The organism is Sphingobium sp. WR1 (genome assembly GCF_059693745.1).
On sequence record NZ_JCATID010000015.1, the window covers coordinates 1 to 112,003 of the forward strand.

Here is a 112,003-nt window from a genome sequence, read left to right on the forward strand (position 1 = left end):
CAGGAGGCGTACATCCAGGGCATCTCGACCCGCTCCGTCGATGATCTGGTCAAAGCCATGGGGATGAGCGGCATCTCCAAAAGTCAGGTGAGCCGGCTGTGCCAGGAAATCGACGGACGCGTGAAAGCGTTCCTCGATCGCCCGATCGAAGGCGATTGGCCCTATCTTTGGGTCGATGCCACCTACATCAAGGTGCGGCAGGCGGGACGGATCGTCTCGGTAGCGGTCACCATCGCTGTCGGCGTCAACAGCGACGGCCGCCGTGAGGTGCTGGGCATGGCGATCGGCGCATCGGAGGCCGAAACCTTCTGGACCGACTTCCTGCGCAATCTGGCGCGGCGAGGCCTGCGTGGCGTGAAGCTTGTCATCTCCGACGCCCATGAGGGCATCAAGGCGGCCGTGTCCCGCGTCTTCAATGCTACCTGGCAGCGCTGCCGCGTACATTTCGCCCGCAATGCCATTGCCCATGCCGGGCGGAGCCGGAACCGGGTCGTCTCCGCGCTGATCGCCACCGCTTACGCCCAGGAAACCGCTGAGGCTGCCTCGATCCAGTGGCGCAAGGTGGCTGACCAGCTCCGGCCTGCGGTGCCAAAGCTGGCCAAGCTGATGGATGACGCGGAGCAGGACGTGCTGGCCTACATGTCCTTCCCGCCCCAGCATCGCACGAAGTTGCACTCGACAAATCCACTTGAACGCCTCAACGGCGAAATCAAGCGGCGGACAGAAGTGGTCGGCATCTTTCCCAACGAGGACGCTATCACTCGTCTCCTTGGCGCTATCCTGCTGGAACAAAATGATGAATGGGCCGTCCAGCGCGCCCGCTACATGACACTGGAAAGCGTCGCCCAAATCGGCGATGATCCGCTCGTCACGCTGCCGTCTATGACAGCATGATCAACCCGGCTCTAGCCGGAGATCGCCATGGCTACGCCGGCGAACCTACACCACCCCGTGGGACACGACCGGTTGTTTCTGCTGAACAGAACGAATCTGGCCGCTAATAGCTGCGCGCCTGAACTGCTCTCAAATCCGGATTTCATTGCGCCTTGCAGCCTACCGCGTTCGGTCAAATATGATTATCCCGCCTGGACGGCAGGCATCGATGTGGAGATCACCGACGGCCTGTTTGCTTATGTGAAAACGAGCGCCGCATCGAAGGCCGGCGGCTTCAACATGCGTAATGGTTCGGCCGCGACGCCGCCGTTCAAGCCGGAGAAGGTCAGGGACGTTGAACTCGGCGTCAAGTTCAGTACATCGGATAACCGTTTGCGTATCAATGCCGCGGCTTTCCATTCCTGGCAGTCTGAGGTGCAGCGCAATGCTTCCGACTGCACCACTCCACCGGGCGCGCTCGCTTGTACAACCACGCAATTCCTCCGCAACTCGGGTGACGCGCGTGTCTATGGCGGCGAGTTCGAAATAAGCGCTGTTCCTTGGGGAGGAATGCTGGTCTCCGGCAATCTTGCCTTGCTCGACGGCAAATATGCCACCGGTACCTTCGTTGAGCAGCAGCAGTTCGTCCCCGTCGCCGGCGCCAATGTGTCCGATTGCGTCGCTGGCACCGCTGCGGGTTCAGTCCGCTGTTCGGTCGTCCGCAGCGGCGAGGCTCTGCCGCAGATGCCCAAAAAGCAGTTCGGCATCTCGGTGACCCAGAAACTCGCCACTTCGGTCGGGGAACTCTCGATCCACGTGAACTACGCCTATATCGGTCGACAGAATTTCGGTCTGTTCACCGCCGATCCGCGTCGTCCGCAGGCTTATCGTGATGCGGTCGCCATCGCCAACCGGATCAACACCATTTCGGGATACGGGCTCTTTAATGGGCGTATCGCGCTGCAGATCGAAGATCCCAATCTTGAGTTGTCGGTATTCGGCCGCAACATCGGCGGCAAGAAATATGTGACCCGCGCATTCGCCGATCAGTTGCCGACACTGGGCACGGCGATCGACTATATCGGCGATCCCTTCACATGGGGCATCGGCGCCACCTTTCGTTTCGGGCCGAAAAGCTAGAGGCTGTTATGGACTTGTGAGTCCGAATGGATTCAAAGGCCTGGATGGCACTTCATCGCAAGTCTTATCCGTNCGACCAATGCTGGCTACATCATAATTCCCACAGAATTGCTTGAAGGATGCTCGGCAATCATGTGATTGCCGACAGGGATGTTGCTATTGCTGCCATCCGAAATACCGAACTGGCGCTCCGGTGATTGGGTGCGCTGTATCCTGTATGACGCGCAGACCGTGACGCTCATAGAAGCGGTGCGCTGCTTCATTGGTAACGGGAGTCCGAAGTGTGAAGCCCGCCGCAAGCTGTTGTTTAGCCAAATCAAGCAGCGCTGCGCCAATGCCTTGGCGTTGAGCCTCTGGCGCGACGAAAAGCTGATCGAGAATGCGGTCGTTGGGAATGGTGGCAAGTAGCCCAACGATATGACCGTCAACCACGGCAACATTCAGGCACCAGCCATTTTCGATGCTTCTGATAATCCGATCGGGCAAAGTGCTTGGGTCATCGAGGGCCGGTGCGCCTCCGTCCATCTGACTAGCACTTTCATACCAAATGGCAGCGATAGTTTCGTATTCGTCGGGCTGGGCTAATCTGACTTCCATGCCCTTGACGTAACGAAGCCGCATTCCGCCTGCCAGATTTCTTTCGTGCTCGACAATCAGGTGTTTTTCGCCAGTGTCCGCTTCAGAGCGCAGCGAAATGTCGGTTAAATGACCGGCTCTGATCGCTTCCGGCCATCCGCTCTCGTCGTGCCGGGCTTGACCCGGCATCCCGCTACCTTTCCCCCTAGTCGCCAAAAACGCTATCAATGTAGGATAATCTCTGGTCTGTCCTGTCGGATGCGCCGCTCCCCGCATCCCTTCCCACCGCGCACCTGTGACCCACAAGCCGCGTCACTGGCGCGTCGGCGTGGCCCGACCGGCGCGTCGCGGGCGCTTCACAGGCGCGTTGGCGTGGCTTCGGGGGTGCGTTGCGAGCGCGATCGGGGTCGTGTCCCACGGGGTGGTGTAGGTTCGCCGGCGTAGCCATGGCGATCTCCGGCTAGAGCCGGGTTGATCATGCNGATTGAGCATCGACCTGTTTTGGATGAGGCCCCATAACATCGCTTATAAAAAGGGTCGACAGTAGGCTTTGAAAAGGGGGAGCGGACCCAATGGCGATGGCGAGCGAACGATCCAAGATTCAGCCGACTGGCACCATTCTCCCATGCCAACCGCTCACAACCGCCTATTTCCACGTCGAGGACAGCATCATTGCCAACGGCATTCGGGCCCACATCCGACATTTTGCCTGGGATCGCAGTTGTGACGCCATATTCGAGCCGAACAGTCACTATCTCAACTATTCGCTTGGCCCACGCGCGCGCGGCTCACGCCTGTTCCCCGACGGCCGTCGTCATGCGCCGCCCTTTGGCGAGGTGTCCTATCTGCCCAAGGGGAGCCAATTTGCGGCGCGCTGCGAACCCAGCGAATATCGCATTTTCTGTTTGACGTTTGAAAGCCACGCAGCAGATCAACTCTTCGAGAATGACACGCTACCTTCCTCATTGCCCCCCTGTTTCGATGTGAAGGCACCGTGGATACTGAACGGTATGTCCCGGCTTGCACACGAGGTGCGCCATCCCGGCTTCGCTCCCGCCATCATGGTCGAGACCATTGCGTTGTCACTGGTCATCGACCTCTGTCGACACCTTCAAATTCCACACAAATCCGATGTTGAAACCGATCAACGCATGGCGGACTGGCGCCTGCGCCGTCTTCAGGAACGGATCGAGGCGGAACTGGCGGGACCATTGTCGGTCGTCGACCTTGCGATAGAATGCGGTGTCAGCTCACGGCATCTGGCGCGGATCTTCAAGAACACGGTCGGAAAGACGCTCGGCAGCTACATTGCCGATGCGCGGATTGCGCGGGCCAAACGGGAATTGATGCAGGATGGCGCTCTCATCAAGGTCATCGCGGGCAATTGCGGCTTCCAAAGCGCTGCAGCCTTCAGTGCCGCCTTCCGGAAGGCGACAGGCCTCAGCCCAGGGGCATTCCGGAAGGATATACTATACAGCTAGACCGCACCAGAGCAGGGGCCGACGCCATCGACCCCGCTCCAGATTCCCGTTTCAGGCGCTCACTCCCCATATCGGTGAGCGTGAGAGCCTTGGGAATATTCAGCCCCATTGCAGGTGGAGGTCCGGCACATGCAGGATATTGCCCACATAATATGGCACCCGGAAACCGTCCTTGATCCGGAATTCCGGTATGGCCTTGACGAATTCCTCGACCGCGATCTGCAGTTCCAGCCGTGCCAGGTGCATCCCCAGGCATTTGTGGATGCCACTGCCCAGCGACATGTGCGGCGCCTTGCGATCGAAGCGGATCGCTTGGGGATCTTCATAGAAAGCCGGGTCGCGTCCCACCACGGGGGAACTAAACGCCACATAATCGCCGGGCATTATTTTCTGCCCATGAATCTCGATGACCTTGGTTGCGATACGGAAGGCCGTAACCGGCGCGAAGGCGCGCAGGAATTCTTCGACTGCCAGGACGATCAGCGATGGATCAGCGCGCAGCTCGTTCTGTTTGTCCGGATGCGACGCCAGATAGTTGAAGATGTTGCCGAGCAGGGACGTAACCGTGTCGAGGCCACCAATGTATAGATTGAAGCAATGGCCGAACACCTCGTCATCATTCCACAAACGGCCATCGACCTCGAAGGTCAGCACCTTGCTGATATAGTCGTCGCGCGGCTGCTGGCGACGTGCCTCAATCTCTTCCAGCAGATAATTCTTCACGCAGCGTACGGCGTTACCGCGCACTTGCCAGTCGTTGGAATGGAGCATTTCCTTTTCCCATTTAAGGAATTGCGTCATTCTTTCCTGCGGAAGGCCCAGCAGATCGAGGACGATGAAGATCGGGAATTTTTCCGAAAACTCATCGATGAAATCGCATTGTCCGCGATCCTTGAAGGCATCGATCAAGGCCTGCGCTCGCTCGCGCACCTGTTCCTTCATCGCGAACATCTTCTGGGGTGCGAAATGACTGTTCAGCGCCTTGCGATAGCCGGTGTGGATTGGCGGGTCGGCCTCGGTCGGAATGACCAGCCAGTTCTCGCCGATATTCTGCGCCCATTTGCCCATGCCATTCTTGGTGAAATTGTCGGCATCGCGCAGCATCGCCTGTACATCCTCGGCATTTTTGAGCAGCCAGCCAGGTTGATCGCCCGGGAAGATGTTGGTGACATAGGTGATCGGCGGCAGCTCCGCATGCATCGCGGGGATCAGCACTTCCTGTGGGTTGTCATAGATCACCGTCCGCGAAAAGAGCGGCAGCGCCATCGCCAGTTCGGGCGGCACGTGATCCGGCAGGGGCTGTTGTGCGACTTGGGTCATCATAGTCTCCGAAGCAAAAAGAGATAAATTCCACCCCTGCCAAAGACAGGTGCGATCGTGGGCGTCCGTCTGAGACTGGTGAGCATGCGGACGATCCGCAATGACAGGAGGCGATGCACATGAGTGAGGCAGACGTGCTGGATCTGGAACAGGCGATCCGGGACAATTACCGGCTGTGGAACGAAGGGAAGCGCGACGAACTCGATCGCCTTTTCCGGGCGTTGGGGCCAGAGGGGTTTACGATCGAATATGTCGGATCGCCCGCCGTGGACGGCGACGCCGCGATGGCCGACATGTGGGCGGAATATGGCGGAAAATGCACGACGGAACCGCTCGAAGTGATCGTCAACGGCGCCGAGGGCGCCGCCTATGTTGCCAACCGCCTGCAAACCAAAGATGGCATTGTCACTCTGCCCAGCCTCGAAACCTACAAGGTCGCCGATGGCCGGCTGACGATCCGCTATTTTCATCGAACCGGTCATTAACCTTCCATGTTCCGACGTGCAGGCGCTGGACACGGCTCAGTCCTTCGCCTGCATGAAGGCCAGCAGGTCGGCATAATGGGGTTGGTGGACGAGGCCGCCGCCCGAAATCGAGATATTCTCGCCCGTGATGTAGCGCGCTTCGTCCGAAGCCAGGAACGCGACCAGCGCCGCGATATCATCCGGCGTTCCGAATTCCGGCGTCAATATGTGCCGATGGATGATTTCCTTCAGCCCCGGCACGGTCTTTTCGAGGGCTTCGGTCAGCACGACACCCGGCGCGATGCTGTTGCAGCGGATATTCTGCCGTCCATGCTGGGTCGCCACATATTTGGTGAGCCCGATGATCGCTGCCTTCGACGAACCATAGGCGATGCGCGCCAGATCTCCCGCACTGCCCGAATTGGATGCGGTGTTGATGATCGAACCGCCGCCGCCCGCGACCATATGCGGGATGGCATATTTGCATCCGAGCAGATAGCCGGTGAGATTGACGTCGAGAATTTCGCGCCAGATGCCGATCGGGATATCGACGGCTGTGGTATCCTGCGGGCTTTTGTCCGGATCGGTCATTGCCGCGTTGTTGTGCAATATGTCCAGCCTGCCGAAATGGTCTACAGTGCGATCGACCATCGCCTTTACCGATCGCGGATCGGCGGCATCGAACTGGACCGGCAGTGCCTTGTCGCCCAGCGGTTCCGCCGCGCGAACGGCGGCAGCCTCGAACAGGTCGGCGATCACGACGCGCGCGCCCTCCGCGACCAGACGTCGGGCGACCGCGGTACCGATACCGCCGCCGCCGCCCGTGACGATCCCTACCCTGTCTACCAACCTCGTCATCATGCGCCCGTCCCCGGTGATGGCTGGCGAAAGAAAGCTGCATCGATTGCAGATTGTCCCGCCAGCCGCTTATCGATCAGAATTTAAACGTTGTTTCAACGCCATAGGTAGCCGGCTGGCCAACATAGGCGGCTGCAATTCCCAATGTCCGATAGAGATCGGGGAAGCGGCGCAGCAGATATTTCTTGTTCGTGATGTTGCGGCCATAGACCGCCACTTCGACATTGGGATTTTCAAGCTGGAACGCGATACGCCCGTTGAAAATGCCATAGCCAGGTACGAAGCCGAGGCGGTTTTCCGTCTCGTAGGCCGCCTTTGTCGCCGCCGACGCCTGATCCGCCGCCCGGACCGCATCGAAATGCTGACCCCCGACATAGGAATAGGCGCCAGTGACGGCGAGCGTGCCGCCGCCGACAGGAATCTTCTGCGTGGCGCTGACGTTAAGCTGCTTCTTGGGCAATTGCAGCAGCGGCAAGCCGCTCAGATCGACGACGCAGCCGTTGGCGACCCCGGCGCTGTTGGTGCAGCCGCTGCCGGCCACCACCTGGATTTCGCTGAAGCTGCCCTTCGCATATTTGCCATCCTGCAGCGAGCCGTTGACGCTGAGCGTCATGCCTTCCCATGGCACGGCGGTGATTTCATTTTCTATGCCCCAGATGCGGACCTTGCCGTTGTTCTGGATATATTGGGTAACACCGATACCGGTCACGAAGCTGTTGACGATCGCCTGATTGTCATCCTTCCAGGTATGGAAGACCGCCGAGTTGAAGCGCAGGCGTCGGTCGAAGAGATCGACCTTCAGACCGGCCTCCACATCCTTGACCTTTTCAGGAGAGAAGGCAGGCAGGCCGCCTGCACGCAGGTTCCAGCCGCCGGCCTTCGCCGCGCCGCGGGTCGCAGCATAGAGGAAGATATTGTCGCTTGCCTGCCAGTCGATGCCCAGGTTCCAGGCCGGATAGTTGAATTTGGCATTCTGCTCCTGATTGCAGGTGGTCGCCGTCACGGGGCTGGTTGGCGTCACGGTGCAGTTGATGCCAGTCGGCGTACCCGCCACGGCGACGTTATAGGGCAAACCATATACCTGCGCATTATGCAGCACGCTGTCGCGGGTGTCCCATGTATAACGGAAGCCGCCGACCGCACGCAGCTTCGGGGTCAGTTCATAATAGGCCTGCGCGAACAAACCGAAGGTCTTGTTGGTGACGTCGGCGTTGGAATCGCGGATGAGTCCGCCAAAAATCTGCGAGCGGCTGAATTCATAGCCGCTTTCCTTGCCGGCATAAGCGCCCGTGATGAAGCTGAGGCTATCGGTAATATTGCCGGAAAGCTGGAATTCCTGAGAAATATAATAGGATCCAGACCCTGCAAAAGTCGCCAGCAACGGGACGGCCGTACCGTCCGTATCATTCTGGCCATAGTTCATCGAATGGCGATAGCCCGTGATCGACTTGAAGTTCAGGCCACCCAGTTCGACGTTGAGCGTACCGGAAAACCCATATACTTCCAGCGTATTGAATGGCTTCACACCGTAGAGAGCCTGCGCTTCCGGGGCCAGCGCACCGATCGTGGCCGGGGTCGATGTCCCGGTCGCGGTGTTGCCCCACCAATGATCCTTGGTCAGCAGACCGGCCGTGAGGCCCGGCTGGAAGGCGGCGGGGACGATCGCCGGATTGAAGGCCCAGAGCGCGATCTGCTGACCATGGTTGGACTGGCGGTTCCAGTCGGCCGAAAGCGTCAGGTCCCAGCCATTGCCTTCATATTTGAGCTTGCCGCGTAAGAATTTGCTGTTGTTATCGGAAAAGTCGCGATTGGTGGCGAGATTGTCGCCATAGCCGTCCCGCTCGTTGATCGCGCCGCTCAGGCGGATCGCGAGCCCCTCTGCGAGCGGTACATTGATATTGGCCTGCGCACCCAACGTGCTGTAATTGCCAAACTCCGCCTTGAAGGTGCCGCTGAGCTCGTCGTTCGGATCGTTGGTGACGATGTTGATCGCGCCGCCGGTCGTGTTGCGACCAAAGAGCGTACCCTGCGGCCCGCGCAGAACCTCCAGCCGCTGAACGTCCTGAATATCGGTCATGCCCGTCGAGGGACGAGGGATATATATCCCGTCAATATAGGTGGCCACGGCCGGATCGTTGGCAAGGATCGGCTGGAGATTGCCCTGGCCACGAATGGCCACGAAGACGATGCCGTCGCCCCCCGCCGAACCGCGGCCGATGACCAGGCCCGGCGCGGTGCGCTGAAGATCGACGACATTTTCCACCTTGGCCGTCGCCAATGCTTCGGGCGTGAGCGCCGTGACAGCGATCGGGGTCGTCTGAAGACTTTCTTCAGTGCGGCGCGCAGTGACGACAATATCCTGAATGCCTTCGCTTGCACCCGATTGCGCCTGCTGCGCAAAAGCGGGCTGCGCCAGAGCGACGACGAGCGCGCCCATGCCGATCGCGCCCATGGTGACGGCCTTATCCATGTCTTCCTCCCCTAGATTTAATCATATGTCGATTTGACGTATGGAATATGTTTAGCTTGGAGCCGATTTGCGCCATAGTGGCCGAGCCCGGATTGACTGCGCGGCGATAGAATTTGGCCGCTCACCGACAGTTTCCTGCTGCCGCGGTCAGTGGATCTGCGTCGGATGGCAACGGAAATCCTTCGGCGTCTGGCCGGTCGCTGATCGGAAGGCGGCGGAGAAGGCGGACGTGCTGTTGAAGCCACATCGCCAGCTGATTTCCTTTATGCGGGAGTTGTCGCTGCGTAGCAATTCCTTTGCCAGGGCGATCCGGCTGCGCGCGACGAATTCACCCAGGCTGCAGCCCGTTCCCTCCTTGAAGACGCGTGCGACGTGCCGCACGCTCATGTTGCAGTCGCGTGCGATATCGGCGACGCCGAGCGGCGCGGAGAGATTCTCCATCACATAATCAATGATGTTCTGGACCTGTCGCGTGCTGCGCGAGTGCAGGCCGCGCCGTTCGCAAGGGCCCATGTGCCGGGTGAGTTCGACCGCAAGACCCATCAGCATCGATTCGACGAGCGTCTGGCTGGCAAATCCGGGCGTCCGCAGTTCCGCAGCCAGTCCCGCAAAGAGCCGGCGCATGGAAATATTCTGGACGTCGGCGCAAGGCTCCACCTTGTTCAGCGGCTGCTCTCCGTCGAACAACTCCTCCAAAAATTCGTCTCCGAGCGCCACGCAGACGAGATGGCGCTCCTGGAGCGCAGGCTCGCCGAAATATTGGCGATGCGGCGGCATGTAGAGGATGTCCCCCGACGCGGCGCGCCGGTCCGGGCGGCCCATGCTGACCATGCTGCGCCGCGGCTGACCATCGAGCGAATAGTCGAGATAGTGTTTCTCGGGACTGAAAACGCCGCTGCTGGGCTGGACCCAGTCGAAATGCCGCACGTCCACATGTGCGTCGCGAACGGTGGCCGCCGCTTCGATGTAGAAATTCTGGACGCCGAGCCTTCCTTGGCCGGTCCAATCGCTCTCCGGACGAAACATCTCTACCTCTGCCATTTTATATTTTGTCTGCGAGCCAGATAGGCGCGCCACCCGCTTTTTACCTCTATCTTCGGATAGGTGGTCAAGACCCCGCCTACAGGCACATCCATGGCGCGTGCCCGATCGAGGCGCGGCATGGGAGCATGGGCGATATATTTGTCGTGCCCCCGTTTCTATGTTCAAACAGGAGGCGCTCAATGTCCATCGCACCGCTCTTGCAGCAGCGGACGCCATGAGAGCGCCATCGGACAAACCTGCCGCCGCCAGCCATTATCCCTGGTATGTACTGGGCATATTGACGCTGGCACAGACCTGCCATGGCATAGACCGCGCCATCATCGGGCTGGTGTTGGCGCCGGTCGGACATGAATTTGCGCTCTCCGACGGACAGTTGGGGATATTGGCGGGTTTCGCCTATGGCATATTCTTCGCGCTCGCCGCCCTGCCCTTCGGCGTGGCCGTGGATAGCTGGAACCGGCGCAACCTGATGACCGCGGCGCTGACATTGTGGAGCGGCGCGACCGCCTTGTGCAGCCTCGCGACAGGATTCTGGACGTTGCTCATCGGCCGGGCCGCGGTAGGGACCGCCGAAGCGGGGGGATCGCCGACCGGCATGTCGCTGCTGAGCGATTATTTCGGCGAAGACCGGCGCGCAACCGCCATCGGCATCTGGTATCTGAGTTCGGGAATCGGGCTCGCCATCGCCTTCATCGTGGGCGGCGCAATCGTGCAGAGCGCCGGATGGCGCTGGGCGTTTGTGGCCGCCGGCGTGCCGGGACTGGTGCTGGCGCCGCTGCTGCTGCTCACGGTCAGGGAACCCGTGCGCGGGGCACATGACGGGCCGGCCCCGCAGCAGGAGGAAACGCTGAGGCTGGTGCAACGCATCCGCCTGCTCGCGGCGCGGCCGGGACTGCTGTACTGCATCTTTGCCATCGTCCTGATCGCGGCGGGCATCTACGGCATGAGCACATGGCTCACCACTTTCCTGATCCGGGTCCACGGCATGCCCATTGCGAAGGCGGGCATCCTCATCGCCATCGCCTATGGCGGCCTCGGTTCGCTGGGCGGATTCCTCGCGGGCTGGGTGATCGACCGCGTCAATCGGCGGCGGGGTGGCTTCGATCCGGCAAGGACATCCCTGTTCGGCGCGGTGATACCCTTGCTGACGGCCGTGACCGGGGTCGGTACGGTCCTGTTCCACGACGTCGATCTAATGCTGGCGCTGCTGATGGCCTGCGGCTTCCTCAGCGCGTCCTATAATGGTCCGATCTACGCCGTCATCGTGACAATCGCCGGACCGCGCCTGCGGGGCCTTGCGGTATCGCTGGTGCAGTTGGGCGCGAACCTGATCGGCGTGGGCGCGGGCACCTATCTGATCGGCGCGGTCAGCGACTTTGTCGGGGGAACGGCCGGTGTCGCCTGGGGAATCGGCACCGCCATGCTGTTCACATTCGCCGGGGGCATAATGCTGCTGCTGGCGTCGCGCGCGATCCGCCGCGCCAAGGCTAGCGGCGAAGCATAAGAAAAGGGCGGCCTGATCTTTCAACCAGGCCGCCCTTCATCCTGCACGTCCCATCACTTCGCGGCGTTGCGTTCCTTGCGCCGTGCCTTGGCGGCTTCGATCCCCCGGAATACGGTGGTCGTATTGCCCGCCCCGGCATAGAAGAGCACGAAGAGCGGCAGGAAATCCAGCTCCTCATCGGTGAATTCTTCGTTGATGAGGGCGCCGTTCATCTGGATCTCGACCAGATCGGCGCGGCCCAGCATGGCCGTGGCGCCCAGCACCAGCAAGCGCTTCTCTCGCATCGAGAAAATGTCGCTCGCCCACAGATTGGCGAACTGATTACCGACGATTTCTTGGTTGAAGGACGATTCCCGATACGGGAGCGTCATTTCCGACGATCCCGGTCCGTAGACCTTGTCGAAGACTTCCAGCCCCTTCTGCCACTGCGCTTCGTCGATGCTCATGCCTTTTCTCCCATTACATTTTCCAAGCCCACGACCGTCTGATCGGTTCGGCGCGTCAATTCGACCAAGGGCAGCGCGATGCCGTAGCTGCGCGCCAGATCGATGGCGGCATCCAGATCCTTGACCATCAGGCTGCGGGTATATTCGCGCACTGCCGCTTCCTGCTCGCTGGACGACGGATCGTCGCGCACCGCCAACATCAACGGTCCGCCGACGCTGTCCGAACTGGCGTCGATCACTTCCGCGAGCTGGCGGATATCCACACCGGCATTGCGACACAGGACGGACGCTTCATAACCGGCGCGAAGGCAGCCGAAGACGATGACGTTGCGGGCGATCTTCGCGGCCATGCCCGCGCCGGGGCCACCCATATGCGCCACCAGCTTGGCAAAGCCGTCCAGCACCGGACGCACCTTTGCGATTGTTTCATCCGTACCGCCGACGAGGCAAACGAGGCCATGCTCGCGGGATTTAGGGCCGCCCGTCACGCCGCAATCGACCAGTTCCACGCCTGCCGCGTCGGTCAGGGCGCGAATGGCGTCCAGATCCTCGATCGAGACGGTCGCGACCAGCACCACGATCATGCCCGGTCGCGCGCGCGACAGCACGCCGTCGGGGCCTGACAGCACATCAATCGTCTGCTTTGCGTTGACGACGGCGATGATTACGACATCGGACTGCGCGGCCAGTTCCGCTGGACTGGCGACGACGGACGGCACGCCTTCCAGCATGTCGGCAGCGTCCGCGCGAATGTCGTAAACCGCAGCCAACTGCTGCGTCCGCGCAAGGCATATGGCGACGCCCGCGCCGATCTGCCCCAAGCCGATAACGCCTGCTCTTTCTTCCATCCTCACGATCCTTTCCGCCGCTTGGTTCGCGGTCCTGTCATATCCAGACCGCAAGGGTGGCATAGCCGGGGATGCGCCGTCATCCCGTCAACTGCTGCGTGGCCGAACCTCGACAGATTTACCGTCTTTCACGACGCATTTGTTTCCAGCGGCAGATTTTTTGCGGCCAGGCAATAATGGAGAACCGCGATCAGGAGCACGGATGCCGACAATTGCATACTCAGTTGCAGGCCGCTTGCCGATGCCGAGAGACAGGCGGGTGGCAGCGATGCCTTGCCCGAAACGAGGCAGTCGGCGGCATAATTGCCCTTATAGAGAAAGACAGCGAGGCGATCGCTGAGATAGCCCAACACCACCGATCCCAACCCCAGCCCGGCGACGGTCTGGCCGAAGGCATGAAGCGCCGCAGCCGACGCCCGCATGCGCGGTTCGACCAGCGATTGGGTGATGGTCATGATCGCAGGCGTGAAGGCGTAAAGCAGGGTGGTGGCGACAAAGAGAAAGGCGACCAGCAACCGCCAGTCCGATTGATGGATCGCCAGCAGATAGAAGGGCAGGGCCAGCCCCACCGCGATGGCAGGCGCCCACCCGCCCCAGCGTATGTCCCGCTGGATAAGCCGTCCGATCAGATAGCCGCCACTGACCTGTCCGACCATCGTCGCCAAACTGAACGACAGCGCGAACACGAGGCCCGCATGCGCCAGCGGGAGATCGAACCGGCGAACCAGCAAGGGGATTAGGAACAGATTGGTGCCGAACCCCACCAGCCCGACGAAGCCGCTGCCAAAGGTCAGGTGCAGGAAGGCAGGCGAACGGGCGAGCCGCCGAAGCACCATGGCGAAGGGGGGCGTATCCGCACTCTGCCCGGCATCCTTCCGTTCAGGTTCGGGAATGGTCGCAACCAGTAGCAGCGCCAGCAGCAGGCCGGGCGCACCAACCGCCACGAGCGCAAGCCGCCAGCCGAACGCCTGCGCCACTGCGCCGCCCGCGATCGCGGCGACGGCGCCGCCCAGTGGTACGCCTATCGCGATCAGCGAAAAGACGACCGCGCGGCGCCCGGCATCGAACCGGTCGGAAATCATGGAAACGAGCGCTGGCGTGAAGCCCGCTTCGCCTATGCCGACGCCCATGCGGCAGAGCAGCAGCTGGACATAGCTCCCCGCCGCGCCGGACAACGCGGTCATCAGCGACCAGAGCATGGTCACCACGGCAATGATCCGAACCCGGCTGTAGCGTTCGGCCAGCCGCGCCAGCGGGATGCCGAGCACGGCATAGAAGATGGAGAAGGCCAGCCCACCCAGCATGCCAAGCTGAAGATCGCTCAGGCGCAGGTCGTGGCGAATCGATTCGCCGACCACGGCGATGATCGTGCGATCGATGAAATTGAACATGTAGATCGCGCCCAGCAGCAGCAGGAACCATCTGTCGTGCGGCCGAAACCCGCCTGCGTCCTTCATTCTCTCTCCCCCGCATCTGGCGGCTTTCATTCTACATGTGGGACAGATAGAACAGATTCTTTTCGATATGTATCGGTTTTCTCTTGAAACTATAGTGGTACTGCGCCAACAGATCGCCATCTTCGATAAGGGAGTTTCAGCATATGAAGACGATCATCATTGCGCTGGCCGCTCTGGGCCTGACCGCCCCTGCATTTGCCCAAGCGCCTGCGGTGAATCGCAACGAGGCGATCTACTCCGCCGACGGCACCAAAATCGGCAAGGTGGATCGCGTGCTGACGGCTGCCGACGGCGCCGTATCCGCCGTTCGCGTCATCTATCGTGGCAAGTTCATCTCGATCCCCGCCACCACATTGACCGCAGGCGAGAAGGGCGTGACGACCAGCCTGTCGAATGCCGAGCTGAAGAAGCTGTGACTCCTTTCCCTGCGGTCTTGACGGGCCGCGGGGCATGGACCCAAGACGCGCCTCCGCTTAAAGCGGAGGCATGAGCGCAAACCAGCAACAGCCTGCACGGACTTCACGGCGGGGTCGGCCACCACGATCCGAAGGCCCCGCGCTTGACCGCGCGCGGCTGATCGCAACGCTGCTGGATATGGCGCGGTCCGACGGGATCGAGGCGCTCAACATCCGACCTGTCGCGCAGCGGCTGGGTGTGTCCCCGCGCCTGCTCTACCATCATGTCCGCGACAAGGAGGCGATGCTCGCCCTGCTGACAGACGAGATATTGCGCGGCCGGATGCCTGACCTGTCGGCGCCCGACTGGGAAAGCCGCCTGCGCAGCATCGCCCGTGCGGTGCACATGGCCTATCGGGATTTTCCGGGCTCCGCCGCCTTCATCCTGTCACGCAGCGCGAACCGGCTGGAGCAGCCCAATGCGCTGACGATCCGCCGCGCCATATTCGAGGCGCTGGCCGAGGCCGGGCTGACGCAACAGCAAAGCGACGAGATGCTGGTGACCTTCTCCGTCATCGTGCTGGGGAACGTCGTCGTGTCGGAAAGCCTGGATGACAATGACGACCGGCTGGCGATGCAGCGCAATGTCGTGGAAGCCGCCCTCACCCGCGCGACCGACATGCTGCTCACCGCGATCCGTACCGTCGCGGGAGCAGCCTGAGCTCCAGCCCCAGATTCAGCCCCAGATTCAGCCGAGGTCGGCGATGGACCGGACGGGGCGATCGATCCCGTCCCACGCGCAATGAGCGGCGTGCATCCGGTCGAGCAATGCCTCCATTGCGGTAGAAATCTCCATCAGTTCGACATAGCCGCCATTGCCTTCGCGGGTATCGAACAACGCGAAACGCTCGCCCGACGGCATCCGGCCGCTGAAGGCCATGGCATAGCCCTCGCCGGACAGCCGCGCCACGCCGTCGTCATAGGGAATGCGCAGCATGACATGATGATAGCCCTCACCATAACGGTCGAGCATTTCGGTGAAGACCGAAGGTCCGTCATTGGTCTGCTGGAGCAGTTCGATCAGCAATCCGCCGGAAAAGCCGAACGCGACCTTCATCGCCACCTGCGTTGGCGCGCCGCGATAGATCTGGCCCGGCAGCACGGGCACGTCGAACACGAAAAACGGCCCCGCGCCCATGACCCGCGTCCAGTGATCCAAGGCAAGCTCCATGTCGCGCACCACCTGGCACAATTCCAGTATAGAGCCCTTGGGCTGCATCATGCATCTCCCCAGCTCGCGCCATGGGTTCGCAGGCCATGCTGGCGCGCGCGGTCCCGCAACTGCTGTCCCCGCGCGGCGATGTCGACCCGGGGCACCCTTGCGTCCAAGTCGCGATCAATGGCCACAAGATCGATGACGCGCACGTCGCGGATGAAGCGGGCGGGATCGGCGCCGTCGGGTACGCCCTGCCAGCGCAGAAGCACCCAACCTTCTTCAAGGCCTGCCGTATCGATCCAGTTGGCGATGCCTGGATCGACGCCCGCCACCACATAGCTGATCATGCCATCGGTCGCTGGCGTGACCTGAGCGCTGTTGAGGCTGACCAGGCGCAGCATCGGATCGGGGGAGATGGTCCACGGATCGGCAATCTGGATGCCGGTATAATAGCTGCCCGCCGGATCGATCGTCACCAGCAACCCCTGCCCTTCCCCAAGGGCGAAACGCCCGCCAGCCAGATAGCCCCAGCCCCCGTCGCGGCCATTGGGTCCGATCAGCCGGTTGGGTTCGGGATGACCGAGAAAATCATTCTTGAACCCCGACCAGAAGGCGACCCAGGCTGGCAGGTCGGCGACGACGGTCCGGGCGATCTCCTCCTCGTCGCGCGGACGCATGTCGGCTGGCGGATCGAGGCGACGGACGCTGACCTGCGCCGGCACCTGCCGCCAGTCGCGCTGACTGTCGCGAGTATAGACCTGGATTCGTGCGCCCGGCTCGGTCCGTAAATGAGTCGCGCCGCCCTCCTGCGGGCCGACCGTCACAGTCACCTGCCCGTCGGCATCGCAGAAGGGCTTGAGTTGCTGGAGCGTCAGCGCGCCCAGATTGCGTCCCAGTCCCGCATGATGCGCCGGTTCGACCTCGGCCACGATGCTGAACTGCGGTGGATCGGCGGAAAAGCGGATGTCGACGGCATAGCGCCCGTCGCCGTCGATTGGAATCTCGCGGTTGAAATTGTCGGGATTGTCGATCGCCACCGCCGCGCCCGGATAGATATGGCCGAACCAGCGCCGCGGGGCATTGCTGATATTCCACACGACCCTGGGATCGGCGGGATCGCCATTGGCTTCGCGCATGGCCAGTCCCAGCACCCACTGATCAAGCGCCCGATCCAGCCCCAACCGTCCGTCGAGCGCGCCTGCGAGCGGGTCCGCGAGCAGCATGAGGCGCGCTTCTTCGCGCGCGGCACGGATGTCAGGCCGTTCGATGAGGCGCAGCGCCAGCTTTTCCGCCGCTGCCTGATCGTCGGTCCAGAGAGGGTTCGCGGTCATGAAATGGTCCCCACCCGGCCGCCTTCGGTGAAGATGGTGCTGCCGGTCGTGTAGCTGGAACCATCCCCCGCCAGCAAGATCGCTGCGCCGACCGCCTCGTCCGCCGCGCCGAAACGCTTGATCGCGTTGCGCTCGGCAAGGCCCAGCCCTTTGTGGATCGCGGCCTCTTGCCCGTCCGGGCTCATCGATCCGACGCACAGGCAATTGATCCTGGTGTGCGGCGCCTGCGTCTTAGCCAACTCGCGCACCAGGAAAAGCAGCGCCGCCTTCGACACGCCATAGGCGACGGCGGGCGGGATCGGCGTGAAGCCGCCGCAGCTCTGGACCGAAATGATGCTGCCCTTGCCATGCGCCTTCATATCGGCCTCCGTCAGTTCGGTCAGACGCCAGGTCGCCATGACGTTGACGTCCATCGCTGTCTTCCAGACTTCATCCGTGTTCGCCCAGAGCCCGCCATCTGCGGCATAGACGACGCCCGCCGCCGCATTGTTGAACACGATATGGATGGGACCGAAGGCGGCGCGCGCGCCCGCCACCAGCCGTTCAAGATCGCCCTTCTCGCCCGCGTCGGCGGCGATGGCGATCGCCCGGCCGCCGTCGCGAGCGTTGATCTCTGCCGCAATCCGGTCGAGCCGGTCCTGCGAGCGGGCCGAGAGAACCACGTTGGCGCCCAATTCGGCATAGGCCTTGGCGACATGTTCGCCGACGCCCGGCCCGACCCCGGTCAGGATGGCCGTGCGCCCGTCGAGGCGGAAACGGTCGAGAACACTCATGCTGGATACTCCAGAAGATAGGGGGTCAGGCGCGGTCGAACAGATGGCCGTAGCGCGCATAATAGTCGGCGAGCCGTTCATGCACCTCGCCCGGATCGATGCCGAACTGGTCGGGGCTGTGCCTGTGCTTACCGAGGCGGCTGGCGGCAGGATTGTTCGTCAGGAACTCCACGATGCGGTCACGATGGGGGTCGGTGAATGGCAGGCCGAACCGGTCGTAGATGCGCTCAATCGTCGCCATCGGGTCAGCGACGATATCGCGATGGGCGAGGTCCAGGATGCGGCCCTCGATCGCTGCATCGTTGGCACGGGCCTGCGTCGCTCGCGCCAACCCCGCGCACCAGGTATCGACGACCGAGCGGCCGATCGCCTGAAGATCATTGGCGCCGCCGACCGCGGCCAAGAAGCCGGCGATCATGCTCGACAGCGAAGAAAGGGTCAGCACCGGATCGCGATGCGTCCACATCAGCATCGCGCCCGGATAGGTTTCCACCAGGCCCGGCAGGTCCATGAGATGCTGCGGCGATTTCAGCGTCCAACGGCCCCTTGGCCCTTTCCACTGGAAGTGCTGGAGCATCCGCTTGTGGGTGCGATATTGCCCTTCTGGCACGACGTCCTGCAGCCATCGGGCAAAGGCGGGCACGCCCAGTTCGGCCGGGAAATTGGTGCTGGCGAAATGCAGCATCATGCCATGGTTGCACTCGCCCGGCTGGGTGCAATCCATCCGCTGGATGTCGGCCAGTTGCGGCGCGTGCTTCAGCCAGTTTTCATAGATGGCCTGCACCTGCGCGATGCGCGGATCGCTGTCGAAACTGGATATTTCCGGCGCCGGCCAGGGGATATACCATTCCCATTCGCGCGGCGCCCGGGCCGCCGGATCGAGGCAAAGCAGGTCGTATGTGATCGTCGTCCCGGTGCGCGGCAGGCCGCAGACGATCAGCGGGTCGCCCACATCCTGCGCCACGATGTCAGGATGCAGCCGTTCGTCTTCGGCGAAGCGCAGCCGGGTCGCGAGCAGGCCGACGATTTTGTGATGCGCGGTCTCGCGTAACTGGGCGGACGGGTCCATCGCCTCGACTGCATCGACCAGCCGACGAAAGCCGGTCATGAAGGACAGGTCCGATCCAAAGTCCGACAGTCCGGTCACGGCGCGCGCTTCCGCGATCAGTGCATCGGCGGAAAGCGGCGCGCGCTCTGCGACAGCGCTTTTCATGAATGCCCTTCGACCGGCCACTGCCGCATGACTCACCTCTCCATTTTATTATTCCACACTGTATATTTATTGATTGGGGCATCGGTCAAGCGGGCAATTCGCTTTTACACGCAGCGGCCCGTTTTCAGGCCGCCTTGTCTTCCACCGGCGTTAGATTCTTCATGAAGGCTACGAAATCCGGTCCGAGTTCGGGGATAGGCAACCCCAGCTTTTCAGCCAGATACAGGGTCATGAAATTGTCGTTGAGCGATTTGTTGGTCGCGGGGATATTGCCGATGCCGACCTGCCGGTCGAAGGCGCCCACGGCGACCAGCGCCATACGGAGCGCCGCAACGATGTCATAATAATCGAGATGCCCGGCCTTCTGGCCGCTTGCCGCTTCCCAGATGGCGATCGTCTCATCCCTGGTCGGCAGGCCTTCCAGCCGAGTGATGCCGAAGCGACGGCCGAACAGATCGTCGAAATAGAGCCACCAGGCGAGGTCAAGCTCGGCCGGTCCCAGCGCCGCGAGTTCCCAGTCGATCAGCGCGTTGACCTGACCATCGGCGGAAAACATCACGTTCGATGGCGTGGGATCGCCCCACAGCACATTCACCCCCGCAACGGCCGGCATGTTGGCGCGCACATAGGCCATGGCTGCATCCACGATGGGCATGGCGCGGCCTCGGCCGGCCGCCTTGTGCCACGCTTCGAGCGCGCCGACATATTGATCAAGCCCTGGCTGCCCATTTTCAGGCTGGGCGAGAAATTCAAAGCCATCGCGCCAGTCGATCTTCGCCAGGCTGGCAAAGGCGTTGATGGCGTTCGTGAAGCTTTGCCGTCGCTGCGCCGGGCTCATCTCGACCAGCCAGCCCTCCAGATTATAGTTGGGCTTCTGCTTGGCGCATTCCCCTTCCACCTTGCCCATGACGAGGAAAGGCAGGCCGAGAATATCGGGTTCCAGATGCATACCGATCCACGGTGGCACGGGCAGGTCGCCCCGCGCGTCGAGCGCCGCCATCATCTTGCCCTGCAGCGCCAGGCTGCTGCCGAACACCACTTCCAGATCCATCGGCTGACGGCGAACCACGAGCGTCTGGCTCTGGGGACCAGCCGGATCGACATAATCGACGTCGACGAAGAAGATGTCGGCCGAAAAGCCAGCGCCCAGCGTCACATCAAGCGGACGAACGCGGATGTCGCGCCATTCGGGCTTTTCGCCCGCCAGCCAGTCTTGTAACTGGACGGTGATACGATCGGGAGTCAGCAATTCCATGATTACAGCCCCTTCCCCGCCAGCGCGCGCTTCAGTTCTGTGGTGAGTGGCCCCATATCCTTGGGCGACGAGCCGTGCAGCAGGATTTCATCGGCGCCCGCGTCCAGAAAGGCCATTAGCTGGTCGGCGCACTGGGCTGCGGTCCCCACGGCAGCGCCTTCATCCAGCCATTGCTGCGGAATGAGACGACTGACATCGACCAGTTCCTGCCGCGTATAGGCCTGATCCGCCGGCTTGCCGTTCAGGCCCGCAATCTTGGGATGGGCGCGGATATCCTCCAGCACCTTCTTGTCCCAGCCATTGATGTCGACGATCAGATCGCCAAAGCCGGGCAGTTCGAAATAAGTGATGGCGCGGCCGCCGACGACGGCCTCCTCCTCATCCTTGGGCAGGTCCGGGGCGACGATGATATTGTGATAGATGCGCACGGACATGGGATCACGGCCGGCCTTTTCGGCCGCGTCGCGGACAATCTTCGCGCTGTTCTTCACCCCCTGCGCCGACACGAAGGGATGCAACAGCACACCATCGCAATGTTCGCCGGCAAATTCCAGGCTCTTGGGCCCGATCGCGGTAAAGATGATCGGCGGCGGCGTGCCGCCATGACGATCGGTGAGGCTGATGGCGGGGAATTTGCCCAGCACGCCCTCATAATCGATCTTCTCGCCCGCCCAGAGACGCCGACAGATCGAGATCAGATCGGCCAGCCGTTCCATGGTGATCGGCGGCGAACCGAGCATTTTCATATAGGCCGGCACGGCCCGCGCGAACATCAGGCGGAAGCGCTCGCCGCTCATCGCCTGCATCATGTCGGCGACGCTCGCCGTGACGAGCGGATGGCGCATCGTCGCATACATGGTGCCGGCGATGCGAATCTTCGACGTAGCCTCGGCCACCGCGCCCGCCAGCACCGCCGGTTCCTTGAGCGCATAGCGTTCGGAAATCCACACGCAGCCAAGGCCGATGCGCTCCGCCTCCTTCGCTTCGTCGATGCCGCGACGTGGATCGTTGACGCGGCCGGGCAGGATATAGGTGCCGAACTTGTCGAAAAGTGCCTGTGCGCCCGGTTCCACCGCCATCGTCATTCCTCATGTCCTCTCAAATATCGGCTACTGCATTGCCGGTGGGAGGAGCATTGGCAACCTGTCAAACGACAGGTCCGGGGTGCACCTCGACATAGAGACGCGTGAGCTTGAGCGCAGCGATTTTCCACTGTCCATCCCGACGCACATAGCGTTCCGTATAATGGCCGAAACCGGTGATCGACTGGCCGCCGGGGATAGGGCATTTGCCCGGCGCCCAGACCACCCGGTCCTGCATCGCCGTGATCATATCCGCCTCGTCCCCGCGCAGGTCGATTTCCGACGAATGAATCTGATGCGCCGATCGTGCGTCGATGACTGCGGAGCGCACCTGCTCCAATATCGCGGCGTGCCCGCTCATCGGCGGGTTGCCAGTATCCTCCTCGACATCCAGCACCGCATCGGGCGTGAACAGGGAGAGGAAGCCGTCCCAGTCCTTGGTGTCGAGAAAGCGGCAATAGCGCGCCTTCACGTTGCGGATCGCCTCATAGTCGAGCAGAATGGTCAGTTCGTCGCTCATTTAGTCCTCATCACCAGATGATGCGCGTGTGCGCGCGGAGGGTGCGTTGGCGGATCGCTTCCGCGCGCGCATCCGGTGTCACCAGCACGGTGTCGGCAGGGAGATGGCTGCGCACGTCGGCCAACTTGACCTTCTTCATCGTCGGCGTGGGCCGCTCGTCGGTGTTGAACCAGCGCCCCTGTACCGCGCCGCTGGCATAGCCCGACGTGTCGAGCCAGTTGTGGACGCCCGGGTCGCGCGCGGAAATGACGGCGCGGAAATAGCCGTCGCCATCGAGCACGGCCTGCGCCGCGTTGAGGCTGGACTGGTTGTGATACCAGTCGGTCGTCTCATAAAGTTCGTTGGTCAGGATCAGCGACCAGTAGTCAACTTCCCTGGGGATCTGCACCTCGGTGATCAACGCCTCGTCATCGGCCAGTTCGTATGAGCCTTCATAATAGGATTGCCGGGCAAGACCCGACATCTGCGAGAAGTCTACGACCTTCAGCGTGTTGATCAGCCCCTCGTCGCGCAGTTTCTGCACCTTGTCTGGGAAGGCCAGCGCACAGACAGCCGCGGTGGAGGGGATTTCTGCAAAGCGATGCGACAGTTGCGCCAGCGTGGGGCGTCCCTTGGCGGCGTGATCGGCGTCCAGGCGCACGATGCCGAAGCGCGGTTCGCGCTCGACGCCCCAGTCGCAGGCGACGATCCGAACCATCAGCTTCTCGGTCGCGGGTTTCAGTTCCCACCAGTCGCCATCATAGTCGGCCGGACGGGTCGGTGAGAGGATGACATCGAACGTCCCGTCAGCCCCGATATGCAGATCGTTGAAATCATTGGCGTCCTGCGCGGGATGATGCTGCCCTGTGCGCAGCGTGTCCGGGCCGAGCTGGGCCAGGATCATCATTCGTGTCGTGCCGCGATCGCCCCGGATGCGATAGGTGCCGCCCTTTTCGATCAGCGCCGCCTTGTAAATGGTGTCCGCATTGGGCTGAAAGATATTCTGGCAGATATTGAGTTCGGGTACGAAGATCGGGTGACTGCGATCATGCATGATCGCGTCGTTGCTCGTGCGCAGCACGCCCGACAGCAGCAGCCGCATCGATTCCTGCATGACGCGCGGATCGCTGCGCAACCTTTCCGGGATACGATCGCGCATCAACTGGCCCAGCGGACGAAGCTGGTCGAGCAGATCTTCCCATTCGAAAATGCCGTTGTCGCTCATCTCATTCTCCACCATATTCTTCCGGTCGACGGCGGACGCCCGGGCGATCCCGCCCGGCAGCAAAAGCCCGGCGAGGACGGCTGGCAGCCCAGCGCAGATTTCCCGCCTAGTCTGTGGCAAGCAATTGCCTCAGCGCAGCACGCCGTTCCGCGTCGACGCCTGCCGCCTCGAAATACCCTTCAATGCCGCCCCATCGCGTCGCGACCATATCGAGCGCGCTCAGGAGAAAATCATCCTGAACGCCGATCAGGATGGCCACCATGTCGTCGGGCGGCACGAAGCCGAAGGTGTTTTGCAGATCGCGCTTGAGATGACCCGACACGCGCAGATTCTGGCCGAATATGTCGGACTTGCGATAATCCTCCATAATCATGGGACGCGGCACGGCGAGCAGGTCGAGGAACAGGGCGACGACGACGCCGGTCCGGTCCTTACCCGCGGTGCAATGGACCAGCATCGGCGTGTCCTGCGCCAGCAGCGCATCGACCATCCGCGACAGGTGTGGCAGAAAGGCCTGCGGCATTAGGCCATAATTGTGCGTCATCACCTCGACGGCGCGCGCGGCGGTCGGCTCACGACCGAGCGACAGCCACATGTCCTCGCCCTGCGCGCGCAGGTCGGTGTTCATGTCGAGGTCGAGCATACGGCAATCCGGGCCGCACCAGCCATGCGGCGCCGCATCCCTTTCGATCGTCGATCGGAGGTCCGCCACCGAGCGGAAGCCAAGATCCGACAGCTCCGCATGATGATCCTCGAAGAAACTCGCCGGCCCTTCGGAGCGGAACAGGATGCCGGACCGGACCTGCCCTCCGTCCGCGGTCGGCAGGCCTCCAATGTCGCGGAAATTGAGGCGGGACAGGGCGATGGTCATACAGTCAGTCCTTCACGGGCGGATAGGTAGGGACGACGGCACGCATCTGCGCCAGAAGGTCGGGCGCCATCCAGACATGCTCGACATAATGGCCCAGCGTCGCGCGCTCGTCGGTGTAGATATAGCGCAGCGAGTCGCGCAGCGCGCCTTCGAACACGACCGGGTGCCGCGTCAGGTCGAGCGAAGCGACATGGGCGTCCCAATGGGCAAGCGGTCCGTCGATCCGGGTCGCGACATGATGAAAGCGAATGGCCAGATCGTTGCCCTCGGGCAGAAAATCGCTGAACAAGGGGGCCGTGTCGCCCACCGGCTCGATCAGTTCGACCTCGACGCCGCCGACCACCGCCAGCGCGATCTTGAGCACTGGCTTGCCGGTCGGATCTTCGCCGGGCTGGATGTTCGATAATTCGAAGAAGCCGGGTGTGCCATAAGCGTCCTTGAGCGTGGCCATCGCCGCGTCGAGATCGTTGGTGACATAGGCGACCTGGCAATGCTGGCTGTGGGGCCGGGCGAACATGCATATCTCCTGCTAATATCGACAGTCAGGCCGTAAAAGCCCGGCGCGGCACCTGCCGCTCGGTCAGTTGGCGGACATCTTGCCGCCGTCCACGACCAGTGTGTCGCCGGTGTGGTAGGCCGCCATATCGCTCGCGAGATAGACGACCGCGCCTTCCAGATCGGACGGCTTGCCCGCCCGCCCGAGCGGGGCCTTCGCTGAGACCACGTCTGCGATCATCTTGCCGACCTCCGGATCGGCAAATGTCATTTCGGTTTCGATGAAACCCGGCGCGATGACGTTGCAGCGCACGCCGATCGGACCGAGTTCGGCCGCCAGCGCCTTGCCAAGGGCGTTGAGCGCGCCCTTGGCGATGCCGTAATGGGCCATGGTCGGCACGCCCTGGAAGATCGAGCCGCTGCCGCAGATGATCAGCGAACCGCCAGGGTCGCCGGCTTCCGCGCGCGCCTTCATGTGCCGCGCGCCCTCCCGCAGGGTGAAGACGGCGCCGTCGAGATTGACGTCGATCAGCTTGCGATAGGTGGCGACGTCCATGTCGGTGAACGGCACTCGGCTGGCAATGCCCGCATTGGCGACCACCGTGTCGACCCGGCCCATGGCATCGAGCGCGCGGGCGAAGCCGGCGACGATCGCGGGCTCGCTGGACACATCGACGACATCGGCGAAGACCCGCACCCCATGCGCTCGCAACGCCGCCGCCGCCTCTTCATTCCTGTCGGCCCGCCGCCCCCAGAGGATGACGTCGCTGCCGGCACGGGCAAGGCCACGGGCAAAGCCGAAACCCAGCCCCGAATTAGCGCCCGTGACCAGCGCCACCTTGCCGCTCAGATCGAACAGATTTTCCGGCACGTCCATTCTCCCGATGGCCGCTCGAACGGCGGCGGCGCTTTGGCGCAACATTGCTGGCGACCGGGCCGATGAACAAGCGGCCCCAGTTTCTCGATCGTGCCAATGCCATCGCGAAACGGCCTTGGCTTCAATGCATCACGCCCTCTCGGAATTGCCGCGGCGTCAGTCCGGTCGCCTTGCGGAAGGCCGCCGAAAAGGCGGCCGGGCTGTCGAAGCCGCAATCCCAGGCGATAACCTTGATCGCCGGACTAGCCTGACGCAACAACTGCTTCGCCCGGCTGATCTTGCGGTCGGCGACGTAGCGGGTGAGCGTCTGCCCTGTGGCGATCTTGAACTGGCGGAAGAAATGGCGGGTGGAAAGGCCGCATTCGGCCGCCAGTTCGGCGACGGACGGGGGTTTCCCCGGCTGTTCGACGCGATCGTCGATGCGTTGAAGCTGAGTACGGGACATGCCCCCTCCCCTCGTATCGCTAGCGCGCACCGAACCGCGCAGATAGCGCTGCAATTCGATCGCGGCCTGAAGCCATATCGCCTGCGTCAGTATCTCGCTGCAAAAGCCGGGTTGCGCAATCTCGCCCGCAATGCTCCGCAGAGCTTCGCGCACGGCGGGGCTGCGCACGTCGAGCGAGGCCTGCAACGCGTCGCTCGACAGGTCCGGCTCGTCATGATCGAAGCCCATCCCGTCGAAGCCGCAGCATATGGATGTCTGCTCACCCTCGCCCCACTCGGTATGCAGTTCGCTTCGCGCCGGAACGAACAGCACGTCGCCCAGGGCGCTGGCCCTGCCCGGTTCCATCCCGCCATAACCGCCGCAAGGACGACCCGGGCGAGGGGATAGCGCAAGATCGAGAAAGCTGCGCGGCGACGAAAAGACCCCGCCCTGCTGGCCGCGGAAGCGATAATGATGCAATTCCATCACGACGCCGGGCAGCGCGATCCGACCCCGGACCGTGCATTCCATGGTCGGCGTGACGGGCAGATCATAGACGTGGGAAACAGCGTTCATCCAACCTCTCCGAACAGTTTCGCCTGTCGCGATACCATCGCTGCATAGCATGGCGCTTTTGGGGACCATTTGGCGCAGCGGCGATGGCTACGCACCTTGCGGAAGAAAGGGTCCGCGCTTTTAGATGGCGCATCGAAAAGAGGAGAGCAGCATGGGCAGTGCCGTGCAGGAAGAGGCCGCGAGCCGTAACATCATCGACATTACCGACCTGCATCACCCCGTGCTAACCGATGTCCAGAAGCAGGTAATCGCCGGGGCCGAAGCGGCGGCGGACCAGATCGTGCTGAAGCCGACCGCAATCCTAACTGCGGCGCAGGCGCAGACCGGGCTGTCGGATTTCGGCGCGGAGGATTTTCGCGAGCGGCTGGCCGTCTGGTGCCAGGCGGTGGACGAGGACGACAACGCATCCGCCGTCACGCGCGCCAACCTGTTCCTGATGATGATCCGCTTCGCCGCGACCCGCCTGCGGATCGAGGACATGGTGAAGCGCCACCCGGAGATATTGGACATCCAGATCGACCGGCCGATCATCGTCGCGGGCCTTCCCCGATCGGGCACGACGCATCTGCTCGGCCTGCTGTCGGCCGATCGCCGCTTCCGCTCGCTGCCCTGGTGGGAAGCGATCGCGCCGGTTCCCGCCCCGGACGAAACCCCGACGGACGAGGACAGCAATCCGCGCTGGACCAAGGCGGAACAGGGCTGGCGGATGATGGAATCCATCCTGCCTTATATGGCGATCATGCACGAATTTTCGCCCGATCATATCAGCGAGGATATCGAGCTTCAGGCGGTCGATTTCTCCTCCTATCTGATCGAGTGGCTGGCGCATGTGCCGCGCTGGCGCGACTATTATCTGAGCCACGACCAGTCGGGCACCTATGCCTATCTGAAGAAGGGCCTCCAGGTCCTGACCTTCCTGAACGGACCGAACCGCTGGGTCATCAAATGCCCGCAGCATATGGAGCAGTTGCCCGCCCTCTATAAGACCTTTCCCGACGCTACCTTCGTCCTGACCCATCGCGATCCGGTCGGGTCCATCCGGTCCCAGCTCACCATGTACAGCTATGCGGCGCGCATGTTCCGCAAGACGATCGATATTCAAGAGCCGCTCGGCTACTGGCCCGACCGCTATGAAAAGCTGCTCCGCGCCTGCGTGCGGGATCGCGACATCCTGCCCCCCGACCAGACGATCGACGTCTATTTTCATGACTGGATCAGGAATCCTGATCCGATCCTGCAGGAGATTTATCGCATTGCCGGCATCCCGCTGACCGATGAGGCTCTAGCCGACCTGCACGACTATCTGGCCGAACATGGCGAGCAGGCCAAGGGCAAGATCGTCTACGATTTGGAGCGCGATTTCCATGTGACCGGCGAGGAATTGCGCCGTCCGTTCGCTTTCTATTTCGAGCGGTTCCCGGTGCAGGTCGAGGTGAAATAGCAGAGTTCACGACCTGCCTTTCGACAGGATAGAAATCACCGCCCCCTGATTAGGACGGGGCATTACTTTCGATTCCACCAGAGGAATGCCATGCCCGAATTGAATGTCATTACCCGTGACGGCGCACAGCAGACGATCAATGCATCCGCGGATAGCTCGGTAATGGAAGCCATAAGAGATTCCGGTTTCGATGAGTTGCTGGCGCTGTGTGGCGGCTGCTGTTCCTGCGCGACATGCCATGTCTATGTCGACCCCGCCTTCGCTCAATCCCTGCCCCCGGTATCGGACGACGAAAGCGATCTGCTGGATGGATCGCCGCACCGCAACGACTATTCACGCCTGTCCTGTCAGGTCATGATGACGGAAGCCCTATCGGGCCTTACGATCACCATCGCTCCTGAAGACTGAGCACAACACCAATCCTGAATGTATGAGAGAGGACTATCGTGGCCTGGAAAGAAGATATTCGTGAACAGCTGGACGTGTCGGATTCGACCGTGCTGACCGACAAGCAGAAGCAGATGGTCAAGCATTGGACCGACCTGCAGGAAACCCTGAACGCCGGCGATTTTGACGGCATGGATCGGTTTTTCCATCCCGATTTCCGGTACGGCAACCCCAACCGGCCGGATCTGGGCACCTATGAAGAGTGGAAGACCTCGCCGGTCGCGCTCTACAAGACCTTCTTCCCCGCCGCTTACAAGACCATCGACGCGGTCGGCAAGGGCGACGACGAGATCTGGATCTACGCCACCCACTATTGCAAGCATGTCGGCGGTCCCTATATGGGCGTGCAGCCGACCGGCAACGAGTTCCAGGTGAACTGGTTCTCGATCGTCAAGTTCAAGGACGACAAGATCGTCAGCATCTTCAGCATTTCCGACGTGCTGACCATGCTGAAAGACATCGGCGTAGTGGAAGTCCCTCAGCCGGTCGACCCCTACAAGTAAACAACAGATGTGCTACTGTTCTTCTTCCGCTCCGGTCAGGCGACCGGCGGAAGGAGGGCAGCGAGCAGGAAGGCGGCCAGCCTGTCCGCATGTTCGGCGGCATGGACATCATCCACTTCCCGCCCAGCCCCCAGCCGTTCCTGCATCGGCACGGCGCAGAAATAATAGCCGACCCCCTGCACCAGCAACGCCATCAATGCGGCCGTCGACAAGCCATGAACCGGCCGCTGGAGCCGCACCGCGTCGAGCAGGCCATCGAGCCGTTTCTGGAACGGCAGCACGAAATGTTCGACGATATGATCCAGCCGCCAAGTCGAACGGCAACCTTCCACATTGGTCAGCGACACGATATCGCCATTGTTCGTCGCCCAGAGGCAGAAACGCTGGATCAGATGGCGCAGCCGAACTTCCGGATCAGCCGGTTCGTCAAAGGCGGCTTCGACTAAGGGCGAGGCCTGCGCCATCCGCCAGTCGACCGCGCGTACCCACAAATCCTCCTTCCGGCCAAACCGGACATTCAGGAGATTGTGACTGACCCCCAGCCGCTTCGACAGATCACGCAACGTCGTGCCCTCATAGCCGCGTTCCGCGAAGGTCGCGAAGGCCAGACCCAGTAGCTTGTCCTCGTCCACGGCCTGGGCGGCGTTGAGCGCGGGGCGACCGCGTGTGCGCAGGGGGCGATCGAGCATCAGCAAATCCATAGCGAAAAGACGTTGACATATAAATTGTCATCCGTCAATTTAATCGAAAGGAGAGTGGATAGCGCTATGAGTCTCGATTCTGATCTTTGGTGGGCTGTCGCACGGTCCGAGGAAGTGACCTCTCAAAAGCCCCTGTCCGTCGACATCGGCGATCAGCCGGTCGTGTTGTGGCGCGACAATCAGGGTATCGCCCGCGCGCTGGAGGATCGCTGCCCGCATCGTCGCGCGCCACTGTCGCTCGGCTGCATCCGGGACAATGGCCAGATCCAGTGCGGCTATCATGGCTGGAGCTATGACGGCGAGACGGGGCGGCTCAAAGAAATCCCGAACATGAAGGATCAGCAGAAATTCCCGCCGATTTACAAGGCCAATGCCTTTGCGGTGACCGAACAGGCCGGCTTCGTGCGGGTCTGCCTCAACCCCAAGGCGCAGGCGCCGCTCAGCGCCGACCCGAAATATACCTATGTCGGCACCGTCAACGTCAGTTGCAGCCATCAGGAATATCTCAACGCTCTCTATGATGATCCCAGCCTGATCCTGTCGATCCGTGGTGTCCGCTTCAGCCCCTATCTGATGTCGGAACTGCACGAGGAAAACGGCCTGCTGGTGATGGAGCGCAACTGCCAGTGGCATCCGCTGCATTGGCCGTCGCACTTCGTGGCCGAATTTCCGCTCACCCTGCTGACGCGCACCCATCCGCTGACCGGCGAAACGCAACTGACGCTGCGTGACGACCAGTTCAACGATCTGCTCCATGCCGTCCTCTCGCCCGTGCCTTCGGCGCGGGGCGTGACGGCGGTACGCTGGCGCGCCGAACTGGGCGTGCGCCATCCAGGCGTGCGGGGCGCCGTGCTGCGCGGGATCAATCCGTTGTCGGTTCTCGCGTCGGTTGACGGATCGAAATTGCGCGCCACCAAGCCCACCGTCTCGCTGCATGGCGAGGACTTGCGCAAGGTGATGCTGGAAACCACGCCAGCGACCCATGATCAGACCGTAGCGGCCTGAAGGAGGATTTGAAGATGCTCGAAACCGCCGATCGTCCCGTCTCGCACGACGATAATTCCGCCGCGCCATCGGGTGGCAGCCCGATCGCGCTGAATGCCATCAACCGCTGGGTGCCGCATAATCTGGTGATGCGCGACAGCTGGTTTCCGGTAGCGCATGATTATTCCGTGACTGGCAAGCCCGTCCGTCGCGCCGTCTATTCACACCCCATCTTCCTGTGGCGCGACAATGGCGTTGCCGTGGCGAGCGAGTTCCATCCCAATGAGCGGATCGCCCGCGACAAGAGCGAGTTCACCAACGCCCAAGGCCGCTATCCGGTGATGGAGCATTATGGCGTCGTCTGGGTATGGTTCGGCAATCCGCTGGCCGCCGATCCCCGCCATTTGCCCAGCCTGCCCTTCCTCCCGCCCAAGGGCGGCCTGCCGCGCCACATGACCGCGACCGTCCGCTTCGAAAGCTCGGCGCCGATCAGCCTGGAAAATCTGATCGACCTGACCCATGCCGACTTCCTGCACGCCGACGTCGTAGGCGACGAACGCTCGGACAGCGAAACGGTGGAAACTTTCTACGACAGCGAGACCGTCACGATGGTCCGCACCTGCGTCAACAAGTCGGTCGCGCCGGTCATGAAGTTCTTCAGCGGCATCAAGCAGCCGACCCAGAATGTGCGGCAGGTGATCCGCATCTATCTGCGCTCGCACTGCGCCATCGCCTATGGCCGGTTCAGCCCCGGCGACGATGTGCCTCTGTTCCACCCCTGCACGCCCGAAACGCGGGACCGCACGCGGATGGAAATGGTCATGAACACGTCCAATGCGGGGCTGATGTTCCGCCATGTCATGCCCAAAGCGGGCTACAAGGTGTCGCGGCAGGACAGCTATATGACGTCCCCGCAAAGCCCGCGCTACATGCGCCACACCGACCGCAAGGACCTGCACAGCAAGTTCGACCAGGCCGGGCAGCGCTATCGCATGGCGATGATGGAGCTGGCGGACCGGCAGGCGAAGGGCGATTTCGCCTATCGTGACAATGTCAGCGCCGATTGCAGCGACATTATCGGCCTGCGCAAGGAACTGTTCCAGTTCTGATCTGATCTCTCCCCATGGGCGGACGGCAACGTCCGCTCTTTTTTCTTTTCGGAGACCCCATGTCCAAGCTTGTCAATGCCGTCGGCGGTGAACGCCGCTGGTGGGCCGTCATGCCCACCCTGCCCGCCCCCGCCATGGCGGGCATCGGCCAGCAAATGGAACAGGCGGGTTTCGAAGGCTGCTTTTCGCTACAAATCTACGGGCCGCCCTTCGTGCCGATGGCCGCTACCGCCGCGCTGACCGACAGCCTGAAGGTCGGCACGGGCGTCGCCATCGCGGGAACGCGCAGTCCGGTGGAGACCGCTTATGCGGCGATGGACGTCGATCGCATTTCCAATGGCCGTTTCGTGCTGGGACTGGGCTCCAGCATCAAGAGCTGCGTCACGGGCATGTATGGGGAGCCGGAACGCAAGCTGCTGTCGCACCTGCGCGAAAGCATCAAGGTGATCCGCTACGTCATCGCCAATGCGCACAAGGGTCTCGATCCCGTCGCGGGGGAATATTTCTCCGCCGATTTCGAGGAGATGATGCTGACTGCCCCCCCGGTGCGGGAGGAGATTCCGATCTGGATCGCAGCGTTGCAGGAAAAGATGACCGCGCTTGCGCTGGAGGTCGGCGATGGCCTGATGGTCCACGCGCTCTGGTCGGCTGCCTATACCAAGAGCCGCCTTCCCTTCATCACCGACACGCTGGCAAAATATGGCCGCCAGCGCGAGGATATCGAGATCAACGCCTGGCCGTGGATCGCGGTCAATGATGACAGGCAGAAGGCCATCGACGACAGCCGCGCCACCGTCGCGGCCTATTCCGGCTACAAGGAATATGAACCCTTCTTCGAGGCGATCGGCTTTGGCGATCAGGCCCGCGCTTGCCAGCTCAGCCTGGGCGAGCATGGCGATATCGGCAAGGTCATCGGCAATGTATCCGACGAGATGGTCGAAGCCTTCGTGACCTGCGGGCCGGTGGACGAAGTGCTCGAAAAGATCGAGCCATTTTGGGATGTCGTGGATTCGCTTTGCCCGATGACGCCGTATCGGGACCTGACCATGGAGCAACTTACCGAATATAATGCGGGCCTGTTCAAGCTGGTGGCGACCGCTCGAGCGCGCGCGGGCATGGTTGCCGAACCGGCGTAGCAGCCCGCGGGCATCTCAGAAGTTGAAACGGCAGAAGCCGGGATCAGGGATAACCCCCGATCCCGGCTTCTGCCGTTTCGCCTCATCCGAAAAGGATCAGGCCGGCACCAGTGACTCGGCCATGGCTTTGCCCGCGATGAACCCTGTCACCATGGCCGGGCCGACATTGCAGCCATGGGCCGGCGACTTGCCGCGCCAGATGGAATTGGCGTCGAGCCCCGCCGCGAACAGTCCGTCCACCGGCACACCATCGGTTCCGATCACGCGACAGTTCGCGTCGATCTTGAGGCCCACCGTCGTCGACCCATCGCCCGGATAGATTTTGATGGCGTAGAAGGGCGCCGTCTCCACCCGGCCCAGGCACGGGTTGGGCTTGTGCTTGGGATCGCCGATTTCGATGTCGATCTGCGTGTTGCCCTTGCCGAAATCCGGATCCTTGCCCGTCTCGGCATAGCGGTTCATCTTCGCGACCGTCGCCATCAGGCCATCGGCGTCGACCCCGATCTTCGCGGCCAGTTCACGCAGACTGGGCGCCTCTATGACATAGCCCGCCGCGATCAGCTTCTTCAGACCGCCACCGCCGGGATAGACCATGCCCATGCCATATTTCTTTATGAAGGCAGCGTCGCCGATGATGTGGGCGGGCACGGTGCCGCTCTTGTGCATGGCCTCCACGAAATGGACGGAGGCTTCATTCCCGAACCGTTCGCCCTTGGCATTGACCGCGATGCAGCCGGGCTTCGACATGTCGATCAGATGGGCGTAGCGCGCGACATAGCCGTCCGGCCGCGTCATCTTGGACACGACGGCCCAGACGGCGTTGACCAGATTGTCGCCGTCCAGCGAGGCCCCGGCTTCCAGCCCCATATTCATCCCGTCGCCAGTGTTTTCATAGGGCAGGATCGAGACATGCTCCTCGGCATAGGGGATATAGGCCTTGCGAAGCTGCTCGCTGGCGGAAAAGCCGCCCGACGCCAGCAGGACGCTTAGCTTCGCCGCGATATCCTCGCCATTCACGCGCACGCCCGTGACCCGGCCTGCCTTGACCAACAGCCGGTCGACGGCCGCATCCTTGCGCAGCGTCACACCGGCATCGAGCGCCGACCGCATCAGGCGCGCCGCCAGCGCATTACCCATGGTCAGGCGCGTGCCGCGCGGATAGCGACGAACCTTGTCCAGGCCGAACTTCGCGGCCAACTTGCCAAAATGGAACAGTGACTTGGGCGAGGGCATTTCGGCGAGATAGGGTAGATCGAACAGATCGATCATGAAGCCGCCCGGCGCATTGAACTCCTCGCGCGCGGGACGAAGATCGGCGAAATGATCGCCCAGTTTCTTACCGTCATATTCCTGCGGCGACAGCAGGCGGCCATGATCGGCCGCGCCCGGGACTTCTGGATACCAGTCACTACTGGGCGGCGAGAGCAGGAAATGCACCTGGCTGTTCTGGTCCAGCCATTCCACCATTTCCGGACCGGCATCGAGATAGGCGTCGATCAGCGCGGGATCGGCCGTCGGTCCGATGACGTCCAGCACATATTGGCGCGCCACGGCGCGGCTGTCCTCGACACCGGCCGCCCTGGCCTGCGGACTGTCGGGGATCCAGATGCCGCCGCCCGAAACCGCGGTCGTGCCACCGAAATGTGCGGCCTTTTCCAACACGAGAACCGACAGCCCGGCAGACGCGGCCCTGATCGCGGCCGTCATGCCGGCCGCGCCCGATCCCACCACCACAACATCATATTCGGCCATCAAGTCCTCCCGATCCTTCTTTCGAGAACCAAGAGGGAAAAGCGCAGCCTTCCGCGCCTTTCCCCCGGCAGGTTTTCAGATTTTGGGCATGATTTCCTCGGCCACCCACTGGAGCCGATCGAGATATTCGGTCAGCCCGGATATCCCCGGCGGAAGCGGAACGATGGTTTCATTGACCCCCAGCTCCTTCAGCCAACCCACCTGATCGATGACCTTTTGCGCATCCCGCGTTCCGGGTGCGCGCGGATCGTCCATGATCTCATGATGGGCGCCGACATTGAGCATTTCCAGCGCGAAGAACAGATCGATCGGCCGCCCGTCATATTCCGGCTGTGAACGGATGAAATCGAGGCATTCGGGAAATTTTTCCGGTGGCGTACGGAAGGGCGACCAGCCATCGCCGAATTTCGCCACGCGCCTGAGCACCGGTTCGGCGTCGCCCCCGAGCCAGATCGGCAAGCGCGGCTGCTGCACCGGCTTGGGCGCGAAACCGACATTGCCGAACCGAACGAATTCGCCTTCAAATTCAGGCTTTTCCGACGTCCACAATTCGATGATTGCGGCGATATACTCGTCGGCCATGCGTCCGCGCTGGTGGAAATCGACATTCAGCATGTCGAACTCTTCCTTCAGCCAGCCGACCCCGAACAGGGCCGTGGCCCGTCCGCCGCTAAGCCAGTCGAGGGTGGACCAGGCCTTGGCCTGGACGATCGGACTCTGCAGCGGCAGGATCGACACCGAAGAGCTTAATTTCATCGTCCTGGTGCGGCCGGCCAGGAAGGAGAGGGCGACCGTGCCATGGACATAATGGTCGCCCGACAGGCCGATATGCTCTTGCGGAATGATGAAATGTTCGCCCAACATGCACTTGTTGAAGCCCAGTCGATCGGCCGTCGCCATCGCCTGTCCGATGTCGTCACCGGTCAGGTTATATTCCCAAGCTTGCGTCATAGCCGCAACATGCATGCTGTTGGGTACGCCCACGTTCAGTTTCATCGACCGATACTCCCTAATTTCCAGATTAACGGGCAGAATGGCCGGGATCGGTTCGACCACACCTTCCCTTGGGAAGGGACCGGCGGATGATGATGTCAGTCGCGTCCCGGCGAGACGCTGGCAAGCAACTGAGCCAGATCGGCCGGCGTATCGACGTCGAAACCTAGACCGGCCCGTTCAACGATCGCCGCTGCCGGACGCTGCCGTCTGTGGGATATCAGACTGTCTTGGCCGAAGGCGAAGCGGAAGGGATCGGCGTCCCGGATGGCCACGGCATTCGTACCGCGTCCGTGCCGATCCGGCGCGAAGGCACAGCCGCAGTCGTCCGCGGCGGCCAGCAAGAGCTGAACATCCTCCACCGTCACACAGGGCAAGTCGGCATGGATCACGAGCAGGGGGCGTTTGCCCAGCCGCTCGCGCGCGTTCTCCAGCTCCGGGTTGAGGCCTCGGCCGCCATCGGGCAACCAATGCGAGGACCATTCCGATACCGGCGTCGGCGCAAGAAGATAGAGGGAGTTGATCGCATTAACATGGGACAGACAGGTCATGACTCGCGCGGCCATCGCCGATGCCAGCGCCATGCGTTCGGCCGGTTCCAGCGCTTGCCCAAGTCGCGACTTGCTTTCCGCACCCTGTTTCAAGGGGACAAGGGCAGCCCAGTCCGTCACGAAAGAAGGCTGATCGCGAGATCGAGCGCCGCCTGCGCCACGCGGATCTTGTCGTCTAGGCTCGTCATCAGGGTCGCGCAATGGCCCATGACGATGTCCGGCGCCTCGCAACGGTCCGCGCTATCGATCAGCATGGCGTCGATCAGACCGGCATAATGCCGGGCGATGCTGTCATTATCGACCGCCATGCCCAGTTCCTGCATCAGCTTGGCGGTCGGGCCCTTGACCGCCGTGCCGCCGACGAGCGGAGACACGGCGACGACGGGCGCGTCGGTCTGTTCGATCGCAACGCGCATGCCGGGCACGGCCAGCAAAGGATCGACACTGAGAAAGGGATTGGAGGGGGCGATGAGCACCGCGTCCGCCGACTGGATCGCCTCGATAACGCCGGGCGCCGGAACGGCCTGCGCCGCGCCCTTGAACAGGATCTGCCGCACGACCGGCGCGCAACGCTGTTCGACGAAATAGCGTTGAAACTCCATCCGGCCCTGGTCCGTATCCAATATCGTGGCGACCGCCTGGTCGCTCATGGGCAGTATCCGGGTGGATATGCCCCATTGGTCGGCAAAGCGCGCCGTGATCTGCGACAGGCTCTGCCCCTGCGTCAGGGCATGGGTCCGCAGCACATGAAGCGCCAGATCGCCATCGCCAAGCTGAAACCAGTCCTCCCCGCCCAGCTCGCGAAGGGCCGCCATGAAGCCCCAGCTTTCGCCTTCCCGGCCCCAACCTTGCGCGCCGTTCGCCTTGCCGGACAGCGTATAGAGCAAGGTGTCGATATCGGGCGATATATGCAGCCCCATATGCCGGAAATCGTCCCCGGTATTGACGATAGCCGTCAGCCCCTCGCCCGCCATGATGCGCGACAGACCCAGAACCAGCTTCGCGCCGCCCACGCCGCCGGTCAGGACGACGACGCGCTTCATGCGAACAGGTCGTCATGAACGGGGCGCACCAGATCGGCGGCGGGGCGCGCCGGGCCGGCCAGCGGGCAGCCCCGCACCAAGGCCGCCGGTATGCCTTCCGCGCCTTCCCCGGTGGCGAGGCAGGCGGCCGTCGCGACGATATCGGCCAAGGCGACCTGGGTGACCTCCAGCGTCCGGCCGTCGCGATCCAGTTCGCCCCTTCGATCCTGCAACGCCGGCAGTCCGGCGGCGCCGATCGCCACCGCCACCACGCCCATCCGCCAGGGTCGGCCGAAACTGTCCGAGATGACGACGGGTACGTCCAGTCGCGCGTGTAACTGCGACGCCGTTCCATCAGGATCGATGGGCAGGAGCAAGGCACGATCGCCCTCCCCCGCCCCGATGTTGGAACGATCGATCCCGGCATTGGCCATGACATGGCCCAGCCGGTGCCGCGCGATCAGGACGTGGGGCACGGCGCGCAGGATGGCGCTGGATTCATCCAGCACCAGTTGCACCAGCCGCGCATCCTTGCGCGTGATATCGGCCAGGCGCCGCGCCTCTTCACTGGGCTCTACATCAGCCAGGGATATAAACCGCCCCTCTGCCTTGGACACGATCTTTTGCGTCACGACCAGGATGTCGCCGGCGCGGGGTTCAATGCCGCACCGATTAAGCGCCACATGCAGGATGTCTGCCAGATCATCGCCCGGTCCGACCTCTCCAATTCCGGTCAACGGTACGATTTCGATCATCAAATACACCTCAAGCCTCGGGCGGGATCAAATCTCCTGTGATACGAATGCCCGCGCCGTCAACCTTATAGGTCTTGTTCATGAAAATGAGGATCGACGTCAGCGCCTCGGCGGCGGCGGAGTTTACCAGCGCGCCGCCGTGAAGCCCCCTCAATCCCATGGCATCGGCCAGCGCCACGATGCGACCCCGGGCATCCTTGTCGTCGCCGAAGACCAGTACGTCGCAGCCGACATCGATATCCTTGGCCAGCTTGTGCGCGGCGACATTGTGGAACGCGGACACGAGCGTCACGCCCTCTCCCAAAACCGCCTGCGCCTTTTGAGCGGCGGAGCCTTCGTCGGGCAACTGGACCCGCATCACCTTGGGCGGGACGAGGGGAACGGTCGTATCCACGACCAACTTGCCAACAACATGCGGTACGATGTCGCGAAGTGTCGCCTCCTGCGCGGCGAAGGGCACCGTCACGATGATGATGTCCGCATTCGCGACGACATCCACATTGGCGCCACCCCGCAGGCCATGCCCCAATTCCGCAGCGGCCTTTTCCGCACTTTCGGCGTTGCGCGATCCGATCGTAACAGGATAGCCGGCACGCGCCAGCCGCCAGGCGATTGCAGCGCCCAGATTACCGGTGCCGCCCACGACGGCGATGGCGGGAAGAGTCATATATTTTCCTTCAATGAAACTGGCGAGCGACGTTGCAGGTCGGTCACGATGGTTCAGCCAAGACGGCGCGACGCGGCAGCACCGGCTCATAAAGCGTTGTGCGCTGGCGCACGGGGCGCCCGACGGATGCCGCCAGAGCCTGCATTTCCCTGGGACCGAATTCCTGCCCATTGACGCCACCGGCGGCCCGGGTGATCGATTCGTCCATCAGCGTGCCTCCCATGTCATTGGCGCCCGCCTTCAGAATCGCAGCGGCGCCCTCCGGCCCCATCTTCACCCAGGACACCTGGATATTGGGGATCACCGGATGCAGCGCGATGCGTGCCACGGCGTGCATCAACACCGCTTCGCGATAGCTGGGCCCCGATCGCGCCAGCCCTTTGCGCCATATCGGCGATTCCATATGGACGAAGGGCAGCGGCACGAATTCGGTGAAGCCGCCCGTCTCCTCCTGCAATCCGCGAATGCGCAGCAGATGGCGCGCCCAATGCTTATATTCCTCGACATGGCCGAACATGATCGTGGCCGTGCTGCGCAGGCCCACCCCATGGGCCACGCGCATCACCTCGATCCATTCGTCCGCTGTCACCTTGTCCGGGCAGATGATAGCGCGAACTTCGGGGTCCAGTATCTCCGCCGCCGTACCGGGCAGCGTGGACAGCCCCGCTTCCTTCAACCGCGCCAGATAATCCTCCAGCGGCAGGGCGAGCGTGCGGGCGCCATGCGTCACTTCGAGCGGCGAAAAGGCATGGATATGGATGTCCGGCGCGGCCTCGCGCACCGTCTTGAGGACATTGAGATAGGTATGCCCGTCATAATCGGGATGGATCCCGCCCTGCAGGCAGACTTCGGTCGCGCCGCGATCCCAGGCTTCGGCAGCGCGGCGTCCGACCTCTTCCATGTCGAGCCTGTAGGCCGGACCGCGCATGGCCTTGGTGCTGCCCTTGGAAAAAGCGCAGAAGCCGCATTTATAGAGGCAGATATTGGTATAGTTGATGTTGCGGTTGACCGCATAGGTCAGCATGTCACCCACGGCCTGCCGCCGCAATCGGTCGGCCCGCTCGACGATGGCGGCAAAATCATCCTGCTCGGCATCGAACAGGGTCACGATGTCCGCTTCGCTCAGCCGTTCACCCTCCTCCGCAGCGTCAAGGATGGACAGGATCGATCGGGAAGCAAGAACCGGCTCCATCACCATGGTGTCGGGCGCGGGATCGCCATGCCCCGCGGACCATTCGTCCACCTTGGGCAAGCCCCGCCCGTCGATGGCGCGCAGGATCTGGGTGGCAATGGCTGGCGCAGCCCAATCCCGCGCAGCAAGCGCATAACGCGGGCCGATGGCGAGCCGCTGCATCAATATGCGGCCTGCGGCCTTTGTGGCGTCCTCCAATATCTCCAGATGCGGCCAGGGCGCCTCCGGGTTCACATGGTCAGGAGTGACCGGCGACACCCCGCCCCAGTCATTGACGCCGGCCCGGATCAGCGGCGCCAGATCGACGCGATCATGGAGATTGGGCGGCGCCTGGATCGTCATCTCAGGCCCCAGGATGATGCGCGCGGCGGCGATGGCCCAGAGATGATCGTCGAGCGACGGTTCGGCATGATCCGCCATGCGCGTTCCCGGCTTTGCCCGGAAATTCTGGATGATGACTTCCTGAATATGGCCGTAGCGGCGATGCAGATCGCGAATGGCGACCAGCGCCTCCACCTGTTCGTCGCGGGTTTCGCCGATGCCGATCAGCAGGCCGGTCGTGAACGGCACGCGCGCCCGTCCGGCTTGCTCGATGGCGGCCAAGCGCAGGGCAGGCGTCTTGTCGGGCGATCCGAAATGCGGGCCGCCGCGCGCGCACAGGCGATCGGAGCTGCTTTCCAGCATGATACCCATGGAGGCGGCATGAGGCCGCAACTGCGCATAATCCTCGCCGTTCATCAGGCCGGGATTGAGATGCGGCAGCAAGCCCGTCTCGCGGAACACCAGTTCCGCCATTTCGGCCAGATAGGACAGGGTCGAGTCATGCCCGAGCCCGCTGAGAGCCTCTCGCGCGGCGGCATAGCGGGCCTCGGGCCGATCGCCGAGCGTGAAGAGGGCTTCCCGGCAACCGGCTGCCGCGCCAGCGCGGGCGATGGCCAGAACCTCGTCTCTGCCAAGATAGGCATCACCCGCGCGGGCCGGCGTGGTGGCGAAGGTGCAATAGTGGCACACGTCGCGGCACAATTTGGTGAGGGGAATGAAAACCTTGCGGGAATAGGTCACGCGACGGCCATGCGCCGCCACCGTCATCGCCTCCGCCGCCTCCATCATGTCACCGAGCGACCGGGATCGCAGCACCGTCGCGATGCCCGCTGCTTCGTCTTCGCTCAGATGCAGTAGATCCAGTGTCACATCATACTCCGCGCTCGGGCAAGCCCGCGAATGGTTTCTAGCGGCGCGGCGTGCCCGGGCAAGGCCGCGATGAAGGTCGAGACACCCATCGCCTCCATAGACCGCAGCATGTCCACCGCCGCATCGACCGGCCCCGCCAGCGTATCGAAGTCCGCCAGAAACTCGGTCAAACCCAATTCCTCCATCAAGGCCACATTCCTGCCGCCCACGACCACATGCTCGGTCGGATCATAGCGCGCGTGCAAGGCGTCGATCTTGCCGCGAAACTGCGTCGGGACACGCGCCAGGGTTTCGGGCGTGCGGAAGGCCATGCCGTTGACGACGATGAACGCCTTGAGATCGTCTATGGCCTCGGCCCGTATGGGGCGGATCGAGGCGAAGGATATGACCCAGATATCGATCGACAGGGGATCACGCCCTGCCGCTTGCGCGGCATCCCGGACGGTATCGATCCGGTCCTTCAGCGCGTCGAGATGGCGTTCGCCCGCGAACAATATGACGCCGTCGGCCTGCTCACCCGCCAGCGCCAATGCCTTGGGACCGAAAGCGGAATAATAGATCGGAATCGGGCGCGCGAAACGGAGCGGTGTGATCTGCGCGCCGTTCATCTGCGTCGGCCGTCCGGCGAACAGGTCCCGCAGCACCGCCAGTTCCGTTCGGATTTCTCGCTGCGTCGCGGGCGGGCGGCCGATCGCCATGACCGTGCTACCGCCCGTCGCCAGGCCCAGCGCCACGCGCCCGCCGGAGAGATCGTCGATGGTGCTGAGGGCGGAGGCCGTCACCAGCGGATGTCGCATGAAAGGCGAGGTGACCAGTGGCGCCAAAGTCGCTTTCGGCGCGTCAAGCGCGGCGAGCGTCAGCGACACGTAGAGTTCATGCCAACCCGCCGGCGAATCGCCCACGCTGATAAGCTCAAAACCGAGATCGGCGGCAAGACGGACCTCTTCGCGAAATCCGTCCAGCCGATCCCCCCACATGCTGCATATGCCGAGCTTCATGGTCATCCTCTCGAGAACTCCCTACGCCCTGCCGTCCCGCTGCAAACCTGTCCTTGTAGAGGGGGAAAGGCGGGCAGGTCGCTCACCCCTCCCCTCTCACGGGCGCGTCAGAACGTATATTTGGCCGTGACGCCCCACGTCCGCGGATCGCCGGCATAGACCGAACTGGTTGGGAAGGAGGGCAGAAGAACGCTGGAAGCCGAGAAATATTTCTCGTTGAAGAGGTTCTTCACATAAATGCCCAGATCAAGGCCCGTGCCGCCTATCCCGCGCCAATCCAAACGCGCGTTGGCCAGTTGGTAACCCGGCAGCTTTTCGCCATTCTGACCGCCAAAATCGTCGGTCATGAACAGGTCGGCGTTGACCACCACATCGCCGTCTGCCGGGCGGATCGGCAGGGTCCAGCTCACGCTGGCCGTGCCGGAGAAACTGGGCGAATATTTGTTGATCTGGCCCTCGCCCAGCACGATGGTCGAAGGCAGTCCTGCAGGAACGGTCAAGCTTTCCACCTTCACATTGGTATAGGCGGCATTAAAACCGACGGTGAGGCTGCGCACGGGGCTGATGGACGCCTCCAGTTCGACACCCCAGATCCGCAGATCGGCGACATTCGCGGCCAGGGAGCCGTTGGTCGGCGAATCCGGCGTGCCGTTCGGAACGGTCGTCTGCGTGTTCAGGAACTGAAGCGCATTCTTATATTTGCTGTAATAGGCGGCCAGATTCAGGCGCCCACGCGCGGACCCGACATGATAGTCATATTTGGAGCCGATCTCGACGTCGGTGATTGTTTCCTCACCCGTCTTCTGGAAGGGACGAAGATCTGCGCAGACGCCTCCGGTCGCCACGCAGGCCGGATTCGTGCCGCCCGTGGTAAAGGGTGTTTCGAACAGCGGCGTGTTCACATTGACGCCCCGATAGCCCCGTCGCGACACGATATAGAGCAGCCAGTCCGGGGTCGCTTTATAGTCGAGGCCGATGGTCCAGCTCGGCTCCTCGCCCTTGTTGGATACGGTGCCAACGCCGTCGGCCAGATTGAGGGCCGCCGTGCTGAGGCAGGTGGATTCGTCGACATAGGTCGTGCCGATGGTGCCGCCGCAGGCCGACACCTTGTCCCAGCTGTAGCGAGCGCCGAGATTGAGCTTCAGCTTGTCGGTGAATTCATACCCGATCTGGCCATAAACCGCCCAGTTCTTGTTGCGGACATGGGCCGTCACCGCAGGCGCCGGGACGCCGCCCACCGAAAATGCCGTGAACTGCGATCCACTGGGGCCATCGGGCTTATCATTATTATAGAAGGCGCCGACGATGAAGTTGAACGAGCCAAAATCGCCTAGCAATTGGGTTTCATTTGTTAGATATTGCCGATCCAGCACGGAAGACGCCGTGAACAGGGTAAACGGCACGGCCGAGGGCGCGGGAGACGGCAGACCCGTGGGGATTTGCAGTTGCGGCAGCCCGCCGGTGTTGATCAACTGATAGCTGTAATTCTTTCGATAGCCGAAAATGTTGCGTAGCGTCAGATCGCCGAAGCTGAAGGACGTATCATTGGTGATCGACGTGGTCTTGCGATAGGCCGCGCCGCCGTTGATGCCGCCGTCGAACGACCCGCGACGATTGGCTTTCTGTGCCTGCAAAGCCGCCTGCACCTGTGGTTCGACGACGCCCAGGCCGAGCGCGGCAAAGGGGAAATTCTCGCGCAGCAAATAGAGACCGCCGGCAAGTTCGTCGCCTTTGAAATATTCATAGATGGTGGTGCTCTTGAGGCCCTCGAACGGCTCGACCAGCAGCGAGAGACGGTAGGCGTCCTGATGGATATTGTCGAATCCCGGGCCGCCGTCGAAGGCGATCGTCCGAGGGTCCTGACGACGGAACTGGCCTGCAGCGCGGAAAGCGACCTTGTCCTCGATGATCGGGATATTCACCGCGCCTTCCAGTTCGCGATAATCGAAGCGTCCATAGGTGCCCTCGACATAGCCTTCGAAAGCGTAGCTCGGCTTCTGGCTGCCGATCACGACCGCGCCACCCAACGTGTTGCGGCCGAACAGCGTGCCCTGCGGCCCCTTGAGCACCTGAATGCTGCCAATGTCATAGGTCGGGACGTTCGAGCCAACCGACGGCAAAGGGGTGTCGTTGAGATAGATGACGACGCCGGGCGTGACCTCTCCCAAGGGCAACTGGCCGATGCCACGCAGGGTCAGCGCCACATTGTCCTTGCCGCCTTCGGAGGAGAAGGTGAAGCCGGGGGCGATCGTCTTGACGTCGCTTACCGTCTGGACGGTGCTGCGTTCCAGCGCCTCTGACGAGAAAGCGGAAATGGAAACCGAAACATCCTGCAGTCGTTCTTCCCGGCGGCGAGCCGTGACAACTATGTCACCGGCATTCGCACTATCCGACTGTGGCGCGGCCGAAGCGACGGACTGCGCCCATGAGGGAAATGCCACCGCTGCGGTGCTCGCAACCAATGCCAATTTCAGTGCGACCAATCGCATAAAAATCCTCCCATTCAATCAGTTTTTCGGTGCGACCTGCGTGCAGCGCAGGCCTGATCGCGTGTGGCAAAATCGACATTGGTCACGATTTACCACCTATCGCTGGACAGGATTTATATGGATCGGACATAATTGATCTCGATGTGGCATTTGCGCCGCAGCGGCGCGACAAGCCGCCGCGCACCGGTCTTGCCATTCGACACAGCCAGCATCCTGACGAACGCCCCACCCTAATCCAAGCAAGTTTCCTACGGAGGTGAATGCCGCTGTCCTGGCGCGATCCGCGCCTTAAGACCAAGCAGCGATCAGGTCCGCCGCCCACGCGACGGACGGCTCGCCAATGGCACCCGCGTCGAGAGACAAGCGGGGCGCCGGTGATGGCTGGACCACTCCATGACGCTGTACGAAAGTCGCCCGCGCTTCATTATGCGCGTGCCGGGGCGCTTCCTCCATTGACAGAACCGGCGTCACGCAAGCGTCGCTCGCAGCAAATAGAGCGGCCCACTCATCCCGGCTCTTGGCCAGAAATGCCGCGGCAAATTCAACCTGCATCGCGGGCCAGCCTTCGCGGTCGTTCTGGTCATAACACCTGTCGGAGAGCCCCAATCCGTCCACCATCTGGGCAAAGAATTTCGGTTCCAGACATCCCACCGCGACATGCCGACCGTCGGCGCATTCGTAACAGCGGTAGAAGGGCGCCGCACCATCCAGCAGATTGGAGCCGGGCGCATCTTCCCACAAACCCTTGGGCTGCCATGCGTAAAATAAGCTCATCAACGACGCGACGCCATCCGTGATACAGGCGTCGACGACCTGCCCCCGGCCCGTCCGTTGCGCCGCCAGCAGTGCGCTCAACAGACCGAAGATCAGGAACATGGCGCCGCCGCCATAATCGCCTACCAGATTGAGCGGCACTGGCGGCGTACCCTGTCGCTCTCCCATCGCGTGGAGCGCGCCGGTGATCGACAGATAATTGATGTCATGGCCGGCCCGCAGCGCAAGCGGCCCGGACTGGCCCCAGCCCGTCATCCGTCCGAACACGAACCGCGGATTGCGCGCCAGGCAGACATCGGGGCCAACGCCGAGGCGTTCCATGACGCCGGGCCTGTATCCCTCGATCAGCCCGTCCGCCCGCTCGATCAATGCGAGCAACCGTTCGCGATCCGCGTCCTGCTTGAGATCGAGATAGGTCACGACCCGGCTGCGGTGCAGGATGTCCCCACCGACATCATCCCAGTCTCCCGCCGCGACCGATGGCGGCCGGGCGATGCGGATGATCTCGGCGCCCATATCGGCCAACAGCATCGCCGCGAGCGGTACGGGGCCGATCGCGTCGATCTCCAGCAGGCGAATACCGGCCAGCGGCCCGTTTTTTTCCGTCATCAGATATTCGTCCGGTCCGCGCCCTTGAGGTCCAGCATGGCACGCGCCTCATCGGGCGTGGCGATTTCAAGACCCATGCCTTCGACGATCTGCCGCGCAGTCTTCACCTGCTCCGCATTGGTCTCGGCGAGCCGGCCCGGGCCGCCCCACAGCGAATCCTCCAGACCAATACGGACATTGCCACCCATGGACGCCGCCATGGCGACAATGCTCATCTGACGCGCACCGGCCCCCAGCACGGACCATTCATATTGGTCGCCGAACAGCCGGTCGGCCGTTCGCTTCATATGCATGATATCGTCGGGGTGGCTGCCGATGCCGCCCAATATGCCGAAGCAGGTCTGGATGAACAGCGGCGCCTTGACGAGGCCGCGATCGAGAAAATATTTCAGGTTATAGAGATGGCTGGTGTCATAGCATTCGAATTCGAAGCGCGTGCCCAGCGGCGACAATGTGGTCAGTAGATGTTCGATGTCGGCATAGGTGTTCTTGAACACCAGGTCGCGCGATGCTTCGAGCGCGGCGGGTTCCCAGTCATGCTTGAACGACTTGTAGCGATCCAGCATCGGGAACAGACCAAAGCCCATAGTCCCCATATTGAGGCTGGCCACTTCCGGGGCGAAAGTCTGGGCGGGACGGATCCGTTCCTGCACCGTCATGGAGGGGTGCCCGCCCGTTGTCAGGTTCAATACGGCGTCGGTACGCTGCTTAATGACTTTAAGGAAGGGTTCGAACAGGTCGGGATTCTGGTCCGGCCGCCCATCGACGGGATTGCGCGCATGCAGGTGGATGATGGCGGCGCCCGCCTCCGCCGCACCGACTGCCGATGCCGCGATCTCCTCCGCCGTCACGGGCAGATAGGGCGACATGGACGGCGTGTGAATTGCGCCTGTAATCGCGCAGCTGATGATGACCTTGCGTTTTGCCATGATATTTCCTTTCGCGCAGATTGCGCCGGTCGCAGGTTGCGCGAGCGGCGCAATCTATCCTTCGATAGGAAGCGGCGCGCGCTTCAGGGCAGAATGCCGAGCTGCCGGGCTCGCAGAACCGCCTGCGGCCGACGGCGCACGCCCAGCTTGTCGTAGATTTGCTGCATATACCATTTGACCGTGCCTTCGGTCAGGCCGAGACGATCGCCGATTTCCCGGTTGCGCAGGCCTCCGCTCACCATCGTTAAAATATCTACTTCCCGGTTGGCGAGGCGCCCGGTCAGTCCGAAATCATCCTCCTCTTCTTCATCCGCTTCGATCTGCGGTCCCCGCCTCAACATCGACACAAGGCGGACGGCGAAGCGATCAGCCGGCGTTTCCAGTTCCGGCCCCTGCGAATAGGCTTCGATGATGAGAGACGCGATGACTTCTCCCTCATCGACGAAAACCCGCACCCAGCCGGCCGGTTCGGCCATCTCTACGGCAGCGCGAACGGCCCTGCGCGCCTCGGATCGGTTGCCCTGAAGCACCGCGATTTCCGCCAGCAGCAATTCGAAGATCACGGCGGACCGGACCGCTCCCGCGCGCTTGACGAATTCCAGCCACCGATAGGCGACCTTGCGCGCTCGACCGAGCCGATGGCGCTGCATCTCGATCCTGAGCCAGGCGATCGCGATATTCTCATTGCGCCGTGTCGGGTGCAGGGTGGGAATGGGTTCGCCGTCCAGTTGCGGATCGCCGGCCAGGAAATGCTGCTCTGCCTCGTCGATCTGCCCCGCCTTGATCAAAAGCCGCACCTCTTCGGCCACGATGAAGGAGCGCAGACGATCAAGCCCACATTCGATCGCCACGAGATGGGCATCGTTAAGCGTCGAAAGCGCGCTGGGCAGATCGCCCCTTGCCGCCCGCAGGCGCGCGCTGACCAGATAGCCGGACGCCATCTGGTCAGAAAATCCCCATTGCCGCACGACTGGCAGATATTGGTCCGCAAGCTCCGCCGCCTGTTCCAGGTCGCCTGCATCATAGAGAAGTTCGGCCAACGGCAACGCAGGAAGCGCGGCCAGACCGGAACCTGCGCCATGGATTTCAACAGCTAACGCGAAGGCCTCTTCCAGAAAACGTCGCGCCAAGGGAATCTTGCCCTGCGCCATCATGGTCGGCGCGACCGAGGCCTTCAGGGCGATGGATGCGAAGGCCGAGCCGGGACGCGACAGAGCGCGGCTGGTTTCCGCCTCCAGCTTAAGCATGTCCTGAAAATGATACAGTTCGCGCCGCGCCGACATGAGCTGCGCCAGCAAGGTGCAGCTTAGATAGGCATGGCTGTCGGCCAGTTCGGCGAGCAGCGGCTCCGAATCGGCCTCGACCCTGACCATGTCGTCTCGCGCCGCCGCGAGCATAACGAAGCGATGGCGTATCAGCAGGTCCAGTTGCTCGATTTCGTGCGCGGGCAAGGACTGTGCCTCGCGCTTCGCCTCACAGGCCTGCCGCGCGGCGGAAATCAGCCTGTCAGCCGACGAAAATGCCAGTTGGCGGATACGTCTCCAGGCCAGAGCCAGGAGCAGATTAGGCCGTTCGGCCAGGATCGGCCAGGGCAGTTCCGCGCCGAGTTCGTCGATGCGGTAGAGATAGCCCGAGTAGGTCAGCCCCTCGGCCAAGCGATCCAACTGGTCGGCGAGAAACGCCTTGTCCCCGCTCAGCCGCGCATGTTCGATCGCCAGGGCAAGCTGGCCGGCTTCGGCAAAATATTCGCTCGCCCGACGATGCATGACGGCAGCGCGGTCCGGCGCCCGATCGATCAGTCGGCCCAACACCATTTCGCGGAACAGCCGGTGATAGGCATAGCGGCTATGTTCCTGATCAATCGCGTTCAGAAACAGGCCTTCACGAAAGACATGGTCCAGCATCGCGCGCGCATTTTCGTCGCCGGTGACCGCGGCGCAAGCGGAGGGCGTCAATTCATCAAGGATCGAGGTGTCGACGAGGAAGCGGCGGACGTCGTCGGGCTGCAAACTTAACACTTCATCATGAAAATATTCGGCAAATTCGGGACGCAGACCAGTCAGCCGGAGCTTGACCGCACTGTCGCTGGTGCGGCGATAGAGATCGCAGGCAATAACGATACCGGAAACCCAGCCCTGGGTATCGCCCACAATGTCCTGAAGGTCGCGCGAATCCACCGGCGACCCGATTGACCGCGTGACCAGTTCCGTCGCTTCCGCCAAGGTGAAGGACAGATCGGCGACGCCCACTTCAACCAGAAATCCGAGCGCACGCATTCGCGCCAGCGACAGGCCGACAGTACCGCGCGCGGCGATGATGATGGTCAATGCGTCGCGCGCGCTCGATGATAGTTGCGCCAAAAATTCCAGAATGGGCTTGGCCAGAAACTGCGCGTCATCCACAATGATGACCGGCTTTGCACTGCCCATCGTCGCGAGGGCGGATAGCCAGCTTTCGTCGGAGGCGTCACTGTCCAGCGCATCCCACGGCATACCGGCCGCAATACCAGCAGCCTTGAGCGCTTGGAGAAAGGACCGTTTACTTTCTATGCCTGCCCTGGCCGCGAGCCATAAAACGGGGCGCCCCTGCGCCCTGAGTTCATCCGCCCAAAACAGCATTGCGGTCGTTTTTCCGCTCCCAGCCGGCGCAGACACCACGGTCATGCGCGACTGCGCCACTCTTTCCGTCAGCGCCACCAATGCGGCACGCCGGATCGGCATATGAGTCGAACGCGGCGGCACGATAGCTGTGGGCACAACGGTCATGCTCTTCTCTCCTAGCGCGGTTGGCGCGATTCGTTTGTTATGCGAAATATATTCTGCGCAATGAATCTATAACGCAATCCCTTTTTCCTATCGGCAGATAGGTTCCCAATGAGATGGAAAAATGTCCAGCTTTCCACCCAGGAAGCCAAGGTCGTTATGCAGCCAGCGTTGCCATACAGACCGCGGCGCCGAGCAGGATATTAGGAAAGGTTGACCATGAAGGCCCTTTATCTCGAACGGATCGACGGCCCCGAATCCGTCGTGGTGGCGGAAGTCGACACGCCAGTGCCCGGTCCGGGAGAGGTGCGTGTCGCGCTGCGGGCCGCATCCATAAACCATCGTGAACTGTTCATCACCCACGGACAATATCCCGGCATGACGGTGCCGATCACGCTGGGCTGTGATGGTGCGGGCGTCGTCGACATGATCGGCGAGGGCGTCACCGGCGTCCGCGAGGGCGATGAGGTTGTGCTATATCCTGCACGCAACTGGGGGCCGAACCGCCACGCGCCGGCCGCCGATTTCGGCCTGCTCGGTATGCCCTTCGCCGGCACGATCGCCGAATATATCAGCGTGCCGGTCGACAATCTGGCGCCCAAGCCGGCCTTCATGAGTTTCGAGGAAGCCGGAGCCATGCCGCTGACGGCGCTGACCTCGTGGCGCGCACTTATGTTCAAGGGACGGCTGGAAGCGGGAGAGACGCTGCTCATCAGCGGCGTAGGCGGCGGCGTGGCCACGTTCGGCCTGGCCTTTGCAGTGGCCAAGGGCGCCAATGTCTATGTCACCGGCGAAAACCAGGACGTGATCGATCGTGCCGTGGCAATGGGGGCGAAGGGCGGTCTGCTGTACACCGATCCCGACTGGCGCAAGCAGGTCGGCAAACTTACCGGCGGCATCGACGTGGTGCTGGACGGCGCGCCATCGCCCAGCTTCGCCAATTATGTCCGCGCCATCAATCCGGGCGCGCGGATCGTCATCTACGGGTCTACCGCCGGCAACGAGATCAAGTTCAACGCCACCGACATCTTCCTCAAGAGCGCCAGCATCGTCGGCAGCCAGGTCGGCGATCCTCAGGACTTCAAGGAAATGCTCGCTTTTGCCGAGCAACATGCAATCAAGCCGGTGATCGAGGCGACCTATCCGCTTGCCCAGGCCAAAGAGGCGCTTCTGCATCTGCGCGACCAGCACAAGTTCGGCAAAGTCGTGGTGACGATGTGAGCGATCTGTTCAGCCTGACCGGCAAGAAGGCGCTGGTCACCGGCGGCGCGCAAGGTCTGGGCCGCATGATCGCCGAAGGTCTGCTGCGGGCTGGCGCGACAGTCGCGATCACATCCCGCAAGGCCGACATCTGCGAAGATGCCGCCCGGGAGATGGCCACGCTGGGATCGTGCATCCCCCTCCCCGCTGACCTGTCGACGCCCGAGGCGGCGGTCGACCTCGTCGCCCGTTATCGCGAAGCGGTCGGCGAATGCCATATATTGGTCAACAATGCGGGCAAGACCTGGGGCGGGCCGATCGACAGCTTCCCCGACAAGGCCTGGCCGGGCGTGATGGCCGTGAACGTCCAGACGCCGTTCACCATGGTCCGGGAACTCCTGCCCGAACTCAGCGCGTCCGGAAAGGCTGGCGATCCGGCGCGGGTGATCAACATCGGTTCGGTCGCGGGGATGAAGACAGAGCGGCTCAGCGCGTACAGCTATGCCGCGAGCAAGGCTGCGGTCCATATGATGACGCGCGATCTGGCCGGCGATTTGGCGGCGCGTAACATCACCGTCAATGCGGTCATTCCCGGCTTCTTCCCAACCAAAATGACGGCGCATATGCGGGATGAGGATCAGGTCGATCCTGCCCTGCTGGCGCATATTCCGCTCCAACGTCTAGGTTCGCCGGACGATATTGCAGGCATCGTCATTTTCCTGTGTTCGCGCGCGGGCGCTTATGTCACCGGCGCACAGATTCCGGTTGACGGCGGGGTCGTTGGCTGCGGCTGAAATAAGCCCCCCACCCTCGCGGCCGGTAAAGAAAGATATTCGCCATGATGATCGACCTCGCCATGCTGGCGGACCGCCTCGCGATCGAGGAATGCCTCTATCGTTACGCCCATCTGGTAGATTCGATGCAGTTTCACCGCATTGCGGAGGAAGTGTTCACGGAGGATGGATCGATCGACTTTGGCAGCGCGCGTTCCGTGGGGCGTGAGGCCATCCATGCCCAGTGCATGGGTTATCAGGGCGCTCTAATGGGCTGTTCGCATAACATCACCAATGTGGTGATAGAGGTGAACGGCGACGAAGCGCGCGCAGCCAGCCGCGTCATGGCATGGCAGTGGTTCGATATCCCCGATGCCGATCCGCTGCGCCCCACCGACCTTCTCGCCGTGGGCGGCTATGAGGACAGGCTGCGGCGCACGGCCGAGGGATGGCGGATATATGAGCGGCGGGGGATCAATTTCGGCACTGGCATCGGCGCCGGATCCGTACCCGATCCCATGCGTTCCATCTTTCTGGCCATGCAGGGTCGCACGCCTGGCTGGCCCGCCTGACCGAGGGCGGGCGCCAAGGCCCGCCCATCATATCGTCAGAGTTTCCAGCCCCCGCCCGCGACGATCACCTCGCCGGTGATATAATCGGCTTCGGGCAGGCATAGCAGGTAGACGGCGCCGGCGGCTTCTTCCGGCGTGCCGGCGCGGCCCAGCGGAATGCCCTTTTCCATGGCTTCCAATATTTCGTCGCTGACGCCGGCCTTGATGTCCCGACCCTTGACGCTGATGGTCGTGCTGCCCGCCTCGCCCGCGGTCATGCGCGTCATGATGGCGCCGAAAGCCACCGCGTTGACGGTGACATTATGTCGCCCCCATTCCTTCATCACCGTCTTGGTGAGACCGACGATCCCCGCCTTGCCCGCCGCATAGCCCGACTGACCGGCATTGCCGCCAAGACCTGCCACGGACGATATATTGATGACCGTCCGGCGTGTGGCCCGACCATGTTCGGCGGTCTCCTTCTTCGCCGCGGCGGCGATCACCGGTTGCGCGGCGCGCAATATACGGAAAGGGGCATTGAGATGAACATCGAGCATGGCCATCCACTGCTCGTCGCTCGTCTTTTGAAGAACCGAATCCCAAGCATAGCCCGCATTGTTCACGATGATGTCGATCGTGCCGAAATGCGCGACCGCCGCTCCCACAAATTTGTCGCCGAAATCGGCATCCGTCACGTCGCCCACGCACACCACGGCGCGGACGCCAAGGCTTTCGATTTCACTCGCCGTCGCATTTGCCACATCCTCGTCCAGGTCGTTCACCACGACATGGGCGCCGGCGCTTGCCAGTTTCAGTGCGATAGCCTTCCCTATGCCCCGTCCAGAGCCGGACACCAGTGCGACCTTGCCATCCAATATATTCACGTCAATACGTCCCGTTCTTCCTTGAAACCACCGATGCGGGCCTCGCCGCCATCAATAACGATGCTATTCCTGTCGGGCACGCTGGCCCGAAACCATACGGTGTCACCAGTGCGCCAGATTTCGGTCCGAACCGTTTCACCCGGCCAGACCGGCGCGGTAAAACGCACCCGCATGTCGGTCAACAAACCCGGATCGCCATCGCAGCACAGATGGATCAGCGCGCGACCGACCAGCCCCATGGTGGCGAGGCCATGCAGTATCGGCCGATCGAAGCCCGCCGCCTGCGCCGTGCCCCGGTCGATATGCAGGGGGTTACGGTCGCCGGTCAGGCGATAGAGCATCGACTGATTGGCGGCCGTCGGCAGGTCGAGACAGGCGCCTGCGGGCGCATCCGGCATGACAATCGGCGCAGGCCCATCAAGATTTGACGGCCCGCCAAAACCGCCCGCGCCTCGCAAGACCCACACTTCCTCCATTTCGGCGATCGGCCGGTCCGTCGGCGTGGTTATGACACGTTTTGCCCGCACGAGAGCGGACTTGCCTAAACCCTTGTCCGCGAGACCGATAATTTCGATCCGGCCGTTGACCAACTGGCCCAGTTCGAGCGGCCGAACCAGTTTCAGCGTCTGCTCGCCATGCAGGATGCGCGGCCAATCCCAGCCCAGTTCCGGCGCCATCGGCCAGAAGCCGGGTGTTCCCAGAACCAGCGCCATGGTCGGCAAAACGGCCTGATCGCGTTCGAAGACCAGATGCCGTTCATCGATCGCGCCCAGCCCGGCGCCGACACCCAGCGCGTAGAGAATAGCGGATCGCGGATCACAGACATCCTGCGCTTCCGGCACCCGGAAGCCGCGTAATTGTTCGACATCAAGCATTCGACTCATCCCCGGCTTTGCGGTCAGGACAGCTTGCGCTCGTCCAGGCCCAGTCCGCGACCGATGATTTCGCGCATGATTTCCGACGTTCCAGCGAAGATGCGGCTGATGCGGGCGTCGGTATACATGCGGCTGATGCGATATTCTTCCATATAGCCCGCCCCGCCATGAAGCTGGACGCATTCGTCCATCACCCGGCCTTCCAGTTCGCTGGTCAGCAGTTTGGCCGCCGACGCGTCTTCTGCGGTCAACTCGCCCGCGTTGAGCAGCATCACGCACTGGTCGACATAGGTCTGAAGCGCGTCCAGTTCGGCCCGCATCGAAGCCATCTTGAACCGCGTATTCTGGAACGCGCCAATCGGCTTTCCGAAGGCCCGGCGTTCCTTCACATAGTCGAGCGTGATGTCGAATGCGGTCTGCGCCGTCGCCATGAAGCCGATGGCCGCGACCAGCCGCTCCTGCGCCAGGAAGCGGGCGAGATATTTGAAGCCTTGGGCCGGATCGCCCAGCACATTCCCCTTGGGCACCCTGACATCGTTGAAGAAGAGCTCGGCCGTGTCCTGCGCCTTAAGCCCCATCTTCGCCAGCTTGCGCCCCCGTTCGAACCCTTCCATGCCGCGTTCGACGACCATAAGGCCCAGGCCGTGGCGGCTATTGGGGTCGGTCCGCGCGGCCACGACGACCAGATCGGCCAAAATGCCATTGGAAATATAGGTCTTGGCACCGTTCAACAGCCAATGGTCGCCCTTGTCCACCGCGCTGGTGCGCATACCCGCCAAGTCGCTGCCGGTGGACGGTTCCGTCATCGCGACGGCCAGAATCTTCTCGCCGCTGACGATGCCTGGCATCCAGCGGTCCTTCTGTTCGTCGGTGCCGAGCTTGGCGATATAGGGCGCGACCAGATCATTATGCAGATTGATGTAGAAGCCTATGTCGCCATGGCGCATATTCTCCTCGATGATGATCTGCTCGAAGCGGAAATCGTCGATCCCCGCCCCGCCATATTTCTCGTCCGCCCAGGTGCACAGCAAGCCCTGCTCGCCCGCCTTCAGGAACAGCTCACGGTCGACCATGCCCTGCTCGCGAAAACGTTCGGCGTGAGCGCCCACCTCCGTCGTCATGAACTTGACGACGGAGTCGCGGAACTGCTCATGCTCCTGCTCGAAAATCAGGCGCTTCATGCCGGCATCGGCTCCTTGACCCTGGTTTCGCTCGCGGGCGTGTAGAAATCCTCACCCTTTGCCGCCTTGTCGCGCAGCCATGCGGACGGCAGGAAGCGCGGGCCATAAAGCTGCGCGAGCCTATCGGATTCCTCAACGAACTTCTTAATGCCGATCGTGTCAATGTAGCTGATCGTCCCGCCGGTCCAGGCCGGGAAACCCCAGCCGTAGATCGCACCCAGATCGGCGTCCTGCGGAGTTTCCAGCACATTTTCCTCCAGGCAGCGGGCGGTTTCCATCGCCTGCGCATAGAGATAGCGCTTCTTCAGTTCCTCGACATCCCAGTCCTGCTTGACCGGGAAATGATCGGCCAGGCCCTTCCACAGATGCTTCTTGCCGCCTTCGGGATAATCATAGAACGCCCCGCCGGTCTTCCGGCCGGACCGGCCGATCTCGTCCTTCATCCGCCGCATGACGGCAGTGCCGGCGGGTGGCGTATATTTATCGCCTTCCTCGGCGATCGCCTGGTCGACGATCTTGAGCGGCAGGTCGAGCGTCAGTTCGTCCAGCAGCGCCAGCGGCCCGACCGGCATGCCGACGGCCTTGGCCGCGTTTTCGATCACCGCGGGGGGAACGCCCTCCGCCAGCATCGCCGCGCCTTCGTGGATCAGCATCTGGAACACGCGGCTGGTGTAGAAGCCACGGCTGTCGTTGACGACGATCGGCGTCTTGCGCAACTGCGCGATGAAGTCGAGGCCCTTGGCCAGCGTCTCCTTGCTGGTCTGCTTGCCCATGATGACCTCGACCAGCCCCATGCGGTCGACCGGCGAGAAGAAGTGCAGGCCGATGAACTGATCCGGGCTCCGCGACGCCTGGGCGAGCTGCGAGATCGGCAGGGTCGAGGTGTTGGACGCGAAAATGGCCTGTGCCGGCAGCACCGCTTCGGCCTTCTTCGTGGTTTCGGCCTTGATCGCCGTATCCTCGAACACCGCTTCGACCACCATGTCGCAGCCATCGAGCAGCGCGAAGTCGTCGGTCGGGGTGATGCGGGCGAGCACGGCGTCCGCCTTGTCCTGCGTCAGCTTGCCCTTTTCGACCAGCTTGCCCAGCACCTTGGCCGAATAGTCCTTGCCCTTCTGCGCGGTCGCGGTGTCGCGGTCGATGAGAACGACGTCGATACCCGCATTGGCGGACACGAACGCAATGCCCGCGCCCATCATGCCCGCGCCCAGCACACCCACTTTCTTCGCTTCAAACTTCGGGAAGCCTTCGGGACGACGCGCGCCCTTTTCGGCCGCCTGCTTCGAAATGAAGGTGGTGCGGATGATGTTGCGCGCGACCGGATCGGTCAGCAGCTTGGCGAAATATTTCCCCTCCACCGCCAGCGCCTTGTCAAAGGGCAACTGCAAGCCGTGGAACACCGAGTTCAGGATCGCGGCGGGCGCAGGTTGATTGTAACCCCCCTTGGCCAGGCCACCTGTATACATCATGTAGGCGGCCGAATCCTCAGGGACGGTCATGCCCTTCTTCTGCGGCGGCGTCCAACCCTTGACGTCCCAGGGCTTGACCGGATCAGGCCCGGTCGCAAGCCACGCCTTGGCCGCGTCGATCAGCTTGTCCGCCGGGACGACCTCGTCCACGATCTTGAGCTTGAGCGCTTCCTGCGGCCCCACCGAGCGGCCCGACAGCAGCAGGTCTAGCGCGATCTTCATGCCCGCGATAATGCCCAACCGCACGGTGCCGCCCGATCCGGGCAGCAGACCGACATTGACTTCGGGCAAACCGACCTGCGCCTTGGCATCATCCACCAGGATGCGCCGGTGGCACGCCAGCGCCAGCTCGAAACCGCCGCCCAGCGCCAGGCCGTTGATCGCCGCCACCCAGGGCTTGCCCGATTGTTCGATGGCACGATGCATGTCGGTGGCGCGCTTCGAAAAGGCATAGGCTTCCTGCGGCGTCAGCGTGCCGAACCCGTTCACCAGCTGCTTGAGGTCCGCACCGGCCATGAACGTCTTCTTGGCCGACGTCAGGATGACGCCCTTGATGCTTTCGTCCGCGACAATCTGCTTCGTCGCCGCTTCCATGTCGGCGATGAAAGCGTCGTTGACGACGTTCATCGAGCCTTCGGCATCGAGGGTCAGGATCGCAAAGCCGTCCTCGGCCTTTTCCAGTCGCATAGTCTTCATGGGATGTCCCGCTCTAAAGTTCTGTGCGCGCTCAAACGCGCTCGATGATGGCAGCCGTGCCCAGGCCGTTGGCCGCGCACAGGGTGATGAGGCCGGTTTCCGCGTTGCGCCGCTCCAGCTCGTCCAGCACGGTGCCCAGGATCATCGCGCCGGTCGCGCCCAGCGGATGACCCATCGCGATCGCCCCGCCATTGACGTTGATCTTGTCGTCGGGGACGTTCAGCTCCCGCTGGAAGCGCATCACCACGCTGGCGAAGGCTTCGTTCAGTTCCCAGAGATCAATATCCTTCTCGGTCATGCCGGCCGCCTTGAGCGCCTTGCGAGAGACCGCCGCCGGCGCCGTCAGCATGATCGTCGGCTCAGACCCAATATTGGCGTAGGACCGGATGCGGCCGCGCGGCTTGAGGCCTGCCTTTTCCCCAAATTCCTTCGACCCGACAAGAACCAGCCCGGCGCCGTCGACGATACCGGAGCTGTTGCCGCCATGATGGACATAGTTCAGCTCTTCAATTTCAGGATATTTGGCCTTCACCACTGCCTCGAACCCGGCCTTGCCGAACCCTTCGAACGCGGGCTTGAGCTTGGCGAGGCTTTCCAGCGTGGTGCCGGGCCGCATATGCTCATCATGATCTAGCACCACGTCGCCCAGCACATCCCTGATCGGCACGATGGCATTTTTGAAGTATCCATTTTCCCAGGCATAAGCGGCCTTGCGCTGGCTCTCGACGGCGAAACGGTCAACATCCTCGCGCGTAAAACCGTCGAGCGTCGCGATCAGGTCGGCGCCAATGCCCTGCGGCGCGTAGTAATTGCTGTACGCAACCGACGGATCGGACGTCCAAGCACCAGAGTCATACCCCATGACCGTGCGGCTCATCGACTCAACGCCCCCGCCGATGCCGGCCTGGATCATGCCCGAATGGACCTGCGCCGCGATCAGGCTGACAGCGTCCAGCCCGGTGGCGCAGAAGCGATGGATCTGCTGGCCTGCGACCGTCTGGGCATAGCCGGCTTGCAGAACCGCCGCGCGCGCCAGCACGCCGCCCTGTTCACCGACGGGCTGGGCCATGCCGATGATCACATCGTCGAGCAGTCCAGTGTCGAGATCATTGCGGCTCTGCAGCGCCTTCAACAGCTGCGTCGCCATTTCGACAGAGGTGATCTCGTGCAGCGCGCCATCGGGGCGGCCCTTCCCGCGCGGCGTCCGGACATGATCGTAGACATAGGCTTCCATCGTGAATTCCCGCACAGTGATACAAAATCTCTGCCCTTGCTCTTGGACCCGGAAGGCAAAGCTGCACCTATCCAACGAAAGGCGCAGGCAGAGACGATGACTGCAATCTGATGATCATCGATAGCTGACCGGCACTTTTAGGAGCGGACATCCGTGGTCACACAAGGCGAAGATTGCGCCCCATTCCGTATTTCTGCAACCACTCTGGGCGATCTGCTTCTCAACGGGTGGGACAAGGCATCCGACAAGGAAGCATTGGTATTCCCGGGAGAACGCAAGACATATGACGATGTCGTACAGAGCGTCCTGAAACGCGCGCGCGGCCTGAAGGCGCTGGGCATCGCGCGCGGCGACCATGTCGGCATCCTGTTGCCGTCCAGCATCGAATTTGTCGAAACCCTGTTCGCCAATGCGATGTGCGGCGCCGTGTCAGTGCTGATGAACGCACGGTACAAGGCGCCCGAGATGGCCTATGTCGCGCACAATGCCGATCTGGCGGCGATCATCACCAATGATATGATCAGTGAGCATATCGATTTCGGTCGACGGCTGGTTGAGGCTTTCCCCGACCTGCCCGATGCCGCGGACTCCTCCTCACTCACGCTTGCGGGCGCGCCGCTGCTCAAGCGGATCGTGATGCTGGGTGGCCATTCGGTCCCCGGTTTCGTCGATCAGGCCACGTTCGACGCAGCGGTGCATCAGGTGGAGGAAGTGGAGATACACGCTACCCGCCTGACCGTCAGGGTCCGCGACACCGCGATGATCCTGTATACGTCCGGGACGTCGGCCAATCCCAAAGGGTGCCTGCTCAGTCACGAGGCGGTCACCCGGGAGGCATCGAATCTCGCTCGCTATCGCTGGTCCTTCCAGCCCGACGAGCGCGCCTGGTCGCCGCTGCCTTTATTCCATATCGCTGCGATGCTCTGCATGCTGGGCGCGATCGACGTGGGCGGCACCTTCATCGGCCAGCCGCATTTCGATGCCGGGGAGAGTCTGCGGCAGATCGAGGATGAACGGGTGACGATGATGTTCCTGCCCTTCGTCACTTTCCATCAGGCCATGATCACCCATCCCGACTGGGCCAAGACCGACATGTCGTCGGTGCGCCTGCAAAATAGCTGCTTCGCCTTCATGCCTGATCGCGTAGGCCAGGCCTATCGGGAGAAAGCCCCAAACATGCTCCAAGTGGGCACCATGGGCATGACCGAGGCGACCGGCATCGTCACCACGGGCGGCTATGCGATGGAACCGGAAATGGGCTTCAAGAAACTTGGTTTCCCCCTTGCGGGCATAGAGATGAAGATCGTCGATCCCGAAACCGGCGAGGAAAAGGGCGTGGACGAACGCGGCGAAATCCTCATTCGCGGCTACAATCTGTTCGACGGCTATTACAAGGACCCGCAGAAGACCGCAGAGGCGCTCGATGCCGATGGCTGGTATCATAGCGCCGATATCGGCTCGATCGACGAACATGGCCACGTCATGTTCCACGGCCGGTTCAAGGATATGCTGAAAGTGGGCGGGGAAAATGTCGCGGCGGCCGAGGTCGAAGCGGTGCTGGCCACCCATCCGGCGGTTCGTCTCGCGCAGGTCGTCGGGCTGCCGGACGAGCGGCTGGCGGAAATCCCCGCGGCCTACATCGAACGCGAAGGCGATGTGGAGGTCGAGGCGGAGGAGCTCATCGCCTATGCCCGGCAGCGCCTCGCTTCCTTCAAGGTTCCGCGGCATATCCGTTTCATCGACGAATGGCCGATGTCGGCATCGAAAATCCAGAAGTTCAAGCTGCGCGGCGCGTTGATGGACGAACTGGGCCTGAAGGACTGAAACACGGCGCATCGACGCCATGAAAGTGTAGGGAGAGTGACATGCGGGTGATCATCACGGGTGCTGCAAGCGGCATCGGCAGAGCCTGCGCCGAACTGCTGGCGGCCGGGTCGATGATTCCGGGTGAACACCGGATGCTGCTCGCGGATCGGGATGCCGCCAATCTGCAGGTGGTGGCCGATGCGGTCGGCCCCGCCGCCGCGACCTGCGTGGTCGATCTGGCCGAACCGGATTGCGGCGACCGGATTGTCGCGGCGGCGCTCGCGCATATGGATGGGATCGACGCCGTCATCAGCAATGCCGGCATCATCATGGGCGGCGCGCTGGTTGAACTGCCGATCAGCGATTTCGATCGCATCTTCGCCATCAACACCCGCTCGTCCTGGCTGTTGGGCAAGGCGGCCCATCTTCACCTGAAAGAGAGCAAGGGCGCCTTCGTCGCGACCGCGTCCATGTCGGCCACCCAGCCTACGCCCGCGCTTGGCTTTTATTCCTCCAGCAAGGCCGCCTTGTTGATGATGATACGCCAGCTCAGCATCGAATGGGGTCCGGACGGTATCCGATGCAATACGGTGTCGCCCGGCCCCACCTACACGCCGATGACCGCTGCGGGATATGAAGATCCGTCGCGGCGCGACCAGCGGGAAGCCAATATTCCCCTGCGCAAACTCGGCGTGGCCGAGGATGTCGCGCAGGCGATCCTGTTTCTGATCGGCCCTCATGCAAGCCACATCAGCGGTGTCGACCTGCTGGTCGATGGCGGTATGAGCAACATGCTGATGCCCGCCAGCGGCGGTGGCACCGGTCAGAACCGGCAGAGCTGATATGGGATCAGAGGGCCCGATCCGCGCCAGCCGCCCATTCGATATCGGTCCCGCCCCGCGCATTCTGCGGGTCGATCAGCAGCCGCGCCGTCGCCATCAAATGGTCCGTCAGCAGCGCCTCGGCGCGGTCGGCGTCCCGCGCGAGCGCCGCGTCGACGATCTGCGCATGTTCATGAACCAGATCCCGGTCGCCATGGGCCAAAGGCACGGTGAGATAGCGATAGCGTTCCGACTGGGCATAGAGCCAGTCGCGCATCTTGAGCAACCATGGACTGTCGCACGCGGCGACCAGGGCGTGATGGAAGGCCGCATGGGCGTCGGCATAATCCTCGTTCAGACGGGCCGCCTCTCGCGGGTCGCGGGTCGGGGTCTTGCTCAACCTATGGGCTGCGCTGACGATCGAGGCTTCCCAATCCAGGCTTCCCTTCTCGATGGCGCGCCGGAGACATTGCCCCTCAATATCGCTGCGGACCCTAACCAGATCCGTCAGATCGCCGATCGATATCGGCGTCACCCGAAATCCCCGCGCATCGTCCTGCGTCACAAAGCCCTCGGACGTGAGCCGCGACAGGGCTTCGCGCACCGCCCCGAGACTGAAGCCCTGCGTTTCCGTGATATCCTTGATGTTGATTTTGGCGCCGGGCACCAGCCGACAGGTCAGGAGATCGTCGCGCAATTGCCGGTAGGCGCGTTCGGTCAGGCTCAGCTTTTTGGTCATCGCAAGAGCTATATCAGCTTCGTCACCCATGGCAATTCGACAGGATGTATTTTATAGCTTGAAATATATTTCATTCAATTCCATGCCTGCGGTTCGGTGGGTTGGACAGATTCTCAGGAGGTTTGCATATGCGGTTGGCCAAGGTGACACAGAACGGGGCGGTCGGTCTGGCAGTGGACACGGGCGCGGGCGTCAAGGCGCTGTTCGGCGACGCTGCACTCTATGATCTGGATGCGCTGATCGCCAGCGGCGGCAGCGCCCTGACGGATGCCGGCGCGAAAGTCAGCGCAGAGGGCGAGGAAGTTCAGGTTGAAGACCTCACTTTCCTGCCGCCCCTCGTCAAGGCGCCCAAGATCCTCTGCCTGGGTCTCAACTACAAGGATCACGCGGCCGAAGGCGGATTCACCGTACCCGAATTCCCGACGGTATTCGGTCGTTTCAATTCGAGCCTCATCGGCCATGGCGCACCGATCATCAAACCGCCCTGTTCCGATCAACTCGATTATGAGGCGGAAATGGTCGCGGTCGTCGGCAAGGGCGGCAAGAATATCAGCAAGGACGACGCGCTGTCGCATATCGTCGCCTATTCGGTGTTCAACGACGGTTCGATCCGCGACTATCAGCTCAAGACGCCGCAGTGGACGGTCGGCAAGAATTTCGACGATACCGGCGCCTTCGGCCCCTGGCTGGTAACGGCCGACGAACTGCCTGCGGGCGGTGCCGGCCTCAAGATCGAAACCCGCCTCAACGGCCAGGTGGTGCAGAGCGCGAACACCTCCGACATGGTGTTCGATGTCGTCGACACGGTCGCCCTCCTCTCCACCTGCTTCACGCTGGAAGCGGGCGACGTCCTGGTCATGGGAACCCCGTCGGGCATCGGCCTTGCCCGCAAGCCTCCGCTGTTCATGAAGGATGGCGATGTGTGCGAAGTGGAAATCGAGAAGATCGGCCTGTTGGTGAACCCCATCAAGGCAGCATGATCGAAAGGCCGGCGCCGTCTTGTCGGCGCCCAGCCAGCCAAGGAGCGAAGGATGAACCAGAACAGCCCGTCGGGACGCCGCGCCAATAGTTTGGGCGTCCATTCCATCGATCATTTCGCGGTCGAAGTGCCCGATCTGGAAGCCGCGCGGACATTCTACACGCTCTTCGGGCTCGACGTCCGCGAGCGGGATGACACGCTGGAATTATATGCGTTCGGCAATCCGCATCGCTGGGCCGTGCTGAGCCAGGGCGGCGACGCCAAGCGGCTGCGCTATCTGAGCTTCGGCATCTATCCGGACGAAGCGGACGCCTTTGCCGCTCATCTCGACGGCTGCGGCGTCACACGGATCGATCCGCCCGAAGGCGCGGAAGCCGACGGCATCTGGTTCGCAGGCTTCGATGGCCTGCCGATCAACGTCCGCGTCGCAGACAAGGCGACGCCATCGGAAAAGAGCCATTTCACTTTCGTCAGCGCGGCGCCGGGCCAATCCGGCGCGATCCCTAACAGCAAAGCGCCCAAGGTTCACCCCCGCCGCCTTTCGCATTTCGCGATCTTCGCGACCGACGTGAATGCCGCGATCGACTTCTATGAGAAGACGCTCGGCCTGCGCCTGTCCGACAAGAGCGAGCCGGCCGTCGCCTTCCTGCACGGCCCCCATGGCAGCGATCATCACCTGCTGGCCCTCGTCCTATCCGATCGACGCGGCATGCATCACAATAGCTGGGACGTCGGGTCGGTGATGGAAGTGGGCTTGGGCGGCGCGACCATGGCCCGGGCCGGCTATGGCCCCAACTGGGGCGTGGGCCAGCATGTATTGGGCGCCAATTATTTCTATTATGTGCGCGATCCTTGGGGCAGTTTCAGCGAATATTCGGCCGATATCGACTTCATCCCGCATGACGTCGACTGGCCGGCCGCCAACCATGCGCCAGAGGACAGCATGTTCCTGTGGGGACCCGATCCATTCCCCGAATTCATCCAGAACACTGAACCGGCGGAGGCCTGATCGTCATGACCACATTCCTACTTCTTCACGGCGGCGGCATGGGCGGCTGGACATGGAAATATGTCCGCGAAATTCTGGAGGCCGGGGGCCACAAGGTCTACACGCCGACCTTCACCGGCTTTGGCGAGCGCGAGCATCTGATCGGCCGCGATGTGGGCAATGCGACTCATGTGCGCGACATCGTCAATGTCTTCAAATATGAGGATCTGCGCGACGTCGTGCTGGTCGCGCACAGCTATGCGGGCACGGTCGCGCCCGGCGTGATCGCGGAGGTGGGCGACCGCATCGCATCCATCATCTATCTCGACGCCATCGTGCCCCGGTCGGGGGAACGGATCGGGTCCCTCATGGGCTATGTCCCGGAAGACCAGCTCGCCGCGCTGGATGCGATGCTCGAAGCAGGCGAAGGCCCGGTAGGGTCGGGCGTGCATGAAATGCAGCGGGCGGCGGCCAAGGAGCACCCCCATCTCATGGACCCGGCGCGGGAGAAATGGCTGCTCGACAATTTGTCGGACCAGCCGATGAAGGCGACCGCCTGCGTCATCCCCGTAGGTGCCGAGGCGATTGACCGGCCCGTCGACTATATCGCGGCGGCCGTAACGGTGATGACGGCGATGCACGACCGGGCGCGCGAACTGGGCTGGATCATCCATGACCATCCGGGCGATCACGCCCTGCTGGTGGGCGATCCGGAGGGAACGACCGACCTTATTCTGAAGATTTCCGGCGCGGGAGCTTCGGCATGAATGCGGCCGAGCTGTTCTCGGTACAGGACCGCGTCGCCGTCGTCACCGGCGGGTCTGCCGGCATCGGCCGCCATATCGCGACCGGCCTGGCCGCGGCGGGTGCCACCGTCTATATCTGTGCCCGCACGCAGGCCAAGGTGACGGCGGCCGCGGCGGAGATTTCCGCTACGACCGGCGGTCACTGCACCGGCATGGTCGCCGATCTGTCGACGCTCGCGGGGATCGAAACTCTGGTCGCGGCGGTGTCCACCCGGGAACAGGCCGTGCATGTCCTGGTGAACAACGCCGGGACCATGGCCGACGCGCCCATCGACGATTATGGCGAGGACGAATGGGATCCGGTCATCGACCTGAACCTGAAGGCCCCTTTCTTCACGCTTCGGAAATTTCTGCCCCTGCTCCGCGCGGGCGGCACGGCGGAGCGTCCCGCATCGATCATCAACATCGGGTCTGTCGGCGCGCTCAAGGTCGGGCCCAAGGAAAATTATGCCTATCAGGCGTCGAAGAGCGCAATCCACTGGATGGCGAAAGGCCTCGCCAAGCGGCTGGGCCGGGACAACATCACCGTCAACGTCATCGCACCCGGATTCTTCGAATCCGAGATGACCGTCATCACCTCCGACGAGATGCGCACGATGGTGGAATCGATGGTGCCCCGCGGCCGCGTCGGTACGCCGGAAGATCTGGCGGGCGCAGCCATCTATCTCGCCTCGCGCGCGGGCGCCTATGTCACCGGATCGGTCATCCCTGTCGAGGGAGGATTGTCGATCTGATATGATCCAACTTCATTTCGTCGCCATTGGCGGCACAATGCGCGCCTATTCCTCCACCGAGCGGGCGCTTCGCAAGGCGCTTGCCATTGCAGAGGAACGCGGCGCACGCACGACGCTGCTTGCCGGCGCGGACATCGACTTCCCGTCTTACGCGCCCGAAAATCCGGATCGTCCAGATGCGGCAAGACGCTATGTCGACATCCTGCGGTCGGCGGATGCCGTCATCATCGGCTCACCGGGTTACCACGGAGCGATCTCCGGCTTTGTGAAAAATGCGCTGGATTATGTCGAGGATATGAGCCGCGACGAGCGTTGCTATTTCGATGGTCTTCCCGTCGGCTGCGTGGCGACTGCGGCCGGCTGGCAGGCCGCGGTCGCCACGCTCCAGCAACTGCGGGTGATTACCCACGCGCTGCGGGGATGGCCGACGCCGCTGGGCATCGCCATCAACACCATCGGCGGCGAAGGCGACCCGATCGAAAACGCGCCTATCCCCGACCAGTTGGGGATGATGGTGGACCAATTGTTCAGTTTCTGCCGACGGCCTGCCCTATAGTTGGATAGGTTCGCAATGAATCTGCCGGGCGCTTAGTCGCAGTGCCACTAACGGGAACGACGATGGATTTTTCACTCACCGAGGAACAGCAGGCGTTCAGGGACATTGTCCGCCGCTGGGTCGATGCGGAAGCGCCCAAGGACTGGATGCGCGCGCTGGAAGCCGACGAAGAAAATTATCCCTATGCGCTCTGGGACAAGATCGCCGAGCAGGGATTTTTCGGGATCGGCATTCCAGAGGAATATGACGGCCTGGGCGGCGACGTCATGATGCAAATGATCTTCGCCCGCGAATTCGCGCGGACGGCCGGCGGCCTGCTGTGGGTTTGGGGCCTCACATCTTTCGGCGGGGCGAAGACGATCGGCGCGGTCGGCACGGAGGAGCAGAAGAATCGCTGGCTGCGCCCCATGGCGCAGGGCAAGCTGCGCGTCTCGCTGTCGATGACCGAACCCGACGGCGGCACCGACGTTTTGGGCGCGATGAAGACCCATGCCGAAAAGGTCGACGGCGGCTGGAAGATGAACGGCGCCAAGATGTGGACCACGGGGGCAAAGGCGGCCGACAGGCTGCTCGTCCTCGCCCGCACCGATAAAAATGCCGAGAAGAAGCATCATGGCCTCACCATGTTCTTCGTCGACGCCAAATCGCCCGGCATCACCGCCTCGCTCCTGCCCAAGCTAGGCATGCGCGCCATGGGATCGTGCGAGGTTCATTATGAGGATGTCTTCGTTCCCGACGAGGACGTACTGGGTGAGCCTGGACAGGCTTGGTATGCGATGTTGCCCACACTCAATAATGAGCGGATCATGGTGGGCGCGCAATGTCTGGGCGCGATCGACGGGGTGCTGGAAGACGCGCTGGAATATATGCTGCAACGCAAGGCGTTCGGCGGCATTATCGGCCGCTTCCAGATTTTGCAGCATTATGTCGCAGATATCGCGACATGGCAGAAGCTGACCGAGCTGTTGCTTTACAACGTCGCCTGGATGCAGAGCAACGGCATGCCGTGCGGAACCGAGGCCAATATGCTCAAGATGGTCGCCACGGAGAATGCCGTGAAGGCCGCGGACCTTGGCATCCAGATATTGGGCGGCATGGGCTATTCGGCGGAAACCGACATGCAGCGTTACTGGCGCGACCATCGCATCCTGCGGATGACGCCGATCAGCAACGAAATGGTGCGCAACACAATTGCCGAGAGCCTCGGCCTGCCGCGTTCTTTCTAAGGACAGACCATGAGCGATCTTGACGATCTCCCCCCTGCTCCCGACGCCGCCGGCACATCGCTCGATGGCGACAAGGTCTTCACCATCACGGCGGAAGAGAATGCCGCCCTGTGCCGGTCGACCGGCGTCGAACCAGCCACCGACGGTAGCGCTCATCCCATCTACTATTATATCGCCACCCAGGTCGCCATGGGCAAGACGGTGGCAGGCGTCTGCGAAGCGTGTGAATTCGATGTCGAGGATGGCCCGATGATGGGCAGCAGCGGCGTACGGTTCGATGCGCCGCTGAAGGTGGGCGAAAGCTACAAGGTAACAGGGGAGATACTCAGCCTGGTCCGCAAACGCAGCCGCAAGCTGGGCGTCATGGACGTGCTGACCTATCGCCTCCGCCTGCACCTGCTTGATGGAACGCAGGTGCTGGAAACCGATAATGTGTGGGTATTGCCCCGCAAGGAGTTCGCCGCATGAGCCATGCCGTCGGAGACACGCTGCCGCCCTTCACGATCGAGAGCGTTAGCCCGCAAGCCATGAAGCAGTGGGCGGGGTTCCTCGCCGATCCCAATCCCATCCATCTCGATGTCGAGGTGGTGAAGGCCAAGGGTCTGGGTGACCGGGTCATCAACCAGGGTCCGATCAACGTCGCCTATATGATGAACATGCTGATGCGCGCCTTCCCGGGCGGGCGGATCAAATCGATGGATTCGCGCTTTCTGGACAATGTCTATGGCGGCGACCGAGCGGTGGTGACGGGCAGGATCGCGGCGATCGAAGGCGATACGGTGACCTGCGAATTCTCGCTGGATGTCGATGGCCGCGGCACGGTCAATTCGGGCACGGCGACGGTGGAAATTTAAAAGATCAGAGGAGAATATCAATGCCTAGCGGACCTTTTGCCCATGTGTGCATGGTCGTGCGCGATCTGGACAAGGCTATCGAGGATTGGACCAAGATCCTGCGCGTGCTCGATCCTGCGTCGCTGGAAGAGCGCCTCGTCAAATATGATGAATTTTCCAGCGGCGACGACGCCGGTATGAAGTGGGCGACCTTCGTCAACAATGGCGGCACGGAAATCCAGTTCATTCAACCGGCCCCTGGCACCCCCATGGGCGATCGCCTCGAGAAAGTGGGCGAGCATGTCCACCACCTCTGCTACGCGACCGACGACGTGCCGGGCGCGATGGAAAAGCTGAAGGCGGAAGGGCTGCACCTGCCCGGCGGCGGCCAGACCTTCAACGATCCGGACATGACCTGGCAGAAATGGAGCTGGGTCGGCCACAAGAGCACGCACGGCGCGCTGATCGAGGTCGCTTCGCCCTATGAGAGCCGTAACGACGGCAAGTGGCACCATGCACCCGGCAAATTCGCCTATAAGGGTCCCGGCGAGCATCCGTCATTCGCGGAAATCGTTCCGCCGGTCGCCGCTGAGTAATGCAGGCGCCCGGCATGACTGTTCCCACGCGGATAAGCGTGCCGGGTGACGGGCTGGAGATGGTTGCGGACGCCTATGGCGACCCTACCGCGCCGCCCGTCTGCTTCTTCCATGGCGGCGGCCAGAGCCGCCGATCCTGGGCCGGGTCTGCCAGGCGGGTGGCGCAGGCGGGCTATTACGGGCTGACCTTCGATCTGCGCGGCCACGGCGACAGCGGATGGGCCGCCGACGGCGACTATCTGCTGGAAGCCTATGGTCGCGATGTCGAGTCCATCATCCAGGCCTTCGACAGGCCGATCGCGCTGGTGGGGGCCTCGCGCGGTGGCCAATCCGCGCTGGTCGGTGGGTCGCGCCGTGCCGATCTGGTGCGCCTTATCATGCTCGCCGACGTCGCGCCCTATATGGTGGATGACGGCGTTGATGACATTCGTGGCTTTTTCCGCGCCAGCGACTCCGGTTTTGCGTCGCTGGAGGAAGCGGCCGACGCCCTCCACGCCCATCTCGGGCAGCCCCGCCTGCCTGACGTGTCGGGCCTGGCCAAATCGATGCGCGAAGCGGATGGACGCCTGTTCTGGCACTGGGATCCCCGCACGACAGCGCCGGAATTTCTGCATCCCCCGTCGGAAGGGGAAGCGCTCATCGCCGCGGCCCGCCGCGCGCAATCGCCTCTCGTGCTTGTGAAAGCAGAGCTGAGCGAGATCGTCTCGGACGAAAGCGTTCGGCAGTTTCGGGCGCTCGCCCCGCAACTGCAGGTCGAAATCGCCCATGGCGTCGGCCATATGTTCACCGGCGACCGCAATGACGCCTTTGCCGATCGCCTGCTTCACCACCTGGCACTTCATCTGCCGCTATGACGAAAGGCGCGGCCTTCGTTGTCGGCGGAACCGGCGGGCTTGGCAGCGCGATCTGCCGACGCCTGTCGACCGAATGGGATCAGCTCGCCATCGGCTATCGGTCCAGCCGGGACAAGGCGTTGGCGGTTGCGGCATCCCTGCCGAACCGTTCTTGCGAGACGCTGTCCGTCGCCTGCGATCTTTCCGATCGCGCCTCGATAGAGACCTGCATCCGCAGGACGGTCGAGCAATTCGGCGCCATCGGCACGATGGTCTTCGCCAGCGGGGTCGACATAGCCCAGCCCTTCGTCAGCCAGATCAGCGAGGAGCAATGGCGTGAAGTCATCGAGATCGAACTGGTCGGCTTCACCCGTATCGTGTCCGCCACCCTGCCATATTTCCGCGCCCAGGGGTTCGGCAATTTCGTCACCGTCGTTTCAGTCGCGAATTACTGCTTCCCACCCGGCGACGCCCTGTCCTCCGTGCCCAAGGCCGGGATGGAAGCGCTGGGCCGCGCCATCGCCAAGGAGGAAGGCCGTTACGGCATCAGGGCGAACATGGTCGCTCCGGGAATCATCGACGCCGGGCTTGGCGCAGAGTTCCTCACATCGCTCTATTCGCCGGAAATCTGGGAAACGCAGCGCAAACGCATTGCCCTGCAACGCTTCGGCAGCGGCGAGGATATTGCCGAGGCCGTGGCCTTCCTGGCTTCGGCCAAAGCGCAATATATGACTGGCCAGACCCTGATCGTCGATGGCGGCTTCAGCCTCTGAAATCGGCGGCTGCGCTCAACCCAGTCGCCGCTGCGCCGCGACGCCATCGCCCCAATTGTGAATGCGCTCCCAGAAGCGGACGCGGGTGGGCGCGAAATTATGCATGTGCGCCATGCGGGGACAAATGAAGAGCTGGATGTCTTCCGCGCTTTTATAGGCCCGGGGCTCGCCCAATGGATCCGGGACAACGTCGCGCTCGCCCACCGCGATCAGCACGGGGACGCGTACGACCGCTGCTTCGAGCACCACCGCGCCCGGCGCGACCATATATACGCCGCAGGGCGGCGTGGTCGCCGAACGCCATTCGGGCAGCGGATCGACCAGTCCCGCGGACGCCATCATGTCGAGCGTGACGATGTCCGCAGGCTCGTCATCATGGTGGAAGGACCATTGGAAAGGATGCTCGCCTGCCCTTGCCGCCGCCTGGAGCGCTTCGGCGTCGCCCAGCTTCACGCCCGGCGCTTGAGCCAGCGCCGCCGCGTTCAGGACATGCGGCGCATCGAGCGATGAACGGCGCGAAATCCAGGGCCACGCGGCGGGCGGCTGGCCCGGCCGGGTCGGCACGACAGTATGGACGCCGCTATAGCCCAGCACGCCGATGCCGTGGAATGTCTGGTGATTGCCCTGCGCGACGACCGTGAAGCATCCGCCCATCGACTGGCCTATGCCAAGGCATGTGGCGTCGACGATCGGGTCCAGTCCATCGACGAGCGTGCCCGCTTCCAGCCGGGCCATGACCTGGCGCACCATCGCGTCATTGGCCGCCGCGATATTGTCGAGATTGAGGGCATTGCCTTCCGGGATAGTGGACTCGCCAAATCCCAGATGATCGCAGGCGATGAAAATCCACCCGCGATCGCAATGGAAACCCGCTTCCCCGCCGCCCGACCCGTCCGGCATGTCGAAGCTGTAATAGCGCCGGCAATAGCCCCCACCGGGAAATGCGAAACAGACGGTCGTGGGATTGGCCAATGCCGTCATATCCGGAAGATGAACCGTGATCGCCACATGGGCGGCCATGTCGAGGGCCGCCGCCTCGCTGACATCGATCTTCAGTTCGACCGAGCGCTTCATGCCCTTGCGCATCCTTCCATTCCAAACACCGACGCCCTCCTTCGCCGAACCGGCGCGCCCTCGCCGCGCCGGTTCGGCCTGTCGGTCACTTATAGGGGTCGACGGGCTGGGGAACGTTGATGACTTCCAGATCCTTCAGCATCGTCAGCACGTCGGAGATCGAATAGATGTGATCGATCTTGTCGCCCCGGAAACGCAGCCAAGAGAACCACAGGACGTTAAGGTCGTTCCCGGTGGGCTGGACGCCCATATAGGGGCCGCCGGTATGCTTGCCATGATGATGGCACAGCACGCAGATCTCGTCCTCGCCGCGTCCCCAGGCCTTCAGCGTGCGATAGATGCTGGGCGGGAAGGTCTTGTAGAGGCCCTGCGGCGAGGTCTTCCACACATGATAGGTGCCAAGGTCGGGCCGGTTCGGGTTGTCGTAGGTCATCGTGTCGGTATTGAAGAATGCGTCCATTCCATCCCAATCGCCGCGATTGATGACCTCATGCAGGTCCATCCAGTGATTGACCATGAACGCCTGCCGCTCGGTCAGCCCGGCTGTGATGTCTGCCCGCTTCTCCTTGGACAGGACGAAATCGGCTTCCGTGAACGGGGCGAGGCCCATAATAGTCTCCTTGATCAAAAAACGGTCCGCGGGATCGATCCCGAGGGCTGTGGTTTCTTCCCCCTAGCCACCGCGCTCGGCACCTACCTAATGGAAGGCGGCGAACCTCCTCCCCTGTGCAAGCAGCGATTCTATAGAATGACGTGAGACGGAGGAGAGGCCATGACACTGACCCTGCAGGAGATGTCGGACCGGTTCGAAATTCAGGACCTGATCGTAGGCTATTGCTATGCGGTGGATACGCGCGACTGGGACGCGTTGGACCGCTATTTTACCGATGACGCGGTGATCGACTATTCCGAAATGGTGGGCGTCGTCGGAAGCCTTGCGGACATCAAGGCATTTCTCTCGGCAAGCCTGACGCCAATTCTCGCCTTTCAACATGCCGTGTCCACCACCCAATATCAAATCGCGGGCGACCGGGCGCAGACCAAAACCGCCTGCTACAATCCGATGACGGTCAGCAATGGCGAAACGACCGATACTTTGGTCTTCGGCCTTTGGTATCATCACGACTTCGTCCGCACCGCGCAGGGCTGGAAGATCAGCCGCCTCTACGAACAGAAATGCTATCGGATGAATGTGCCGGACTGGCTGGCGGCCCAATTGCCCGCCTGAATTCCTGCCACGCCTTTCCGCATTCCGAGGGGGAGCTCGATGCGCCGCTTTCTGAACATGCTGTTTGTTCTGCTTCTGCTTCTCGCAGGTCTGTCGCTGCTCTGGCTGGGCGGGCAGCTCGCACTGCTCGGCGGGTCGATCTGGTATTGCGTGTCCGGCCTCGTCATGACGGTCACCGCGTTTCTCGGCTGGCGCCGTTCGCCGCTCTCGATCACCCTCTATTGGGCCTTTCTCGTCGCCAATCTGGGTTGGTCGCTCTGGGAAGTCGGACTGGACGGCTGGGCGCTGGCGCCTCGCTTGGCCATGCCGGTCGCCATGGGCCTGTACATGCTCACGCCCTTTTATCGGCAGCATGTCGGTCTTGGCCGCCCCCTGGCCGGCGGCCGCGTCCTGTGGCCGGCTCTTCTCCTGCTCCTCATGGGTGGGATCGGCGGCGCTTTCTGGGCGGATCGTTCGTCCCCAGCGGCCAGCGCGCACTGGGGAACGGGACCGGCAAGCCCGGCCGACGGCGACTGGGTCGCCTATGGCAACGACCGGGGCGGGTCGCGCTACTCGCCATTGGCCCAGATCACGCCCGCGAATGTCGGCAATCTCGAAAGGGCATGGACCTACCACACCGGCAAGCTGACAGATGGCAAGCAGGGCACTGCCTTTCAGGTCAACCCCCTGAAGGTGGGCAATCGCCTTTTCCTGTGCGCGGGCAATAATGATGTGATCGCGCTCGATCCCGAAACGGGCCGGCAATTATGGCGGCACCAGCCCAAGGCCGATCTCGCCGGCGTCTATGGCCTCGTCTGCCGCGGCGTCACCTATTATCGCGTCCCACAAGCCCATGGCTATTGCGCTGAACGCATCTACACCGCGACGCTCGACGCGCGGCTGATCGCGCTCGACGCCGCCTCCGGCAGGCTATGCCCCAGCTTCGGTAAGAGCGGCCAGGTCGATCTGAAAGCGGGACTGGGCACGGTCGATAAGGGCTATTATTTCGTCACCTCGCCCCCCGCCCTCGTTCGCGGCCGCCTCGTTCTGGGCGGCTGGGTGATGGACGGTCAGAAAATCAGGGAGCCTTCAGGCGTGATCCGGGCGTTCGATGCCGTCACGGGCGATTTTTCCTGGGCCTTCGACATCGGCCGCCCCGACGATCACGGCCCGCCGCCGCCCGGCGGCGTCTTTACGCCGGGCACACCCAATAGCTGGGCGCCGATGAGTTCGGAAGACAGGCTGGGCCTCGTCTATGTGCCGACAGGAAACGCGACGCCGGACTATTTCGGCGGACATCGCACCGCGAATGACGATCGCTATTCCAGCGCCGTGCTGGCGCTCGACGCGGAAAGCGGGGCGGTGCGCTGGTCCTTCCAGACGACCCATCATGACCTTTGGGACTATGACGTGCCTGCCCAGCCCACGCTGGTCGACCTGCCCGGCGGCGTGCGCGGCCTGCTCCAGCCGACCAAGCGCGGAGAAATTTTCTTCCTCGACCGGGCGACTGGCAGGCCCATTCTGCCGGTGGAGGAACGCCCCGTCCCGCAGGGCGCCGTTCCCGGCGAACGCCTTTCCAAAACCCAGCCTTATTCGGTTGGCATGCCCAGTTTCGGCGGTCCGCGCCCTACGGAAAAGGGAATGTGGGGCCTGACGCCGATCGACCAGGCGATGTGCCGCATCCGCTTCCGCCAGGCCCGCTTCGACGGGGACATGACCCCGCTGTCGACCGAACATCCAACCCTCACCTGGCCCGGCTATCTGGGCGGCATCGACTGGGGCGGCGTATCGGTCGATCCCCGGCGCGGCCTGATGATCGTCAACAACAATCAGGTCGGCAATTATAACCGCCTGATCCCTCGCGCCGTTGCGGACCGGCAGGGCATCAGGCCGATGACCGCCGCCCATATGAGCGATGTCGGCGGCCCCGTCGCCCAGATGGGCGTCGCCTATGCCGCCCATATCGCGCCGTTCCTCTCCCCGCTCGCCATTCCGTGCCAGCAGCCCCCCTATGGCCGCATCAACGCGGTCGACCTGAAAACAGGGAAGCTGGTGTGGAGCCGACTGTTCGGCACCTCGCGCGACAGCGGCCCGCTGGCCCTGCCGACCTTCGTGCCGATCCCCATGGGCGTGCCCAATATCGGCGGATCGGTCGCGACCGCGAGCGGCCTCACCTTCATCGGCGCGACCCAGGAGCATATGTTCCGCGCCTATGAAACCACCACCGGGCGGCTGCTGTGGAAGGCGCGCTTGCCGGCGGGTGGCAACGCCTCCCCCACCACCTACTGGTCGAATGCCAGCGGGCGACAGTTCGTGGTCATCGCAGCGGGCGGACACGGCGCCATGCTGTCAGGTGCGAGCGACGCGTTGATCGCCTATGCCCTGCCTAAGCCATAGCGGGGAGCGAGAAACGGGCCCCCGGCACCAGCCAAGTAAACGCGACGAGTCGCGGGTAGATGCCGCCCAATCCTATCCTTTGGCGGGCAAGATTGGCCTAAGGGGCTTTATGTTTCTTCGGGAAACAAGGGGAGAAAAACATGTCTGCACATGGCAGTCTGGTGAGACGCTTGCCCGTCGGCGCCGACGATGAACGCGCGATCAAACATGTGCTGCTGCGTTACGCCACCGGCATAGACACGCGGGACTGGCCGCTTTTCCGGACCTGCTTCGCCCAGGATTGCGAGACCGATTATGGCAGCTTCGGACATTGGCGCGGGCCGCGCGAAATCGCCGAATATATGGCCGATGCGCACCGCCACATGGGGCCGACGCTGCACCGCATCACCAATATCGTGATAGAGAAGCGCGACGACCAAGTGCACGCGCGCAGCTATGTCGACGCAATCCTGCCGGAGGCGGCCCAAGGCGGCGTCACCCATCGCGCGTCCGGCTATTATGACGATTGCCTGGTCCGCACATCGGACGGCTGGAAGATTTCCCGTCGGAAATTCACCATGGTCAAGGCGGGGCTGGATGACTGAATTCAACCGTCAGGTCCTGTTGACGTCGCGTCCGGCGGGAATCGCGCAGGCGGAAAATTTCGCGATCGGGCATGCGCCGATCCAACAGCCTGCGCCGGGCCAGATCCTGGTGCGGAATCATTATCTCTCGATCGAACCCGCCATGCGCGGCTGGATCGCCGATGCAGGCAATTACGCGGCGCCCGTCGCCATCGGTTCGGTCATGCGCAGCCTTGCCTCGGGCGAGGTCGCGGCCTCCGCACATCCCGACTATACTGTCGGTGAGCATGTATCCGGCTGGTTCGGCTGGCAGGACTATGCCTGCGTCGCAGCCGATCAGGTCGTGCAGCGCACCACCGCGGCCGAGATGCGGGCATCGCTGGGCATTCTGGGCATCAACGGCATGACGGCCTATCTCGCGCTCACACTGGTCGGCCAGCCCTGCGCGGGCGAGACCATCGCGGTATCGACGGCGGCCGGCGCCGTCGGTTCGGCTGTCGGCCAGATCGCCCGCATCCTGGGTTGCCGCACGATCGGAATCGCGGGCGGGCCGACCAAGGTGCGGCGCTGCGTGGAGGAATATGGCTATGACCACGCCGTCGATTATCATGCCGGGTATGTGGAGGCAGCGATCGCCGAGCACGCGCCCGAGGGCATCGACATCTATTTCGACAATGTCGCAGGGGCGATCAGCGATTCGGTTCTGCCGCATCTGGCCCAACGTGCGCGCGTCATAGTGTGCGGAACGGCATCGATCGACCGCTGGGATCCATGGCCGATGGGGCCGCGCGTCGAACGGCATCTGCTGGTCAAGCGCGCCCGCATGGAGGGCTTCGTCATCTTCGACCATCTCGATCGCTATGCCGAAGCGACGGCGCAATTGCGGACATGGATCGCGCAGGGCCACCTCACATGGCGCGAGGACATACTGGAGGGGATCGAGGCCTGCCCCGACGCACTCGCCGGTCTTTATCGCGGCGAAAATGACGGCAAGCGGCTCATCCGTCTCGTCTGATCTGGGAAGAGGACACAACGTCATGGAGTCTCTGGAAGGGCAAATCGCCATCGTTACCGGCGCATCGTCGGGCATTGGCGCTGCCAGCGCCCGTGCGCTTGCTGAAGCGGGCGCAACCCTGGTGCTGGTCGCCCGCCGCACCGACCGCCTCACCGCACTGGCCGATGAACTGGGCCGTGGCAGCACGGTCTACGCAGCCGATATGGCGGATCCTGACGCGCCGCAAAGGCTGCATGATTTCGTCTTGGGTCGCTTCGGCCGGGCTGACATATTGGTCAACAATGCCGGTATGCTGCATGCCGCGCCGATCGACGCATTCGACCTCGACCAACTCCGCCCTATGATCGCGATCAACTATGAGGCAGTGGTGCGCGCCAGCACCCTTTTCGCGCGGACAATGAAGGCGGCCGGAAGAGGGCAGATCATCAACATATCCAGCATCGGCGCGAACATCACCGCCCCCGGCGTGGGCGTCTATGGCGGCCTCAAGCGCGCGCTGGAGGCCTTTACCGACTGTCTTCGTGTCGAGCTTGCCGGATCGGGCGTCAAGGTAGGGATCGTCGCGCCGGGCACGACCAGCACCGAGATTTTCGAGGATATGAAGGCCAGGGGGCAACCGTCCTGGGACAGCTTCATCCCGCCGATGCAACCCCGCGACATTGCCGAAGCCGTCGCCGTGATCGCGCAACAGTCCGAACGCACCAACATCGCCCGCATCCAGGTCTATGCCGCAGCGGACAGTCATTGACGCCCCGGCCCGTGCCGGAGCGTCCTGTCATCAGTCAAGCGTGGCGTAGGCGTCCAGCCGGAACGGATTGACCGCGCCGCCATCGCGCATCTTCGCCACCCATTGCGCGTCCATCAGGAGGGCGCGGCCGACCGCGATCAGGTCGAATTCGCCCCGCGCCATCCTGTCGGCCACCAGCGCCAGATTGTCGGTCATGACGGTAGGCTGCGCGAAGGAGGATTGCAGATCCTTGCTGAGGCCCACGCCGCCGACCGCTATGGTCGGCTTGCCAGTCAGCTTCCTGATCCAACCCGCCAGCCCCACGTCGGAACCCTCGAAGGCCGGCGCCGTCAAAATGCGGGTGCTGGCGTCGAATATATCCACCCCCGCCTCAACGAGCGGAGCGAGCATCGCTTCCAGTTCTGCCGGCGTCTCCGCATTGCGCGCATCATAATCCTGCAGCTTCCACTGGGAGAAGCGGAAGATGACCGGAAAGTCGGGCGCGGTCACGGCCCGGATCGCCCGCATCAGTTCGACCGCGAAGCGCGCGCGCTCAGCGATCCCGCCGCCCCAGCGGTCGTCCCGCACATTGGTATGGCGCCACAGGAAACTGTCGATCAGATAGCCATGCGCGCCATGCAGGGCCACGCCATCGAAGCCCACCGCCTTCGCATTGGCCGCGCTGCGGGCGAAGGCGGCGATCAGGTCGCCGATCTCGCTGTCGGTCAGCGGGGCGGTGGGCGCGCGCACCTGTTCCAGATAGTCGGGAGAGACCATCGCCTTGTCGGTCGGCCCCCAAATGCCCGAGGGACGCGCCGAGGGCGCATCGGGATGATAGCCCGTGCCCGGCACGCGTATGACGCCCTGATGCCACAGCTGAGGGATGATGAGGCCGCCCGCCGCATGCACGCCGTCCACGATGGTGCGCCAGCGCGCGAGCGCTTCGTCGCCATGCAGGACGGGCGAAGCGCCACCCCCCATTGTTTCACGTCCCACGGCGGCGGGATGGTCCACGCCCACCCCTTCGGTAATGATCAGGCCCACATCGGCTTCGGCCCGTCGTCGATAATAGCCCGCCACGCCGTCCGAGGGGATGCCGCCCGGCGAGAAATTGCGCGTCATCGGCGCCATCACGAACCGATTGCGCAGGTGCAGCGAGCCCATCGTGAACGGTGTGTATAAAATCTCGGCCTGCCCCATCAAAGCGATCCACTCCTCTGCCTGTCAAACGTCCGTGCCTCAGGGGACGGGCACCGAAAACCTATCCTGTGACAGGACATCCGCACCCAGGCCCCGCGCATGCTCGGGTCGACTCAGGCGGCTTCGACGGCAAGGGCGGACTGCGGACAGGCCTCAGCGCCTTCCCGGGCCTGCTCCTCCAGTCCTTCGGGAACGATTTCGTCGTCAACATACACGATGCCATTGGCGTCAAGCTTGTACACTTGGGGGCAAATTTCGGCGCACACGCCATAACCGCAGCATGCCGCCTTATCGATCACCACTTTCAGTTTCTGGCTCATCCTGCCTCTCCTTCTTCTTGGCCACACATTACAGCTTGAACAGATTTAGTTCAATATGTATAACACGACTCAATCAAGGAAATTCTCCAGGAGAGCAAGATGCTGCACAATGCCGGGCTGACGCTGAGCGACGGAACGACGCTTGACGATCTCATCAACCGCGACATGAACGAGGTGTCGCTGCGCGTGATGAATGACAAGGAGCTGTATGAGCTGGAGATGGAGCGCGTGTTCGCCCGCACCTGGCTCCTCCTTGGCCATGAGTCGGAAATTCCCAAGGCCGGCGACTATGTCATGCGCGACATGGCCGAAGACAATGTGATCGTCTCGCGCGACCGCAGCGGCGAAATCCACGTCATGCTGAACGTCTGCCCCCATCGCGGCATGAAGGTCTGCACGGCCGAAGCGGGCAATGCCCACGCTCATCGCTGCATTTACCATGGCTGGGCCTTCCGCGCGGACGGCAGCTTCATCGGCGCACCGATCGAAAAGGAGCAGATGCACGGCAACAAGCGCTCCAAGGACGAACTGGGACTGAAGAAGGCCCGCGTCCACCTCTATGGCGGCCTGATCTTCGCTACCTGGAACAAGGATTTGTCGTTCGAGGATTATCTGGGCGACGCCAAATTCTATCTCGATCAGCTTTTCTGCCGTACGGACAACGGCCTTGAGATGCTTGGCCCGCCGCAGCGTTTCGTGCTGCCGTGCAACTGGAAGATTCCCGGCGAACAGTCCGGATCAGACGGCTTCCATACCCTGACCCTGCATCGTTCGCTGATGGAAGGCGGCATCATGGGGGGCACGGCCGAGTCGATCTATGACACCGCGCCGGGCATGTATGGCGTCGACCTTTCGGTGCCGCAGGGTCACACGCTGCGTTGCCTGGAGGCGGCGCAGACCTTCAAGATGTTCGCCGACGTCAGCTTCGAAGGAAAAACGACGGAGGAACGGCTCCATCTGCTGCCGCCACCGGGCATCACCAAGGAATTGATCCCGCAGCTGTTCAAGAATCTGTCGGAGGACCAGGTCAAGCAGTTGGCCAACATCCCGCCCCAGGTCGGCGGCATGTTCCCGAACATTCTGATAGCCTTCATCTTCGCCCCCCGCACGGATGGCGGCGCGTCGGGCGCTCTGTCGCTGCACACCTATGTGCCGAGGGGGCCGGACAAGGTGGAGTTCGTGAACTTCATCTTCGCGGAAAAGGATGCGCCGGAAGAGGTGAAGCGCGACATGCTCCAGAACGCCATCTGGTCGACCGGCACGTCGGGCACGATCGAGCAGGACGATGCCGACACCTGGCCGCAGATCATGCGCAACTCGCGTGGTCATATGAGCAAGACCGTCACGCTCAAATATCAGGCGCTGCACGGCCATGAGCGTCCCGAAGGATGGGTCGGCGGGGGCGATCTCTATCCCGGCTTCACCAAGGACGACACGCAATGGGCCTGGTGGATGGCCTATTACAATCTGATGGCCGAAGCCTGAGCCGTCGCGACGAGAGAGGACAGATATCATGGTGAACTACGCGACCGCCGCCATCGACAAGACCAGCGTGCTGCGCGGTCTTGTCTCCACCAAGCGGGTGCCGCTCGGGTCGGAAGTCTATAACCGCCTGCTCGAAACCCTCTATGACGAAGCCGCCGCGCTCGACGAACGCCGGTTCGACGACTGGGTGGCCTATCTGGAACAGGATCTGAGCTACACCGCTCCCCTCCGCCTCACCCGCAACGGCCCGAACAAGGACCGCGACGTGGTGCGCACGATGAAGCATTTCGACGAGAATTACGGTTCGATCCTGATGCGGACCGGTCGCCTGGCGAAGAGCGCCTGGGCCGAAGATCCACCATCCCGCACGCGCCGCTTCGTCACCAATGTCCGCATCGCCGAGAGCGAAACGGCTGGCGAATACGAGGTGGTGAGCTACCTCTATGTCGAGCGCAGCCGCCTGGACAATCCGGATAACGAGACGATCAGCGCCGAACGCCGCGACATCTGGCGGCTGGTCGACGGTGCTTACAAGCTGGCCAGCCGTGAAATCATCGTCGACCAGTCGACGCTGGGCATGTCCAACTTCGCCATCTTCCTCTGACCGGAGCGGCTTAAGTGACGGGAACCCCGCATATCGTGGTCGTCGGCAGCGGCCTTGCCGGCTATGGCGTTCTGCGTGAGCTTCGTAAGCTTGCGCCGGACGCCCGGCTAACGCTGGTCACGCAGGATGACGGGCATTTCTACTCCAAGCCCGCTTTGTCGACCGCACTCGCCAAGGGCAAGGTTGCCGATACGCTGATCACCACGCCGGCGGAAAAGATGGTCGCGCAGTTGAAGCTCGACCTTCGGGCCGGCCGTATCGTCGAAGCGATCGACCGGCAGGACAAGGCCGTCCTGACGACCGGCGGGCCGATCTTCTACGATCGGCTGGTGCTGGCGTTAGGCGCCGATCCGGTTCGCCCGCCGATCGATGGGGACGCCGCGCACCGCGCGCTCGCGGTCAACAATCTGGACAATTATCGCGATTTTCGCGAGGCCCTGCCAGGTGGCGCGCGCGTGCTAGTCATGGGCGGCGGCCTTGTCGGCACCGAATTTGCCAACGATCTGTCCGCAAGCGGCTATCAGCCGGTGGTCGTCGACATGCTCGGCCATCCCCTCGCCCAACTCGTGCCGCCGGGCGTTGGTCAGATGATCCGCGACGCCCTGTCCGAAAAGGGCGTGGAATGGCATCTGGGCCGCAAGGTTCTGGCCATCCACAAGGGTGAAAAGGGGATCAGAGCCGAACTGGACGACGGCCTGGTGATCGAGGCGGCGGCTGTTCTGTCCGCCGTCGGGTTGCGCCCGCATATCGCGCTTGCGCAGGAGGCCGGGCTGGAGGTCGCGCGCGGCATCAAGGTCGATCAGACCGGCCGCACCAGCGATCCCGCCATTTATGCCATCGGCGATTGCGCCGAATATCCGCAGGGACTGGCGGCCTATGTCACCCCGATCATGGCAGCGGCCCGCGCCATCGCGCCCAGTGCGTTGGGCACGCCGACGGACATCCGCTTCCCGCCGCTGTCGGTCCAGGTCAAGACCACCGCCTATCCCGTCGTCCTGCTGCCCGCGCCTGTCGGCGTGGACGGGCAATGGCAGGAAGTCGCCAATGACGAGCGCGGACTGAAATATCATTATAAAGACGCGGACGGAACGATCCGCGGCTATGTTTTCACGAAAGACTATTGCCAGGACCGCATGGACATGGACCGTGCCCTGAGTGAGCAGATGACAGGAGTGGCAGCGTGACGGTATTGGTGAAGGACAAGGTCGCAATCGTCACGGGCGGCGCGAAGGGGCTGGGTTACGGGATTTCCCGCTGCCTTGCACAGGCGGGCGCGCATCTCCTGATCACCGGCCGGGATGGGGCCGCCGCTGAAACGGTCGCCGCGGAAATCACGCAAAGCTTCGGCGTCCGCGCCGTCGGCATGTCCGCCGACATGGGCGTCAAGACCGAAGTAGAGGCGATGATCGAGCGCGCCGTCAGCGAATTTGGCGGGCTGGACATATTGGTCAACAACGCGTCGCAGCTTTCGCCCAACGTCCTCCTCGAACAGAAGACGGACGAGATGCTCCAGCGGACGCTGGAGATCGGCACCTGGGGCAGCTGGTGGGCCATGCGCGCCGCCTTCCCGCATATGAAGGCGCGCGGCGGCGGTTCAATCATCAACTTCTATTCGATCGACGCTCAGACCGGCGCCTGGCTCCACGCCGACTATAATATGAACAAGGGTGCGATCCTGGGGCTTACCCGGACCGCCGCGGTCGAATGGGGACGCTTCAACATCCGCACCAACGCCATCGCGCCGACCGGTATGGGGCAGGTGTTTGCAGACCTCGCGGAAAACGTCCCCGGCTTCCTTGAGATGGCGACAGCCAGCAACCCGCTCAAACGCGCGGGCGATCCCGAAAAGGACATCGGCCCGGTCGTCCTGTTCCTGGCGTCCGAGATGTCGCGCTTCGTCAATGGCGAGCTGATCAATGTGGATGGCGGTCAGCATCTACCGGGCTATGTCAGCGTTCCGCACAACCTTGCCGAGATGGAAGCCCAGACATGAAATTGATGCCGCACACCGACTGGAGTGAAATTGTCGCGACGGATCAGTCCGGCAGCGTCCAGAAGATCATGGACGGCACTTTGCGCGCGATCAACTCCATCGGCGCGCGGCGCCTGTCGATGAGGGACATCAGCGAAAGCAGCGGCGTTTCGCGCGGCACGCTCTACCGTTATTTCGCGTCCAAGGAAGAAGTGCTGGCGGCCTTTAGCGAATATGTTTGCAGCAGCTTTGAAAAAGGCATTGTGGAATCGGGCGAAGGCATCGCCGAACCGATCGAGCGCTTTCGCGCGGTGATGCGCTTTTACGGCCGCTTTACGATCGAGCGTTCGCCCGAAGGCATTTTCGAGGTCGAACCTGCCTTCCATCTCAATTTCCTGCGCAGTCATTTCGGCCGCCACAAGGCCGCCGTCCAGCGTGCGCTAGCGCCCGTCTTCGACCATTTCGACAGCCTGATCGGCCAGCGGATCAACCGGGACGCCTTCTGCGACACCATGGTCCGCCTGCAACTGAGCACGCTCATCATTCCCGCCACCCCGGATTGGCTGGCCATCTGGAACAGCGCCCCCGATCGATTGTGCGACTGGGCATTGCAGATCGCCGGACACCATAGCGAACATGAGAAAGGATGAACTGATGGCTACTGCCCCCAAGGTGGATAATGAGATCCAGTGCGGTTTTGCCGAAAAGGCTGTCGCTGACGCGATGGTGGAAAAGGCGCGCAGCTTGCGCGCTTTCCTGCAGGGCGAAGCGCCCGAGGGCGAAAAGCGGCGCAGCCCCACGCCCGCTGTCGACAAAATGCTGAAGGAAGAAGGCTTCCTGCGCATGCTGCTGCCGCAACGGCTGGGCGGCATGGGCCTTTCCCCGACAGATTTCTGCCGGGTGCAGATGGAAATCGCCAAGGGCGATCCGGCGATCAGCTGGGTGATCCAGATCATCAACGGCACAAGCTGGATCACCAGCCTTGCGCCCGACGGCGTGCAGGACGCTGTGTTCGGCGACGGTCCCCAGCCGGTCTGTGGCGCCTACAACCCGCCCGGCAAGGCCCGCAAGGTTGACGGCGGCTGGATCATCAACGGCTCATGGCCTTATATGTCCGGGTCGCGGCAGTCGAACTGGGCGCAACAGGGCGTCGTGCTGGAGGGGTATGACGGCCCGGTCGTTCCGGGCATCAGCATGTGCTATCTGCCGATGGACAGCATGACCATCCAGGACACATGGTTCGTTTCCGGCATGCAGGGCACCGGCTCCGACACGGCGGTCGCCAAGGATGTATTCATTCCCGAAGCCCAGATGGTGCTGATGGATGAACGCGCCGGCCAGATCGACCGGACCAAGCGCCATTTCGGCGCGCCCTCCGATCTGCTGCCCGCCGTCCCGGTCGTCCGCACCACGGGCATCGCTCAGTTGATCGGCGCGGTCGAGGCCATGTTGGAGATCGTCACCGCCGAGGCTCCCAAAAAGCCGGTGCTGACGACGATTATCGGCCCGCGCACCAAGTCAGGCGCCTATATGCGCGATCTGGGCGAGGCGGCGGCGATGATCGACACCGCAAAGCTGATCCTGTTCGACCTGACTGCCAAGCTGGATCGCGTCGGTCTGGGCGAAGAATTCACCCTGGCGGAAAAGGCGAAGCAGCGCGCAGGCGGCGCGCAGATGATCGAACTGGTTCATGGCGCCAGCGAGTCGCTGATGTTCCAGGCCGGTTCTTCGGGCTTCGCACTGGACAAGCCGATCAACCGCTACTGGCGGGACATTTCGATGGCGCTGCGGCACATCCAGAATATCCCGACCATCGGCTATGAAATCTATGGCCGGAACCTGACCGGCGCCGATCCGATCTCTCCGCCGGGCGCCTATTGAGGTCGAAAAAAGGGTCGCCCCTTTCCCAGTGGGCGACCCTCTCTTTTCCGCGGCTAGGCCGCATCCATCACTACCATAGGGGAATGCCATGCGGGCCGCCCTGATCGACAGCGATGGCGGCTTCGCGCTGGCCGATCATCCCGAACCGACCGCGCAGCCCGGCCATCGCGTCATCGACGTCGCGGCCGCCGGAATCGGACCCACGGACCTCATGCGCGCGAAGGGCTTTTTCGGTCCCGTCGATGCGCCCTATGTGCCCGGCGGCGAGGGTGTCGGGCATCTGGATGATGGAAGCCGCGTCTACTTCGGGCATAGCAGGCCGCCCTTCGGCGCGATCGCGGAACGCACGCTTGTGGCCGAGGAGGAAATCTGGCCTGCTCCAGACGGCCTTTCCGACGACCAGCTGATTGCCCTCGCCATCTCCGGCACCGGCGCGCTGATCCCTCTGGAAGAGGCGCGGATCGCGAAGGGCGAGTCCGTCCTCATTCTCGGCGCGACCGGCCCTGTCGGGCAGATCGGCGCGCAGGTCGCCCGGCTGCTGGGCGCGGGCCGCGTCGTGGCGGCGGCGCGCGGCCGCGAACGGCTGGAGGCCATGCAGGCCGCCGGTCATGCCGATGCGATCGCCCTGTTGGGCGAGGGCGATGACGAGGCGGCGCTGAAAGCGGTCTCGGAAGGCGGCTATGACGTCGTGCTCGACATCATCTATGGTCCACCCGCGCAAGCGGCAATGCGCGCCACGCGGCCCGGCGCGCGCATGACGAGCATCGGCGTGCAGGCCGGACCAACGGTCACGCTGTCCCTGCGCGATCTCGTCTTCCGCAGCCATATCGGCGTCGGCACCGGACAACGGCCGGCCAGCGAGCGCCGCGCCGCCTATGACCGGCTGATCGCCATGGCGATGACACAGGGCCTGACCGTCGACACGCGCCGCTATGCCTTTGCCGATGCCGCCGACGCCTGGGCGGCGCAGGCCGGCAGTCCCCATGGCAAGATCGTCATCACCCGCTGATCCCATGAGGACTCCCGCCTATATCGATCCCACCGCCCGCCTGTTCGGCGATGTGCGGCTGGGCGACGATTGCAGCCTCTGGCCCTATGCCGTCGTCCGTTCCGAACGGGCCTATGTTTCGATCGGGCGCTGCGCCAGCGTGCAGGACCATGCGATGGTCCATATCGGCTGGGATGATCCCACGATCATCGGCGACTATTGCACCATCGGCCATCGCGCGGTGGTCCATGGCTGCATCATCGAACCTGCCTGCCTGATCGGCATCGGCGCGACCATCATGGAACGCTGCGTCATAGGGCGCGGCTCGATCGTCGCCGGACACAGTTTCCTGCCGCCAGACAGCGTGATTCCACCCCATTCGCTTGTCATGGGCACGCCCGGCCGTGTTGTCCGCCGCATCGACAAGCTGCGCGCGAACATCGTCGATGCGTTGCTCTATCGGGACAATGGGCGCGCTTATGCCACAGGGGCGCATCGCATCTGGGAGCATGCCGACATGGCGAAGCTGGGTGACGAAGCCGATGCTATTCTTGCACGCGAAGCTGCAGGCTGGGATGACCGGGGCATCGGCGAAGCCACCACAGGATAAGAGAGCGATCATGCCGGACACGACCGATATTGCCAGAGACGCCATGCTGGACCTGCTGTTCCGCGACGCTCGCACCCATAATCAATGGAGCGCCCGGCCGGTTACGGACGAGACCGTCCGAAGCCTGTACGATCTCGCCAAATGGGGGCCTACGACGGCAAACAGCAATCCGGGCCGCTTCGTCTTCGTCCGCTCGGAGGCCGCGAAGGCGCGCCTCAAACCCCATCTGAGCGCGGGCAATGTGGACAAGGTGATGCAGGCGCCCTGCACCGTGATCATTGCAGGCGATACCCGGTTCTACGAATTTTACGACAAACTTTTCCCCTCCCACGACATGCGCAGCACGTTCGAGGGCAAGGACGCGCTGATCGCGGACACTGTGGCGCGTTCTTCGACACTGCAAGGCGCCTATCTCATCATGGCGGCGCGGGCGCTAGGCCTGGATTGCGGCCCGATGTCCGGCTTCGATCAGGCTGGCACCGATGCGGAATTTTTCCCGGACGGCCGGTGGAAGAGCAATTTCCTGTGCAATATCGGCTATGGCGACCCGACCGGGCTCTTTCCCCGCAACCCCCGGCTCGATTTCGAAGAGGCCTGTCTCGACCTCTGATGTCGGGCGAGGCGTCCGCCACAAGGCGAACGCCTCCCGCCATTCAGCTTGCGGGCGTCCACACCAGCGGCAGCGCGACCGGCTGGATCATCCCGAGATGGCATTCCACCTGATGGCCGGGCGCGATGCGGAAGTCGGGAATGCGGGCGAGAAACTCCTCCATTGCGATCCGCAGCTCGCGCCGCGCCAGATGCATGCCGACGCAGGTATGGATGCCGAAGCCGAAACCGACATGCCGTGGCCGCCGGTCGAGCCGAACCTCGGCAGGCGCGTCGAACTCGGCCGGATCACGGCCGGCGAGCGTGGTCGACATCGCCACCTTGTCGCCGGGCATGAAGCGGATGCCGGCCACTTCGGTTTCCTTCTTGCAGGTTCTGAAGGTGGTCACCGCGCCATAAGCCCGCATCAGCTCATCTATGGCGTGCGGGATTTCCGACGGATTGGCGCGCAGAAAGGTCTGATCCTGCGGATGGCTGCCCAGATGCCGGAAATGCAGGCCCATATTGGTCGAAACCGTGTCCAGACCGCCAATGAACAGATTGAACATGAAGCCCAGCAGTTCGTCGTCGGTCAGCGCCCGGCCATTGATCTGTCCCTTTACGCCGAAACTGATGAGGTCTTCGCGTGGATTGGCCCGCCTGTCCTCGATCTCTCCGCCCAGATAGGCAAGCACGCTACGCGTCGCCTCCGCGATCTTGGACAGGTCATGATTGTGGAGCAGGTTCATTTCCCATTCCATGAACTCGCTCATCCGATCGTGCGGCAGGCCCATCAGTTCCATGAACACCTTGATGGGGAATTCAAAGGCAAAATCGCCCATGAATTCGCACTGGCCGCGCGGGGCGAAGGCATCGATATATTCCACCGCATAGAGCCGGATCTTGTCTTCCAGCGCCGCCATCGCCTTGGGTGTGAAGGCCGGGTTGACCATCTGGCGAAAAGGCCCGTGGGCAGGCGGGTCGAGTTCCGCTGGCGAGTTGATCCAGTTCCCCCCCACCAGCTTGGAGAAAGGCGAAAAGTCGGTCGAGGAGAAATGATCGGTGTCGAGATATATCTCGCGCAGATGCGCCATGCGGCGCGGCACCCAGGCGGGCGTGCCCCCCGGATAGGCGTGGGTGGCGTAGATGATGTCAGGCCCCTCATGCACCTGCATCGCCAGATCGTCGAACGGATCCTCTGTCGTCGTCATGCCGAAGATGAAGGGGAAATCCTGGCTCACCAGTTCGGGCGGCACATGATCGGGGATCGGTTGCTCGGGAAACATCATCGCACTTGCTCTCCTTGTCGTCTTTGCCGGAAATTTCGGGCGGACATTGAGCCACCGCCCACGCGCTAGGCACCTGTCCTTCAGAAGGATCGCGGCAGCCCCAGGCTTTCCGCGATGCCATTGCGCACCATTTCGTTGGTGATGGGACCGATGCGCCACAGGCGGCTGTCGCGCCAGTAACGCTGCATGTCGGTTTCCGCCGAATAGCCCATGCCACCCAATATCTGGATGCCCATGTCCGCCGCGGCATTGGCGTTTTCGGAAGCCATGAGCTTGAGCATATTGGCCTCGACGCCGACATTCTCGCCCCGGCTCTGCTTGTGCGCGCAATAATGCAGCATCAGTTCGGTCGTCTTCTGCATGGTCGCGATGTCGGCGACATAATGTTGCAGGCTCTGGAAGCGGCCGATGATCCCGCCAAAGGCCTTGCGCTGTTTCATATAGTCGAGCGCGTCTTCCAGCACGCCATCGATGACGCCCAGGCAGAAGGCGCCTACCATGATGCGCTCGTTGTTGAGCGTGGGCAGCAGCATGTACCAGGCCTTGTCGGGTTCACCCAGAACATGCTCGTCCGCGACGAGCGCATTCTCGAAATGAACGGAGCAGCTGCCCATCGACCGCATACCCAGCTTGGCCAGTGGCGTGATCGTCACGCCCGGCGTCTTCGTCGGCACCCAGAAGAGGGTCAGGCCCTGACGCTTCTTCTCGACGCCCCTGTCGCTTCGCGCGATCACCAGCAGATAATCGGCGACATGGGCAGAGGAGGACCAGATCTTCTCGCCATTGAGCCTCCACCCGCCATCGACCCGGTCAGCCGTGGTGGCCATCGCGCCGAGCAGGTCCGTGCCGCCGCCCGGCTCGGTGAAGGCGATCGCAGCCTTCAGCTGGCCCGTCGCGATCAGCGGGAGATATTTCGCTTTTTGTTCGGCCGACCCGTAAAGCCCGATGGATTTGGACCCTGCAAAGCTGGTGATGCCCCATATCCATGCCAGTCCGCCCAGCGACCGGGCCAGTTCCCGCGCCAGCAGCATCTGCATGACGACGTCGCCGCCCTGCCCGTCATAATCCTCCGCTATGCCGACGCCGTGGAAACCCGCTTCGGTGAACTTGTCCCACAGCGCAAAGGGATAATGATGCTCGTCCTTTTCCAGCGCGCGCGCCCAGTCCTTGGGCACTTCGCTGTTCACCCAGCGGCGCACCATGTCGCGGAAAGAGCGATATTCTTCGGGCAGTTCGAAATCCATTGTCAATCCTTTTGGAGTTGGTCCAGATCGCCGCCCGCCATGGCCTCGGCATCGCACAGGGCGATCAGGCGCGCCGCCATCCGGTCGAGGCAGGCCAGCACGCCATCCTGATCGCCCGCCAGAAAGGCCTGCAGTATCGCCTCATGCTCGCGGAGGCCGCTTTCGCGGAGGGTCGTGATGCCATGCAGAAAAATGAAGCGGGCGATCAGCCCGCGCCGGTCCAGCGTCGACCGCAACAATTCACGGCTCTCCGAGGCCTTGATGAAGATCGTGTGGAAATCGAGCCCGGCCATGATCGCGGCCATATATTCGCCGCTCGCCAATGCCGCGCTATAGCGCGCGATCGCTCGTTTCAGCGTCCGGATCTCCGCAGCGCCGATGCGGGGCATGCCCCAGGCATAACCCAGCCGCCACAGTTCGGCCTGCACGCGGATCAGGTCGCGGGTCACGTCAGGGTCGATCGGCGTTGCCCGCTTCAACCGGTGGGTTTCGACTTCGACCAGCCCTTCGGACGCCAGTGTGCCCAGCGCTTCCCTGACCGGCGTCGCGCTGACATTCAGGTCCTGCGCCAGCGCCGTTTCCCGCAGCAGCGCGCCGGGCGGAATGACACCCGCCACGATCCTCGATCGCAACACCGCCGCCACGGCCTGGCGCCGCGTCGCCGGGGATTGCAAAATCTCGGGCGAGTCAAGCCGTTCAAGAGCGGATGTCCAATAGACCATGGATGTATCCTGCGATTCCATATTCTATAGAATGCAGCACGGTGAAACGGTCCGTTCCTCTCCAAGGATAGGGTGTCGGGACAGCGAACCGCTATAGGGCCGCTGCATGAAATGCCCGAAATGCAAAACGCCGCAGAACGGTTATGGCGGGTGGTGCCGCGCTTGCGGCCATGCTGGCGGCAATGTTCGCCGGGCGATGCTGTGGACGTTGATACCCACATCGATCATCGCGGCCCTGTTGCTCGCCCGAATCGGCTATGCCGAAGTCACGCGGCAGGGCAGCAGCCGTAACAGCTACAGTAACGCCATCGAAACCCAGAATGCGAGCGGCCGCAGCGCTGCCTTTGCCAAGCTCATGCATGATGCAGGGCAGACATGCTCGCGCACGTCCAAATCCCTGTTCAGGGGAGATATCGGCACTAACGCGGCCTGGGCGCTACGCTGCGAGGATAGCGGCGACTGGCTGGTTCTGATCGCGTCCAACGGCGCGACCCGCATCGCGAGCTGTGGTCCGCTGAACAAGGCCGGGACGCCTTGCTGGACCCAGCTCTAGCGCCTCGGCTTTTTCTGGAGTCGACGCTCTCCGATTGCAGTCCGGGTAGGCCGGTCAGCCGAACCCCTCCCCGCTCCGCCACCAGCGAAAGCCGCGCGCGGCCCGCATCATCATATCCCATCCCTGCGTGCTGGCCGCTGCAATGGCGGCGGGGTCTGCTCCCAGACCGGCGAACGTGCGCTCGATCATCTCGTCGATATAGGCGCGTGGCTCGACCGACCGGAGCATCAGGCGCCGCCGCGCCTCGATCGTCATGCCGACGATCAGATCCACTGCCACGTCGATCGACCGGAACTGCATCTGCCCGCCATCCCGCGCGGCCTTCAGCGCATCGCGCACCAGCAGGTCGAACATGCTCGCCCGCGCGAAATAATCGACATAGTCGACGCGGCAGGTAAAGCCGCCCCAGCGCGGATCATGCCAAGCCCGCGCCATCGCCATCACCGCGCCGCCGACCGCCCGGACCAGCGGGTCCGTCACATCGTCGAACAGCCTGCGGAAATCGGCAATCAGGTCCGCGGTCATCCGCTCGCCCAATTCATTCACCGCAGCGTCGAGGGACTCGAAATATTTGTAGAAGCTGCCGCGCGATACGCCCGCCGCGCAAATCACGTCATCGATCACCAGACTACCGCTGCCCTGCCCCGGCTGATACAGGTCGAGCACGGCGTCCAGCAGCCGCTCGCGCATCCGGGTGCGCCTGATCGCGGCCGCCGCCGTGCGCGGATCGACATCAGCGGGAGCAGGCGCGGCGTCGGACATCGCTTCCCTATTGCATCGGGTGGAAATAGCGCGCAAGCAGGCTGCCATCCTCGCCGAATATATAATGTTCGATGCTGTGCACGCAGACAGGATGCCCGTCATATTCACCTTCGTTGCGGACATAGATGACGGCTTCGTTGCCGCTCACCTTCACATCCTCGACGAACAGTTTCCATCCGACATATTGCGCGCACAGGGCCTCCAGCTTGTCCCATCCTTCCTGCACCGGGCCGGTGGCCGGGTCCTGCACCTTGAATCCGCCCGGCGCGATTGCGCGGAAGGCCGCCATGAAATCGTCGATACGGCCCTCGCTGAACATCTCGGCCTGGGTCTTCAGGAATGTCGCGATTTCCTGTGCGGTCGGTTGTGTCATGATATGTCCTTCTCCTGTCATTTCGGTTCCGCCCAGATCGGGGCCGGCGTGATGTCGGGCAGCAGGGCGATATTGGATCGCAGGCCGGTAATTGCCCGGCCATATAGCTCGATGGAAAGCTGTCCGTTCAACGCATTGTGACGGGTGCCGACGCTCAGGTCGCGCCAGATCCGCTGCAAGGGGCTGGAAAGGGCGAAGGCGCCCGGCCCGGCGATATCCATCAACCGGTTGCCCGCCGCGCGCAACAATTCCATCGCATAGCCGCAATCGGCCTGGATCCGCGCCTTGTCGAAGCCGGTGAGTACGCGGTGCTGCGCGGTTTCGTCCAACATCCCGGCGGCACGGCGCACATGCAACCAGGCCGAATCGATCTCCATCGCCGCGCGGCCGGTCATGCCGACCAGAGCCTCCGAACCGCTCTGCCCGGCATAGGTCCAGCCCACTATCTGTCGCCTGGGCATCGCCTGAACCACGCCTTCGAGCAATGCCGTCGCCGCGCCCAGCATCGGCGCGAGCACGCCCAGCGGGAATAGCGGCTCCATCGGCCATCGGTCGCGCGGTTCCAACCCCTCCATCGCCAGGATCGCCTCGGCCGGCGGCGTACACGATGACCAGAGGATCAGTTCCTCCGGCACGAGCAGATCCCGCGCGACGATCATGTTGCTGCCGGAACCGGCCATGCCAGCGACATGCCAATTGTCCTCGATCGAACAAGCAGGGTCGCGCAGATCCAGAAATACCAGAGCCGGTTCAACACCCCCATCCGTTTCGATCATGACGCCGTTCAGCGCCCAATCGGCGTGCAGGCACCCCGATCCATAACCCCAGCGCCCCGACACGCGATAGCCGCCCGACACCGCAACCGCTTTGCCCGAAGGCGCGGAGGCACTGCAAAACAGTTCCTCGCCGGTCTGGAACAGCCGCTCCGTCATGGCCGGCGGCAGCGCGAACGCCGTTCCGGTAATTCCTGACAGCAGACCATAGGCCCAGGCAGTGCCGACGCAGCCCTTGGCCAGTTCGGCAACTGTCTCGATATGGGTGGTCAGCCTGTGGCCTGGCCCACCGGCGCGTTCGGGCGCCGTGATTTGGAACAGGCCGGATGCGCGCAACGCCTCCATCACCGCCGGAACGATCCGCCGCTCGCGTTCGCACGCGGCGGCATGGTTCTCCAGCAAGGGCCGCAGCGACGCGGCGATGCCTACGGGGTCGGCCACGAAGGCCACGGGCCGCTTGTGCGCCGGAGGTTCTTCTACCGTTTCAGATCGCATCCGAATCATCGCTCCTTGCCGTTTCCAGATATAATGACGTTATTGTCATTATATGGCAAGCACGTGCGGGCGGTCCTACCCGTCCCACCGTCCTGCGGACCGTTGCATTTTCGTTTCGACGCGACCTGCCTCCCGATAGGCTGTAAGCCGACGCTCCTCTTCTAGGGTCCGCGCAATCGCGACAGCGCCGATAAGGCCGGCTCCAAGAGAGGACTTGCACCGATGCGTAAAATCGACCTTCCGCCCTTCGACCGCGCGGCTTTCGCCGAGAAATATGGGCCTTGGGCCATCATCGCTGGCGCGTCCGAAGGGACCGGCGCCTGCTATGCGGAACAGCTGGCCGCCATGGGCATCCATCTGGTGCTGGTCTCGCGTCGGCAGGAAGCGCTCGATGCGCTGGGTCAGCGGCTGGCAACCGAGCATGGCATCGAATATCGTGCCATCACCGCCGACCTCACCGAACAGGGCGCCGGAAGCCGACTGGTAGAGGCGACCGCCGATCTGGACATCGGCCTCTACATATCCAATGCTGGCGCGGACGGCGCAGGCAACAGTTTCTTCGGCGAACCCGTCGATCGCTCGCTGCGGCTGCTGACCATGAATGCCGCCAATGTGCTGGAAGCGGTGCATGGCTTTGGCAATCGCTTCCTGAAGCGCGGCAAGGGTGGCGTCGTCATTATGTCGTCCGGCGCGGGCCTTGGCGGGCAGCCCTGGCTGGTCATGTATTCCGCGACCAAGGCGTTCGAGCTCAACTTCGTCGAATCGCTCTGGGCCGAGCTGGAAGGACAGAATGTCGATATCGTCGGTATCGCGGCCCCCATCATGGATACCCCGACCCTGCGCCGCGCGACCGAGGGGCTGGGAATGGATTATTCCATGGCCTATGATCCGGCCGATGTCTGCGCGCTCGCCCTTGCCAGCCTGGGCAAGGAACCGTTGGTGATCGTTCCCGATGGTCCGGACGAGGAGAAAATCCCGCAGATCCAGGCCGACCGCAAGACCCGCCTCGTCGCGCTGGCCGAATGGGGCAAGGCCTATACTGCCGCGGCGAACGGCTGACCGGGCAAAAAAGGGGAAGAGGTAATGACGGATCAGGTCGACGTCGTCGTCATCGGCGCAGGACATAACGGCATGGCCGCCGCCGGATATCTGGCAAAGGCCGGCAAGAAGGTCGTCGTGGTGGAGCGTCTGGCCAAAGTCGGCGGCATGACCAGTTCGGGCTATATGATCCCCGAAGCCCCCGACCATCTGGTGACGCCCTGCGCCGTCGAACTGCTGTTCGCCCGTAAATCCGGCATCATCGAGGATTTCGACCTGCCCAAATATGGGCTGCGCACGGTCGATCCCGATCCGACCTACGCCTATCTCCATCCCGACGGCAGTTCGATCGCGCTCTTCTACGACTATCACCGCACGGCGGAGGATATCGCCCGCATCAACCGCAATGATGGCAAGGCCTATCTGGAGTTCATGAAGACGCTGAACGTCATGATGGACATCGGTTTTCCGCTAATGATGGCGGAGCCGGGGCGGCCGGACGTGAAGAACCTGTCGAAGATGATCGGCAGCGCGGTCCGCAATGTCCGGTTGAAGGATGAGCTGGTCGCCATGTCGAAGGCGACGGCGGACCAGATCGCCTGCGAACGGTTCGAGCATCCGGCGACGATCGCCCTGCTGCTGGGCATCGCGGCGGGGGCGGGCCCGGTCGATGACGACGGCAATGCCGCCGCCTACATGATCTTCGCCGTCACCCACAAATATGGCACTGGCAAGCCGATCGGCAGCCTGCAATCCTTCTCCGACGCGCTCGCGCGGAGCATCGAGGCGTCGGGCGCAACAATCGAACTCAATGCGCCCGTCGCGGAGATCATCGTTGATGACGGCGCGGCAAAGGGCGTGCGGCTGGAGGACGGCCGCGCCATCCGCGCGAAGATGGTCATCGCAACCTGCGATCCTCGCACGGCCATACGCCTCACGACGCCCGGCGGCGTACCGCGGGCGCTGACCCAGCGGATCGAACATGCCCCGGCGAACCGCTCGAACGCGGCGCCCTTCCTTGCCAATATCGCCATGTCCGGGGCCCTCCGCCTGAAGAAGCATCAGGACTTGCGGCATGACGACGCCGATCTCAACAAGGCGGTCGGCCTGATCGGCACGCCGGAAGAAGTGCGCGAGTCCTTCGCCATGGCGCGGCGCGGCGATATCCCCGATCGGCACGCCATGTCGCTGAGCCCATTATCCAATTCCGACCCGACGCAGGCGCCTCCCGGCGGCTCGCTCGCCTATGTCTATCTGCCGGGCGTGGCCGTGGACGCGCGGGAGGGCTGGTCGCCCGCGCTCAAAGACCGCACCATGACATCTGTCGTCAGTCATCTGGGTGAATTTTACGACGGCCTGGACACGGAAGTCGGCCGCTTTGTCGAGACCGCGCGGGAGCGGGAGAAGCGGCTCAACGTCACCAATGGCTGCGTGACCCATATCGATTTCGGCGCGCTGCGTTCAGGCATCCATCGCCCGGCCACCGGTTTCGGCGGCCCCAAGCCGCCCTTCCCTGGCTTCCTGATCGGCGGCGCCGGCGCGCATCCGGGCGGGGGCGTGTCCGGCATTGCTGGGCGGATCGCCGCCAACCGCGCGCTGCGCGAACTCAAGAAGATCAAATAAGCGATGTCGAGCAAACCTAATCCTGTCGGCATCCCCGCCCATCTGGACGATGTGACGGCGCAATGGCTGACCCAGATCATGCAACCGCGCTATCCCGGCATCGTGGTCGAGGGGATGGAGGAGGTATTCCTCCGCAACAGCCACACCACCAAATATCAGGTGAAGCTGACCCTCAACGACGTCGGCAAGGCGGCCGGCATCCCCGAAAATGTCTGCCTTAAAGCCAATTGGGCGCAGTTCGACAGCCAGGGCATCTGTCGCCTCGAAGCGCGTTTCTACGAGGATTTCCGCCGCCACGTCGCCTTCCCCGCCCCACGCTCCTATTTCGAGGCATGGGATCCGCGCCCCGACAGCGGTCAGGGACTGGTCGTGATGGAGGATCTGTCTATTGAAGGCGGTCATTTCGGCATCAGCACCGACCATATGGGCGTGGAGGAAGCGGCGCGCGGCGTCGCCAGCCTGGCGCGCATTCATGGCGCCTTCTGGGACAGTCCGGTCCTTCACGCGGCCGACTGGCTGCCCGTCTCCATGGCGACGCCGGTGGACACGCAGCAGCTGACCATGATGTACAGCTTTGCCGAGCAGAACCATGCCAAGCCGGACTATCAGGCATTCCTGCCGGGCTGGATCAAGGGCGATCTCTCGCGCCTGCATGGAGTCTACAATGCCCTGATCGATTTCGCGCAGACCAAGGAACAGGGCCCATGGTGCCTGGTCCATGGCGACAGCCATCAGGGCAACAGCTATGTCCGCCCCGATAGCGAGCGCGTCTGGCTCGACTGGCAGCTCGTCCGCAAGGGACGGCCGATCCGGGACTTCACCTATTTCGTTCTGGGCGCCCTCACGATCGAGGAGCGGCGCGCCCATGACCGGGAACTGCTGCGCCACTATCGGAACTGCCTGGTCGAAACGGGGGCGCTGAGCGTGCCGGATGACGACACACTCTGGGAATATTATCGCCGCTGGCCGCCCTATGCGATGCAGGCGTGGATCGCGAACATGGACGAATGGGGCCAGAAGGGCATGCACATCGTCGAGCGCATCTTCGTGGCGGGCGAGGATTTGGGCACGATCGCCGCGCTCGGCGTGCAATTTTGACGTAAGGATGATCGGATGACCGACACCGTCACGGCCTTCCGCGCCAATGTTCCGCAGGCGGCACTGGACGATCTGCGCGTCAGGTTGCGCCGTACGCGCTGGCCCGAGGCGGAGACGGTCAGCGACTGGAGTCAGGGCGTGCCGCTGGCGGCGCTGCGCGATCTGTGCGCCTATTGGGTGGACGGCTATGACTGGCGGCGGTGTGAAAGTACGCTCAACGCCCTGCCACAGTTCACGACCTCGATCGATGACCTTTCCATTCACTTCATCCATGTACGCAGCCCCCGGCCGGATGCGCTACCGCTGATCCTGACCCATGGCTGGCCGGGATCGGTACTGGAGTTTCTGAAGGTGCTCGGACCGCTAACCAATCCCGCCGCCCATGGCGCGCCGGACGCGCCAGCCTTCCATGTCGTCATCCCCTCGCTGCCAGGCTACGGCTTTTCGGACAAGCCGACGGCCGCAGGCTGGGGCGTCGAGAGGATCGCGCAAAGCTGGATCCAGCTCATGCGCCGCCTCGGTTATGACCGTTTCGCCGCGCAGGGCGGCGATTGGGGCGCGGCGATCACAACCGCCATCGCTATGGCCGCGCCGCCCGAATGTATCGGCGTCCATCTCAACATGCCGCTGGTATTCCCGGAGGAAAGCGACTTTGCCGACCTGACCCCGGCCGAGGCCAGAACGGTCGAGCGGATGCAATATTATCAGGAGCATGATTCCGGCTACGCCAAGCTACAGGGCACCCGACCGCAGACGATCGGCTATGGGCTGGCGGACTCGCCCGTAGCGCAAGCCGCCTGGATCTACGAGAAGTTCCAGGCATGGACCGACAATCGGGGCGTGCCGGAGAATGCGCTGACACGGGACGAAATGCTGGATGTGATCAGCCTCTACTGGCTCACCAACAGCGGCGCGTCGTCCGCGCGGCTCTATTGGGAAAGCGCCAATGCGTTTCAGGCGCGTCAATTGGACCTGCCGGTCGGCGTCAGCATCTTCGCGCAGGAGATTTTCCGTCCATCACGGCGCTGGGCCGAACGCAGCTACCCGCGCCTCATGCATTGGAATGAGCTGGATGCCGGCGGCCATTTCGCGGCCTTCGAGCAGCCGGCGCTGTTCGTCGCGGAATTGCGGGCCTGTTTTGGCGCGATGCCAAGATAGCGCCTGCCGCAATCTCCCTACCACCCGGCAGGCTCGACTCGTCTTCCGTCGATCAAAACTACCTCCGCATCGGGATCGTGCCGGATGACTGCACAGATGCAGAGCGGCGGCGCGGTCCAAAAGAGAGAGGATAATGCATGAGCAAGCCTGCCGTCGCCCCCCTTGCCGTCATCGATCGGCATCTTGTCCCCCGTCCCTATCCCGCCCGCACCGCGTCCCTGCCCCACGGCCGCTTCACGCCGGACGCCGCATGGCTGGGATCGTTGTTGGCCAACAAATATCCGGGCGTCGTCGCGCAATCGATGGAGGTCGTGCAGCTGTTCGACAGCCACACCACCAAATTGCGCATCGCGGTGGACTGGAACGAGGCCGGACGGGCCGTCGGCTTGCCGCGCAATCTGTGCGTCAAATCGAACTGGTCGGGCATGTTCGACGATGTCGACATCCATGCGCTCGAAGCGCGCTTCTATCATTTCCTGACGGACAAACTCACAGCCAAGACAGCCACATGCTATTATGCCGACTGGGACGATGACGGCTCGGCGCGAGGCTTCATCGTGCTGGAAGACCTCATGGATCGGGGCGGCACGTTCGGCCACTCGACCCAGCATGCCGGTGTCGACGGGGTCGCGACCGCGCTGGCGGACCTGGCAAAGCTGCATGCGGGCCTGTGGGAAAGCCCGTTGATCACGCCCGAAGCGGCGCCCTGGCTGCCGACATCCATGGCGGTGCCGGTCGATTATGACCAGGTCCGCATCATGTGGCACTGGATCGAAGAGAATCTGAAAGACCCCAATTTCCGCGCCATCGCGCCCAGACATTATCTGGACGACGCGCGCAGGGTCGAGCGCGCCTATGACCGGCTGGTCGCCTTCGAGCGCGCCTTCGACGCGCCCTATTGCATCATCCTGGGCGACTGCCATCAGGGCAACACTTACATCCTGCCCAATGGCGAGCGCATGTGGGTCGACTGGCAACTGGGCCGGCGCGGGCGGCCATGGCGCGACCTCACCTATTTCACCGTCGGATCGCTGACGATCGAGGAGCGTCGCCAAAATCATCGCGACCTGATCGCCCATTACCGCGACTGCCTGATCCGGGAAGGCGCGACCAATGTCATCGACCTCGACACCATCTGGAAGGAACAGGTGCCGCGCTGGGTGATGTACGGCATCCAGGCGTGGGTGGCGAACATGGACTATTGGGGCCAGAACGGCCTTCCGATGAACGAGCGGTTCTTCGCTGCGGGCGAAGATCTGGGCAGCTGGAAATTGTTGGGCGAATGACGATCATGCCCCTGCCGCGCTCGAACCGCGGCAGGGGCATCGATTTAACGGCGGCGTTTAGGCGCGGTCAGGCGCTGCGCGGCGCCATGAAGGACGCGATGCGCGGCTGAACGCGCAAGTCGGCCGGCACATGGTCCGGCCCGATGCGCCGATCGATTTCCTCCTCGAACCAGTAAAGCGCGCGCTCCTGATAGCCGGCCCAGATCGAAGGGATCGTCCCGTTGCGCAGCGATTGCTGGATATTTTCGAACAGGCACAAATCCTCGGACAGGATATGCTCGGTCGCCGCGCGCATCCCCTGCCAGTAGAGCTTGTCCTCCTCGCTGTCGGTCGCCCATCCCATCTGGCGCACTTCCATGACAGACCGATCGGACCCCATCGGCCAGAAGCATTGCAGGTTGAACCCTACCGGATCGAGCGAGAAAAATGTGTTGGGAAAGGTCGGCAGCGCAACCGTATTTTCGAGGAAAACCGGCGCGATGTCGTCCGGTTTGACCGGCGGGGTCTTGAACAGCGACTCCCCGCCCTTCTTCCGCGTTCCGAACCGCATATGACCGCCTTCATAAAGCGCGATCACGAAACTGCGCGAATCCAGATGCGGCGCTAATGTCGTGGGATGGACCGTGTTGACATGATAGATCTCAAGGAAATTATGATAGGCAATCTTCCAGTTGCACGCCATTTCGACGAAGAAATGATCCTTCACCACCATGCGTTCCAGCGGATATCCTTCCGTCAGCGCCACGAATTCTCCCAGGAAATTCTGCAACGGCTCAGCGTCATCATCGAAATTGATGAAGATGAAGCCGCGATAGGTATCGCACTTCACTTCGATCAGACCGTTTTCCGCCTTGTCGAGACAAGCGAAATCATGCTGGCTAGGAACCGATTTGAGGGTGCCTTCAAGGTCGTAGCCCCAGGCGTGATAGGGGCAGATGAAGCGCATGGCGCGCCCCTGTGGCTCAAGCAGAAGCGGGGAACCGCGGTGCCGGCAGGCATTGTGAAAGGCCCGGATTCGACCGTCCTTGCCGTGGGAGAGAATGACCGAGCGGTCCAGATGCTGGAACAGGCGGTAGGAACCGGGTGCCGGCAGGTCGGATGCAATGCCGGCCAGCAGCCAGGTGCGATTCCAAAGCATGTCTTTTTCCAGCGCTTCGAAACGCGGGTCGGTGTAGCGGCCGGCTGGAATCGGAGGAAGGGCCGGAAAATCGCTGGGATGCTCGGATCGCTTCAACTGCTCCTCCATCGTCCGGTTGAGCAATTCCAACGCAGCTTCACGCATAGCTCTCTCCTGTAAAAGCCCGCAGGCTCCGTTTCAATCAGACTGGCCACATCACGGTTCAAGGAACCTGCAATTGGATAGGGTCATCACTGTCATAGTCCCGGCAAGCTGATAGCCCTCTGCTCCGATGAGTATGCTTATGGCCTTGAAACATCCTACATCCACGGACGGAATCACCGTCGATTATATCAATCAGCTACTGGCCACGGCGGGCACGGGCGCAACCGTCACCGACATGCGCATCATCGACGCCAAAACCTATGGCGAGCAGATGGTGTCGACGGCGGGGCGCGTGGCAATCGAGGTCGATTATAGCGATGACACGGCCCCTGACCTGCCCAACCGCCTGGTGCTCAAGCTGACCCGGGCGGTCGATGAGATCATGGCCCCCTTCTACGCCAATGAAGTGGCCTTCTACCGGGGCATTCGGCCGGAACTCGCGATCGAGGCGCCGCGCTGTTTCGGTGGCGACTTCAATGCCTCCACCACGCATTTCGGGCTGTTGCTCGAAGATCTGGGCGTGCGGGGCGCGACCTTCCCCAATACCACCATGCGGACCGGGCCGGACGATGTGCGGGCCTTGCTGGATCAGCTGGCCCGGCTGCACGCGCGCTTCTGGGAATCACCCCGCTTCGGCGCGGATCTGGCCTGGGTCGAAACCCATGTCGAAGGCGCGGTCGCAACGATGATGAATGAACTCGCGCCCGCCTATATCGCGCATGAGGTCGAGACGGAAAATTTCAAACGGGAAATGGTGCAGCGGTTGCGCACGACGCCCGACAGGCTGCTTGCAGGGGTGCAGGCGGTGCAACGACATCAATCGACCCTGCCTCAGACGCTGCTGCATGGCGACACCCATCTCGGCAACAGCTACCGCCTGCCCGACGGAACGGCGGGCCTGCTCGACTGGCAGCTCATGGTGCGCGGCTACGCGATGCACGACGTCAACTATATCGTGACCACCGGCCTTTCCATTGCGGACCGGCGGGCGCATGAGCGCGATCTTCTGGGCTATTATCTGGATCGCCTGGGGCAGGAAGGCGTCGCACGCCCTCCTGCCTTCGACGATGCCTGGGCTGAATATCGGCGAACCCTGATATGGGGCGTCTATATCGGCTGGCTGACGACCCCCGTCGTCAATTATGGCTGGGAGATCAACGTCATGAACCATCTCCGGCTGACCACCGCCTATGAGGATCTCGAAACCGCAAAGCTTGTCGACGCGCTGTTTTGACGGCGCTGACCGACTATAACTGATTGCTCCCCGATGCGGTAAACAGTCGCTGAAAATCGACCATCGTGGGCTGATGCGCGGTAAAACCGCCGTCCACCGGGATCATTGCGCCGTTGATGAAGCGGGACTCGTCCGACGCCAGGAAGGCGACGACATGGGCGATGTCGCGCGGGCTGCCCAGCTCCGGGTTGAGATGATGGTCGAGCAATACATCCTTGACCGCTTGCGGCGTCGTTTCGACGGCCGTCTCGCTGAGGACGAAGCCGATGGCGATGACATTGGAGCGGATGCCCTGCTTGCCATATTGGGTCGCAAGGAAGCGGCTGAGGTTGATGAGCGCCGCCTTGGACGCGCCGTAGGCCGTGAGCGTCATTTCCCCCAGCAGGCCGAAACCGGACGCGGAATGGATGAGCGACCCGCCGCCCCCCGCGATCATAACCGGCAGCGCATGTTTGCACAGCAGCATCGGTCCCCGGGCATTGACGGCAAAGGCCTTGTCCCAGGCGCCGGTGTCGAGATGGACGACATCGCGATCGAGCCGGCGCTGCTCGGTCGTCTGATAGGCGGCATTATTGTGGAGTATGTCGATCCGCCCGTGCCGGCCCGCGATCCGCGCAACCGCAGCGGAAACGCTGTCCTCGTCGGTCAGGTCGAACGTCTCCGCTTCGGCACGGAGATTCTTGCCGCGCAACGAATCCGCCGCCGCCTCCACCCGATCCGCCAATATGTCGGAAAGGATCACGGTCGCCCCCCTCTCGGCCAGCACGGTCGCCACCTCCAGGCCGATGCCCTGCGCCGCGCCCGTCACGATCGCTACGCGACCAACCAAGGATCCCACCATTTCGCTTCCTTCTATCCACGTGACAAACGCTGAGCGCCAACCAGCGATACCTAACCGCCTAGGGCGGATCGAAACAATAGGCGCAGATCTTGTTGCCGTCGGGGTCCAGCAGATAGGCGCCATAGGCGTGGGGCACGGCGCCGCGGGGCCCCGGCGGCCCGGCATCCTCGCCGCCCGCAGCCAGACCAGCGCGATGAAAATCATCGACCGCGCGGCGATCCGGCGCCTTCAATCCCAAAGTCGCACCATTGCCGCATGTCGCCGGGCCCTGAAGCGGGCGCAGGATCAGCAATTCGGGCACCCGTCGCCCATAGCCGACGCCCTGATCCAGAAACGGACCGAGATTGACGATCCCCAGCGGCGCAAGCACCGCATCGAAGAAACGGGCGGACCTTTCCAAGTCGTTGCTGCCAATGCAGATATGCGTGAAGATGCCCATCCCGCCCTCTATCTGCTCAGTGCGCCCGGCTCATGCCTTCCAGCATATCGGCGACATAGGGCGTATGATGAACGATCCCGCCATCCACGCCGATCACCTGCCCGGTGATGAAGGCCGCGCCATCCGACGCCAGGAACAGCACCGCACCGGCAATATCCTCCGGCACGCTCTCGCGCGGGAGCAGGACATGCCGCTGGATCATGGCGATCTGCTCAGGGGTCATCATCTCCCGGGCCAGCGGGGAGAGCACGAGGCCCGGCGCGACCGCGTTGACCCGGATGTTAAACCGGCCGAACTGCACCGCCGCATTGCGGGTCAGCGCGTTCACGGCTGCCTTGGACGCGGAATAGGACGGATTGTTGATGTCGCCGGTCAGCGCCACCCCGGTCGAGGTGTTGATTATTGAGCCGCCGCCGCCCGCAATCATGTGCGGCGCGACCGCCTTGATCATCAGCATCGTGCCCCGCGCATTGACATGAAAGGCGCGATCCCAGGTCGCGGCGTCGAGATCGAGAAGCGAGCCATCGGCCGCCATCTGCTCCAGCCGCGTGTCGGCGGCATTGTTGTGGAGGATGTCGATGCGCTGATGCTGCCGCATCACATCTACGACCAGCGCCGTGATGCTGTCCTCCTGTGCGAGATCGAGGGCCATCCCATGTGCCTGCCCGCCCGAGGCCCGAATAGACTGGGCGACGGCTTGCGCCCGTTCAGCCGCAATATCCGCCAGGATCACCGTCGCGCCGGCCCTTGCCAGGGCCCGTGCGCAGGCCTCCCCGATATTGGCCCCCGATCCGGTGACGATAGCGACCCGTCCCGATAAATCCGTCATGGGCATCTTCTCTCCTGTCTGTCATGGGCGCGGCACCATCGGGCTTCCGCCGCAGCGGGACGCTGCCACGGCAGGTGCCCGGCGATACCTAGACAAAGATAGGTTTGGCGGAATTGATAAGCCGCGCATCTATGGCGCTTTTCAAGCGGAGAGCCCTTTATGAGCGTCACCATCTTTCAACTCGACCGGTCCCGCTCTGAACGTGCGGTCTGGTTGATGGAGGAAGTGGAGTGTCCCTATGACATTCGCTTCTTTGCGCGGCTGGAAATACTCGCGGCGGAGCCGGCCTACAAGGCTTTGCATCCGCTGGGTTCTTCGCCAGTGATCGAGGCCGACGGACAACGCATCGCCGAAAGCGGGGCGGTCATGGACTATCTCGCCACGACGCAGGGGAACGGTGCGCTCCGCGCCAATCCCGGCGACTCCGACTATGCTGACTATCTTTTCTGGTTCCATTTCGCCGAATCCTCCCTGATGCCCGCGCTGGTGACGGAGATCATGGCAGAACGGGCAGGCATCGCGCAGGATCATCCCTCCCGCGTCGCAGGTCGGGCTCATTCGGCGCGCCTGCTGAAACTTGTCGACGACCGGCTGACGCATGCCCCCTATATGGCGGGCGACCGGTTCACGGCGGCCGACATCATGATGACCTTTCCATTCACCACCACGCGATTGTTCATGTCCGTCGACGTGGAAGGGCATAAGAACATCGCGGCCTATGTCGGGCGGATGACGGCGCGTCCGGCCTATTGCCGGATGCGCGCCATTGTCGACCATCCCCCGGTCACCTGACGGATCAGCGCATCGCCAGCTTTTCCGCGCCGCCCGTGCGTACCCGATCTCCCATATGCGCACGGGCACGCTCCTCCTCCGCCAGGCCAACGGCGGTCGGATGCTGGACATCGTCCTTGGTAAGGCGGGGTGTCGCAGGATCCCATTGAGTGATGCGTATCCCATCAGGCTGGAGCAGGCCGTTGGTCGCCAGCAGGGTGTCGGCGCCTTGCCACGCTTCCAGGGCCGCCGCCGGATCGTTGATCCTGTAGATCGCGACATAGCGATGGTCGGGCGTCATCGGGATCATCTGGCCAAAGGTGCGAAAGGTCAGGAAAGCAGCCGATTTGACGCCGGGTCGAACGGCCGCTTCACGAAAATAGTTTTCCGCATAAAATCGTCTGAAATGGTCGTCGCTGTCCGCAGGCGGGTTCAGTTCCTCCAGGATGACGCCGCCGGAATGCCCGACGTCCGGATCATTGTCCTGAAAGAGCAGCGGATAATAATGAAAGTCATAGAGCAGGCTGTCATCGATGGCGTCCGATACCTGCATCCGCGACGTCAGCGCATTGTCCAGATGCTCGCGACTGAAGCGCACCGGATCGAATACGTCGTAGAGGGCGAGATATTGCCAGTCGAAGCCTTCGGGCGGACAGGGTTGCTCCCCGGCAAGCCGGAAACGCTGTGCCGTGACCGATCCCCGGAAACGCAGCGCATCGCGAATATGGATGTTGCTGTACCAATCCTCCATATCGGCCTCCCGGCCCGGAACGGCTTTGGTCAGCACGACCAGCACGGCATCGATCATCGCTTTTGCCTTTCCTCTCCTGATTTCTGTTCTCTCAGTCCTGCCGGACGGGCGGCGCGAAAGGCGTCGGCGCCCCCATCGTCGCCCGATAGGACAGGGGCTGCTTCCCGTCCGTATCCCTGATGCCGTACCGCTCCCCCAGTTCCGCGCCGATCAGCGCCTGGCCCGAAAGGGCGGCAAGGTCCGGGTCCTGCGCCAAGCGATCGAGGACAAGGCCTGAAAATTCCGGCGTTTCCCAATGGGGCATGGCGGCGCGTAGGTCTTCGGGGATCATGTCGGGCGGCATGGCCTTCACCGCGTCGGTCAGGATGAAGCCCGGCCAGAGAGACACGACGGATACACCGTGCGGCGCAAGATCGACCGCCATGTCGGCGGTCATCTTGTCCGTTCCCGCCTTGGCCGCGCCATAAGCCGGCCCGTGGAAATAGGATACCGCGCCATAGAAGGAAATGCTGGCGATCAGACCCCTGCCCGCCGTCACCATCAACGGCGCGGCATGATAGGCCGCGACATAGCTGGAGCGCAGGCCGACCGCGATCATGTCCGCGAGCCTCAGCGGCTTTTCCCAGAAGCCGCCCGGCGCGACCAGATCGAGCCCGTAAACGGCGGTGGCATTGTTGACGAGCAGGTCTAGCCTGCCATCCGTCCGCTCGGCCAGTTGCGCGAACGCTCTTTCGACCGCATCATCATCCCGGTGATCGCATAACAGCGAGATGCCCTTGCCGCCCGACTGTTCGATTTCTTCCACGACCGCGGCAAGCTGCACCTGATCGCGTCCCGTGATCGCCACCACATGACCGCGTGAAGCCAGGCCCCGCGCCATGCCGCGCCCCAGCCCGCGCGTCGCACCTGTCACCAGCACTATCTTTTCGCTCATGTCCTGCTCCTTTCCTCAATATTGACGTCGCCATGAGGGACAGGGACTGACCTGTCCAATGGCAAAGGCGCGACCGCCTTCAGTCGGAGCGCGTCGCCGGCAGGACGACATGGCGGGCGGCCTCGCCCAGCGCGGTCGGTCCGAACAGTTGCAGCCGCCGACCCTCGATGGTCGCGAGCAGAGCGATGAGCGCGGCGTCCTCCTCCGGTCCCGCTTCAAGGATATACGCTTCCAGCGCCTCGGCGGCGTCGGCCCAGCGGTCGAAGCGGCGGCCGAGCAGGGCGGACACATCGGCGATGTTGCGCGCCACCATGACCGCCCCATGATCATCGGCGCGCTGTACCCATTCGATCAGTTCGGCGACCTGCGCCTTGTGCATTTCCGCCGCCTCCCCCGTCACCGGCAACGTCCCGAGCGTATCGACCAGCTTGGCCAGCAGCGGCGCATTGTCGCCCGTGCGCTGTTCCAGCGGCCGCAGTTCGGGCAGCGCATCGCCGGTCAGGTGCGACAGCGCCAGCAAGATGGAGCGGCGCAGCGCGAGATCGAACATGAGATAGACCGAATGCGGATCGCCGGGGCATGGCTTGCCGACCGTCCCGGTGAACTGCATCGTGCCGAGCAGCGAGAATTGCAGGACGTGGAAAACCACCGCGTCATGATCGACCGGCTCGCCCGTCGCTTCCTCATAATAGCGGACCAGTTCCGGCAGCGGCGCACCCAGCGGCTCATAGCTGTTGCGCATCCCCATGGTGGCGATGTCGACCAGCGGATCGCCGATCATCGAAAATTCGAAATCGTAGAGCTTGGTCATCGCCCCCTGATCGACCAGATATTGGCCCGAATCGAACTGGATGAAGCTGGCGCGATCGCGGTGCCGCGGTACATTGCGGCGCAGCCAGCCGATGACGAATTCCAGCAACGGCTCGGGTCGACTCTTCGTCCGCCGATAATGCGGCATATAGGCATCCAGACCGACCAGCGCGATCGCCTCTGCGCCCTCGGGCCGATGCACGCCAGCGGCCATAAAGGGTTCGACCGGCAACCGGTGCATCGCGGCGACGGCCTGCATATAAACGCGGCCGATAGCGCTTTTCGTCGCGGCATCGAGCGCCGAGAAATCGCGCGTCCCTTCGATCGCCTCCATCACGATGCAGGGCGGATCGGCGAGATAGCCGTAAATCTCCGGCACCGGCAGCCCCTGGCCGTGCAGCACGGCGATAACATCCGCCTCGCGCTTGAGGTCGGGGAAGATCGATACGTCGCCGCCCCGGTCGCCGCGCAGGTGCAGGCGGCGGACCGTCCCTTCCCTTTCGACGTCGATGAACCAGGACGGGCGCCAGCGGACGAGGCGTTCAAGCCCGACGACCTTGCCGCCGGTCAGTTGCTCGACAAAGGCGGTGATTCGGCCGACCCCGGCATCGTCATAATTGTTGAGCGGCGCGGCAGTCGTCACTGCCCGCTCTCCCCGGCGGAAAAGGCCTCGGCCACGGCGCGGGTGTCCATATATTCCTTGCCGGATACGATCTGCCCGTCCCGGATGATCAGCAGATTATGATAGTCGTTGCGATAGACCCGGTCCGGAAAGACCATCTCGCCCCGGACTTCCACAGCCACCCGATCCCCTTCAGCGGTGATCGCGATCACCTCGGCCGTGCGCTTCTGCGCGCTCAGCAGTCCGCCCTTCACGCTGGCGATGAAGTCGGCCCGGCTCATGTCGCCGTGACCCAATATCCACCACTGGCAATCGGGATGCTGAAGCGCTTCGATCGTCTCGACATCGCCCTCTTCCACGGCCCGCATATAGCGGCGGGCCACTGCCTTGTTCGCCTCGATATCGCTCATCACCCTCTCCGATGCTTCTATGCCGAATTCGCCGACGGTCGTGGCGGACTATTGCCCTTGTGCAGGCGCAACCGCCGTCAGGAACCCTATCCATGGGCGGGTGGCCCTGGCGCGATCGCTCCACAATCTCGCTCGTACAAGAAAGTGGAGGGGGAGAGCGCATGACGACCAAGAGCATGACGATGAAGCTATGTACCTATATGGGCGCAATAGCCGGGACGATGATGTTCGTTGGCATATGGCCGGTCGCGCACATGTTCCCGCCGCTCGACCCGTCCATGCCCGCAGCAGAGGTCGCAGCCTATTATCGCAGCCACCAGATCGGCATATTGGCGGGCGCCATCCTGATCGCCTCTTCTTCCGTGCTGTTTTTCCCCTTCCTCGCCGCGATCGCCACCTTCATGAAGAAGATCGAAGGGCCGATTGCGCCCTTGACCTGGGCCTTCGTGATGGTCGTGGCCTTCGGCTTCGTCACCCTATTCTTCGCCGGGTTGATCTTCACGGCGGCCGCCTATCGGCTCGACCGGCCGGACGCCGTCGTCAGCACGCTGAGCGATATCGCCTTTCTGCTGTTCGTCATGCCGGCCGTACCTGCCTTCGTACAGAATCTGCTGACCGGCTTCGTCATTCTGGGCGATCGCCGCGCGCAACCCATCCTGCCGCGCTGGCTGGGCTATATGAACCTGTGGACCGGCGTGCTGCTGCTGCCCGGACTTGCGATCGGCCTGTTCAAGACCGGTCCCTTCGCGTGGAATGGCGCCCTGGCCTTCTGGCTGCCTGCGGTCGTGTTCGGCATCTGGTTCAACCTGATGATTGTCGCCATGCTCGGCGCGATCAAGCGCGACGCGCTGGGTGGCGAATAATGGCGGCGTCGCAAGCGGTTGCCTCGTCTCCGCGCGGCCATGTGCCGGGCGAGGAAGGCGTATGGGTGTTCATCGGCGGCGACCTCATCGTCTTTGCCGTCTTCTTCGTCACCTATGCGCTCGCCCGGCAGCAGGAACTGGCGCTATTCGAAAGTGCGCAGGCGCTGCTCGACCGGCGCCTTGGCCTGCTCAACACGCTGCTGCTGCTGACCAGCAGCCTGTTCGTCGCGCAGGCCGTCGCGGCGGTCCGCCGGGGCGACGACAGGGCGCGCCGGTTGCTGCTAGGCGCGATCCTGCTCGGCAGCGGCTTCGTCATCGTCAAGGCGTTCGAATATTCGGCCAAGATCGCGCAAGGCTTCACGCTCAACAGCAACAGTTTTTCGATTTATTATTATATGTTTACCGGCATCCATCTGGTGCATGTGCTGATCGGGCTAGGCGTGCTGTGCTTCACCTTGTCGCGCTTCGACCGGGCCGGCCGGATGCAGGGGGGCGTCGCCCTGATCGAGGGAAGCGGCGCCTTCTGGCATCTGGTGGACCTGCTCTGGATCATCCTCTTCGCGCTCCTCTACCTGCTCTAGGAAAGCTGTTTCATGGCCATGATCTGGCGTAGCCGCATCACATGGGTCTGGGCGATGCTGATCGCCGCAACCTTTCTGTCATTCGAAACGATGGCGTTGGGCAATGCCTTTCTGCTTCGTTCCGTGATCCTCGTCATCGCCTTCACGAAAGTTCTGCTCGTCGGCCGCGAGTTCATGGAGTTGCGGCACGCGCCGCGCTGGCTGCTCTGGGGATTCCAGAGCTGGGCGATCCTGACCTGCCTGGTCCTGATCGCCCTGTTCCGCACCTGACGCGATCAGACCGGCACTTCCGTCCCGCCTGCCGCGGCTTCGTCAATGCCCATCTTGCGCGTGAGGTCAGCCATATCGAGATATTCGCGCCAACGCGAAATCAGCCCGGCGTCGTCAAACTCATAGATGGCGACCATCTGGTGCGGACAGGGCCGTCCCATGATGATGGCGGTATCCGACCGCTCCTGCATCACCATCCGGTCGTTGGAGAGGATGTTCACCTCATTGCACTTGTTGTTCGTGGCGAAGGCCATTTGCCGCTCGATCTCAGCGCGCAATGCCGTCTTGCCCTTCACCACGGGACCGCCGGGAACCCAGAGCTGCCATTCGGCGTCCTCCGCCATCATCGACAGGATCTTCTCGACATCGGGCCTGCTGGCATCGCTGCCGTCGCCCCAGGCATCGCAAAATTCCCCGACCTTCCGTTCCAGTTCCACGCTCATCATTCTCTCCTTTTTCTGATTTCATCCTGCCTTATTTTGCCGTTCATCCGGGGGACAAGGCCCGCGTGACGCTGATGAACGGCACGGTGCAGCTCTGACCGCCATCCACCGGATACAACATGCCGTTGACGTAGCGGGATTCGTCGGACGCGAGGAACAGCGCCATGGCGGCAATGTCTTCCGGCTCGCCAATAAATGGCGTGTTGAGCACCTCCAGAAACAGCCGATCCATCTCGGGCGTGGACCATTGCATCTTTGCCGGCGTCTGCGTTGGACCGGGTAAGATCGCATTGCTGCGGATGCCCCGCTTGCCATAGGTAGCGGCGATCGCCTGCACGAACCAGTTGAGCGCAGCTTTGGACGATCCATAGCTATAGGCTGTGATATCCCCGCCCATGGAACTGCCCGATGAGGTGGAGATGATCGACCCTGCGCCGCGCTCCAGCATGTGCGGAATGGCGAGCTTGCTCGCCAGAACGGCGCCCAATACATTCACTCTCAGATTGGCGAGGAAGATGTCGGGATCGAAGGCCAGGAAATCCATGTCGCGCATGGCGTGGTCCTGATTGACGTATAGCGCATTGTTGAACAGCACGTCGATGCGGCCGAAGTCGGCGATCGTCTGGCTGACCATCTTCTCCAGATCGGCCTGTTCGCCGACATCGACGGTCATCGCACGCGCCGATCCGCCGGCGTCGACAACGGCCTGTGCGGTCATCTCGGCGGCTTCGGCGCGAATGTCCGCGACGATCACCGTCGCGCCTTCCCGCGCGAACATCAGCGCGCTGGCGCGTCCGATGCCGCTCCCGCTGCCGGTGATGATGCAGATTTTGTCGGCAAGGCGGGTCATGTGGCGTCCTCTCCCTTATGATTCATTGGCTCTTTGGCGATCCCGCCGCTTCGATAAGCGCCCTTCGCGCTTCAAACCGCCTTCCGGATCGACAGGATCAGGATAAAGGCACGGCTGCGCTGAGGATCGGCCTCGACACGGGTCGCGACCCGCTGCACCAGACTGGCCAACAACGCGTCCCGGTCGCGGGACGCATCGACCCGCGTCAGGAAGTTGGGGCCGTTGGCCGCACCCATCATGGCTGCCCACAGCCGCCCCAGTTCGGCCGCATCGCCGGATAGCTGATAAGCATCCCAATAGGGATCAGGGGACGGGATCGCGGCGAGATGCTCCAGTTCCAGTTCGGGCACCAGGCCGGCATCGAAAGGCGCTTGTATCTGATCGGGCGAACGCCCCGCGGAGGGCGCCGTCATGCTTAGCGTCTCCTCGGCGTTGAGCAGGCCTTCGCCTTCCATGTCGACGATCGACTGCCAGAAATTTCCGGCCATCCATTCGAAGCCGTGGCTGTCGGGTCCCCTGCCCATGAACTGACAGATCAGGCGTCCTCCCGGCCGCAATTCGACAGCGCGCGCCTTCAGGAAGGCCAGCCAATCCTCCGCCAGCACGGCCTCGACGGCGGCACGCGCCTGCGCGGACCGACTGAAGATCGCCCAGCCATGATCCGCGACATCGACCGGATTGCGGCTCATCCAGTGCAGCGCGTTGGAGGACCAGCCCAGGTCGACGCTGCCGGGCGGCAATATCGCATCGAAATAGG

114 protein-coding genes (1 of these 114 cut by a window edge) are annotated in these 112,003 nt (G+C 62.9%); 54 read left to right on the forward strand and 60 right to left on the reverse strand.

The window, feature by feature from the left end; all coding sequences use genetic code 11:
* A partial coding sequence (locus tag AC58EF_RS16850; protein ID WP_497277537.1) for an IS256 family transposase occupies positions 1-894 on the forward strand: 894 nt, incomplete at its 5' end.
* A 27-nt stretch (positions 895-921) separates the two neighbouring features.
* Complete coding sequence (locus AC58EF_RS16855) at positions 922-2,013, forward strand: TonB-dependent receptor domain-containing protein (RefSeq protein ID WP_497277538.1); 1,092 nt, start codon at positions 922-924, stop codon at positions 2,011-2,013.
* Positions 2,014-2,169: 156 nt separating this feature from the next.
* Here the strand turns inward: AC58EF_RS16855 and AC58EF_RS16860 are convergent, their stop codons facing one another.
* Positions 2,170-2,778 (reverse strand): GNAT family N-acetyltransferase, encoded by a 609-nt coding sequence (locus AC58EF_RS16860; RefSeq protein WP_497277539.1) that lies wholly within the window; start codon positions 2,776-2,778, stop codon positions 2,170-2,172.
* Between the two features lie 383 nt (positions 2,779-3,161).
* Here AC58EF_RS16860 and AC58EF_RS16865 point away from each other — a divergent pair, with 383 nt between their 5' ends.
* The gene (locus AC58EF_RS16865) at positions 3,162-4,070 is read left to right on the forward strand and encodes a helix-turn-helix domain-containing protein (protein WP_497277540.1); all 909 of its coding nucleotides are present in this window, start codon (positions 3,162-3,164) and stop codon (positions 4,068-4,070) included.
* A 99-nt stretch (positions 4,071-4,169) separates the two neighbouring features.
* Here the strand turns inward: AC58EF_RS16865 and AC58EF_RS16870 are convergent, their stop codons facing one another.
* Positions 4,170-5,390, reverse strand: a complete 1,221-nt coding sequence (locus tag AC58EF_RS16870) for a cytochrome P450 (RefSeq protein WP_497277541.1) — start codon at positions 5,388-5,390, stop codon at positions 4,170-4,172.
* Positions 5,391-5,509: 119 nt separating this feature from the next.
* Here AC58EF_RS16870 and AC58EF_RS16875 point away from each other — a divergent pair, with 119 nt between their 5' ends.
* Entirely contained in the window at positions 5,510-5,875 is a 366-nt protein-coding gene (locus tag AC58EF_RS16875; protein WP_009823698.1) for a hypothetical protein, read from the forward strand.
* Positions 5,876-5,911: 36 nt separating this feature from the next.
* Here the strand turns inward: AC58EF_RS16875 and AC58EF_RS16880 are convergent, their stop codons facing one another.
* The 3 genes from AC58EF_RS16880 to AC58EF_RS16890 all read right to left on the reverse strand — a co-directional run bounded on the left by AC58EF_RS16880 (position 5,912) and on the right by AC58EF_RS16890 (position 10,442).
* Positions 5,912-6,712, reverse strand: coding sequence for an SDR family NAD(P)-dependent oxidoreductase (locus AC58EF_RS16880; RefSeq protein ID WP_497277542.1), 801 nt, complete (start codon positions 6,710-6,712; stop codon positions 5,912-5,914).
* A gap of 76 nt (positions 6,713-6,788) precedes the next feature.
* Entirely contained in the window at positions 6,789-9,182 is a 2,394-nt protein-coding gene (locus AC58EF_RS16885; RefSeq protein WP_497277543.1) for a TonB-dependent receptor, read from the reverse strand.
* Positions 9,183-9,329: 147 nt separating this feature from the next.
* On the reverse strand, positions 9,330-10,442 hold the full coding sequence (locus AC58EF_RS16890) for a helix-turn-helix domain-containing protein (protein WP_497277544.1): 1,113 nt from the start codon (positions 10,440-10,442) through the stop codon (positions 9,330-9,332).
* Between AC58EF_RS16890 and AC58EF_RS16895 the strand changes: the two genes are divergently transcribed.
* Positions 10,441-11,730 (forward strand): MFS transporter, encoded by a 1,290-nt coding sequence (locus AC58EF_RS16895; protein ID WP_497277545.1) that lies wholly within the window; start codon positions 10,441-10,443, stop codon positions 11,728-11,730. The genes AC58EF_RS16890 and AC58EF_RS16895 overlap by 2 nt on opposite strands.
* Positions 11,731-11,783: 53 nt before the next feature.
* Here the strand turns inward: AC58EF_RS16895 and AC58EF_RS16900 are convergent, their stop codons facing one another.
* The 3 genes from AC58EF_RS16900 to AC58EF_RS16910 all read right to left on the reverse strand — a co-directional run bounded on the left by AC58EF_RS16900 (position 11,784) and on the right by AC58EF_RS16910 (position 14,481).
* Positions 11,784-12,176 carry a carboxymuconolactone decarboxylase family protein gene (locus AC58EF_RS16900; protein WP_009823703.1) on the reverse strand — a complete coding sequence of 131 codons (393 nt, stop codon included), beginning with the start codon at positions 12,174-12,176 and terminating at the stop codon, positions 11,784-11,786.
* Positions 12,173-13,024 (reverse strand): NAD(P)-dependent oxidoreductase, encoded by an 852-nt coding sequence (locus tag AC58EF_RS16905; RefSeq protein ID WP_062731364.1) that lies wholly within the window; start codon positions 13,022-13,024, stop codon positions 12,173-12,175. The genes AC58EF_RS16900 and AC58EF_RS16905 overlap by 4 nt, the downstream gene beginning before the upstream one ends.
* A gap of 128 nt (positions 13,025-13,152) precedes the next feature.
* Positions 13,153-14,481 carry a spinster family MFS transporter gene (locus tag AC58EF_RS16910; protein ID WP_009823705.1) on the reverse strand — a complete coding sequence of 443 codons (1,329 nt, stop codon included), beginning with the start codon at positions 14,479-14,481 and terminating at the stop codon, positions 13,153-13,155.
* 143 nt (positions 14,482-14,624) lie between these two features.
* On the opposite strand from AC58EF_RS16910, the gene AC58EF_RS16915 reads away from it, so the two are divergent.
* Both AC58EF_RS16915 and AC58EF_RS16920 read left to right on the forward strand, forming a co-directional pair.
* Complete coding sequence (locus AC58EF_RS16915; protein ID WP_009823706.1) at positions 14,625-14,897, forward strand: PRC-barrel domain-containing protein; 273 nt, start codon at positions 14,625-14,627, stop codon at positions 14,895-14,897.
* 70 nt (positions 14,898-14,967) lie between these two features.
* Complete coding sequence (locus AC58EF_RS16920; protein WP_497277546.1) at positions 14,968-15,597, forward strand: TetR/AcrR family transcriptional regulator; 630 nt, start codon at positions 14,968-14,970, stop codon at positions 15,595-15,597.
* A 27-nt stretch (positions 15,598-15,624) separates the two neighbouring features.
* Here AC58EF_RS16920 and AC58EF_RS16925 read toward each other — a convergent pair whose 3' ends face one another.
* The 12 genes from AC58EF_RS16925 to AC58EF_RS16980 all read right to left on the reverse strand — a co-directional run bounded on the left by AC58EF_RS16925 (position 15,625) and on the right by AC58EF_RS16980 (position 26,713).
* The gene (locus tag AC58EF_RS16925) at positions 15,625-16,158 is read right to left on the reverse strand and encodes a VOC family protein (RefSeq protein ID WP_009823708.1); all 534 of its coding nucleotides are present in this window, start codon (positions 16,156-16,158) and stop codon (positions 15,625-15,627) included.
* On the reverse strand, positions 16,155-17,423 hold the full coding sequence (locus AC58EF_RS16930) for a hypothetical protein (protein ID WP_062731367.1): 1,269 nt from the start codon (positions 17,421-17,423) through the stop codon (positions 16,155-16,157). The genes AC58EF_RS16925 and AC58EF_RS16930 overlap by 4 nt, the downstream gene beginning before the upstream one ends.
* The gene (locus AC58EF_RS16935) at positions 17,420-18,196 is read right to left on the reverse strand and encodes an SDR family NAD(P)-dependent oxidoreductase (protein WP_009823710.1); all 777 of its coding nucleotides are present in this window, start codon (positions 18,194-18,196) and stop codon (positions 17,420-17,422) included. Before AC58EF_RS16935 ends, AC58EF_RS16930 begins: the two co-directional genes overlap by 4 nt.
* A 25-nt stretch (positions 18,197-18,221) precedes the next feature.
* Positions 18,222-19,409, reverse strand: coding sequence for a sulfotransferase family protein (locus AC58EF_RS16940; RefSeq protein WP_497277547.1), 1,188 nt, complete (start codon positions 19,407-19,409; stop codon positions 18,222-18,224).
* Between the two features lie 124 nt (positions 19,410-19,533).
* Positions 19,534-20,664, reverse strand: coding sequence for a phosphotransferase family protein (locus AC58EF_RS16945; protein ID WP_497277549.1), 1,131 nt, complete (start codon positions 20,662-20,664; stop codon positions 19,534-19,536).
* Between the two features lie 2 nt (positions 20,665-20,666).
* Positions 20,667-21,749: a TIGR03857 family LLM class F420-dependent oxidoreductase gene (locus AC58EF_RS16950; RefSeq protein WP_497277550.1), complete on the reverse strand. Its 1,083-nt coding sequence runs from the start codon at positions 21,747-21,749 to the stop codon at positions 20,667-20,669.
* A gap of 61 nt (positions 21,750-21,810) precedes the next feature.
* Complete coding sequence (locus AC58EF_RS16955; RefSeq protein WP_497277552.1) at positions 21,811-22,266, reverse strand: nuclear transport factor 2 family protein; 456 nt, start codon at positions 22,264-22,266, stop codon at positions 21,811-21,813.
* 10 nt (positions 22,267-22,276) lie between these two features.
* Positions 22,277-23,470, reverse strand: a complete 1,194-nt coding sequence (locus AC58EF_RS16960) for a DUF1214 domain-containing protein (RefSeq protein ID WP_497277553.1) — start codon at positions 23,468-23,470, stop codon at positions 22,277-22,279.
* Positions 23,471-23,576: 106 nt separating this feature from the next.
* Positions 23,577-24,341, reverse strand: coding sequence for a tyrosine-protein phosphatase (locus AC58EF_RS16965; RefSeq protein ID WP_009823716.1), 765 nt, complete (start codon positions 24,339-24,341; stop codon positions 23,577-23,579).
* 4 nt (positions 24,342-24,345) lie between these two features.
* On the reverse strand, positions 24,346-24,858 hold the full coding sequence (locus tag AC58EF_RS16970) for a VOC family protein (RefSeq protein ID WP_497277554.1): 513 nt from the start codon (positions 24,856-24,858) through the stop codon (positions 24,346-24,348).
* A 63-nt stretch (positions 24,859-24,921) separates the two neighbouring features.
* Positions 24,922-25,713 (reverse strand): SDR family NAD(P)-dependent oxidoreductase, encoded by a 792-nt coding sequence (locus tag AC58EF_RS16975; RefSeq protein ID WP_497277629.1) that lies wholly within the window; start codon positions 25,711-25,713, stop codon positions 24,922-24,924.
* Positions 25,714-25,834: 121 nt separating this feature from the next.
* A complete protein-coding gene (locus AC58EF_RS16980) occupies positions 25,835-26,713 on the reverse strand; it encodes a helix-turn-helix domain-containing protein (RefSeq protein WP_497277555.1) in 879 nt (292 codons plus the stop codon).
* Positions 26,714-26,864: 151 nt separating this feature from the next.
* On the opposite strand from AC58EF_RS16980, the gene AC58EF_RS16985 reads away from it, so the two are divergent.
* The 3 genes from AC58EF_RS16985 (at position 26,865) to AC58EF_RS16995 (ending at position 29,104) form a co-directional block, all read left to right on the forward strand.
* On the forward strand, positions 26,865-28,154 hold the full coding sequence (locus AC58EF_RS16985; RefSeq protein ID WP_497277556.1) for a sulfotransferase family protein: 1,290 nt from the start codon (positions 26,865-26,867) through the stop codon (positions 28,152-28,154).
* Positions 28,155-28,244: 90 nt separating this feature from the next.
* On the forward strand, positions 28,245-28,562 hold the full coding sequence (locus AC58EF_RS16990) for a 2Fe-2S iron-sulfur cluster-binding protein (protein ID WP_066762691.1): 318 nt from the start codon (positions 28,245-28,247) through the stop codon (positions 28,560-28,562).
* A 38-nt stretch (positions 28,563-28,600) separates the two neighbouring features.
* Positions 28,601-29,104, forward strand: coding sequence for an ester cyclase (locus tag AC58EF_RS16995; protein WP_009823722.1), 504 nt, complete (start codon positions 28,601-28,603; stop codon positions 29,102-29,104).
* Between the two features lie 35 nt (positions 29,105-29,139).
* On the opposite strand, the gene AC58EF_RS17000 is transcribed toward AC58EF_RS16995, so the two are convergent.
* A complete protein-coding gene (locus tag AC58EF_RS17000) occupies positions 29,140-29,793 on the reverse strand; it encodes a TetR/AcrR family transcriptional regulator (protein WP_497277557.1) in 654 nt (217 codons plus the stop codon).
* Positions 29,794-29,871: 78 nt separating this feature from the next.
* On the opposite strand from AC58EF_RS17000, the gene AC58EF_RS17005 reads away from it, so the two are divergent.
* The 3 genes from AC58EF_RS17005 to AC58EF_RS17015 are packed head-to-tail and all read left to right on the forward strand — an operon-like array spanning position 29,872 to position 33,034.
* On the forward strand, positions 29,872-30,810 hold the full coding sequence (locus tag AC58EF_RS17005; RefSeq protein WP_009823724.1) for a Rieske 2Fe-2S domain-containing protein: 939 nt from the start codon (positions 29,872-29,874) through the stop codon (positions 30,808-30,810).
* 14 nt (positions 30,811-30,824) lie between these two features.
* Positions 30,825-31,898, forward strand: coding sequence for an oxygenase (locus tag AC58EF_RS17010; RefSeq protein ID WP_497277558.1), 1,074 nt, complete (start codon positions 30,825-30,827; stop codon positions 31,896-31,898).
* Between the two features lie 59 nt (positions 31,899-31,957).
* Positions 31,958-33,034 (forward strand): LLM class flavin-dependent oxidoreductase, encoded by a 1,077-nt coding sequence (locus tag AC58EF_RS17015; RefSeq protein ID WP_497277559.1) that lies wholly within the window; start codon positions 31,958-31,960, stop codon positions 33,032-33,034.
* Positions 33,035-33,130: 96 nt separating this feature from the next.
* On the opposite strand, the gene AC58EF_RS17020 is transcribed toward AC58EF_RS17015, so the two are convergent.
* The 12 genes from AC58EF_RS17020 to AC58EF_RS17075 all read right to left on the reverse strand — a co-directional run bounded on the left by AC58EF_RS17020 (position 33,131) and on the right by AC58EF_RS17075 (position 49,721).
* Positions 33,131-34,786, reverse strand: a complete 1,656-nt coding sequence (locus tag AC58EF_RS17020; RefSeq protein ID WP_497277560.1) for an FAD-dependent oxidoreductase — start codon at positions 34,784-34,786, stop codon at positions 33,131-33,133.
* 75 nt (positions 34,787-34,861) lie between these two features.
* Entirely contained in the window at positions 34,862-35,782 is a 921-nt protein-coding gene (locus AC58EF_RS17025; RefSeq protein ID WP_422247261.1) for a TIGR03619 family F420-dependent LLM class oxidoreductase, read from the reverse strand.
* A 95-nt stretch (positions 35,783-35,877) separates the two neighbouring features.
* Positions 35,878-36,450: a 2-phospho-L-lactate guanylyltransferase gene (cofC, locus tag AC58EF_RS17030; RefSeq protein WP_422247262.1), complete on the reverse strand. Its 573-nt coding sequence runs from the start codon at positions 36,448-36,450 to the stop codon at positions 35,878-35,880.
* Positions 36,447-37,373, reverse strand: coding sequence for a 2-phospho-L-lactate transferase (cofD, locus tag AC58EF_RS17035; RefSeq protein WP_497277561.1), 927 nt, complete (start codon positions 37,371-37,373; stop codon positions 36,447-36,449). Before cofD ends, cofC begins: the two co-directional genes overlap by 4 nt.
* Positions 37,370-38,107 carry a coenzyme F420-0:L-glutamate ligase gene (cofE, locus tag AC58EF_RS17040; protein WP_497277562.1) on the reverse strand — a complete coding sequence of 246 codons (738 nt, stop codon included), beginning with the start codon at positions 38,105-38,107 and terminating at the stop codon, positions 37,370-37,372. Before cofE ends, cofD begins: the two co-directional genes overlap by 4 nt.
* A gap of 10 nt (positions 38,108-38,117) precedes the next feature.
* On the reverse strand, positions 38,118-38,774 hold the full coding sequence (gene npdG / locus AC58EF_RS17045) for an NADPH-dependent F420 reductase (protein ID WP_497277563.1): 657 nt from the start codon (positions 38,772-38,774) through the stop codon (positions 38,118-38,120).
* 43 nt (positions 38,775-38,817) lie between these two features.
* On the reverse strand, positions 38,818-41,157 hold the full coding sequence (gene cofH, locus AC58EF_RS17050; RefSeq protein WP_497277564.1) for a 5-amino-6-(D-ribitylamino)uracil--L-tyrosine 4-hydroxyphenyl transferase CofH: 2,340 nt from the start codon (positions 41,155-41,157) through the stop codon (positions 38,818-38,820).
* Entirely contained in the window at positions 41,154-42,161 is a 1,008-nt protein-coding gene (locus AC58EF_RS17055; protein ID WP_497277565.1) for an LLM class flavin-dependent oxidoreductase, read from the reverse strand. Before AC58EF_RS17055 ends, cofH begins: the two co-directional genes overlap by 4 nt.
* Positions 42,162-42,262: 101 nt before the next feature.
* On the reverse strand, positions 42,263-44,644 hold the full coding sequence (locus tag AC58EF_RS17060; RefSeq protein WP_497277567.1) for a TonB-dependent receptor: 2,382 nt from the start codon (positions 44,642-44,644) through the stop codon (positions 42,263-42,265).
* Between the two features lie 288 nt (positions 44,645-44,932).
* Positions 44,933-46,027, reverse strand: a complete 1,095-nt coding sequence (locus tag AC58EF_RS17065; protein ID WP_497277568.1) for a CaiB/BaiF CoA transferase family protein — start codon at positions 46,025-46,027, stop codon at positions 44,933-44,935.
* Positions 46,027-46,956: a 3,5-dioxohexanoate:acetyl-CoA acetone transferase gene (kce, locus tag AC58EF_RS17070; protein ID WP_422247267.1), complete on the reverse strand. Its 930-nt coding sequence runs from the start codon at positions 46,954-46,956 to the stop codon at positions 46,027-46,029. The genes AC58EF_RS17065 and kce overlap by 1 nt, the downstream gene beginning before the upstream one ends.
* An 83-nt stretch (positions 46,957-47,039) precedes the next feature.
* On the reverse strand, positions 47,040-49,721 hold the full coding sequence (locus AC58EF_RS17075; RefSeq protein WP_497277570.1) for a winged helix-turn-helix domain-containing protein: 2,682 nt from the start codon (positions 49,719-49,721) through the stop codon (positions 47,040-47,042).
* A 216-nt stretch (positions 49,722-49,937) separates the two neighbouring features.
* Between AC58EF_RS17075 and AC58EF_RS17080 the strand changes: the two genes are divergently transcribed.
* The 3 genes from AC58EF_RS17080 to AC58EF_RS17090 are packed head-to-tail and all read left to right on the forward strand — an operon-like array spanning position 49,938 to position 52,263.
* Complete coding sequence (locus AC58EF_RS17080) at positions 49,938-50,939, forward strand: quinone oxidoreductase family protein (RefSeq protein WP_497277571.1); 1,002 nt, start codon at positions 49,938-49,940, stop codon at positions 50,937-50,939.
* Positions 50,936-51,712: an SDR family oxidoreductase gene (locus AC58EF_RS17085; protein WP_009823740.1), complete on the forward strand. Its 777-nt coding sequence runs from the start codon at positions 50,936-50,938 to the stop codon at positions 51,710-51,712. The genes AC58EF_RS17080 and AC58EF_RS17085 overlap by 4 nt, the downstream gene beginning before the upstream one ends.
* 44 nt (positions 51,713-51,756) lie before the next feature.
* Entirely contained in the window at positions 51,757-52,263 is a 507-nt protein-coding gene (locus tag AC58EF_RS17090; RefSeq protein ID WP_009823741.1) for a nuclear transport factor 2 family protein, read from the forward strand.
* Positions 52,264-52,298: 35 nt separating this feature from the next.
* Here AC58EF_RS17090 and AC58EF_RS17095 read toward each other — a convergent pair whose 3' ends face one another.
* The 5 genes from AC58EF_RS17095 to AC58EF_RS17115 are packed head-to-tail and all read right to left on the reverse strand — an operon-like array spanning position 52,299 to position 58,581.
* Complete coding sequence (locus tag AC58EF_RS17095) at positions 52,299-53,126, reverse strand: SDR family NAD(P)-dependent oxidoreductase (RefSeq protein ID WP_009823742.1); 828 nt, start codon at positions 53,124-53,126, stop codon at positions 52,299-52,301.
* A complete protein-coding gene (locus AC58EF_RS17100; RefSeq protein WP_066767438.1) occupies positions 53,123-54,001 on the reverse strand; it encodes a MaoC/PaaZ C-terminal domain-containing protein in 879 nt (292 codons plus the stop codon). Before AC58EF_RS17100 ends, AC58EF_RS17095 begins: the two co-directional genes overlap by 4 nt.
* Positions 54,002-54,024: 23 nt before the next feature.
* Positions 54,025-55,182 carry an acyl-CoA dehydrogenase family protein gene (locus AC58EF_RS17105; RefSeq protein ID WP_009823744.1) on the reverse strand — a complete coding sequence of 386 codons (1,158 nt, stop codon included), beginning with the start codon at positions 55,180-55,182 and terminating at the stop codon, positions 54,025-54,027.
* Entirely contained in the window at positions 55,179-57,347 is a 2,169-nt protein-coding gene (locus AC58EF_RS17110) for a 3-hydroxyacyl-CoA dehydrogenase NAD-binding domain-containing protein (RefSeq protein WP_497277572.1), read from the reverse strand. The genes AC58EF_RS17105 and AC58EF_RS17110 overlap by 4 nt, the downstream gene beginning before the upstream one ends.
* A gap of 31 nt (positions 57,348-57,378) precedes the next feature.
* On the reverse strand, positions 57,379-58,581 hold the full coding sequence (locus AC58EF_RS17115; RefSeq protein WP_497277573.1) for an acetyl-CoA C-acetyltransferase: 1,203 nt from the start codon (positions 58,579-58,581) through the stop codon (positions 57,379-57,381).
* A gap of 153 nt (positions 58,582-58,734) precedes the next feature.
* Between AC58EF_RS17115 and AC58EF_RS17120 the strand changes: the two genes are divergently transcribed.
* Both AC58EF_RS17120 and AC58EF_RS17125 read left to right on the forward strand, forming a co-directional pair.
* A complete protein-coding gene (locus tag AC58EF_RS17120) occupies positions 58,735-60,405 on the forward strand; it encodes a class I adenylate-forming enzyme family protein (RefSeq protein WP_497277574.1) in 1,671 nt (556 codons plus the stop codon).
* Positions 60,406-60,446: 41 nt separating this feature from the next.
* Complete coding sequence (locus AC58EF_RS17125; protein ID WP_279728658.1) at positions 60,447-61,229, forward strand: SDR family NAD(P)-dependent oxidoreductase; 783 nt, start codon at positions 60,447-60,449, stop codon at positions 61,227-61,229.
* Positions 61,230-61,236: 7 nt separating this feature from the next.
* Here the strand turns inward: AC58EF_RS17125 and AC58EF_RS17130 are convergent, their stop codons facing one another.
* On the reverse strand, positions 61,237-61,947 hold the full coding sequence (locus AC58EF_RS17130; protein ID WP_241763553.1) for a GntR family transcriptional regulator: 711 nt from the start codon (positions 61,945-61,947) through the stop codon (positions 61,237-61,239).
* 128 nt (positions 61,948-62,075) lie between these two features.
* Between AC58EF_RS17130 and AC58EF_RS17135 the strand changes: the two genes are divergently transcribed.
* From AC58EF_RS17135 to AC58EF_RS17185, 11 genes are all read left to right on the forward strand, one after another.
* Entirely contained in the window at positions 62,076-62,927 is an 852-nt protein-coding gene (locus AC58EF_RS17135) for a fumarylacetoacetate hydrolase family protein (RefSeq protein WP_497277576.1), read from the forward strand.
* 51 nt (positions 62,928-62,978) lie between these two features.
* Positions 62,979-63,935, forward strand: a complete 957-nt coding sequence (locus AC58EF_RS17140; protein ID WP_017180919.1) for a VOC family protein — start codon at positions 62,979-62,981, stop codon at positions 63,933-63,935.
* A 5-nt stretch (positions 63,936-63,940) separates the two neighbouring features.
* Entirely contained in the window at positions 63,941-64,681 is a 741-nt protein-coding gene (locus tag AC58EF_RS17145) for an alpha/beta fold hydrolase (protein ID WP_497277577.1), read from the forward strand.
* A complete protein-coding gene (locus AC58EF_RS17150; RefSeq protein WP_009823753.1) occupies positions 64,678-65,454 on the forward strand; it encodes an SDR family oxidoreductase in 777 nt (258 codons plus the stop codon). The genes AC58EF_RS17145 and AC58EF_RS17150 overlap by 4 nt, the downstream gene beginning before the upstream one ends.
* A gap of 1 nt (position 65,455) precedes the next feature.
* Entirely contained in the window at positions 65,456-66,010 is a 555-nt protein-coding gene (locus AC58EF_RS17155; protein WP_497277578.1) for an NADPH-dependent FMN reductase, read from the forward strand.
* Positions 66,011-66,072: 62 nt separating this feature from the next.
* Positions 66,073-67,236, forward strand: a complete 1,164-nt coding sequence (locus AC58EF_RS17160; RefSeq protein ID WP_009823755.1) for an acyl-CoA dehydrogenase family protein — start codon at positions 66,073-66,075, stop codon at positions 67,234-67,236.
* 9 nt (positions 67,237-67,245) lie between these two features.
* The gene (locus AC58EF_RS17165) at positions 67,246-67,704 is read left to right on the forward strand and encodes a hypothetical protein (protein WP_062731397.1); all 459 of its coding nucleotides are present in this window, start codon (positions 67,246-67,248) and stop codon (positions 67,702-67,704) included.
* Positions 67,701-68,090, forward strand: coding sequence for a MaoC family dehydratase (locus tag AC58EF_RS17170; RefSeq protein WP_062731398.1), 390 nt, complete (start codon positions 67,701-67,703; stop codon positions 68,088-68,090). Before AC58EF_RS17165 ends, AC58EF_RS17170 begins: the two co-directional genes overlap by 4 nt.
* 20 nt (positions 68,091-68,110) lie before the next feature.
* Entirely contained in the window at positions 68,111-68,665 is a 555-nt protein-coding gene (locus AC58EF_RS17175) for a VOC family protein (RefSeq protein WP_228227159.1), read from the forward strand.
* Positions 68,666-68,679: 14 nt separating this feature from the next.
* On the forward strand, positions 68,680-69,519 hold the full coding sequence (locus AC58EF_RS17180; RefSeq protein ID WP_497277580.1) for an alpha/beta fold hydrolase: 840 nt from the start codon (positions 68,680-68,682) through the stop codon (positions 69,517-69,519).
* Positions 69,516-70,271, forward strand: a complete 756-nt coding sequence (locus tag AC58EF_RS17185; RefSeq protein WP_497277582.1) for an SDR family NAD(P)-dependent oxidoreductase — start codon at positions 69,516-69,518, stop codon at positions 70,269-70,271. Before AC58EF_RS17180 ends, AC58EF_RS17185 begins: the two co-directional genes overlap by 4 nt.
* Positions 70,272-70,286: 15 nt before the next feature.
* Here the strand turns inward: AC58EF_RS17185 and AC58EF_RS17190 are convergent, their stop codons facing one another.
* Both AC58EF_RS17190 and AC58EF_RS17195 read right to left on the reverse strand, forming a co-directional pair.
* The gene (locus AC58EF_RS17190; protein ID WP_497277583.1) at positions 70,287-71,357 is read right to left on the reverse strand and encodes an alpha/beta fold hydrolase; all 1,071 of its coding nucleotides are present in this window, start codon (positions 71,355-71,357) and stop codon (positions 70,287-70,289) included.
* Positions 71,358-71,430: 73 nt separating this feature from the next.
* Positions 71,431-71,955 (reverse strand): ester cyclase, encoded by a 525-nt coding sequence (locus tag AC58EF_RS17195; protein ID WP_009823762.1) that lies wholly within the window; start codon positions 71,953-71,955, stop codon positions 71,431-71,433.
* A 162-nt stretch (positions 71,956-72,117) separates the two neighbouring features.
* On the opposite strand from AC58EF_RS17195, the gene AC58EF_RS17200 reads away from it, so the two are divergent.
* From AC58EF_RS17200 to AC58EF_RS17220, 5 genes are all read left to right on the forward strand, one after another.
* The gene (locus tag AC58EF_RS17200; RefSeq protein ID WP_009823763.1) at positions 72,118-72,573 is read left to right on the forward strand and encodes a nuclear transport factor 2 family protein; all 456 of its coding nucleotides are present in this window, start codon (positions 72,118-72,120) and stop codon (positions 72,571-72,573) included.
* Positions 72,574-72,612: 39 nt separating this feature from the next.
* A complete protein-coding gene (locus tag AC58EF_RS17205) occupies positions 72,613-74,949 on the forward strand; it encodes a membrane-bound PQQ-dependent dehydrogenase, glucose/quinate/shikimate family (RefSeq protein ID WP_497277584.1) in 2,337 nt (778 codons plus the stop codon).
* Positions 74,950-75,089: 140 nt separating this feature from the next.
* Positions 75,090-75,533 carry a nuclear transport factor 2 family protein gene (locus AC58EF_RS17210; protein WP_009823765.1) on the forward strand — a complete coding sequence of 148 codons (444 nt, stop codon included), beginning with the start codon at positions 75,090-75,092 and terminating at the stop codon, positions 75,531-75,533.
* Positions 75,526-76,527, forward strand: coding sequence for an NADP-dependent oxidoreductase (locus tag AC58EF_RS17215; protein ID WP_497277586.1), 1,002 nt, complete (start codon positions 75,526-75,528; stop codon positions 76,525-76,527). The genes AC58EF_RS17210 and AC58EF_RS17215 overlap by 8 nt, the downstream gene beginning before the upstream one ends.
* Before the next feature lie 22 nt (positions 76,528-76,549).
* On the forward strand, positions 76,550-77,275 hold the full coding sequence (locus tag AC58EF_RS17220) for an SDR family oxidoreductase (protein WP_497277587.1): 726 nt from the start codon (positions 76,550-76,552) through the stop codon (positions 77,273-77,275).
* Positions 77,276-77,305: 30 nt separating this feature from the next.
* Here AC58EF_RS17220 and AC58EF_RS17225 read toward each other — a convergent pair whose 3' ends face one another.
* Together AC58EF_RS17225 and AC58EF_RS17230 are read right to left on the reverse strand one after the other, a co-directional pair.
* On the reverse strand, positions 77,306-78,454 hold the full coding sequence (locus AC58EF_RS17225) for an NADH:flavin oxidoreductase (protein ID WP_497277630.1): 1,149 nt from the start codon (positions 78,452-78,454) through the stop codon (positions 77,306-77,308).
* A 113-nt stretch (positions 78,455-78,567) separates the two neighbouring features.
* Complete coding sequence (locus tag AC58EF_RS17230; RefSeq protein WP_497277588.1) at positions 78,568-78,774, reverse strand: ferredoxin; 207 nt, start codon at positions 78,772-78,774, stop codon at positions 78,568-78,570.
* 99 nt (positions 78,775-78,873) lie between these two features.
* Here AC58EF_RS17230 and AC58EF_RS17235 point away from each other — a divergent pair, with 99 nt between their 5' ends.
* The 9 genes from AC58EF_RS17235 to AC58EF_RS17275 all read left to right on the forward strand — a co-directional run bounded on the left by AC58EF_RS17235 (position 78,874) and on the right by AC58EF_RS17275 (position 86,924).
* Complete coding sequence (locus AC58EF_RS17235; RefSeq protein ID WP_497277589.1) at positions 78,874-80,259, forward strand: aromatic ring-hydroxylating dioxygenase subunit alpha; 1,386 nt, start codon at positions 78,874-78,876, stop codon at positions 80,257-80,259.
* Between the two features lie 28 nt (positions 80,260-80,287).
* Positions 80,288-80,863, forward strand: a complete 576-nt coding sequence (locus tag AC58EF_RS17240; protein ID WP_497277590.1) for an aromatic-ring-hydroxylating dioxygenase subunit beta — start codon at positions 80,288-80,290, stop codon at positions 80,861-80,863.
* A gap of 14 nt (positions 80,864-80,877) precedes the next feature.
* Positions 80,878-82,047 carry an NAD(P)/FAD-dependent oxidoreductase gene (locus AC58EF_RS17245; protein WP_497277591.1) on the forward strand — a complete coding sequence of 390 codons (1,170 nt, stop codon included), beginning with the start codon at positions 80,878-80,880 and terminating at the stop codon, positions 82,045-82,047.
* A complete protein-coding gene (locus AC58EF_RS17250) occupies positions 82,044-82,856 on the forward strand; it encodes an SDR family NAD(P)-dependent oxidoreductase (protein ID WP_497277592.1) in 813 nt (270 codons plus the stop codon). Before AC58EF_RS17245 ends, AC58EF_RS17250 begins: the two co-directional genes overlap by 4 nt.
* Complete coding sequence (locus AC58EF_RS17255; RefSeq protein WP_497277593.1) at positions 82,853-83,485, forward strand: TetR/AcrR family transcriptional regulator; 633 nt, start codon at positions 82,853-82,855, stop codon at positions 83,483-83,485. The genes AC58EF_RS17250 and AC58EF_RS17255 overlap by 4 nt, the downstream gene beginning before the upstream one ends.
* Before the next feature lie 4 nt (positions 83,486-83,489).
* A complete protein-coding gene (locus AC58EF_RS17260) occupies positions 83,490-84,716 on the forward strand; it encodes an acyl-CoA dehydrogenase family protein (protein WP_232209477.1) in 1,227 nt (408 codons plus the stop codon).
* Positions 84,717-84,804: 88 nt separating this feature from the next.
* Complete coding sequence (locus tag AC58EF_RS17265; protein ID WP_062731407.1) at positions 84,805-85,725, forward strand: quinone oxidoreductase family protein; 921 nt, start codon at positions 84,805-84,807, stop codon at positions 85,723-85,725.
* A 4-nt stretch (positions 85,726-85,729) separates the two neighbouring features.
* Positions 85,730-86,314, forward strand: a complete 585-nt coding sequence (locus AC58EF_RS17270; RefSeq protein ID WP_009823777.1) for a gamma carbonic anhydrase family protein — start codon at positions 85,730-85,732, stop codon at positions 86,312-86,314.
* A 10-nt stretch (positions 86,315-86,324) separates the two neighbouring features.
* Positions 86,325-86,924, forward strand: a complete 600-nt coding sequence (locus AC58EF_RS17275) for a malonic semialdehyde reductase (RefSeq protein WP_497277594.1) — start codon at positions 86,325-86,327, stop codon at positions 86,922-86,924.
* Positions 86,925-86,967: 43 nt separating this feature from the next.
* On the opposite strand, the gene AC58EF_RS17280 is transcribed toward AC58EF_RS17275, so the two are convergent.
* The 3 genes from AC58EF_RS17280 to AC58EF_RS17290 form a co-directional block, all read right to left on the reverse strand.
* On the reverse strand, positions 86,968-88,191 hold the full coding sequence (locus AC58EF_RS17280; protein WP_497277596.1) for a cytochrome P450: 1,224 nt from the start codon (positions 88,189-88,191) through the stop codon (positions 86,968-86,970).
* Positions 88,192-88,271: 80 nt separating this feature from the next.
* The gene (locus AC58EF_RS17285; protein WP_497277597.1) at positions 88,272-89,435 is read right to left on the reverse strand and encodes an acyl-CoA dehydrogenase family protein; all 1,164 of its coding nucleotides are present in this window, start codon (positions 89,433-89,435) and stop codon (positions 88,272-88,274) included.
* Positions 89,436-89,437: 2 nt separating this feature from the next.
* Positions 89,438-90,157, reverse strand: a complete 720-nt coding sequence (locus AC58EF_RS17290) for a GntR family transcriptional regulator (protein ID WP_228227155.1) — start codon at positions 90,155-90,157, stop codon at positions 89,438-89,440.
* Between the two features lie 106 nt (positions 90,158-90,263).
* Between AC58EF_RS17290 and AC58EF_RS17295 the strand changes: the two genes are divergently transcribed.
* Complete coding sequence (locus tag AC58EF_RS17295) at positions 90,264-90,710, forward strand: hypothetical protein (protein ID WP_231736686.1); 447 nt, start codon at positions 90,264-90,266, stop codon at positions 90,708-90,710.
* A 54-nt stretch (positions 90,711-90,764) separates the two neighbouring features.
* Here AC58EF_RS17295 and AC58EF_RS17300 read toward each other — a convergent pair whose 3' ends face one another.
* Genes AC58EF_RS17300 through AC58EF_RS17310 form a run of 3 tightly spaced genes read right to left on the reverse strand, consistent with a single transcriptional unit; the run spans position 90,765 to position 93,113 of the window.
* Positions 90,765-91,472, reverse strand: a complete 708-nt coding sequence (locus AC58EF_RS17300) for a TetR/AcrR family transcriptional regulator (protein ID WP_497277598.1) — start codon at positions 91,470-91,472, stop codon at positions 90,765-90,767.
* A 7-nt stretch (positions 91,473-91,479) separates the two neighbouring features.
* Positions 91,480-91,845 (reverse strand): nuclear transport factor 2 family protein, encoded by a 366-nt coding sequence (locus AC58EF_RS17305; RefSeq protein WP_009823784.1) that lies wholly within the window; start codon positions 91,843-91,845, stop codon positions 91,480-91,482.
* Between the two features lie 17 nt (positions 91,846-91,862).
* Entirely contained in the window at positions 91,863-93,113 is a 1,251-nt protein-coding gene (locus AC58EF_RS17310; RefSeq protein ID WP_497277600.1) for an acyl-CoA dehydrogenase family protein, read from the reverse strand.
* Positions 93,114-93,335: 222 nt separating this feature from the next.
* Here AC58EF_RS17310 and AC58EF_RS17315 point away from each other — a divergent pair, with 222 nt between their 5' ends.
* From AC58EF_RS17315 to AC58EF_RS17335, 5 genes are all read left to right on the forward strand, one after another.
* Positions 93,336-94,172 carry an SDR family NAD(P)-dependent oxidoreductase gene (locus tag AC58EF_RS17315; RefSeq protein ID WP_422247291.1) on the forward strand — a complete coding sequence of 279 codons (837 nt, stop codon included), beginning with the start codon at positions 93,336-93,338 and terminating at the stop codon, positions 94,170-94,172.
* A gap of 24 nt (positions 94,173-94,196) precedes the next feature.
* A complete protein-coding gene (locus AC58EF_RS17320; protein WP_497277601.1) occupies positions 94,197-95,774 on the forward strand; it encodes a phytoene desaturase family protein in 1,578 nt (525 codons plus the stop codon).
* Positions 95,775-95,777: 3 nt separating this feature from the next.
* Entirely contained in the window at positions 95,778-96,872 is a 1,095-nt protein-coding gene (locus tag AC58EF_RS17325) for a phosphotransferase (protein ID WP_497277602.1), read from the forward strand.
* 15 nt (positions 96,873-96,887) lie between these two features.
* Positions 96,888-98,030 (forward strand): epoxide hydrolase family protein, encoded by a 1,143-nt coding sequence (locus AC58EF_RS17330; RefSeq protein ID WP_497277603.1) that lies wholly within the window; start codon positions 96,888-96,890, stop codon positions 98,028-98,030.
* A 137-nt stretch (positions 98,031-98,167) separates the two neighbouring features.
* Complete coding sequence (locus AC58EF_RS17335) at positions 98,168-99,316, forward strand: protein kinase family protein (RefSeq protein ID WP_497277604.1); 1,149 nt, start codon at positions 98,168-98,170, stop codon at positions 99,314-99,316.
* Positions 99,317-99,383: 67 nt separating this feature from the next.
* Here the strand turns inward: AC58EF_RS17335 and AC58EF_RS17340 are convergent, their stop codons facing one another.
* Positions 99,384-100,598: an aromatic ring-hydroxylating oxygenase subunit alpha gene (locus AC58EF_RS17340; RefSeq protein ID WP_497277606.1), complete on the reverse strand. Its 1,215-nt coding sequence runs from the start codon at positions 100,596-100,598 to the stop codon at positions 99,384-99,386.
* A gap of 139 nt (positions 100,599-100,737) precedes the next feature.
* On the opposite strand from AC58EF_RS17340, the gene AC58EF_RS17345 reads away from it, so the two are divergent.
* A complete protein-coding gene (locus tag AC58EF_RS17345; protein WP_497277607.1) occupies positions 100,738-101,832 on the forward strand; it encodes a phosphotransferase in 1,095 nt (364 codons plus the stop codon).
* Between the two features lie 13 nt (positions 101,833-101,845).
* Here AC58EF_RS17345 and AC58EF_RS17350 read toward each other — a convergent pair whose 3' ends face one another.
* The 3 genes from AC58EF_RS17350 to AC58EF_RS17360 are packed head-to-tail and all read right to left on the reverse strand — an operon-like array spanning position 101,846 to position 103,941.
* On the reverse strand, positions 101,846-102,673 hold the full coding sequence (locus tag AC58EF_RS17350) for an SDR family NAD(P)-dependent oxidoreductase (protein WP_009823794.1): 828 nt from the start codon (positions 102,671-102,673) through the stop codon (positions 101,846-101,848).
* Positions 102,674-102,731: 58 nt separating this feature from the next.
* Entirely contained in the window at positions 102,732-103,112 is a 381-nt protein-coding gene (locus AC58EF_RS17355) for a VOC family protein (RefSeq protein WP_497277608.1), read from the reverse strand.
* A 16-nt stretch (positions 103,113-103,128) separates the two neighbouring features.
* Positions 103,129-103,941 (reverse strand): SDR family NAD(P)-dependent oxidoreductase, encoded by an 813-nt coding sequence (locus tag AC58EF_RS17360; RefSeq protein ID WP_422247297.1) that lies wholly within the window; start codon positions 103,939-103,941, stop codon positions 103,129-103,131.
* 159 nt (positions 103,942-104,100) lie between these two features.
* Between AC58EF_RS17360 and AC58EF_RS17365 the strand changes: the two genes are divergently transcribed.
* Positions 104,101-104,733: a glutathione S-transferase family protein gene (locus AC58EF_RS17365; RefSeq protein WP_497277609.1), complete on the forward strand. Its 633-nt coding sequence runs from the start codon at positions 104,101-104,103 to the stop codon at positions 104,731-104,733.
* A 4-nt stretch (positions 104,734-104,737) separates the two neighbouring features.
* On the opposite strand, the gene AC58EF_RS17370 is transcribed toward AC58EF_RS17365, so the two are convergent.
* From AC58EF_RS17370 to AC58EF_RS17385, 4 genes are all read right to left on the reverse strand, one after another.
* Entirely contained in the window at positions 104,738-105,520 is a 783-nt protein-coding gene (locus AC58EF_RS17370) for a hypothetical protein (protein WP_497277610.1), read from the reverse strand.
* Positions 105,521-105,554: 34 nt separating this feature from the next.
* On the reverse strand, positions 105,555-106,397 hold the full coding sequence (locus tag AC58EF_RS17375; RefSeq protein ID WP_497277611.1) for a dehydrogenase/reductase SDR family member 1: 843 nt from the start codon (positions 106,395-106,397) through the stop codon (positions 105,555-105,557).
* 79 nt (positions 106,398-106,476) lie between these two features.
* The gene (locus tag AC58EF_RS17380; protein ID WP_497277613.1) at positions 106,477-107,850 is read right to left on the reverse strand and encodes a phosphotransferase; all 1,374 of its coding nucleotides are present in this window, start codon (positions 107,848-107,850) and stop codon (positions 106,477-106,479) included.
* On the reverse strand, positions 107,847-108,239 hold the full coding sequence (locus AC58EF_RS17385) for a nuclear transport factor 2 family protein (protein ID WP_009823801.1): 393 nt from the start codon (positions 108,237-108,239) through the stop codon (positions 107,847-107,849). Before AC58EF_RS17385 ends, AC58EF_RS17380 begins: the two co-directional genes overlap by 4 nt.
* Positions 108,240-108,400: 161 nt before the next feature.
* Here AC58EF_RS17385 and AC58EF_RS17390 point away from each other — a divergent pair, with 161 nt between their 5' ends.
* Genes AC58EF_RS17390 through AC58EF_RS17400 form a run of 3 tightly spaced genes read left to right on the forward strand, consistent with a single transcriptional unit; the run spans position 108,401 to position 109,953 of the window.
* Positions 108,401-109,102 carry a hypothetical protein gene (locus AC58EF_RS17390; protein ID WP_009823802.1) on the forward strand — a complete coding sequence of 234 codons (702 nt, stop codon included), beginning with the start codon at positions 108,401-108,403 and terminating at the stop codon, positions 109,100-109,102.
* Positions 109,102-109,683, forward strand: a complete 582-nt coding sequence (locus AC58EF_RS17395) for a cytochrome c oxidase subunit 3 (protein WP_009823803.1) — start codon at positions 109,102-109,104, stop codon at positions 109,681-109,683. Before AC58EF_RS17390 ends, AC58EF_RS17395 begins: the two co-directional genes overlap by 1 nt.
* Positions 109,684-109,695: 12 nt before the next feature.
* Positions 109,696-109,953 carry a cytochrome C oxidase subunit IV family protein gene (locus AC58EF_RS17400; protein WP_017183047.1) on the forward strand — a complete coding sequence of 86 codons (258 nt, stop codon included), beginning with the start codon at positions 109,696-109,698 and terminating at the stop codon, positions 109,951-109,953.
* 5 nt (positions 109,954-109,958) lie between these two features.
* On the opposite strand, the gene AC58EF_RS17405 is transcribed toward AC58EF_RS17400, so the two are convergent.
* The 3 genes from AC58EF_RS17405 to AC58EF_RS17415 all read right to left on the reverse strand — a co-directional run.
* A complete protein-coding gene (locus AC58EF_RS17405; protein ID WP_037544051.1) occupies positions 109,959-110,396 on the reverse strand; it encodes a nuclear transport factor 2 family protein in 438 nt (145 codons plus the stop codon).
* 43 nt (positions 110,397-110,439) lie between these two features.
* On the reverse strand, positions 110,440-111,246 hold the full coding sequence (locus AC58EF_RS17410) for an SDR family NAD(P)-dependent oxidoreductase (protein WP_009823806.1): 807 nt from the start codon (positions 111,244-111,246) through the stop codon (positions 110,440-110,442).
* Between the two features lie 71 nt (positions 111,247-111,317).
* On the reverse strand, positions 111,318-112,003 hold the 3' portion of the coding sequence (locus AC58EF_RS17415) for a class I SAM-dependent methyltransferase (RefSeq protein WP_497277615.1). Its footprint extends 367 nt past the window's final position; only the last 686 of its 1,053 coding nucleotides appear in the window; its start codon lies beyond the right edge, outside the window; the stop codon is at positions 111,318-111,320.

Bases quoted from the DNA above. Each gene is read 5' to 3' on its own strand.
- AC58EF_RS17405 (WP_037544051.1), bottom strand. From the start codon at position 110,396: ATGAGCGTGGAACTGGAACGGAAGGTCGGGGAATTTTGCGATGCCTGG.
- AC58EF_RS17150 (WP_009823753.1), top strand. From the start codon at position 64,678: ATGAATGCGGCCGAGCTGTTCTCGGTACAGGACCGCGTCGCCGTCGTC.
- AC58EF_RS17025 (WP_422247261.1), bottom strand. From the start codon at position 35,782: ATGAAACTGAACGTGGGCGTACCCAACAGCATGCATGTTGCGGCTATG.
- AC58EF_RS16975 (WP_497277629.1), bottom strand. From the start codon at position 25,713: ATGGACGTGCCGGAAAATCTGTTCGATCTGAGCGGCAAGGTGGCGCTG.
- AC58EF_RS17255 (WP_497277593.1), top strand. From the start codon at position 82,853: ATGAAATTGATGCCGCACACCGACTGGAGTGAAATTGTCGCGACGGAT.
- AC58EF_RS16915 (WP_009823706.1), top strand. From the start codon at position 14,625: ATGAAGACGATCATCATTGCGCTGGCCGCTCTGGGCCTGACCGCCCCT.
- AC58EF_RS16895 (WP_497277545.1), top strand. From the start codon at position 10,441: ATGAGAGCGCCATCGGACAAACCTGCCGCCGCCAGCCATTATCCCTGG.
- AC58EF_RS16945 (WP_497277549.1), bottom strand. From the start codon at position 20,664: ATGGAATTGCTGACTCCCGATCGTATCACCGTCCAGTTACAAGACTGG.
- AC58EF_RS16980 (WP_497277555.1), bottom strand. From the start codon at position 26,713: ATGAACGCTGTTTCCCACGTCTATGATCTGCCCGTCACGCCGACCATG.
- AC58EF_RS16875 (WP_009823698.1), top strand. From the start codon at position 5,510: ATGAGTGAGGCAGACGTGCTGGATCTGGAACAGGCGATCCGGGACAAT.
- AC58EF_RS16860 (WP_497277539.1), bottom strand. From the start codon at position 2,778: ATGCCGGGTCAAGCCCGGCACGACGAGAGCGGATGGCCGGAAGCGATC.
- AC58EF_RS17285 (WP_497277597.1), bottom strand. From the start codon at position 89,435: ATGGATTTCGAACTGCCCGAAGAATATCGCTCTTTCCGCGACATGGTG.
- AC58EF_RS17020 (WP_497277560.1), bottom strand. From the start codon at position 34,786: ATGGCCGAATATGATGTTGTGGTGGTGGGATCGGGCGCGGCCGGCATG.
- AC58EF_RS17395 (WP_009823803.1), top strand. From the start codon at position 109,102: ATGGCGGCGTCGCAAGCGGTTGCCTCGTCTCCGCGCGGCCATGTGCCG.
- AC58EF_RS17015 (WP_497277559.1), top strand. From the start codon at position 31,958: ATGTCCAAGCTTGTCAATGCCGTCGGCGGTGAACGCCGCTGGTGGGCC.
- AC58EF_RS17135 (WP_497277576.1), top strand. From the start codon at position 62,076: ATGCGGTTGGCCAAGGTGACACAGAACGGGGCGGTCGGTCTGGCAGTG.
- npdG (WP_497277563.1), bottom strand. From the start codon at position 38,774: ATGACTCTTCCCGCCATCGCCGTCGTGGGCGGCACCGGTAATCTGGGC.
- AC58EF_RS17080 (WP_497277571.1), top strand. From the start codon at position 49,938: ATGAAGGCCCTTTATCTCGAACGGATCGACGGCCCCGAATCCGTCGTG.
- AC58EF_RS17310 (WP_497277600.1), bottom strand. From the start codon at position 93,113: ATGCGATCTGAAACGGTAGAAGAACCTCCGGCGCACAAGCGGCCCGTG.
- AC58EF_RS17140 (WP_017180919.1), top strand. From the start codon at position 62,979: ATGAACCAGAACAGCCCGTCGGGACGCCGCGCCAATAGTTTGGGCGTC.
- AC58EF_RS17220 (WP_497277587.1), top strand. From the start codon at position 76,550: ATGGAGTCTCTGGAAGGGCAAATCGCCATCGTTACCGGCGCATCGTCG.
- AC58EF_RS17145 (WP_497277577.1), top strand. From the start codon at position 63,941: ATGACCACATTCCTACTTCTTCACGGCGGCGGCATGGGCGGCTGGACA.
- AC58EF_RS16960 (WP_497277553.1), bottom strand. From the start codon at position 23,470: ATGAGCGACAACGGCATTTTCGAATGGGAAGATCTGCTCGACCAGCTT.
- AC58EF_RS16900 (WP_009823703.1), bottom strand. From the start codon at position 12,176: ATGAGCATCGACGAAGCGCAGTGGCAGAAGGGGCTGGAAGTCTTCGAC.
- AC58EF_RS17345 (WP_497277607.1), top strand. From the start codon at position 100,738: ATGGCCTTGAAACATCCTACATCCACGGACGGAATCACCGTCGATTAT.
- AC58EF_RS17330 (WP_497277603.1), top strand. From the start codon at position 96,888: ATGACCGACACCGTCACGGCCTTCCGCGCCAATGTTCCGCAGGCGGCA.
- AC58EF_RS16985 (WP_497277556.1), top strand. From the start codon at position 26,865: ATGGGCAGTGCCGTGCAGGAAGAGGCCGCGAGCCGTAACATCATCGAC.
- AC58EF_RS17265 (WP_062731407.1), top strand. From the start codon at position 84,805: ATGCGGGCCGCCCTGATCGACAGCGATGGCGGCTTCGCGCTGGCCGAT.
- AC58EF_RS17275 (WP_497277594.1), top strand. From the start codon at position 86,325: ATGCCGGACACGACCGATATTGCCAGAGACGCCATGCTGGACCTGCTG.
- AC58EF_RS17375 (WP_497277611.1), bottom strand. From the start codon at position 106,397: ATGAGCGAAAAGATAGTGCTGGTGACAGGTGCGACGCGCGGGCTGGGG.
- kce (WP_422247267.1), bottom strand. From the start codon at position 46,956: ATGGCAAAACGCAAGGTCATCATCAGCTGCGCGATTACAGGCGCAATT.
- AC58EF_RS17055 (WP_497277565.1), bottom strand. From the start codon at position 42,161: ATGACCATGAAGCTCGGCATATGCAGCATGTGGGGGGATCGGCTGGAC.
- AC58EF_RS17370 (WP_497277610.1), bottom strand. From the start codon at position 105,520: ATGATCGATGCCGTGCTGGTCGTGCTGACCAAAGCCGTTCCGGGCCGG.
- AC58EF_RS17170 (WP_062731398.1), top strand. From the start codon at position 67,701: ATGAGCCATGCCGTCGGAGACACGCTGCCGCCCTTCACGATCGAGAGC.
- AC58EF_RS17165 (WP_062731397.1), top strand. From the start codon at position 67,246: ATGAGCGATCTTGACGATCTCCCCCCTGCTCCCGACGCCGCCGGCACA.
- AC58EF_RS17215 (WP_497277586.1), top strand. From the start codon at position 75,526: ATGACTGAATTCAACCGTCAGGTCCTGTTGACGTCGCGTCCGGCGGGA.
- AC58EF_RS17350 (WP_009823794.1), bottom strand. From the start codon at position 102,673: ATGGTGGGATCCTTGGTTGGTCGCGTAGCGATCGTGACGGGCGCGGCG.
- AC58EF_RS17340 (WP_497277606.1), bottom strand. From the start codon at position 100,598: ATGCGTGAAGCTGCGTTGGAATTGCTCAACCGGACGATGGAGGAGCAG.
- AC58EF_RS17360 (WP_422247297.1), bottom strand. From the start codon at position 103,941: ATGACGGATTTATCGGGACGGGTCGCTATCGTCACCGGATCGGGGGCC.
- AC58EF_RS17335 (WP_497277604.1), top strand. From the start codon at position 98,168: ATGAGCAAGCCTGCCGTCGCCCCCCTTGCCGTCATCGATCGGCATCTT.
- AC58EF_RS16885 (WP_497277543.1), bottom strand. From the start codon at position 9,182: ATGGATAAGGCCGTCACCATGGGCGCGATCGGCATGGGCGCGCTCGTC.
- AC58EF_RS17105 (WP_009823744.1), bottom strand. From the start codon at position 55,182: ATGAAGCGCCTGATTTTCGAGCAGGAGCATGAGCAGTTCCGCGACTCC.
- AC58EF_RS16905 (WP_062731364.1), bottom strand. From the start codon at position 13,024: ATGGAAGAAAGAGCAGGCGTTATCGGCTTGGGGCAGATCGGCGCGGGC.
- AC58EF_RS17260 (WP_232209477.1), top strand. From the start codon at position 83,490: ATGGCTACTGCCCCCAAGGTGGATAATGAGATCCAGTGCGGTTTTGCC.
- AC58EF_RS17390 (WP_009823802.1), top strand. From the start codon at position 108,401: ATGACGACCAAGAGCATGACGATGAAGCTATGTACCTATATGGGCGCA.
- AC58EF_RS17410 (WP_009823806.1), bottom strand. From the start codon at position 111,246: ATGACCCGCCTTGCCGACAAAATCTGCATCATCACCGGCAGCGGGAGC.
- AC58EF_RS17320 (WP_497277601.1), top strand. From the start codon at position 94,197: ATGACGGATCAGGTCGACGTCGTCGTCATCGGCGCAGGACATAACGGC.
- AC58EF_RS17100 (WP_066767438.1), bottom strand. From the start codon at position 54,001: ATGCTTGATGTCGAACAATTACGCGGCTTCCGGGTGCCGGAAGCGCAG.
- AC58EF_RS17315 (WP_422247291.1), top strand. From the start codon at position 93,336: ATGCGTAAAATCGACCTTCCGCCCTTCGACCGCGCGGCTTTCGCCGAG.
- AC58EF_RS17210 (WP_009823765.1), top strand. From the start codon at position 75,090: ATGTCTGCACATGGCAGTCTGGTGAGACGCTTGCCCGTCGGCGCCGAC.
- AC58EF_RS17205 (WP_497277584.1), top strand. From the start codon at position 72,613: ATGCGCCGCTTTCTGAACATGCTGTTTGTTCTGCTTCTGCTTCTCGCA.
- AC58EF_RS17010 (WP_497277558.1), top strand. From the start codon at position 30,825: ATGCTCGAAACCGCCGATCGTCCCGTCTCGCACGACGATAATTCCGCC.
- AC58EF_RS16920 (WP_497277546.1), top strand. From the start codon at position 14,968: ATGAGCGCAAACCAGCAACAGCCTGCACGGACTTCACGGCGGGGTCGG.
- AC58EF_RS17110 (WP_497277572.1), bottom strand. From the start codon at position 57,347: ATGAAGACTATGCGACTGGAAAAGGCCGAGGACGGCTTTGCGATCCTG.
- AC58EF_RS17005 (WP_009823724.1), top strand. From the start codon at position 29,872: ATGAGTCTCGATTCTGATCTTTGGTGGGCTGTCGCACGGTCCGAGGAA.
- AC58EF_RS17230 (WP_497277588.1), bottom strand. From the start codon at position 78,774: ATGAGCCAGAAACTGAAAGTGGTGATCGATAAGGCGGCATGCTGCGGT.
- AC58EF_RS17385 (WP_009823801.1), bottom strand. From the start codon at position 108,239: ATGAGCGATATCGAGGCGAACAAGGCAGTGGCCCGCCGCTATATGCGG.
- AC58EF_RS17365 (WP_497277609.1), top strand. From the start codon at position 104,101: ATGAGCGTCACCATCTTTCAACTCGACCGGTCCCGCTCTGAACGTGCG.
- AC58EF_RS17235 (WP_497277589.1), top strand. From the start codon at position 78,874: ATGCTGCACAATGCCGGGCTGACGCTGAGCGACGGAACGACGCTTGAC.
- AC58EF_RS17240 (WP_497277590.1), top strand. From the start codon at position 80,288: ATGGTGAACTACGCGACCGCCGCCATCGACAAGACCAGCGTGCTGCGC.
- cofD (WP_497277561.1), bottom strand. From the start codon at position 37,373: ATGAAGCGCGTCGTCGTCCTGACCGGCGGCGTGGGCGGCGCGAAGCTG.
- AC58EF_RS17155 (WP_497277578.1), top strand. From the start codon at position 65,456: ATGATCCAACTTCATTTCGTCGCCATTGGCGGCACAATGCGCGCCTAT.
- AC58EF_RS16880 (WP_497277542.1), bottom strand. From the start codon at position 6,712: ATGACGAGGTTGGTAGACAGGGTAGGGATCGTCACGGGCGGCGGCGGC.
- AC58EF_RS17060 (WP_497277567.1), bottom strand. From the start codon at position 44,644: ATGCGATTGGTCGCACTGAAATTGGCATTGGTTGCGAGCACCGCAGCG.
- AC58EF_RS16910 (WP_009823705.1), bottom strand. From the start codon at position 14,481: ATGAAGGACGCAGGCGGGTTTCGGCCGCACGACAGATGGTTCCTGCTG.
- AC58EF_RS17090 (WP_009823741.1), top strand. From the start codon at position 51,757: ATGATGATCGACCTCGCCATGCTGGCGGACCGCCTCGCGATCGAGGAA.
- AC58EF_RS17180 (WP_497277580.1), top strand. From the start codon at position 68,680: ATGACTGTTCCCACGCGGATAAGCGTGCCGGGTGACGGGCTGGAGATG.
- AC58EF_RS17000 (WP_497277557.1), bottom strand. From the start codon at position 29,793: ATGCTCGATCGCCCCCTGCGCACACGCGGTCGCCCCGCGCTCAACGCC.
- AC58EF_RS17125 (WP_279728658.1), top strand. From the start codon at position 60,447: ATGCGGGTGATCATCACGGGTGCTGCAAGCGGCATCGGCAGAGCCTGC.
- AC58EF_RS16970 (WP_497277554.1), bottom strand. From the start codon at position 24,858: ATGTTCGCCCGGCCCCACAGCCAGCATTGCCAGGTCGCCTATGTCACC.
- AC58EF_RS17065 (WP_497277568.1), bottom strand. From the start codon at position 46,027: ATGACGGAAAAAAACGGGCCGCTGGCCGGTATTCGCCTGCTGGAGATC.
- AC58EF_RS17300 (WP_497277598.1), bottom strand. From the start codon at position 91,472: ATGTCCGACGCCGCGCCTGCTCCCGCTGATGTCGATCCGCGCACGGCG.
- cofE (WP_497277562.1), bottom strand. From the start codon at position 38,107: ATGATCGAAATCGTACCGTTGACCGGAATTGGAGAGGTCGGACCGGGC.
- AC58EF_RS16865 (WP_497277540.1), top strand. From the start codon at position 3,162: ATGGCGATGGCGAGCGAACGATCCAAGATTCAGCCGACTGGCACCATT.
- AC58EF_RS16925 (WP_009823708.1), bottom strand. From the start codon at position 16,158: ATGATGCAGCCCAAGGGCTCTATACTGGAATTGTGCCAGGTGGTGCGC.
- AC58EF_RS16870 (WP_497277541.1), bottom strand. From the start codon at position 5,390: ATGACCCAAGTCGCACAACAGCCCCTGCCGGATCACGTGCCGCCCGAA.
- AC58EF_RS17185 (WP_497277582.1), top strand. From the start codon at position 69,516: ATGACGAAAGGCGCGGCCTTCGTTGTCGGCGGAACCGGCGGGCTTGGC.
- AC58EF_RS16955 (WP_497277552.1), bottom strand. From the start codon at position 22,266: ATGAGCGACGAACTGACCATTCTGCTCGACTATGAGGCGATCCGCAAC.
- AC58EF_RS17190 (WP_497277583.1), bottom strand. From the start codon at position 71,357: ATGCGCAAGGGCATGAAGCGCTCGGTCGAACTGAAGATCGATGTCAGC.
- AC58EF_RS16990 (WP_066762691.1), top strand. From the start codon at position 28,245: ATGCCCGAATTGAATGTCATTACCCGTGACGGCGCACAGCAGACGATC.
- AC58EF_RS17160 (WP_009823755.1), top strand. From the start codon at position 66,073: ATGGATTTTTCACTCACCGAGGAACAGCAGGCGTTCAGGGACATTGTC.
- AC58EF_RS17175 (WP_228227159.1), top strand. From the start codon at position 68,111: ATGCCTAGCGGACCTTTTGCCCATGTGTGCATGGTCGTGCGCGATCTG.
- AC58EF_RS17355 (WP_497277608.1), bottom strand. From the start codon at position 103,112: ATGGGCATCTTCACGCATATCTGCATTGGCAGCAACGACTTGGAAAGG.
- AC58EF_RS16930 (WP_062731367.1), bottom strand. From the start codon at position 17,423: ATGACCGCGAACCCTCTCTGGACCGACGATCAGGCAGCGGCGGAAAAG.
- AC58EF_RS17225 (WP_497277630.1), bottom strand. From the start codon at position 78,454: ATGGGGCAGGCCGAGATTTTATACACACCGTTCACGATGGGCTCGCTG.
- AC58EF_RS16890 (WP_497277544.1), bottom strand. From the start codon at position 10,442: ATGGCGTCCGCTGCTGCAAGAGCGGTGCGATGGACATTGAGCGCCTCC.
- AC58EF_RS17075 (WP_497277570.1), bottom strand. From the start codon at position 49,721: ATGACCGTTGTGCCCACAGCTATCGTGCCGCCGCGTTCGACTCATATG.
- AC58EF_RS16935 (WP_009823710.1), bottom strand. From the start codon at position 18,196: ATGAGTGTTCTCGACCGTTTCCGCCTCGACGGGCGCACGGCCATCCTG.
- AC58EF_RS17200 (WP_009823763.1), top strand. From the start codon at position 72,118: ATGACACTGACCCTGCAGGAGATGTCGGACCGGTTCGAAATTCAGGAC.
- AC58EF_RS17325 (WP_497277602.1), top strand. From the start codon at position 95,778: ATGTCGAGCAAACCTAATCCTGTCGGCATCCCCGCCCATCTGGACGAT.
- AC58EF_RS17195 (WP_009823762.1), bottom strand. From the start codon at position 71,955: ATGGGCCTCGCCCCGTTCACGGAAGCCGATTTCGTCCTGTCCAAGGAG.
- AC58EF_RS17290 (WP_228227155.1), bottom strand. From the start codon at position 90,157: ATGGTCTATTGGACATCCGCTCTTGAACGGCTTGACTCGCCCGAGATT.
- AC58EF_RS16940 (WP_497277547.1), bottom strand. From the start codon at position 19,409: ATGAAAAGCGCTGTCGCAGAGCGCGCGCCGCTTTCCGCCGATGCACTG.
- AC58EF_RS17270 (WP_009823777.1), top strand. From the start codon at position 85,730: ATGAGGACTCCCGCCTATATCGATCCCACCGCCCGCCTGTTCGGCGAT.
- AC58EF_RS17280 (WP_497277596.1), bottom strand. From the start codon at position 88,191: ATGATGTTTCCCGAGCAACCGATCCCCGATCATGTGCCGCCCGAACTG.
- AC58EF_RS17115 (WP_497277573.1), bottom strand. From the start codon at position 58,581: ATGGAAGCCTATGTCTACGATCATGTCCGGACGCCGCGCGGGAAGGGC.
- AC58EF_RS16950 (WP_497277550.1), bottom strand. From the start codon at position 21,749: ATGACGATGGCGGTGGAACCGGGCGCACAGGCACTTTTCGACAAGTTC.
- AC58EF_RS17400 (WP_017183047.1), top strand. From the start codon at position 109,696: ATGGCCATGATCTGGCGTAGCCGCATCACATGGGTCTGGGCGATGCTG.
- AC58EF_RS17305 (WP_009823784.1), bottom strand. From the start codon at position 91,845: ATGACACAACCGACCGCACAGGAAATCGCGACATTCCTGAAGACCCAG.
- AC58EF_RS17295 (WP_231736686.1), top strand. From the start codon at position 90,264: ATGAAATGCCCGAAATGCAAAACGCCGCAGAACGGTTATGGCGGGTGG.
- AC58EF_RS16855 (WP_497277538.1), top strand. From the start codon at position 922: ATGGCTACGCCGGCGAACCTACACCACCCCGTGGGACACGACCGGTTG.
- AC58EF_RS16965 (WP_009823716.1), bottom strand. From the start codon at position 24,341: ATGACCATCGCCCTGTCCCGCCTCAATTTCCGCGACATTGGAGGCCTG.
- AC58EF_RS17130 (WP_241763553.1), bottom strand. From the start codon at position 61,947: ATGACCAAAAAGCTGAGCCTGACCGAACGCGCCTACCGGCAATTGCGC.